The sequence below is a fragment of the Pseudoclavibacter chungangensis genome (genome assembly GCF_013410545.1).
GTDB lineage: Bacteria > Actinomycetota > Actinomycetes > Actinomycetales > Microbacteriaceae > Pseudoclavibacter > Pseudoclavibacter chungangensis.
In genome coordinates, this window is sequence record NZ_JACCFV010000001.1 from 2466564 (window position 1) to 2581906 (window position 115343).

Here is a 115343-nt window from a genome sequence, read left to right on the forward strand (position 1 = left end):
CACGACGAGTTCGACGCGTCCGAGGTCGCCGTCGCGCGCGTGATCGACGACATCGACGGCGGCGTCGAGGCCCGCCACGAGCACGGCGTCCGCGAGCTGCCCGAGTGCCGTCGCGACGGCGCCCTCGCCGCCCGGCGCGACGCGCACGTGCTCCGTCACCGTCCCGCGCACGCCCGGCAGATCCGCATCGAGCAGCGCGCCTGCCGCATCGGGGATGCGGGTCGCGAGCGCGAGCGCCGTCGCGCGCGCGTCGAGCGCGTCGCGCTCGCGTTCGAGGTCGTGCAAGCGGTCCCGGAGCGTCTCGAGCGCCGCCTCGCCCGCCGCGACCTCCTGCCGCGCACGCTCGTGGGCCTCGTCGAGGCCCGTGGAGTCGGTCTCGCCCTGCGACGTGTCGGCCTCGATGCGGGCGAGCGCCTCGTCGGCGTCGGCAGCGCGGGCGCTCGCGGCGTCGCGCGCGTTCGTCTGGCGCAACACGTCGCCGCGCACCGCCGCGAGTCGCGAGGCGGCCGTATCGGCGGCCCCCTTGAGCTCCTGCTCGCGCACCGCGTAGCGCGACGCACGATCCGACGCCTGCCGGATGCGGTCGTCGACCTCGTCCAGCGCCGCGCGTGCGTCGCGCGTCGAGCCGCCCGCGGCGGTCCACTCGGCGGCGGCCGCGCTCGCCCGCTCGTCGAGGAGGCTCGCCTCGTGTCGGACGTCCTCGACCTCGCGAGCGGTGACGCTCGGCGTGAAGTCCGGCGCGTCGAGGCGCTGCCGGAGGAGCGCGCGCCGCTGGCTCGCGAGCAGTTCGAGGTTGCGAAGACGCTCCGCCACGCTCTCGAGGTCGAACACGACGCGTCTCGCGCCGTCGACCGCGTCGCCCCGCTGCGCCGCGACGATGCGTTCCGCGGTCGCGACGGCGCGCGCGAGCCGCTCCTGCAGCACCTCCCGCTCGGCCCTGCGCTCCTGCTCGGACGCGGTCGCCTCGCGGAGCGTCGCGCGCAGCCGCGCCACGTCGTCGGCCATGATCCGCGCCCGCGCGTCCCGCGCGATCGCCGCGATACCGTGCGCACGCCGAGCGGCCTCCGCCTGCCGCCCGAGCGGTTTCAACTGACGCCGCACCTCGCCCGTGAGGTCGCGCAGGCGCGTGAGGTTCTGCTCCATGCCCTCGAGCTTGCGGACGGTGCGCTCCTTGCGACGCCGGTGCTTGAGGATGCCTGCCGCCTCCTCGATGAAGCCGCGCCGCTCCTCCGGTGTCGCGTGCAGCACGCTGTCGAGCCGGCCCTGTCCCACGATCACGTGCATCTCGCGCCCGAGGCCCGTGTCGCTCAGCAGTTCCTGCACGTCCAGGAGGCGCACCCCCTCGCCGTTGATCGCGTACTCGCTGCCACCGTTGCGGAAGAGCGTGCGCCGGATCGTGACCTCGCTGTACTCGATCGGGAGCACGCCGTCGTGGTTGTCGATCGTGAGCGTCACCTCCGCCCGCCCGAGCGGCCCACGCGTCGCGGTTCCCGCGAAGATGACGTCCTCCATCTTGCCGCCGCGCAGGCTCTTCGCGCCCTGCTCGCCCATGACCCACGCGAGCGCGTCGACGACGTTCGACTTACCCGAGCCGTTGGGCCCGACGACGCACGTCACCCCGGGCTCGAAAACGAGGGTCGTCGGCTGCGCGAACGACTTGAAGCCCTTGAGGGTGAGGCTCTTCAGATGCATGGTGTCGAGGGGTGCGCCCTGGTCGGGGCGGAGCGCGTCGCCGTCGCCCCGTACGCTACCCGACGCGCCGCGACGGGAATGGCGACGCTCAGGCGGAGTCCGTACCCTGAGCGCGTGAACGACGTCGCTCCCGGTATCCCGCTCACCATCGTCGAGGTACCGCCACCCACCTTCCGCTCGCGCGCGGCCGCCGCCGAATCCATCGACGGGGGGCCACGCCTCATCGAGCTCCTCGCGGAGGCCGAGAACGCGCTGCGCCGCGGGGAGTACGGTGCCGCCGCGCTGCAGACGGACGCCGCGGAGGTCTCGGCCCTGTGGGCACTCGCGACGCACTGGCGGCGTCGATCGGTGATCGCCCTGAGCGGTGACGCCGTCGTCGGTCTCGCCACGGTGCGGGTGCCGCTGCGCGAGTCCCTCGACTCCGCGCGCATCCGCATCGGGGTCGCGTCGAACGCACGCGAGCACGGCATCGGCGGCGCCCTCATCGACGTGGCCGAACGCATCGCCCGGGAAGAGGGCCGCACGCGCCTCCGCCTGCGCGCCCCGCACGTCGCCGGTGTCCCGTTCGATCCGTCGGCCGGGTGGATCGAGTCGCCGGACGGGGTCGGCCGGGTGCCCGCCGCCGCCGCGTCGAGCCGTTTCCTCACGCATCACGGCTGGTCGCTCGCAGGGGTCGAACGCGTGAGCGCCCTCGACCTGCAATCGGGCGCGGCGAGCCAGACGGAGGCGCTCGACGCGCAGATCGCGGCGGCGCTCGCCGCGATCGAACCCGAGTACGCACTCCACGTGTGGAGCGGCCCGACGCCGCCCGAGTGGCTCGGTGGCGTCGCGAACCTGTCGGCCGATCTGCCCGGCGACGCCCCGACCGGCCACGCCGCCGCGGGCGAGTCCTCGTGGGACGTGAACCGCGTCGCGTCGAACGACGTGCGCATCGCCGCCGCGAACCGCACGGCGCTCGTGGTGGGCGTCGAGCACGTCCCGACGGGCACGCTCGTGGCGTTCTCGGAGCTGCACCTGTGGCGGGACCACCCGAACCGGCCCGCCCTGCAGGGCCTCACGATCGTGCACCCCGAGCACCGTGGACGTCGCCTCGGCCTCCTCACCAAGGCGCGCCTCGTGCGTGAGCTGCGCGAGCGGGCACCCGAGTGCCCCGGCATCGTCACGTGGAGCCCCGAGTCGGATGCACGCCTCGTCTCGCTCGGCGAACGACTCGGGTTCCGGCCGATCGGCGTGGAGGGCGTGTGGACGAAGACGCTCGAACCACTCCCGGAGGAGCCGGAGACCGACGAGGCCGCTGTCACCGACGCAGCGACGGCCGCGGACGTGGCAGCCGTCACCGACGAACCCGCAGCTGCCGGGACGCCCACCGCAACCGACTGATCACGCCGGAGGTCCGCACGCGCACGCGCGGCGGCCGGTCACGCACATGAACGCCCTCCCGACGCTCCTCGTCGCGCTCGCGATGGGGGCGGCGGCCGTCGTCCTGCTCAGACTCGTCGGCGTCCGGAGCGGCCTCGACCCGCTCTGGGCGCTCGTGCGAGCGGCGGCGCAGCTCGCGTTGCTCGTCGTCGTGCTGCGCTGGGTGCTCACGAGCCCCGGGTGGGTCGCCGCGTGGCTCGCCGTCATGGCGATCGTGGCGACCCTCACCTCGGCCCGGCGCATCGGGTGGGACGCGCGCGCGGTCGTGACGGCGGCGGCCGCCATCACGGGCTCGGCCACCGTCGCGCTCCTCACCGTGTTCGGGACGGGCGCGCTCGCGCTCGATCCGCAGTACCTCCTCGCGCTCGGCGGGATCACCCTGGGCGGCGTCATGACGGTCACGACGCTCACGGGACGGCACACGCTCGAGCTCCTCGCGGAGCATCGGGCGGAGATCGAGGGCCTGCTCGCGCTCGGCGCCACGATGCGGCAGGCGACGAGCCGATTCCGCGCACGAGCGATCCGCACCGCGCTCATCCCCTCCTTCGATCAGACCCGGTCGACGGGCCTCGTCACGCTGCCGGGAGCGTTTGTGGGTGCCGTCTTCGCAGGGGCCGACCCGCTCGAGGCGGGCTCTTCCAGGTCGCGGTGCTCGCCTCGATCGCGTTCGGCGGCACGATCGCGGCGATCACGACCGCGGAGTGCCTCGGCTCCCCACGCACCCTCCGCGAGCGCACTGCCTGATGCCGTGGATCGACCGGCTGCCGCCCGGTCCGGACGCTCCGCCCACGGGCCGCCTGCCGGCTCGCGAAGAGCGGACGGGTACCATGTGGCGACGTATCGGGACGGTTCGGTACGGCACGACGAGCGACGGGAGCCGCAGCATGCACGACGGTCGCAACGCGGCAACTGCGCGCCGCTTCGTCGCGCTCGCTACCGCGGCGTGCCTCATGCTCGTGGGCCTCAGCGCCTGCCTCTTCGCACCGATCACCGACGGCATGAGCCGGCCCACGTTCCTGCGCACGGTTCCCGCGACCGACGAGGAGATCGGCGACTGGCCGACGGAGGACGAGGAGTCGGACGATTCCGCCCCCGTGCCGACCCGTGACGACGAGTCGAGGCCGCCTGGTTCGACGCACGCCCCGATCCCGCCGAGCGGCACGAGCGAGTCGTGAGCGGGTCGCGCGTCGTCGCACTCCTCCGCGGTGTCAACGTGGGCGGCGTCGCGATGCCGATGGCGGAGGTCCGCGAGGCCGTCGGCGAGCGGGGCGGTCGAGGTGTGCGCACGTTCCTGGCCTCGGGCAACATCGTCCTCGACGCACCCGAGCCGGCGGCCGACACCGCACAGCTCGTGTCGGGCGCGCTCCACGATCGGTTCGGGTACACCGCATGGGTGTGGTTCGGCTCGCTCGAGCGTGTGCACGCGATCATCGACGGCTTCCCGTTCGAGACGGACGAGGCGGCGCACCACCCGTACGTGACGTTCGCGGACGACGGGCACCTGCTCGACGAGTTGGCCGCGGCGGCGAGCCCGGACGGCCCCGCCGGCGATCGCGCGGTCCGCGCGGACGGCGTGCTGTACTGGGAGGCCCCGCGCGGTGGGACCCTCGCGTCGGCGCTCTCGAAGCTGTCGGCACGGTCCAGGTACGCGACGACGACGACCCGCAATCTGCGCACGCTCCGGAAGCTCGCCTGACGCCGCGGGCGTCAGCCGTTCCGCGCCACCCGCTTGGTCGGGGCTGCGCGATGGAGCGGGGTCGTCAGGGGTGCGTGATGGAGCGTGACTCGCGCTGCTCGATGCTCGCGGTCTCGATCTGGAACGTCGAGTGGAGTACCTGCACCTCGAAGTGTCCCGCCACGCACTCCCTGATCTTCGCGAGCAGCTCGGCGGCATGGCCGTCCGTGAAGCACTCGTCCTCGACGACGACGTGCGCCGTGAGGACGGGCAGGCCCGTGCCGACCGTCGACGCGTGCAGGTCGTGCACGTCCTTGACGTGGTCGAGGCTCACGATGTGGCGCCGGACCTCGTCGAGGTCGAGCCCGCGGGGGGTGAACTCCATGAGCACACCCGAGGTGTCGCGCAGCAGCAGGACCGCGCGCGGCACGATGAGCGCGGCGATGAAGAGGCCGGCGATCGCGTCGGCGCGCTGGAATCCCGTCGTCATGATGACGATCGCGGCGACGATCACGCCGAGTGAGCCGAGCGCGTCGTTGAGCACCTCGAGGAACGCGGCACGCATGTTGAAATTCGCGCCACGGCTCGACGCGAGGACGGCGATGGACGCGATGTTCGCGACGAGGCCGATGATGCCGAACACGAGCAGTTCGCCGGAGGGCACCTCGGGCGGTTCGAGCAGTCGGCGCACGCCCTCGACGGCCGCGTAGACACCGACCGCGATGAGCAGCGCCGCCTGGCCGAGCGCCGCGAGCACCTCGATGCGCCGGAATCCCCACGTGCGCTTCGAGTTCGCGGGGCGCAGCATGAGCGTCGCGGCGACGAGCGCGACGAGGAGCCCCGCCGAGTCGGTCGCCATGTGGGCCGTGTCGGTGAGCAGCGCGAGACTGCCCGTGAGGATCGAGCCGATGGCCTGCGCGACGAGCACCGCGAACGTGATGCCGAACGCGATGAGCAGCCGCACGCGATGGTCGCCAGCTCCACCGCCGTGGTGGGCGTGGTCGTGCCCCGCGCCCATCAGCGCTCACCCCTCGTGCCGTCCTGCATAATTCGATGATATCGCCGAACGGCGATGCCGACAATGCTATCGGTCCGCTGAGGGAGCCGGCGCGGGCTCAGCCGGCCCCGAACTCAGTCGGCCCGGCCGATCGTCTCCGCACCGTGAACCGGACAGAGCGCGACCTCGGCACCCGTGAGGGAGAGCAGCTTCTCGGCCGCGGCGAACACCTCGACGAGCACCTCGGGGTGGGCGAGCGAGTAGACCGATGCGCGGCCCTCGGGCCGGACATTCACGATGCCCGCGTCCTTGAGGCACGCGAGGTGCTTCGACACCGTGCTCTGCGAGAGCCCGAGGTGCGCGACGAGATCGACGACCCGGTGCTCACCGAGCTGCAGGTGCTGCAGGATGACGAGCCTCGACGGGTCCCCGAAGCTGTGGAAGAGCGCGGCCGCGGGCTCGAGCGCGCTCGCCGGCGACACGGAGACCGCCCGGGCATCATCCATCGTCATCGCCATACGACGATGATAGACGTTCTCACCTGAGTGCGCAGCGCCCTCGTCGGTAGGTGACGCCCGGCGTCGCCCGGGTGGCCCGCACGCGCCTGTGCCGACGGCGCTCACACCCGTAGCGACGGCGCTCACACCCGTGGCGATAGATTGACGGGATGACCGGTGCGGATTCCCGCTATCACCACGGCGACCTCTCGATGACGCTCGTCGAGAGCGCGGTGCGCATGCTGGCGACCGACGGGGACGCGGACCTGTCGATCCGGGCCGTCGCGCGGGCGGCCGGCGTGTCGAGCGCCGCGCCCTATCGGCACTTCCCCGACCGCTCCGCGCTCCTCGCCGCCGTGGCCGCGGCGGGGTTCGGCGAACTCATGACGGTGCTGCGCGCCACCTGCCCCGAGCCCTCCGGTCGCACCGACATCGGCGACCTCGCCGTCGCCTACGTGCGTTTCGCGACCGAGCGACCGGGGCTGTTCCGGGTCATGTTCGCCGAGGGCGGGCAGCGCGGCAGCGCGACGCGACGCGAGGCGACGGCGGTCGTCCACGAGTACCTCGATGCGGGCGTGCGCCGGTGGCTCGGCATCGAGGATCCGGGCACGGTCACGACGGGGCTCTGGGCCCTCGTGCACGGGATGGCGTGCCTCTACACGTACGAGAACCTCGAGCCGGCCGATGCGGAGGACATGGCCCAGCGGGTGCGCGACACGGTCGACGCGGTGCTGACCGTCGACGGCCGCTGACGACGCGGCCCGTTCGTCCGGCGCCCCCGCGACGGACGGGACCCGCGCGTCGACACACGGGCCCCGTCCGCGGAGGTCGCCCCCGGGTTCAGTCGGCGAGCGCCTCCCGGAGGAAGTCCACCACGAGCGCCCGCGCCACGTTCGCGGCGTTCGTGTCGCGCAGGCTGTCGAGCAGCAGGAAGTCGTGCACCGTCCCGCCGATCCGGACGGCGGTCACGTCGACGCCGGCCTCACGGAGTCGTGCCGCGTAGTGCTCGCCCTCGTCACGCAGCACATCCGCCTCGGCCGTGATGACGAGGGTCTTCGGCAGCCGCGCGAGCTCCTCGGGCGACGCCTGCAGCGGTGCCGCGAAGGGCTCGCTGCGACGCGAGTGGTCGGGGGTGTACGCGTCCCAGAACCACTTCATGCCGTCACGGGTGAGATAGTGCCCCTCCGCGAGCCGCTCGTAGGAGGGCGTCCCGAAGTCGGCGTCCGTGACGGGGTACAGCAGGCACTCCGCTCGCAGCGGGGCCCCGCCGCGCTCGGCGTTCATGAGCGCGAAGACGGTCGACATGCAGCCACCGACCGACTCACCGGCGACCGCGACCCGGCTCGTGTCCATGTCGTACGCCGCGCCGTGCTCCTGGATCCACCGGCCGACGGCGAAGTTCTGCTCGAGCTGCGTCGGATACCGAGCCTCCGGCGCCCGGTCGTAGACGGGGAAGACGCCGATCGAGTTCGCACCGACGGCGAGTTCGCGGAAGAGGCGGTCGTGGGTGTGTTCGTCGCCGAACACCCAGCCTGCTCCGTGGAGGAACAGGAGCACGGGGAGTGGGCCGCTCGTGCCCGCCGGACGGATGACGCGGGTGCGGACGACGCCCCACTCCCCCGCGTCGACCTCCACCCACCATTCATCGACCTCGGGGCGCGCGACGTCCTCGCCGCTCTGGAGGTCGACGAGGATCCGGCGACCCTCCTCCGGCGGCACCTCGGAGATGCGCGGGTGCGGATCGGTGTCGGCGCTCAGCTGCGCCGCCTCGGGTTCGAGGACGATCGTGATCGGGTCGGTCTGATCGGTCATGCGCGTTCCCTTCACTCATCGTTCGGTTCGCTCGTGGTTCGTTTCGCCGTCCCGCCAAGCTCCTCGACGAGGCGCGCGGCGAGGCGTTCGGAGCTCTGCGGGTTCTGCCCGGTGTACAGGCGGCGATCGACGACGATGTGCGGGCGGAGCGGGAACCCGGCGGAGTAGTCGGCAGCCCCGGCGCGCAGGCGGTCCTCGAGCGGCCACTTCGCAGCGCGTGCGAACGGGTTGAGCCGCTCCTCGGCATTGGAAAGCCCCGTCATCCGCTACCCGGCGAACGGCCACGTGCCGTCGGGGTTCTCGGCGGCGAGCGCCGCGGCCGGCGCGTGGCACAAGAGCGCGAGGGGACGGCCCGAGTGCAGCCGTTCGGTGAGGAGTGCGCCGGAGACGGGGTCGACCGCGAGGTCCTCCATCGGGCCGTGACCGCCCGAGGAGAACACGAGATCGGCGTCGTCCGGGTTCTGCGCGGCGAGGTCCGCCGGGTGGTCGAGCACGGGTCGCAGGCGCTCGATCTCCCGTTCGATGCGCTTGGTCTTCCAGGGCGGCCCACCGGCCAGGCCGAGGCTCAGCGCGTCGATCACGGGAACGCGACCGCCGGGTGTTGCGACCGTCACGTCCCATCCCGCGCCACGGAACGTCTCGTACGGTACGGCGAACTCCTCGGCCCACACGCCGGTCGGGTGTGCGGTGCCGTCGGCGAGGGTCCAGACCCTCGCAGCCGAGAGCACCATCAGGACGGTGGTCATCGTGTCGTCCGCTCGCTCGTGTGTGCCGCGAGGTGCCGAATGCCCTCGCGGACCGTGGTCGTCGGGAAGTCGGGGAACGCGGCGTCGAACGCGTCGGAGCGGAAGATGTTGTCGACGGCATAGCGCGGGAGGAGCTCACCGATCTCGCGGGCCGGTCGACTGAAGAGGCGCGCGAGGCGGAACTGCCATGCGGGGACGACTCGGGCGTCCACCTCCCTGCCCCAGGCGTCGACACACTCGTCGACGATCTCGCGGTAGGTGGGGCGGGAGGCGTCGACGGGCAGGTGCCACGTCCGTCCGAACGCATCGGGGGTGTTGCCCACGAGGGCCATCGCCCGGCTCGCGTCCGGTGTCCAGATGAGCGTGCGGCGCGTGCGGTCGGAGATCGGGATGCGGGCGTCCTCGCCGCGTGCGATGCGGTCGAAGACGAGTGCGTTCGTGAAGCTCTGCGTGCGTCCCGGGCCGTAGAACTCGGGGGCTCGGCAGATGACCCCCTCGACCCGGCCGTCGGCGATCGCGTCGAGCAGCATCGTGGCGATGCGTGCGCGCGTGACCGCCTTCGACCCGACGGGCTCGAACGGGGTCGACTCGGTCTGCGGGGCCGATGTCTTCGGGTACATGTAGGTGTTGTCGAAGAACACGAGTTTCGTACCGCTCGCGGCGCACGCGTCGATGACGTTGCGCATGACGACAGGGAACTGCGCCGCCCACAGTCGCGCATCGGGCGGGAGGCCGAGCGTCAGGTACGCGATGTCGCTGCCCTCGACGGCACGTCGCGCGGCGGCCGGGTCGAGCGGATCGGCGCTCACGAGTTCGTCGGTGGGGTCGACCGCTCTCGGGTGCCTGCTCACGAGCCGGAGTTCGGCGTCGTGGCTGTCGTGCAACGCGTGCGCGAGCTCCGTCCCGATCTGTCCGTTCGCACCGAGAATCGTCTGCACCGCACCACTCCTTCTGATGTAAGCAGTGCTTACACTACCTCGGGTCGTGCTCGACGGTCGACGTTCACGGGGAACTCCCCGGTCCGGGCACCTCCTCGGCCCGCGCCCGCACCTCGATTCCCTCGGCTCGGAACCGTGCGCGTGTGCGCGGCCCGGCGCCGATGAGTTCGACGCTCGCGACCCGGCGCGCGGTCGGCAGGTCGGTCGCCGAATCCGTCACGAAGTGCGCGAGGTGGATGGGTTCGGATTCGCAAATGGCCTCGGCCTTCCGCTCGCCGATGCGATGATCACCGATCTCCACACCGTGTGGGCCGGGTACGAGGAGCGAGGCCGAGAGGCGCGACCGCGGCACCCCGGCGCGCTCGAGCAGGGCCGCGGCGAGCGTCCGTTCGCTCGCCGTCGCGATGACGACGCGACGCCCGGCCGCGTGCTCCGCACGGATGCGCGCCACGATCTCCGCTCGGATCCACGCCGGATCGCCACCGATGCGTGCACCGACGCGGCGCGCGATCCGCTCGTACTCGTCGAACGTGACCCCGCGCAGCGCCGAACGGGTGATCGCTCGGGACGCCGCGGCACGGGCGTCCGGCGGCAGCAGCGGCATGACGGCCGCCGGGGGCAGGGCACGGATCAGGCGGAGTGGCGAGCGACGGAGCCGTTCGACGACGAGGGCGGTGAACGAGTCGCGGCGGGTGATGACGCCGTCCATGTCGTAGATCACGACAGGCGGCGACAGCTCCGACATCGACGTCCTCCAGACCTCCGGCGCGCGGCGCACACGGATCGCACGGATCGCACGGATCGCACGGATCGCACGGATCGCACGGATCGCACGGATCCGAGCGTACTGTCGGGGCATGACGATCGGCCCCGATGACCTCGACGACACCACGGCACTCACCCTCGACGACGTCCGGGCGAACATCGACGAGATCGATCGGAGGCTCGTGGCGCTCGTCGCCGAGCGGCAGCGCTTCGTTCTCGCCGCCGGCGCGCTGAAGTCGGACGAGCAGGCCGTGCGAGCCCCGGCTCGCGTCGAGCAGGTGATCGCGAAGGTACGCGGGCTCGCCGAGGAGGCGGGCGCCTCCCCGGACGTCGTCGAGCGGACCTACCGTGCCCTCATCGCCGCGTTCATCGATCTCGAGCTCGAGGCCCACCGCGAGGGCTGACCAGCCGTTCGGGCCTGCGCTCCGAAGCGCCGAAATAAAGCCGGGTTGTTGCTACCGGGCCCGGGGCCCGGTAGCAACAACCCGGCTTTATTCGATGGCGCTCAGAGAAGGTTGGGCGCGACGGGGCGCCATTCGAGCCCGAACAGCTCGCGCACCGTGATGCCCGCGAGCCGCGCGGCCAGTTCGAGGTGCGCGTCCTCCTGATCGTCACCCGCGAGCACCTCCTCTGCGGGCACAGGCGTTCCGGTGTCGACCGTGATGTCGCCGTACTCCACCACACGCTCTCGAGGCGATGTTCCGAAGACCTCGAACCCGTAGACGTCCGACGTTCCGCCGAGCGTGACGAGCGCCGTGCCGTCCGGAATCCACGATGACTTCCCGAGCGAGAACAGCTCGGCCGTGGCATCGACCAGCACAGCGTGAGGGCCCGCCTGGGCGACGTACGCCCCCTCGGCGAACGGCGCGGACGTGGAGTGGAAGTCGGTCGCGGCTTCGGTGGGATCACGTACCAATCGCGACGCGTCGGTGTTCGGCAGGACGGCGAGCAGGAAGTTCATCGACATGGGGCGAGGATCTTCGTTCTAACGGGAACGACGACGAGTTCGGCGGCATGCACGTGCGGGTCGGCGAGCGCCAGGGGGCGGGGCCATGCTCGTCCGCCAGCGGGAATCGCCCATCGAACCGTGGCAAGGTTCGTCCACGGCCCGGAGCGCGACACGAACGGCGCCGGTGCCCCACGCGGAAGGGAACGGGACGGACATGGCCGACGACATCGCTGCGATCCGTCTCGCGACTGACGCGGATGCGTCCGTCCTCGCCGTCCTCCTGTACGACTTCAATGTCGAGTTCGCGACGCCGACGCCGGGCGCCGCCGAGTTCGAGGCGCGATTCCGTGCGCTGCTCGCGCGCCCGGGCCTCGTGGCGTTCCTCGCCGAGGGTCCGGACGGCGCCTCGTGCGGTTTCGCGCTGCTCAGTCTGCGCCCGACACCGTACTTCGACGGCCCGCTCGTGCAATTGGAGGAGTTGTACGTCGTGCCGCCGCTCCGTGCTCGAGGGGTCGGCGGCGCATTGCTCGCGGCCGCACTCGCGTTCGCGGAGTCCCAGGGGTCGCGGGAAATGCACATCGGCGTCGACGAGGCCGACACCGACGCTCGCCGCTTCTACGAACGGCACGGTTTCGTGAACATCGAGCCGGGGCGGGACGACCGGATGCTCCTCTACCTCCGCGAACACTGATCCTGGCAGCATCCGTGCGTACGCTCATCCCCGCACCATCTGCACGAACACTGCTCCCGCCATCATGTCGTTCCGGTGAGCACGCTCCTCACGCGCGAACGCCAGCGTCGCCGCACGGCGGTGCTAGGGTGTGCCTGACAAAGCCCGAGCCCAGGCGACGGCGGCATGGATGAGGACGGCGGCGCGGTAGACGATCGTGTGTTTGTCGTAGCGGGTGGCGAGGCCGCGCCATTGCTTGGTATGGCAGAAGCGGCGCTCGATCACGTTGCGGTTTCTATAATCGGTGACGTCGAGTCCGACGGGCCTGCCGCCGTGTGAGCCGCGCCTCCTGCGGTGCCCCTGCTGGTCGCGCGGTTCCGGGATCACGGCCTTGATGCCGCGTCCGCGCAGGTGCGAGCGGATCGCGCGTGACGAGTATGCTCTATCGCCGCGAATTGCGTCCGGCCGGGTGCGGGGCCGGCCATTATCACGCTTCACGCGTAGCTGCTCGAGCAGGGGAAGCAGCATCGGCGAGTCGCCGGCCTGCCCCGGAGTGATCAGCGTCACCAGCGGCAGCCCGTTGCCATCGACGAGCTGATGGATCTTCGTGGACAGGCCTCCTCGTGAGCGGCCGATGCCGTGATCAGGCGGCTCGACGGCCGGAATTGTGTAATTCGATCCAGCCCCCGTGAGACGGGTGGTGTTCGTCGCGTGCTGATGCGCGCGAGCGATTGTCGAATCCACCGATACCGACCAATCGACCAGGCCCTCAGCATCGGCCTGCGCGATCAGCGCGGACACGATCGTGTCCCAGACTCCCTCCGCAGCGAGGCGGTGATGCCAGGTCCACACCGTCTGCCACGGCCCGAATACCTCGGGCAAGTCTCGCCACGCGATCCCGCACCGATGCCGGTAGATGATGCCCTCGACCATCGACCTTGCATCCGAGAATCTCCGCCCTGGACTGCCCGTCGGCTTCGGCAACATCGGCTCGATCAACGACCATTGAGCATCCGAGAGCGACTGAAACCGTGACACGTGTTCAAGGCTCTCAGTCCGCAGACGCACCCTCGGTCAGCCGCGCCCTAGTAGTTCAGCGCCGACAGCGCATCCCTGGCGTCGTTCACGGATACGCCACCAGCCACCGCGAGCAATGCCGCCCGCCAGCCAGCCGCGAGCACCTGACCCACCGGCTCCTTGCGCGGCGCAAGGAGCTGGTGGAGCATTTCCACCAGCAGATCGTCTTCAGCGCCGAGAGGCGGCTGGGCGAGCAGGTGTAGGAATCCTTGCCCGGTTGCGAAATCGAACCCGACCTGCAGCGCGGCACGCACCGCGTGCTGCCTCGCGAACTCGGCAGCGCCCTCCATGCGGTCGATCAGCCTTCGTTCGACGTCGCGCCGAACGAAGGCGTACAGGCCGAGCTTGCTGCCGAAGTGATGGTAGATCGCTCCGGTGGTCACGTCGGCCGCGGCGGCGAGCTCACCGACCGTCACATCGCCAAAGGGGCGTGCGCCGAACTCTTTGACCGCCGCGAGCGCCAGACGCCCCTTCGGCGAAGTTGAGATCGGAATCCACTCGCGCATAACCACATAATGCCATTATGCTCTGAGGAAAAGCCGCTACGACGCGAAAGTGATGGACCCATGAAGCTCGAACTCCTCTTCTTGCCGACCACCGACCTTGACGCCACGCTCGCGACTTATCGCGATCTCGGATTCGAGGAGGTCTGGCGCGAAGGCGACAGCACCGCCGCCATCACTCTTCCCGGAAGCGAAGTGCAGATCATGCTCGACTCGAACGATCCGACCGCAGTCGCAGGGCCGATGCTCGTGGTGGACAACGTGCAGACGTTCCATGACGCCCGACCGGCGGCGCTCGAAGTCCTGCAAGCACCCGCAGAGATCCCCGACGGGTTCATGGCGACCTACCGCGACGCGGGCGGCACCACCATCTACGTACTCGACCAATCGACCGCGGGCTGAATCCTCTACCGCGCCGCCGTCCTCATCCACTCTGCTATCGCTTGGGCCCAGGCTTTGTCAGACACGCCCTAGGCCGTGTTGATCAAGTGGTTTCGGGTTGCGGTGGGCGAGTCTTGAACGGTGACGCGACACGAGGTCTCTGATGAGGTGTGGGCCGTGCTGGAGCCGCTGATGCCGGTCCCGACGGGAAGGTCGCGGCCGTGGGCGGATCACCGCCTTGCGGTCGAGGGGATGGCGTGGAAGTACCGCACCGGGGCGCCGTGGCGGGACGTGCCAGAGCGGTTCGGGAAGTGGAACTCGATCTACAAGCGGTTCAACCGGTGGGCCGAGGACGGCACCTGGGAGAAGTTGCTTGCCGAGGCGCAGAAGCAGGCCGACGCGGCGGGGAAGATTGACTGGGTCGTGTCCATCGACTCGACCATCGCGCGCGTGCATCAGCACGGCGCGACCCTCGCCCGCACCACAGGGGGCTCTGTCGAATCACAAGAATCCGTGGTTCGAGCCGCCTGATCACGGGATCGGACGGTCTCGCGGCGGGCTGACGACCAAGGTACATCTGGTCGCTGACGGGCGGGGCAGGCCGCTGGGCATGGTGGTCACCGGCGGGAACGTGAATGACACCACGATGATGACCGCGGTGCTCGAGGACATCCGCGTCCCTCGCGTCGGGAAGGGGAGGCCGAGGACTCGTCCGGACCGGGTGCTCGCCGACAAGGGCTACCCGTCGAAGGCGAACCGGGCCTGGCTGCGGGAGCGCGGGATCGCCGCGACCATCCCCGAACGCGACGACCAGATCGCCCACCGCCGCAAGAAGCCGGGCCGGCCGATCGACTTCGGCGACCAACAGCAGGAGCGCTACAAAGGTCGAAACGTCGTCGAGCGCTGCTTCAACCGCCTCAAGCAGTGGCGCGGCATCGCGATGCGATCAGACAAGACCGCCCGCAACTACCGTGCCGCGATCTGCCTCGCTGCCACCCTGATCTGGATCAAGACCGACTTGATCAACACAGCCTAGGCGCAACCCGCGACGCGGATCGTCGCTCCCGAAACGTGTGGGGCAGCATCCGACAGGGCGAATGCGACGACGGACGCGATCTCCTCCGGGTGCCCGACGCGGCCGGCGAGTGCCGGGCGGATGCCGGGCAGCGACGCGTTCGGTTCGAGGTGGATCACCCGAAGCCGCGTGCACGTCCGCGTCGGTCGTGCCGGGCGCGACGCCGACGACCCGAACGCGTCGCGCCGGGAGCTCGAGGCGAGCCCCGTCCTGAGCGTGTCGGTACCGGCCGTCGCCGCGGCGTCGTGCACGCACTCGCCGCGCGCCGGTCGTCGCCAGCCGGACGAAACGTTCACGAGCGCGCCCGTCGGGCAGGACGTGCGCGACACGTCTGGCGACGAGCACCGCTGACGTGAGGTCGAGGCCGATCACGTGCCGGATCGCGCTCGCCGGCGTGTCGACGGGCGGCCAGATGTGCGGAGTCGTCCCAGCATTGTCGGCGACCCCGTCGATCGGCGACGACCACGCGCTCGCGGCGGCGAACAATGCATCGATTCCCTCGTCGGTCGTTGGATCGGCGCACCGTCAGCGACTCGGCACCGAGGTCACGAACCAGCGCAGGGGCGTCGACGGCTGCACGATCGTCGCGTGGATCGCCGTCCACGAGAACGTCCGCCTGCGTGCGAGCGCGAGCGCGCAGGCCCTCCCGATCCCACGCGTCCCGTGGGTGATCAGGATCGTCCTCCGCTGTACGCGATCGATCGTGTGGTCGACGCCGTCACGAACGTCCGGGGTAGGCGGCGGGTGCGTCGTCGACGCCGGGCCGACTGCTCACCGGTCGAGCCCTCACCCGTCGGGGACACTCGGCCGGCGTGTCAGTGGGAGGCGCTCGGTCACGTCGCGTCCCAGAGCCGGCGGTAGTAGTCGATCCGTCGGACGTCCGGCTCGACGCCGTAGGCGTCCCAGAAGATGCGTTCGTCGCGCTCGGGATAGTTCCACTCGAGCGACATCGACATGACGGCGAGATCGGCCCACCGGTCGGCGATGCCGAGGCGCGCCAGGTCGACGTGCGCGAGGAACGAGCCGTGATCGTCGAGGAGCGTGTTCGGCGCGCACGGGTCGCCCTGGCACACGACGAGGCGGTCGATGTCGGGGGCCGGCCCGACCGCGTCCGCCGGGATCCCGTCCGCCTCGAGTCGCCGAGCGACGCTCCACTCGAAGGGGCAGCCCTCGACCGGCATGTCGTGCAGGCGGCGGAGGCCCTCGCCGAGGGCTCGCAGTGCGGTGTCGGGGTCGGCCACCCATCGTTCGGCCACGGCGGACGAACCGGGGAGCGCTCTTGTCACGAGGATCTCCTCGTGCTCGTCGGCGATGAGTTCGACGACAACGGGAGCCGGGTGCCGGTCGCGGATCCACCGCAGCCGCTCCGCTTCATCGGCGAGCGATTCACCGGTGGTGCGTGGGTTCCACTTCACATAGAACTGAGCAGCTGCGGGGGCGTCGCCGTCCGTGATCGCGAAGGTGAGGCCTCCGACGCTGTTGCGCCACACCGGCCGGGTGACGGGAGCGACGAGCCCGAGGCGATCCAGCGTGGTGACGACGGCGCACGGCACGGGCGTGTCCGGGGGCGGGGCCTGTGCCGGATCCGACGGTGCAGGGAGATGGTCCATCTGGCCACTCCTTCGGTCGGTTCGCGACGATCCCGCCGGGCGTCGCACTCGCCTCGCCCTTCCGGCATCCTCGCACGATCCTTGCTCGGCCGGCTCCGCGTCCCGGTCTCGTACTGCTGGTCGTGCTGTCCGTGGGTGGTGATCGAGTGTGGGAGTGAATGATCACGAGCCAGACGACACCAGCGTCGCACCGGCACCGGCACCGGACGCAGTCCCGTGGCCCGCGGTCGGCGGTGACGCGTGCCGTTACGCGGGAGGTCGAGCTCGAACCTGTCAGCAGTCCATGGTTTCCCCGTCCCGGGTCCCGATCTCGTTCCAGTGCTCGCTCCTGGGCCTGGTCGGATTGTCCGAGGGTGGTGATGGGGTGTGGGCATGAACGATCACGAGCTCGACGGCACCAACGCCCCGGCACCGGACGCGACCCCGCGTCCGACGGCCGGCGGTGACGCGCGCCGTCGCGGGCTCTCGCGGTCGCACCTATCCGGGTCCACGGCGTCACCGTCCCCGTTCCCGATTCCTACCCCATTCCTGGGCCGGGTCGGATTGTCCGTGGGTGGTGATGGAGTGTTGGGTATGAACGATCACGAGCCCGACGGCACTGTCGCCGCACCGGCCCCGGACGCGACCCCGCGTCTCGCGGCCGGTGGTGTTGCGCGCCGTCGCAGGCTCCCGTGGTCGCACCTCCGCCGGGTGCACGGTGTCACCGTTCCCGTTCTCGATTCCGGCTCTGATCCTGTGCCGGGTCGGATTGTCCGTGGGTGGTGATGGGGTGTGGGTATGAACGATCACGAGCCCGACGGCACCACCGCCGCCCCGGCCCCGGACGCGACCCCGCGTCCGACGGCCGGCGGTGACGCGCGCCCACCGGCCGGTGGTGACTCGCGCTCTCGGCCTCGTGGTCAGGCGACGGTCCCGCCGCACGATCTGTTCATGATGCGGCTGCAATCGCTGGATGGGCTCGGTTCGCACGACGAAGCGTTCGCGCTCGCGCTGGACGCGATCCGTGCCGAGGACAAGCTCATCGCGAAAGCCGAAGCCCGCCGCGCGGAACTGCTCGCATTCATCCACGAAGCAACCCTCGCCAACGCCCGAGAAGAGCACCCCGGAAGCGACGACGCTGTGGTGACGGCGATGCGTGAACGCACCGCCCAACTCGCCCTCGCGACCAGCAGGTCCGAACCGGTCGTGTCTCGTGAACTCGGCGAGAGCCTCATGCTTCGCGACGCGTTCCCCGCCACGGAAGGAATGCTCCGCGATGGGCACCTCTCGCTCGCGCACGTGCGCGTGATCCTCGCCGAAGGACGCAGGCTTCCCGACGACGAAGCCCGCAAGGCGTACGAGCGAGCGGTGGTGCATGGGGCCTCGCGGGAGACGCCCGCCAGGTTGCGGGCTCGCGCTCGGCGCGCCGCGCAGACGCTCATGCGGGAGAGCCTCGACGAGCGCCACAAGATCGCACGGGAACAGCGCGGGGTGCGGGTCGTGCACGAGGACGACGGCATGAGCCGACTCGAAGCACTCGTCCCGACCCTGCTCGGGGCGGCGATGCTCGACCGCCTCACCGAACAGGCCAAAGCCCTCGCCGGGCCGGACGAACCTCGCACGCACGATCAGATCCGCGCGGACCTGCTGTGCGAACTCGTCCTCACCAGCGACCCCGCAGAGGGGTGCGGGTCACCGCACGGCGCAGCTGGCGGGATCAACGCCAGGGTCGCGATCACGGTGCCCGTCCTGTCGCTCCTCGATGGTGGTGATGATCCCGCGTTGTTGGACGGCGTGGTGCCGGTTCCGGTGGAACAGGCGCGGGAACTCGCCTCGCGTGCACCCTCGTTCCTGCGGGTCCTGACCGATCCGATCACGGGCGTCGCTCGCGAGAGCGACACCCGCTTCCCGACCGCGGCGCAGCGCGAGTTCCTCCGGGTCCGTGACGGGCACTGCCGCTTCCCTGGCTGCACCCGCCCCGCACGGCGTTGCGATATCGACCACACCATCGCGGTCACCGACGGTGGCACGTCTTCGCTCGGGAACATGGCCCATCTGTGCCGCCGACACCACACCTTCAAGCACGCCACCCGCTGGCGAGTCGAACAGCACGAACCGGGGCGGTTGGTGTGGTTCTCACCGGGCGGCGACCGGTACAGCGACCGGCCCAGCCCCATCGGGCCACGGTTCCGTCCCCCATGGGCCTACCACGACGATGACCTCGACCACCTACCACGCGGAGGCGACCATCCACCAGGCGGTGGCGACCCACCAGGCGGTGGCGACCACTCGCCTGGCGGCGACGGCTGCCGCCCGGACGGGGACGATCGCCCGGCACAGCCTGCAGGGCTCGTTCGTGCGCTTGACACCTCCGAACACGCGATCGCGCCCACCATTCGACCGGTCACCGAACGTCCACGCACGAGCATGGAAGCCGAGTTCGAGTTCGACCCCGTGCCCGAAGACGACGCACCCACGACCGCACGACACCGAGTCGGGCCTCGCGGACACCGGCCGAGGAGAACCCGCACCGAGGCGCACGCCGGTTCCGACTCCGACGCCGGGAACGAACCGCCACCCTTCTGAACGAAGCGACACGCGAAGCGTCACACGCAGCGTCACACGCAGCGAGCCGGCGTCCTCGAACACCGGACGCAGACGCACGACTACTGCGCACAGCGCGGCGTACACGACGCAGCGCACGACAAGCAACGAGCGTAGACACGAGCACCGGTGTAGCTGCACCCAAACCGAGACGGCGGCACACCCGAACGGAGCCGCAACATCGCCGGCCGCGACACCCTTGCCGAAAAACTACTAAGCGCGCATGCTATAGGGCATGAAGATCGTCGATTCGTGCGACGCAGCCACGACCCACCTCACGCACCTCGCGTGCTCCCATCGAACGAACCCCGAGTATCAAACGGACGCCGAGGGGTGGCCTGCCGGGGACACCGCTGCGCGGGAGGTGTCGGACGCCGGTCCCGCGGCGAGCTGCGCACGGGGACGAATTCGCCCGGCATCCGGCCCGGCTGCTGCATTCACCGCCATGACGTTCGAACCGGACCGGGCATGCGCGAACACGGCTTCCCTCCCCGGCGCGAACCTCGTGTTCGGACACCGGTTCACGCCGACGGACGCCGGGGCAGCGGTTGGTGTCGCCGGGCCGCTCGACCCGAAACGCCAGCCTGACCCGATCCGCCAGCCTGACCCGATCCGTCAGCTCGCCCCGATCTGGCCGCGCGTCCTCGCCGCGAGCAGCGTCGGCGCGACCCGGTCTGGCTCGCGCGGCCCCCTGCGCCACCTGGACCGCGCATGACCCGCGGCTGGCTCGGCGTCGTCTCCGCCGCCCACGTACATCGTGGCGTCAGCCTGGGCATCGCGCAGATCAACCACGGCAAGCGCGCCCCGCTCGCGCGCATGCACGCCGGCGACACCCTCATCTACTACTCCCCGACCGAACAGCGAGGCGATCGCACCCCCTACCAGCACTTCACCGCCCTCGGCATCTTTCCCGACGACGACATCTGGCAGGCCGACGAAGGCACCTTCACGCCCTACCGGCGACGCATCGACTACCTCCCCGCGCGCCCCGTCCCGCTCGCGGAGCTCCGCACCCGACTCCACCTGACGCACACACCCGACTGGGGCCACCAGCTCCGCTTCGGGCTCCTCCCGCTCGACGCCCACGACGTCCAGATCATCACGGAGGCGATGCACGCATGATCGGGACGCTCGACACCTCGTATCCCGACCCACAGGCAAGCACCGGCCTCATGCTGTGGCGCGTCACGAACGCCTGGCAACGCGAGATCCGCGCCGCGCTCGCCCCGTTCGACCTCACCCACGTGCAGTTCGTGCTCCTCGCCGTCCTCGCCTCGCTCGGCACGGCCACGCCGGTCACCCAGCGGGACCTCGCCGAACGCGCCGCGACCGACCCCATGATGACCTCGCAGGTCCTCCGCGCCCTGGCGGCGAAGGGCCTCATCGAACGCCACACACACCCGAGCGACGGCCGCGCACGCCTCGTGACGATCACCGACGCGGGCGTCTCGCTCGTGAACCGCAGCAACGCCGCCGTCGAGCGCGCTGATCGCGACTACTTCGCGGCGCTCGGCGATGCGGTCCCGGCGTTCACGGCCTCCCTCGCCACGCTCAGCGCAGCCGCTGACAGCGCGGGCAGAAGTGCGACGAACGATTCGCGAACGGCACCCGCCGCAGCGGCGTCCCACAGCGCGGACACGGCTGTCCCTCCCGACCGTACGCGTTGAGCGAGTGCGCGAAATACCCCGCCTGCCCGTTCACGTTCACGTACTGCGCGTCGAACGACGTACCGCCCTCGACGAGCGCCTGCGCGAACACGTCCCGCACGTGCCCCAGCAGACCACGCACCGTGCGCGCCGACAGCCCATCGGCCTGCCGCGCGAAGTGCACGCGCGCACGCCACAGCGCCTCGTCCGCATAGATGTTGCCGATGCCCGACACGAGCGACTGATCCAACAGCGCCGCCTTCACGGGCGAGCGCCGCCGCCGCAACGCCGCGACGAACGCCTCGTCGTCGAATCGCGCATCGAGCGGATCACGCGCGATGTGGACCACCTGCCCCGGCACCCGCTCCGCCGGATCATCCGGCGCATCCGGCGCCGGGCGCAACACGTCCACCGCGAGCGACCCGAACACGCGCTGATCCACGAACACGACGTCGTAGCGACCGTTCGGCCCCTCCAGCGTCAACCGCACCCGCAGATGCCGCGGCGCCGCCGCCCCCGGCTCACGGAACAGCAACTGCCCGCTCATGCCCAGATGCCCCACGAGCGCCTCGTCGCGCCCCTCGATCGGCACCCACAGGAACTTCCCGCGACGCCGCGGCGCCTCGAGCCGCGCCCCCTCGAGAAGCCCCGCGAACTGCTCCGACGAGCCCTCGTGCCGCCGCAGCGATCGCTCGTCGAGCACCTCCACCGCACGCACGACCGCACCCGTCACGACCGGTTCGAGCCCGAGCCGCACGACCTCGACCTCGGGGAGTTCGGGCACGCGCTACACGCCCGCGTCGAGCGCGCCGAGGCGCGTCCACGCATCGAGCGCCGCCGCCATCTCGGCGTGCTTCTTCGACGTGCCGCTGCCCGTCGTGCGCGTCAACACGTCACCGCGACGCGTCACCGTCACCGTCGCCTCGTAGACGCGATCGTGATCCGGGCCCGTGCCCGTCACCGCGTACACCGGCGCCGTCGCCCCGAGCGCCGTCGCGCGCTCCTGCAGCGACGTCTTCGGATCCATCGCCGCACCGAAGCGATCCGCCTGATCGCGGAGCGGCTCGATGAGCCGCAGCACCAGATCCGTCGCGACGTCGGGACCCGCCGAAAGATACGTCGCCCCGATGACCGCCTCGAGCGTGTCCGCGAGGATCGAGTCCTTGTCGTGACCACCCGTCAGGTGCTCACCACGCCCCAGATGCAGGTAGGCGCCGAGCCCGATACCCCGCGCGATCTCGGCGAGCGCGACCGTCGACACGAGCGCCGCGCGACGCTTCGCGAGCTGCCCCTCGTCGAGTTTCGGATGCGCGCGATACAGCATGACCGTCGTCGCCTGTCCCAGGATCGAGTCCCCCAGGAACTCGAGCCGCTCGTTGTGGCCGATCCCGCCGTGCTCGAACGCGAACGAACGATGCGTGAGCGCGAGATCCAACAGCTCGGGATCGACGACGACCCCGAGGCGTTCCGCCAGCTGTGCCGACGGTGTCGCCTCGGGGTCCTCGATACGCACGTGCGTGTCGCCGGACGCGTTACGCGTCGGCGACCTTGCGGCCCTTGTACTCGTAGTACAGGGGCGTGCCGGCCTGGTCCTCGACGAGCTTCGCGCGGTGCGGGAGGCTGTAGACGACCTTGCCGTTCTCGACGGTCTTGACGAGCGTCGGCACCGACGCCTTCCACTGCGAGCGACGCGAACGCGTGTTCGAGCGGCTCATCTTGCGCTTGGGGAGAGCCATGGGCTCCTACCTCTCTTCATGTCGGATGTTCAGCGCGCCCGCACCTGGCGGCGCACTCCCCCGCGGCCCTACTCGGTGGGCGAGGCGGGTGCGGAATCTGAAGCGTCGAACTGCGTCAGCGCTGCCCAACGGGGGTCCGTGGGTTCCGCCCGATCGGGCAGAGGCTGCTGGAGCTTCTCACCCGTCGCCGGGTCGAGCCCGAGGCAGTCCGGCCGGCAGACCGGCTGGAACGGCAGTGCGAGGACCACCGCGTCGCGAACAGCAGGCTCGAGGTCGACATGGTCGGCCTCCACCACGTATTCGTACGCTTCGTCCCGAGCATACGCGAAGAGCTCCGCGAAATCGACTTCGAGCTCGTCGGTGATGGGTTCGAGGCAGCGGCTGCACTCCCCCGCGAGTTCGACACGCGCATCACCCGAGGCGAGGATCCCGTCGTGCAGGCTCTCCAGTCGCACGTCGACGTGCGCCGTCGATCCCTCGGGGACGGCGATCAGCCCCTCGCCGATGTGTTCGGCGACGGGCAGGTCGAGTTCGAGTTCTCGCATCGTGCCGGGCTTGCCGACGAGCGAGTGGACGTTGACGAGGAAGGGGGATCGAGCCACACGGGCAGTGTACGCGGGACGACGCCGCGAGCGGCGGGCGTCCGCCGACGGCGATCACTCGATCGTCGTGTCCATGTCGCCCTGCAGGTAGTCCTTCACCGCCACCGGGACGTACGGCGACACGTCACCACCGAGCGACGCGACCTGCCGGACGAGCGAACTCGACACGTGCCCGTTCTTCGGGTCCGGCAGCATGAACACGGTCTCCACCCGGGCGAGGTCGCGGTTCACGATCGCCATCGGCGTCTCGTACGCGACGTCGAGCTGCGAGCGGATGCCCTTCACGATGACCCCCGCACCCACGTCCGTGCAGTAGTCGACGAGCAACCCCATCGACCAGCTCGCGACGCGGATGTCACCGCGGATGCCCGCGTCGGAGATCGACTGCTCGATGAGCTCGACGCGACGCGAGATGGGCAGGAGCGCCGTCTTCCCGGGATTGTGGACGACGAGCACGTGCACCTCGTCGAACACGTTCGCCGCACGTGCGATGACGTCGAGATGTCCGAGCGTGACCGGGTCGAAGGACCCGGGGACGACAGCGATCTTGCTCATGCGCACAGCCTACGAGGCGTGAGCGGGCGCGTGCGACCGGTTCGGCCGTGCGGCCAGGATTCTGTCGAATCCGTCACGCGGCACGCCGCGCGAGCCGTTCGCATCGCACAAGCGACCCACCGACCGGCGCTGGCCGACCGATCAACCGCGACGCATCTTGCCGATGAGCGCGACGAGCGCGCCGCCGATCACCGCGACACCACCGATCGCGATCGCGACGATCGCCCAGAGCGGGAGTGCGCGGCCCTCGTCCGCCGCCCCCGCGGCCGCCGTCGGGGTCGCGGTCGGCGTGGCCGGCTCGGGCTCACCGACCGTGAACCCGATCGTTCCCGAGATGGGGTGCCCGTCGCTCGACACGACGCGCCACTCGAGCGAATAGCTCCCGGGTTCGAGCGCCGGCAGCGCGACCGTCACGACCGCACCGTCGAGGGCCGGGACCGTCGGCAGGTCGAGCACTTCACCCGACCCATCCGTGAGGACGAACGCGATCCCGACCTGCTCGATGTCGGCCGAGAACGTCAGCTGGGCCTCCGTCGGCGCCGCCTCGAGCGTCTCGCCGTCCGCGGGCGTCGAGGAGACGAGCTGATCGTGCGCCTGCGCACCCGGCGCCCACGCGATGCCGAGCAGCACGACGGCGAGGGCGAAGAGCGCTCCGAGGGCACTCACTCGGACAGCGGGCTGGACGGCGTACGTGCGCATGTGCGGGAAGGGCTCCTCGTGTCGGACGGCTTCGGCGCCCGGTCGGCCGAAACCGCACCGCGTGCGCCGCCGGTGGCGCACGGCGCGGACGCGCCCACGACCACCGGTCCGCCCGACAGCGTACCCCTGCGCGCGAACCCGCGAGGCGCGCGGTCAGGACTTGCCGAGGAACTCGCGCTGCGCGTCGTGGAGGCGACGGATCGCGGCGGCGAGCGCGGGCACCGAGCGGAGTGCCGGATCGGCGTCCACGAGCGGGCCCGCGACGGCGCGGGCGTCGTCGATGACGTCCGCGTCCTGCACGACCCGCAGCAGCTTGAGCGACGAGCGACCCCCCGATTGGGCCGTCCCGAGCACATCGCCCTCGTGCCGCAGCTCGAGGTCGCGCTGGGCGAGCTCGAAGCCGTCGAGCGTCGACGCGACCGCGTCGACGCGACCGCGTGCCGGGGTGCCCGGCTCGCTCGACGTCACGAGGAGGCACAGCCCGGCGTGCTCCCCCCGCCCCACCCGGCCCCGCAACTGGTGCAGCTGGGAGACGCCGAACCGCTCGGCGTCGAGCACGAGCATGACGCTCGCGTTCGGGACGTTGACGCCGACCTCGATGACGGTCGTCGCGACGAGCAGATCGGTGCGGCCCGCGGCGAACGCGCGCATGACGGCGTCCTTCTCGTCGCTCGGCAACCGCCCGTGCAGCTCAGCGACCGTCCGCCCGCGGAACAGCGGCGACGCACGCAGGAACGCCGCGACCTGCTCGACCGACGCGGGCCCCGGCCCGAACGGCTTCTCGGTGCGGGTGGCGTCGCCGCCGCTCTCGAACCCCTCGGCCGCGATCCCCCGCTCGTTGTCGGCCGCCTCGGCCTCGTCGGCCGACGCGGCGACACCGTCCTCGAGCTCGCCCGCCACGACTGCGGGACACACGATGAACGCCTGTCGACCGCGCGAGAGCTCCTCCGCGACGCGCTCCCAGGCGCGTTCGAGCCATCGCGGATGCTCCGAGGTCCCGACGACGAACGACTCGATCCCCGCGCGACCGCTCGGCAATTGCGCGATCGTCGAGATGTCGAGGTCCCCGAAGACGGTCATGGCGACCGTCCGGGGAATCGGCGTCGCCGTGAGCACGAGCAGGTGCGGCGGCGTACGGCCCTTCGCGCGCAATTGCTCGCGCTGCTCGACGCCGAAGCGGTGCTGCTCGTCGACGACGACGAGCCCCAGGTCGAAGAAGTCGACCCAATCGCTCAGGAGCGCGTGCGTGCCGATCACGAGGCGCGCATCGCCCGTCACGATCCGCAGGAGCGCACGGCGCCGATCGCTCGTCGACATGCCGCCCGTCACGAGCGTGGGCATGAGCTCCGCCGAGAGCTCGGGCCCGAGCATCTCGACGATGGAGCGGTGGTGCTGTGCGGCGAGCACCTCGGTCGGCGCGAGGAGCGCGGACTGACCGCCCGACTCGGCGACCTGCAGCATCGCGCGGACCGCGACGAGCGTCTTGCCCGAACCCACCTCGCCCTGCACGAGCCGGTGCATGGGCACCTCGCCCGCGATGTCGCGTGCGATGTCGTCCCCGACGAGCACCTGATCGCCCGTCCGCTCGAACGGCAGGCGGGCGTCGAGCCGATCGAGGAGGCCGCCGGGAATCGCCTCGCGCGCCGTCGACGGGGTCGCCCGCATCGCCGCGCGCTGTTGCAGGAGCGCAGCCTGCAGCACGAACGCCTCCGTGAAGCGGAGCGCGTCGCGGGCACGGTGCACATCGGCGAAGGTCTCGGGCGAGTGCAGCAGTCGCAGGGCCTCGGCATAACCCATGAGCCCGCGCTCGCGCCGCACCTCGGCCGGCACCGGATCGTCCGGGCCGTCGACCGCGTCGAGCGCCGTCGCGACGAGCGCCGCGATCTTCCAGCTCGTGAACTTCGCCGAGGCGGGGTAGATCGGCATCGGCCGCTCGGCCCATTCGCGCGCCTGCGCCCGGCGGCGCTCGTCAGAACCCGTCGAGGGCGTCGCGGCCGTCGGATCGTCAGGGTCCGCGAAGCCGCGCTCGATGATCTCGTCGAACGCCTGCGCCGTGGGGTCGTCGAGCTGGTACTCGGGGTGCGCGAGCTGGACGACGCCGCGGTACATCGACGTCTTGCCCGCGAACGTGCCGCGCTTGCCCGGCCGGAGCTCGGTCGCCCGCCACGCCTGGTTGAAGAACGTCAGCGTCACGATGCCGCGGCCGTCGGAGATGACGACCTCGAGGATCGACCCGCGACGGTTGCGCATCTTCCGTTCGCGGACGTCCCGCACGTCCGCGACGAGCGTGACGTGCTCGCCGATCGGCAGCTCGTCGATCGCGGTCAGCTCACCGCGCTTCTGGTAGCGGCGCGGGAAATGGTGCAGCAGGTCCGCGACCGTGCGCATGCCGAAGTCCTTCGCGAGCGGCTTCGAGACGCGCGAGCCCACGAGCGCCTCGAGCCCGTCGTCCATCGAGACGCGTTCGCTCACGAGCGGCGTCCAGCGGCGGCCCGTGGGCGGCGCACCCACCGTCGACGGCTCACGAGCGAGGCCGGGGCGAGCACCGCTCGGACGCGCGCGCGCCGCGACGCCTCCTCCCGGATCGCGCGTTCGACGAGCGACACGTCGTCCCAGAGCGCGGCCGGTTCGTCGTCGATCGGATGGTCGGGGCGCGCGAACCGCGCGCGCTCGACGGCGTCCCGCAGGCGTGCAACGGCATCCGCCACCGGGGCCGGGTCGTGCTCCCCCGTCCGCGGGTCGCCGTCGCGCGGCGAACCGAGCGCGACGAGCCTCGCCGCCTGTTTGCTCGGCACCGCCCCACGCGGGATCCTCGCGCCGTGATCGGCGGCCTCGTCGAGCAGCTCCCGCCACGCGACGACGGCGGGCGAATGGTCGGGGTCGTCGTCGACGGCGCCCGCGAGCACCGCGGAACGGCGTCTCGCGCGCAGCGTCGTCCGCGTGATCGCCGGAATCGCGAGCAGGGCGAGCAGCCCGACGAGGACGAGTGCCACGACGCCGAGCACCCCGAACACGGCGGCGGCCGCGATGCCGCCCGCCTCGTCGCCCTCGCCCGTCGACGCATCCGGGGCCCCCGTGTCGCCGGGCGGTGTCGGCTCGGCGATCGTCTCGGTCGGGACGGGCGGGACGTCCGACTCCGCCGGCGGCGGGGTCGTGCCGCCGGGCTCCGACGGATCCGTCTGCACGGGCGTCGGGGTCTGCTCCGGCGACGCGCCGATGGTCTGATCGGGTGCCGCGATGAGCTCGTCCGAGGCGACCGCGACGAGATTCCCGAGGCCGTCCGACGGCGTCGTCTCCAACGGGACCCAGCCGAGTCTGGGCACGTAGAGCTCCGTCCAGGCGTGCAGGTCGTCGCTCGTCACGTTGTAGAGGGTCTGCCCGGCGCTGTTGAGCGCGTACGGTTCGCCGGGTGTGAAGCCGATCTGGATGCGGGTCGGGATGCCGAGCATGCGCCCCATGAGCGCCATCGAGGACGCGAAGTGCACGCAGTACCCGGCCTTCGCCCGCAGGAACGCCACGACCGCGTCGACGTTGGTCCCGTCGAATCCCGCGACGATCGGTGCGGTCTCCGAGTACGTGAACGCACCGCCGCGGAACCACTGCTGCAGTTCGAGGGCCTGTTCGTACGGCGAGGCGCCGGGCGTGACGACCTGGTCGATCACCGCGCGCACGTCCTGGATCGCCGCGACGTCCGGCAGCGTCGTGTACTCCTCGAAGCCCGAGGGCGGCGACGGGTCGATCTGACCGAGCAGATCGGGCGTGAACGACGGGACGAGACTCGTCACCTCATAGCGCTGCTGCAGGGCCTCATCGGCTGCCTCACGAATGTCACCCGTCGCCGGGTCGCGCACGTACTCCGTCGTGAGCCCGTCGATCTGCTGCGCCCGGCCCGGCTGCGGCAGGTAGGCGCTGACCCCCGCCTCGACGAGCACGTTCGTCGTCTGCCGGGTCATCGGCATCGACGGATCGAGGCCCTGCGGGAGGGGCAGATCGGCGCCCTCGACCGCCGTGCCGCCCGCATCGAACGGGGCGGGTGCCCAATCGTTCGACGCGTCGAAGGTGTCGAGCGTCATGAGCGTGAGGTAGGGCAGCGTGCCCTCCGTTCGCGTCGTCGCGTACTGCAGCACGTCCACCGCCTGGCCGCGGCGGAGATCCTGGCCGAGGTCGATGAGCGGATTGACGCGATTCGTCGAGAGCACCGCGGCGGCGTTCGGGGCGAGGCCCGGGATTCCCGTGGGTGCCGGGAGGACGAGCGACGCGACGATCGCGAGCACCGTCCCCGCGGCGACGACCGAGAGCGATCCGAGCAGTCCGCTCGCGCCACGTCGATCGATGAGGGAGCCGGCGTCGAGCAGCTCCTCGTCGGCGATCCGCTGATGCCACACCGACGACGAGTAGAGGTACGAGCCGAACGCGATCGCGAGCAGCAGGTAGGGCCACAGCGGCACGTTCGGGACGCCGAGCGCGACTGGCACGGCGGGGAACGCGAGCACGGGCAGCACGGCCGACACACGGCCGCGGAGCGCGAACACGAAGAAGTCGCACATGATCGCGACGAGGGCGACGAGCGTGAGCACCGCGGCGGTCGTCGCGGGCGTCTCGCTGAGCGGTGGCGCGTCGCTGCCGAGCTGCGTCACGACCGCGACGGCCGTGCGTCCCCAGACGGCGAAGACGTCGCGCGGATCCTCGGGGCCGAGCACCGTCGTGATCGTCGCGAACGACACGACGACGCTCACGATCGCGGGCAGCAGGATCGATCCGGACAGCGACCGGGCGAGTGCCGCCGACCCCAGGACGAGGGAGGCGACGATCGCGGCCGGCCCGAACCAGCCGGCGGAGTCGAAGGCGGGCGCGAGGAGGAACGCGGCGACGAGCACGAGGACGACGAGGCCGGTCGTGACGAGCCAGGACCCCGTCGCACCCGGCTGGTGGCGTCGATCGCGGCCGGTGGGCCGGGGCGCGGGCGCGGGCTTGGCGCCGACCCTCGTGCGCAGTTCGGTCGTCATGCGCGCACCTCCACGCGAGCGGTCCGCCACGGGTCGGGTGCCGACGCGCGCATCGTGACGACCTGCCAGCCGTTCGCGGCGAACCCCGCACGGACGCTCGCGGACGGGGCACGGTCGGACACGAGCACCGCGATCGCCGGGTTCCCGATGAACCCGAGCGATTGCAGCGAGCGCAGGGCCTCCCCGTCGAGCCCGCGATGGACCGCGACGATCGGTGCGCGCCCGAGTCGCTCGGCACGCGTCACGAGCTCGCCCATCGATTCGGGACGGTGCCCCACCGCGGGGTGGCCGTCGGGCTCGGTCCGCATGAGTCGACGCATGACCGGCCCGAGCGGATCCGCCGATGCGACCCGGTGCCCGGTCTCGCCGTCGGTGTCCTCGTTCGTCTCGAAGAGCTCGACCTCGTACCCCAGACCGTGCAGGTGCGCCATGACGGATGCGGCGACCGAGACGGCCTGCTCGAAGGCCGCGTCCACCTTCGCCCCGGCCGTCGGCGACGCCGCGTCCATGACGTCGAAGATGGTCGCCGGTGCTCGCTCGGCCTCGTCCGCCGGGGACGCCGAGGTGTCGAGCACGACGAGCGACGACACCTCCGCGTGGTGCTCCTCCTGCCGGACGCGAAGGTCGCCCGCGCGGGCGGTCGCGCGCCAGTGCACGCGCCGGAGCGCGTCCCCGCGGCGGTAGTCGCGCGTCAGCACGTCGTCGGCGTCACCCGAGGAGGCGATCCCGGTCTCGACCTCGCCGCCGGCCCTCGTGGCGGGCAGTTCGAGCGCCGAGACGTCGTGCACGCGCGGCCAGACCTCGACCTCCTCGGGCTCGCCCACCTGCATGACGCGTCTCGTGAGGCCGAGTCCGTCCGAGTTGTCGAAGTAGAGCGGCCCGAACTCGTGGACGCCGCGCCGCATCGAGTCGATGCCGTAGGCGATGCGCCGCAGTCGCTTGCGCTCGTTCGGGTGCCAGCGCGACGCGATCGCCGGCAGGACGCCCGCGACGCTGCGCCTCGCCGCACCCGGTGTGAGGTCGACGTACGAGACCGGCTCGAGGGCGATGACCGATCGGTTCCGGATCTCCGACACGACGCGGACGCGATCGCCGACCGCGATGGTGCGCGGGAAGATCGAGCGGTCGACCACGATGCGCGGTCGGAAGGCGAGCCGCAGGAGGAACGTCCCGATCGGCATGAGGACGAGGAAGGCGCCGAGCACGAGGAGCTCGGCGCGGCCGAGCAGATACGCCGCGATGAGCAGAATCGCCCCCACGACGACGAGGCCCCACGCCCGGGACGTCGGGCGGAGGCGCTTCGAGACCGGTGTCGGCGCCATACGCTCGACGCTACGCGGCGGTCGGCGCGGGGACGCGCTGCAGGATCTGCGCGACGACGGCCTCGCCGTCGGAACCGCCGGGACGCGAACCTCGCGAGTTGAGGACGAGACGGTGGGCGAAGACGGGCGGCGCGAGCCGCGCGACGTCGTCCGGGACGACGTAGTCGCGACCCGAGACGGCCGCGTTCGCCTTGGCCGCGCCCACGAGGTGCAGGCTCGCCCGTGGGCTCACACCCACGCGCACATCGGGGTGTTCGCGCGTCGCACGTGCGAGGTCGACGACGTACTGTCCCACCGCGGGCGCCATGTAGACGGTCGCCGCGCTCTCGATCATGCGCCGCACGTCGTCCGCCGAGACGACGGGTCGCAGGCGACGCAGCGGGTCTCCCCCGTCGCGCGAGGCGACCATGCCGTACTCGGCCTCTCGGCTCGGGTAGCCCATCGACATGCGCACCATGAAGCGGTCTCGCTGGGCTTCCGGGAGCGCGTACGTGCCCTCCATCTCGGAGGGGTTCTGCGTCGCGAAGACGGTGAACGGCTCGGGGAGCCGGTGCGTCTCGCCGTCGACGGACACCTGCCCCTCGGCCATGCACTCGAGGAGCGCGGACTGCGTCTTGGGCGACGCGCGGTTGATCTCGTCGCCGATGACGACGTTCGCGAACACGGGTCCGGGCTGGAACTCGAACCGTCGGTCGACCTGGTCGTACACGGCGACGCCCGTCACGTCGGACGGCAGGAGGTCGGGCGTGAACTGGATGCGGTTCACGGTCGCGCTCATCGACGCGGCGAGCGTCTTCGCGAGCACCGTCTTGCCGACGCCGGGAACGTCCTCGACGAGCAGGTGGCCGCCCGCGAGGAGCGTGACGAGCGCGAGGTGGATCTGTTCGTCCTTGCCCTCGACGACCGATCGGACGTTCTCGCGCACGAGCCCGACCAATCGTTCGAACTCGGCCGCGTCGAGACGATCCGATCGCCGGGGGGACGCGACGGACGACGAGGTTTCGGTCATGGTGGTCCATCCTCCCACAGGTCAAAGGCACGGGTCACGGTCCGGTAACGCACGCCCGGGGCCTGCGTACCGTCCCATCTTCGCGCACCCCGCCGACACTCGCGCCATCCCCGGACGCCGAACGCTCCGATCGGCCCCGTTCGCGACGCGCCGATCCGCCCCGCGGGGCCGTTCACCGGGCCCGCCCGGGATCCGCGCGGACCGGTGCGGCGCCCCCGGATCACGCGTCCCCGCGGTTAGGCTTGCGGCGTGACACGCATCATCGCCGGCGATGCGAGGGGCGCGGCGATCGCGGTGCCCCCCTCGGGCACGCGCCCGACGAGCGACCGGGTCCGTGAGGCCCTCTTCTCGGCCCTCGAATCGCGCATCGGGCTCGACGGCGCGGACGTCCTCGACCTGTACGCGGGCTCGGGCGCGCTCGGCCTCGAGGCGGCGAGTCGCGGGGCGGCGAACACGGTCTTCGTCGAGCGGGCCCCGAGGGCCGCGAAGCTCCTGCGCGCGAACGTCGGTGCCGTGCGCGACCGCCTCGGTCCCACGCGTCTTCGTGCCACGAGATTCGACGTCGCGACCCAGAGCGTGCGCGCCTTCCTCGAGCGCGACACGGGCCGCTACGACATCGTGTTCGCGGACCCGCCCTACGACCTCGACGGGGACGAGGTCGACGTCGTTCTCGAGGGCCTCGTCGATCGCCTGCGCCCCGTCGGGACGATCGTGTTCGAGCGCAGCAGCCGCTCCCCCGAGCCGTCCGTCCCCGACGGGCTCGTCCTCGATCGCGCGAAGCGGTACGGCGAGACCGTCCTGTACTTCTACGAGCCCCGCGTCCCCGACGAGCAGCCCACCGCACCGCTCCAGGGGCTCCCCTTCGGCGTCCGCTGATCGCGGGCCCGGCGGGGTGCCGCGTCAGCCGTCGCCCCGCGTGCGCGCTCCCGGCGCCGTGTAGGGGTCCCAGCCGCCGAGCACACGCGGTTCGCCCCCGACCGTCACGCGTGCCCCGTCGGCGTCGGGCACGAATCCCGCGGCGCGTTCGGCCGGTGTCCGCCGATCCTCGACCGTGCCCGTGACCCGCCCGACGGCGTGGAAGGGTGCCGGCAGCTCCGTGCCGGGCGGGAACGACGCGAGCAGCGAGTGGTCCTCGCCACCACCGAGCACGAGGTCGAGCGCCCACGCGTCGAGTTCCCCCGCACCGAGCTCGGGTGCGGCGAGGCGGAGCGCGTCGCGGCTCGCCGCGACGTCGTCGGCGAACGCGGACGGATCGAGATCGACGGTGACGCCCGATGCGCGCGCGAGGCGCGCGGCGTCGAGGGCCAGTCCGTCCGAGACGTCGAGCATCGCGCTCGCGCCCGCCTCGCGCGCCGCGGCGCCCGCGAGCACGGGCGCGACCGGCGCGAGGTGCTGATCGACGACCGCGGCGGCGGCCGGACCGAGCGCGCGCAACCGGTCGGGCACGCTGCCGAGGGGCGGCTCGCCGTCCGGATCCGCGTCGGCACGCAGGAGGAGCGCGAGGCCCGTGGCGCTCCGGCCCGCGGCACCCGCGAGTGCCAGGACGTCGCCCGGTGCCGCGCCGCTGCGCCGCACCGGCGCGCCGTCGTCGAGATCACCGAACGCCGTGACCGAGACGAGGACGCGCTCGCCGCGCGACAGATCGCCGCCGACGACGTGGGCGCCGGGTACGAGCTCGTCGATCGCATCGCGCAGCCCGCGCGCGAAGCCCTCGACCCATGCGAGCGGTGTCGTCCCGGGAACCGCGAGGCCGATGACGAACGAGGTCGGCGTCGCACCCATCGCGGCGACGTCGGACGCGTTCGACACGATCGCCTTCGCCCCGAGCTCCTCCGGGCGCGACCAGAACCTGCGGAAGTCCGGCACCTCGACCATGAGGTCGGTCGTCACGACGAACCGGCCGTCGGGCGCCGGGACGACGGCCGCGTCGTCCCCCGCGCCGAGGACGTCGTCCGGTGGTTCCGGCAACACGGACAGCACCCGACGGAGCGTCTCCAGTTCGCCCGCCTCGCCGACCGTGCGCGCTCCGTCGTCCGCCGTCCGTTCGTGCATCCCCACACGATAGCCTCGTGACGACATGTCAACGCTGCTCCGCCGCCTCGTCGCGGCCCCGGTCCTGCTCGTCGCCGCCGTCGCCCTCAGCGGCTGTCAGGGCGCGTCCGTCCCGACGCACGCCGCGCCGCTCGCCGCGGCGCCCGAGTGCGCCGAGGTGAGCGTGCGCCTCCCCGAGACCGTCGACGGGCTCCGCCTGCGGCTCACGAACGCCCAGGCGACGGGGGCCTGGGGCGATCCCGCGAGCGTCATCCTGCGCTGCGGGGTCGAGTCGCCCGGCCCCTCCACCGAGCGGTGCGTGAGCCTCGACGGCGTCGACTGGATCGAGGACGCCTCGAAGGCACCGACGTACCTCTACACGAGCTACGGTCGCACGCCGGCCGTCGAGGTGCTCATCGACACCTCGGCGGATCCGTCGATCTCCGGCACCGCCGTGCTCATGGACCTCAAGGACGCCGTCACACGGCTGCCGGAGACGAGCGGCTGCGTGGGTGCGGACGACCTGCTCGAGGTGCCCGCCGACGCGACGCCGACGCCCACCGGCACCGACCCGGTCGGCACCGAACCAACCGGGACCGGACCCAGCACGACGCCGTGAGGCGTCCCCCGCGCCGTCAGGCGCGCGTGTCGGTGCCCTCGGCGGCGTGCGCGAGCGCGACCTCGATGAGCTCCGTGATGAGCTCGGGGTAGCTGAGGCCCGAGGCCTGCCAGCACTTCGGGAACATCGAGATGGGCGTGAAGCCCGGCATCGTGTTGACCTCGTTGATGACGAAGCCGTCGTCCGTGAGGAAGCAGTCGACGCGGGCGAGTCCGGCCGCGCCGAGCGCCTCGAACGCGCGCACACCGAGGTCCTGCAGCTCCGCGAGCCGCCGTTCGTCGAGATCGGCCGGGCACACGAGGTCGACACCGTCGGCGCCGAGGTACTTCGCGGCGAAGTCGTAGAACTCGACGCCCGTCATGACGATCTCGCCGCCGACCGACGCGCGCGCCCGTTCGCCGGGGCGCGACTCGAGCACGGCCACCTCGACCTCGCGACCGGTGATCGCGCCCTCGACGAGCACGTGGTCGTCCTCCGCGAACGCGATGCGCATCGCCTCCGCGAACTCCCCCGCGGAGTGGACCTTGCTGACCCCGACGCTCGAGCCCGCGCGGGCGGGCTTGACGAACACGGGCAGGCCGAGCGCCGTGAGCGCGTCGTCGCGCACCGCATCGGGTGCCGCGTCCCAGCGGTGGCGCGTGACCGTGACGCCGTCGCCGACCCGCAGTCCGGCATCGCGCAGCACGATCTTCGTGAAGTGCTTGTCCATCGCGACGCTCGCCGCGAGGACGCCCGAGCCGACGAACGGGAGCCCGACGAGTTCGAGCAGGCCCTGCACCGTGCCGTCCTCACCGAACGGTCCGTGCAGGATGGGGAAGACGAGGTCGACCTCGCCGAGGTCGATCGTCGCGGGTTCGCCCGTCGCGTCGGTCCCGCTCACCCGCACGGTGCGGCTGCGCACCGAGTCGGGCAGGTGCACGCGCGTGCCGTTGTCGGTGATCTCCGGCAGGTTCTCCGGGTCGAGCGCGAGCGCGGCGGGATCGTCGTCCTCGAGCACCCACGCGCCCTCGCGCGTGATGCCGACGGGGACGACGCGGTACCGCTCCCGGTCGATCGCGCCGAGCACGCCGCCCGCCGTCGCGCAGCTGATCGTGTGCTCGCTCGAGCGGCCGCCGAACACCACCATCACGGTCGTCCGACCGTCGCCCGCGCCGATCGCGGCGGGATCGGCGGCGAGTTTCGCGAACGTGGTGCCCTGTGTCATTGGTCATTCCCCCCGGGGAGTGTCGTGGTCGTCCGACGTCGCGAGGTGCGGCGCGAGTCGTGCTGGGTCGAGCGTGCCGAGCAGCACGTCCTGGATCTGCTGCGAGATCGGCATCGACACGCCGCGCTCGGCGGCGAGCGCGAGGACGGGCCCGACGGAGCGCAGTCCCTCGGCCGTCTGCTCCATGCGGTGCACGACCTCCTGGAACGCGTAGCCCTGGCCGAGCAGTCGGCCGGCGGTGAAGTTGCGCGACATGGGCGACTCGCACGTCGCGATGAGGTCGCCGAGCCCCGCGAGACCGATCATCGTCTCGGGCCGCGCGCCCATCGCGACCGCGAAGTCGGTGATCTCCGCGAGTCCGCGCGTCATGACCGAGGCCTTCGTGTTCTCGCCGTAGCCGACGCCGTCGACGATGCCGACCGCGATCGCGATGAGGTTCTTCAGCACGCCACCGAACTCGGTGCCGATGACGTCGAGGTTCACGAACGAACGCAGGTAGGCGTTGCGCGCGACCCGGGCGACGCGGACGGCGGTCGCCTCGAGCGGTGAGGCGATCACGATCGCGGTGGGCTGCTCGCGCGCGATCTCGAGCGCGATGTTCGGACCGGAGGCGACGGCGACGAGGCCCTCCTCGACCCCCGCGACCTCGTGCACGAGCTGCGACATGCGCGATCCCGTCGAGCGTTCGACGCCCTTCATGAGCGAGACGACGACCGTGCCCGGCGCGAGCATCGGGCGGAGCGTCTCGAGGAGTTCCCGCGCGGTCTGTGCGGGCACCGACAGGAAGACGATCGTGGCGCCCGCGACCGCCTCCCCCAGGTCGGACGTCGCACGCAGCGTCGGCGGCAGGTTGACGCCCGCGAGGTAGCGCGTGTTGCGGTGCGCGTCGTTGATCTCGACGGCCGACTCGGGCCGGCGCACCCACATGACGACGTCGTGGCCCGCGTCGGCGAGCACCTTCGCGAACGTCGTGCCCCAGCTCCCGCCACCGAGCACGACGAGCCGCTCCGCGCGCTCGCGCGGCACCGCGCCGACGATGCCGATCTCGGTCGTCGGCGGGTAGTACTCGCTCACGACGCGGCGGGCCCGTCGCCCGTCAGGCGACGTCCGTGTTCGGTCTGCCCGTGCTTCGCGGGATCCCACTGCTCCGCGGGCGCCGTCGCGCCGCGCACGGTCTCGAGGAGCCCCGTGATCTCGCCCATGAGCTCGGCGGTCGCCGCGTTCATGGCCGACGCGCTCGTGCGCCGCTCGAGGTACTGCGAGAGATCCATCGGCTCACCGATGCGCACCGCGATGCGCGCGCGGAACGTCGGACGGAACTTCCCGTAGCGGGGCAGCACCGCCTCGGCACCCCACTGCGCGCACGGGTACACGGGCAGGTTCTCGGCGAGCGCGACGCGGATCGCGCCGTTCTTGCCGCGCATGGGCCACAGATCGGGTTCGCGCGTGAGCGTGCCCTCGGGGTAGACGATGACGCCCGACCCCGTCTCGACGAGGTGGCGGGCCGCGTCGATCGCGCTCTGGTTGCCCTGGCGGGGATCCCGCGTCACGGGGATCTGTCCGGACCACTTCAGGAGCGCACCGATGACGGGCACGCGGAAGAGGGACTCCTTGGCCATGAACCGCGGCGCGCGACCGAGCTTCCACACGGCAATGCCGATGAGGAGCGGGTCGATCTCGCTGTTGTGGTTCGGCGCCAGGATGAACGGCCCCGTCTCGGGCAGCTTCCCCCGGATGTCGAAGCGCCACAGGATGCTCGCGGGCGGCAGGGCGATCGCCGCGAGGAGCCAGAAGATGCTCGGGCGTCGTTTCTCGGCGCTCATCGGCTCAGCCCTCGACCGTGAAATCGGCTCCCAGCTGTTCCAGCTTCTGGATGAAGTTCTCGTAGCCTCGCGAGATGATGCCGACGTTCGAGACCGTGGACGTACCCTCCGCGGCGAGCGCCGCGATGAGGTGGCTGAATCCGCCGCGCAGATCCGGCACCTCGATGTTCGCGCCGTGCAGCTTCGTGGGCCCGGAGATGATCGCCGAGTGGAGGAAGTTCTGCTGGCCGAAGCGGCAGTACTGGCCGCCGAGGCACTCGCGGTGCAGCTCGATGTCGGCGCCCATCTCGACGAGGGCGTCGGTGAACCCGAAGCGCTGCTCGTAGACCGTCTCGTGCACGATCGACGTGCCGTGCGCCTGCGTGAGCGCGACGACGAGCGGCTGCTGCCAGTCGGTCATGAAGCCGGGGTGCACGTCCGTCTCGATGACGACGGGCTTGAGCTCGCCTCCCGGGTGGAAGAAGCGGATGCCGTCGTCCTCGATCTCGAACGCGCCACCGGCCTTGCGGAACACGTTGAGGAACGTGAGCATCTCGCCCTGGCGCGCACCGCCGACGAAGATGTCGCCCTTCGTGACGAGCGCCGCCGACGCCCAGCTCGCGGCCTCGTTGCGGTCGAACAGCGCCCGGTGCGAGTAGCCCGTGAGCCGGTCGACGCCCTCGATGCGGATGACGCGATCGGCGTCGACCGAGATGATCGCGCCCATCTTCTGCAGGATGTTGATGAGATCCATGATCTCGGGCTCGATCGCCGCGTTGCGCAGCTCCGTGCGGCCCTTCGCGCGCACGGCCGTGAGCAGCACCTGCTCGGTCGCGCCGACCGAGGGGTACGGCAGCTCGACCTTCGCGCCCGTCAGGCCGTTCGGGGCGTGCATGCGGATGCCCTCGGAGAGCTTCTGGATGTCGGCGCCGAAGTTGCGCAGCACCTCGAGGTGGAAGTCGATCGGCCGGTCACCGATGCGGCAGCCGCCGAGGTCGGGGATGAACGCCTCTCCGAGCCGGTGCAGGAGCGGGCCGCAGAAGAGGATCGGGATGCGGCTCGAACCCGCGTGCGCGTTGATCTCGGCCATGTGCGCGCGCTCGACGTTCGAGGGGTCGAGGTGCAGATCGCCCGTCTCGGTGTCGCGCTCGATCTTGACGCCGTGGAGCTCGAGCAGGCCCGAGACGACTCGGACGTCCGAGATGTCGGGCACCTGGCGCAGCAGGCTCGGCTCCTCGCCCAGGAGGGCGGCGACCATCGCCTTCGTGACGAGGTTCTTGGCGCCGCGGACCTCGATGCGGCCCTTGAGCGGCCGTCCGCCGCGGAACGTGATGCGGTCTCCGTCGAGGCCGACGGAGGCGCCCGCGCGTGCGGCGTCCTGGGTGAGCGTGCTCAACTGGTTGTCCCCTCGGGTCGGTTGGTCATGTTGCGGGCGACGCGGCGTGCCGGATGGGCAACGTCGTTGGCCGCCATGCTTCGCGGCCCGCCTCGAAGGTCGCGATCGCGTCCTCGTCGCGGAGCGTGAGGGCGATGTCGTCGAGTCCTTCGAGCAGGCGCCAGCGAGTGTAGTCGTCGATCTCGAAGGGAACGGTCACGTCCCCCACGGTCACGGTGCGCTCGAGCAGGTCGACCGTCGAGCTCGCGCCCGCGATCGCCTCGGCGGCGTCCCAGAGCCGTTCGATGTCGTCCTCCGAGACGATGCCGACGAGCAGTCCCTGCTTGCCGGAGTTGCCCTTGAAGATCTCGCCGAAGCGCGGACCGATGACGGCGCGGAAGCCGAAGTCGCGCAGCGCCCACACGGCGTGCTCGCGCGACGAGCCCGTCCCGAAGTCCGGCCCGGCGAGCAGGATGCGCGGGTTCGCGTACACGGGGTCGTTCAGGATGAAGTCGGGGTCCTGCCGCCACGCGGCGAACAGGGCGTCGTCGTAGCCGGTCTTCGTGACGCGCTTGAGGTAGACCGCGGGGATGATCTGGTCCGTGTCGATGTTCGAGCGGCGCATCGGCACCGCCGTCCCCTCGATGATGCTGACCTTCTCCATCAGGCGACCGCCTCTCGCGTCGCGGTACGTGCAACCGGTTCGAGATCCGATGGGCTCGACAGCGTCCCGCGCACGGCGGTCGCGGCCGCGACGAGCGGCGACACGAGGTGCGTGCGCCCGCCCTTGCCCTGCCGCCCCTCGAAGTTGCGGTTCGAGGTCGACGCGCAGCGCTCGCCGGGTGCGAGCTGATCGGGGTTCATGCCGAGACACATCGAGCACCCCGCGAAGCGCCACTCCGCGCCGAAGTCGGTCACGATGCGGTCGATGCCCTCGGCCTCGGCCTCGAGGCGCACGCGCGCGGAGCCCGGCACGACCATGACGCGCACACCGGGGGCCTTCTCGCGCCCCTCGATGATCGACGCGAACGCCCGCAGGTCCTCGATGCGCGAGTTCGTGCACGAGCCCATGAAGACGGCGTCGACGGGGATCTCCTTGAGCGGCGTCCCCGCTTCGATGTCCATGTACTCGAGCGCGCGCTCGGCGGCGGCGCGGTCGTTCACGTCGGCGAACGAGGCCGGATCGGGCACGACGTCGTTGAGCGACACGCCCTGGCCGGGGTTCGTGCCCCACGTGACGAACGGCTCGAGATCGTCGGCGTCGAGGAACACCTCGGCGTCGAACGTCGCGCCCTCGTCGGTGTGCAGCGTCTTCCAGTACGCGACCGCGTCGTCCCAGTCCTGCCCCTCGGGCGCGTGGTCGCGGCCCTTGAGATAGGCGAACGTCTTCTCGTCGGGGGCGACCATGCCCGCGCGGCCGCCCGCCTCGATCGACATGTTGCAGATCGTCATGCGGCCGTCCATCGAGAGCTGCTCGATCGCCGAGCCGCGGTACTCGAGCACGTAGCCGGCGCCGCCGCCCGTGCCGATCTTCGCGATGATCGCGAGGATGATGTCCTTCGCCGTCACGCCGGGGCGCAGCGTGCCCTCGACGTTGATCGCCATCGTCTTGAACGGCTTGAGCGGCAGGGTCTGCGTCGCGAGCACGTGCTCGACCTCGCTCGTGCCGATGCCGAACGCCATGGCGCCGAACGCGCCGTGCGTCGAGGTGTGCGAGTCGCCGCACACGACGGTCGAACCCGGTTGCGTGAGCCCGAGCTGAGGGCCCACGACGTGCACGATCCCCTGCTCGGCGTCACCGAGCGAGTGGAGCCGGATGCCGAACTCGGCCGCGTTGCGGCGCAGCGTCTCGATCTGCGTGCGGCTCGTGTCGTCGGCGATGCGGTTGAGGATGTTGATCGTCGGGGTGTTGTGGTCCTCCGTCGCGATCGTCAGATCGGGACGACGGACCGGCCGGCCCGCCTGGCGGAGGCCGTCGAAGGCCTGCGGGCTCGTCACCTCGTGCATGATGTGCAGATCGATGTAGACGAGGTCGGGTGAGCCACCCTCGCCCTTCTTGACGAGGTGGGCGTCCCACACCTTCTCCGCGAGCGTCCGCGGTTTCGGGGGCTGCTCGCTCGTGGGGTTCGTCTCGGTCACATCCGTGGTCATGGTCGTCGGTTCTCTCCTGGTGGAACTGGTCGGGCACGCGTGTCAGCCGCAGCGGGTTGTGCCCTGGAGGCTAGGACCCGGTGCGGCGGCCAAGGAGAAGGAGACCCGCGAACATCCCTCGATTGTACCACCGGCCCGCATCCACCGAGCGCCCACGGGGAGCATCGGGGCGGGATGCCCCGGGGCCACTAGTTGCGGCGGATCGAGACCTCGTACTCGCCGAGCTGCACGACGTCGCCGGAGCGGGCCTCGACGGGCCGGCCGGGCTCGACGGTGAGTGCGCCGCTCGTGTTGCCGCCGGGGAACAGCGCGGTGCCGTTCGTCGAACCGAGGTCGTCGACCATGAGGGTGTCGTGCTCGACGTAGAAGCGCGCGTGGGTCTTCGACATCGTGCGCGTCGGGTCCGGGACGGCCGCGACCGTCGCGTTCGGGAACTGGGTCGCCTGCGGATTGCGGCCGATGACGACGGGGCCGTAGATGGGGAGTGAGACACCGTCGGCGAGCACGATGCTCCAGGTCGGCAGCGGCTCCGGACGCCCGGCGGGCGCGTCCGGACGGATGCGCGGTTGCAGGCGCGGCTCCTCGTTCCCGGCGACCGGCGCGAGCCTCGACGGGTCGAGACGGGGAATCGGCGGCAGGCTCGTGCGCAGGTCCACGTCGTCCTCCGACGTCGAACGGCCCCAGGCGGGTGCGGGGTCGGCCGCACCGGTGGGCACGCCGAACGGCTCGCCCTGCGGCTCGCGCAGTGCGTGCGCGTTCGCGCCGCCCGCCCCGGAAGGCGGCGGTGCGATGTATCCGGATCGGCCCACGGCGATCATTCTACGTGCCATCCCGGTCGGTGGGCCGCGCATCGCCCGAACGCTCCGGCGCGATGCCCTCGATGCGTGCGATCGCCTCCGGGCTCGGGCGGTCGGAGCCGTGGGAGCGGAGGATCCGATTGCGCAGGAGGGCACGGTCGGCGTTCATGCGCTCGCCCCGACGCGTCCGATCCCGTCGGTCGGGCCGCCGCGCGAGGAAGCGCGCGAGCAGTCGCCGCCCGCGGCTCGACTCGGCCGTCGCCTCGTCGGCCGCCCGCTCCGCCTCGGCCCACACGCGTGCGACCTCCTCGGGCGTCGGCTCGCTCGCGTCGAAGACCGCGCGGTCCGCGTCCACCGCGAGCGTCGCGAGGGCGGGGTGCATCGCTCCCGCCGTGCGTCGTCGCGTCTCGTGCTCCGGGACGGCGTAGCCGAGCTCGGCGAAGCGATCGACCGCCTCGTCGAACGCACCGGCGGCGCGCTCGTCGGGCGACCCCCGGTCCCGCCTCGCGCGCACGCGAAGGCCACGCAGGACCGCGGCGACGAGGAGGGACCCACCGATCGCGACGAGCGGCACGAGGAGGACCGTGATGAGCGCCGTGAGCCAGGCGGGCAGCGTGAACGGCTCGTCGCGCCGATCGTCCTCGCCCGGGTCGTCCGCCGCCGTGATGAGGTCGTCGGGCCGCGCCTCCGTCTGCGGGGGCTGGCGCACCTGGGCCTTCGGCTTCGTCTCCGGACGCTCCTGCGTGTTGACGGGAACGTCGGTCTGCTCGGGTGTCGGCGAGAACGCGACCCACCCGAATCCCTCGAACGGAACCTCGACCCACGCGGTCACGTCACCGCCCCGGACCTCGACCGCTCCCCCGTCGGCGGGCACGCTCGGGGGTTTGAACCCGACGACGACGCGCACCGGGAACCCGAGCTCGTGGGCCATGAGCGCCATCGCGCTCACGTACTGTTCCTCGTCGCCCACGAGGTAGCGCAACTCGAACATGCCCTGCATGCGGTCGAGGCCGTGCCCCGCCCGGGACGGTGCCTCCCCGGCCGTGCCGTGGCTCAGATAGCCCTGCGAGCGCAACGCCAGCTCGATCGCCTTGAGCCGCAGGTAGTCGCTCGACTCGCCCTGGATATAGGTCTGCATGCGCTCGGTCACGGCGGCCGGGGCCGCCGCGACGTCGGGCATGCGCAATCGTGCGACCGGGACGTTGTCGAGCTGCCCTTCCATCGGCTGGTCCTGGACCTCGACGTGCATCCCGTAGGCGTCGCCGTCCTCGAGGCCACCGATGACGAGGCCCGTCCCGGTCGCACCGTTGAATCGCAGTTCGTCGCGACGTCCGAGCACGGGACCGGCCGTCAGATCGATCGACGTCGGCGAGCCGACCGACGGCAGCCACAGGTCCTTGTAGGCGTCGATGCGGAACTCGACGTCGCGATCGGACGAGGCGACGAGGAAGTCGCTCGTCGAGACCTCGCGGCCGACGAGCGTGTAGGCCCCCGCATCGGGCCGATCGTCCGAGGGCGACGCGATCTCCCACTGGCGCCCGCTGTACTGGTCGAGTGTCGCGAGCTTGATCGAGTCGCCCTGCTGCAGCCCGGACGCCTCGAACAGCACGACGTCACGGAGGTCCTTCGTGTAGGTGCGGAACCCGGCGAGCGGGCTCTGGTACGGGTACGGATCGAACGGCGGCGTGACCTCCTCGCGCAGGACGAACCGGTCACGGTCGAGCGCGAGGCTCGCGGCGTCGCCGATCCCGCCTGCGACCACGCCCGCCGCGAGCGCGATGACCGCGGTACCCGCGAGGCGTCTCGTCCACACGGTCCGCGCGGCCACGCCCGTCGCGGCATTCCGGCCGCGCGTCGACCACGAGAGCCACACGAGGGCGACGAGCGCGAACAGCGTGCCCCGCGTGATCGCGAGGAACGGCCGGTCGGTCCCCATCGCCATCGTGAGGGCGAGCAGTGCCACGGGCCCGAGCAGCACGGCGGCGGCCCGCAGCACCGACCGCGGCCGCCGCGGGAGGACGTGCAGCACGATCGCCGACGACGTGAGCGTCGCGGCGGCCGTCGCGACGTACGGCAACACGGCCATGTGGTCCGGGCCCGTGATGGGCGTCGCGAGCGTGAGCGAATCGCGCCACGACGCGACGGCGCCGACCGCGAGCGCCCCGAGCGATTCGAGGGTCGGGACGACCACCGCGATCCCGTCGCCCGGCAGGACGAACGGTGTGCCGAGCAGGAAGTACGCGAGCACACCGATGAGGACGGTGTTGAGCGCATTGAGCCGCAGGAGGTAGCCGACGAGCGCGGACCCGACACCCACGACGACGCCGCCGAGGGTCGCGAGCACGAACCCGGTCCCGCCGTACGGCGGCTGGAACCCCGCCATCGCGAGCGCCGTGAGCACGACGACGACCGCGAGGTCGCGCCACTGGGCGGCGCTCGTCGCGCGCCGTCCGCGGCGGACACCACCCGACGCGTCCGAGACGTCGAGCTGCGCCCTGATGACGCGCGGCTCGGCGGCCATCAGCCGACCCCGTGCTCGTGCAGGAGGCGCGGCAGGTCGGCGAGCGCACCGATCGTGGACACGACGAGGCTCCCCGATCGCGTCCGCGTCGGGCGATCGCCGGGAGCGCAGCGGAACCCGGCGACCCGCACCTCGGGCCCGTACAGCGTCTGCACACGACGCAGTTCGCTCGCCTCGAGGCCGGCGCCACCGATGACGACGACGACGGTCGGTGCCCCCAGGCGTCTCGTCGCCTCACGGACGAAGTCGCGCAGTGACGCGTGCGTCCGATCGACCGGCTCGAAGCGGCTCGTCGCGTCGAGCATGGCGGTGACGGTCCGCGTCGACACGACACCGGCCTCGGTGACCGCCGCGACGTCGAGGTCCTCGCGCAGCACCTGCGCGACGATCGACCCGAAGACCTCGCACACGAGCTCGAACTCCGTGCCCGTGCCCGAGCGCTCACGGTCGACGGAGCATACGACGGTGAGCTGCGAGCGCCGGGTCTCCTCGAACTGCCGGACCATGAGCGTTCCCGTCCGTGCGGAGGTGCGCCAGTGGATGTAGCGCCGGTCGTCGCCCGGCTCGTAGGGGCGCAGCGTGTGGAAGGCGAGGTCGTGATCCGTGACGGTCGTGCTCGTCACCCCCTCGAGGTCGCGCAGGACACCCGCCGCCGAGGGGTGCAGTCGGACGGTCCGTGGGTGGACGAACAGTTCGATGACATCGGTCCACCGCACGACGCGCGTGAGCAGCCCGAGCTGGTCGCCGCGCACCGAGTGCACCGGTCCGGCGGGAATGACGGCGCGTCGGACCGTCGGCACCGCGAAGAGTTCCTCGTGCTGCCCGCCGGGCGGGAGGGCCGGCACGGCGAGCTCGGCGTGGCCGCGGCCGACGTCGAACTCCATGCGCGTCGACGCCGTTCGGCGCGTCCCCGTGTTGCGCACGACGAGCCGCCCGAGCGCGCGCTGTCCGACGGTCACCCTGCTCGGTTGCAGCTCGATGTCGACCTCGAACGTCGCCCGCCCGAAAACGAACGGGATCGCGAGCACGAGGGCGGCGAGCGCGGCGATCCCGGCGGCGACGAGCTCGGTCCATCGGAACACGAGTCCGATCGTGAGGAGCACGATGCCCGCGAGGAGCACGATCCAGCCGAGCGGTGAGACGATACTCGCCCCCGGCGCGAACCGGCGACGGACGGCGGCGGAGACCGAACGCCACGCCTCGACGGTCCGCCGGCCGATCGCGAACGCGCGGTCCCGCCGCATCGCGTCGACGGTCGACTCGTCGAACTCCGGTGCCTCCTCGGGCACCGCGTCGCGTCCGGTCGCCGCGGTCATCGGACGGTGTCCGCCTCGGTGGTCCGGCGCGAGGGGGGCTGCACCTGCGCGAGCGCCCGCTCCACGACATCGCGTCCCGTCGTCCCCGCGAACTCGGCGTCGGGGTCGACGATGATGCGGTGGGCGAGCGCGGGCACGGCGAGATCGCGCACGTCGTCCGGAATCGCGAACGTACGCCCCTGCGAGATGGCCCACGCCTTCACGGCGCGCGCGAGCGCGAGCGCGCCGCGCACCGAGACGCCGAGCACGACGTCACCGTCGCCCCGCGTCGCGGTCGCGAGGAACGCGATGTACTCCATGATCGACGGGTCGACGTGCACGCGCGCGGCGAGATCCTGCATGAGGACGACGTTTTCGGCCCGCAGGATCGGTTCGACGTTCTCGGCACGCTGCCGGTTCGCCGCGTCGAGCAGGAGGCGCACCGTCGAATCGTGGTCGGGGTACCCGAGACTCGACTTCATGAGGAAGCGGTCGAGCTGCGCCTCGGGCAGCTTGTACGTCCCGGCCTGCTCGACGGGATTCTGGGTCGCGATGACCATGAACGGCGCGGGCACCTCGTGTCGGACCCCGTCGACCGTCACGCGCCCCTCCTCCATGACCTCGAGGAGCGCCGACTGCGTCTTCGGCGAGGCCCGGTTGATCTCGTCCGCGAGCACGATCGAGGCGAACACGGGCCCCGGGTGGAACTCGAACTCGCCCTTCTGCTGATCGTAGATCGTGACCCCCGTCACGTCGGACGGCAGCAGGTCGGGCGTGAACTGGATGCGCGAGGTCCGTCCGTCGATCGTGCGCGCGAGCGATTTCGCGAGCACCGTCTTCCCGGTCCCCGGGAAGTCCTCGAGGAGCATGTGCCCCTGCGCGAACAGCGTCGTGAGGACGAGCCGGATGACCTCCTGCTTACCGACGATCGCGGTGTCGATGTTGTCGACGAGCCGCTCGAAGGCGTCGCCGAACCACGTCGCCTGTTCTTGGGTCACGGGCACGATGGAGCTGCTTTCTCGATGGGCATGATGCTGGTCAGAACGGGTTCTTCTCGGCGCGGACCACTTCCTTGCCCCCCTCGGTGACGACGACGACGACCTGGGTCTCCCCCACGGCGCGACAGTCGAGTTCGGTACCGGCGTTGAGTTGTGCGCCGGTGCGGCTGCTCGTCCCCGTGGCGGTCACGGACCCACCCGTGAAGCACTGCAACTGGTAGGTGCGATCGACGAGGAAGCTCTCGCCCCGCACGGCGACGTAGAACGTCCACGGTACGACGGACTTGTCGATCGCGGCGCCCGCCGAGATGACGAGGGTGGGTGCACGGTACGTGAGCGTGCCCGTCGCGGGGTTGGAGGTCGACTCGCCCCACACGTTGATGGCCGTCACGGTCATGAGGAACTCCGTCGCGACGGGTCCCGACTTCAGGCCGTCGAACGTGTACGACAACGTCCCCGGTCCCACGTTCGCGACGTCCCGCGCGGACGCGGGACTCTCGATGTTGATCCGATAGCCGGAGATGAGCCCGCCGTCCATCGCCGGTGGACGCCACGTGACGGTGAGCGATCCCTCCTGCGTGCCGCCCGCCGTGAAGCCGTTCGAGACGGTCACCGATTGCGGCGCCTGCGGTTTGTCAAGCGGCATCGCGCTCGCGCTCACCGCCGAGAACGGCCCCTCACCGATCGCGTTGATCGCGCGCACCTGCGCGATGTACGACGCTCCGAGTCGGATCCCGTCGGCGCTCGTGATGGTGCGCGAGGTCGAGTTGCCCGCGTCGATGACGATCGGCGCGCTCGTCGAGCCGACGGGCGTGAGGACGAGCTCGTACCGGCTGATCGGCTCGCCGTTCGATTGCGCGAGTCCCCAGCTCGCGAGGAGCGTCGAGGGTCCGGCCGCGGTGAGCGAGACGCTCCCGGGCGCGCTCGGCACGTCACGGATGCGCAGGGTCGCCGTTCCGTACGACTGCCTGTTCGGGTCGCCGGTCGCGTCGCCGATGGCGTAGCGCACGGTGATCTCGCCGACGAAGGTCGGGGACGGCACGACGCGCACCTGTCCGCCCTGGATCGACACCGTGGCCCCCGTCGCGCCGGCATTCGCGTCGACCGCCTCGACGAGGCGCAGCGGCTGGCCCGGGAACGGGTTGTAGTCGTTCGCGAGCACGTCGATGGAGACCCCCTGGCCCTTGAGCCCGACGGCCTGGTCGTCGACCGCGCGGGGCGGCGGTTGGTTGGAGGAGACGACCGTCACGTTGATGGTGCCCTGCTGGACGAAGTCGCGGAACGTGTACGTGACGTGCAGCGGGACGATCGTGCCGACCGTCGCGCCGAGCGACGCGGAGACCTTCAGCGTGCTGCCGTTCCCGCCCGAAAGCGACGCCGTGACGCCGTTCGCGGCACCGCTGAGCCCCGAGAACGACACCTGCGGCACGACGGCCTTGTTCGGGTGACCGGTCGCCGTCGAGAGATCGAACGTCCGCTCACCACCCTGCTCGACCGTGACCTGCGGCGTCACGAACGTGGGCGGCACGTCGTAGAGGTCCGGATCGCCGACCGTGATCTCGAGCCGGATCGTCGCGATGCCGGCGTTGACGTCGGTCGGCCCCGTCGAATCCGTCACCTTGAACGTGATCGAGGCGGTGCCCCGGAATCCGGGTTTCGGCGTGAACTGCACGCGCGAGTCCCCCGCCGCGACCGCGGAGCCGTTGCCCTGTTCGGCCCACGCCGTCTCCGGCTCGATGAGCGTGACGCGGTTCCCGCTCGGTGCCTGCACGATGTCGCCCAGGTCCCACGACTTCGCGGTGTCGACGGGCGTCACCTGCGCGGGAAGGTCCGGTTTCAGGTACGGGGACTGCCGCTTCGAGCTGTCCGTCAGGAACGCGGGCACCATGATGAATCCCGATGCGCTCATCCCCGTGTCGACGCTCGTCAGGGCGTAGGCGATCACCTGACGGGTGTCCCGCGGGGTGACGGTGATGGTCCCGTCGCTCGAGAGCTCGCCGAGCGAGGCGTTCGTGCCGACGAGCGAGACGACGAGCTCGTCCGCCCGCCCCGTCGGGTTCGTGGCCCCGGCGCGCACGTCGATCTCCGCCGACGAGGCGCCGTCGAACGCGGACCTCGGGACGACGTGGTCGGCGGCGGTCGGCGGATTGAACGGTGCGTCCGGATCGAGCGTCACCTGGATGTACGCGGTCGCCGTGCCCCCGTGACCGTTCGTGATCGAGTAGGGCACGGTGAGGGCCTCACCCTCGGGCGGGAGGGTGAGCACGATCGAGCGGCCGTCGATCTGCGGATTCAGGTCGATCGGCACCTCCGGGAAGTCCGGGACGATCTCGATCGTGTAGCCGCCCGGGTCGGAGTCGTTCGCGAGCACGGGCACCGAGATGCGCGATCCCGGTTTCGCGGTCACGAGATCGTTGACCGCGACGGGCGGCAGCGTCTCGGTCGACCGCGGCACGACGCCGATGCGGATGACGCCCTCGGCCGGCTGGCCGTACCCGTCGACGACCTCGTAGCGGATGACGTCGGTGCCCTTCGCGCCGGGGAACGCCTCGTACACGAACGAGTTCTCGTTCTCACTGCGGATCGCCCCGAGGGTGGGACTCGACTTGACACCGTTGAACGTCACCGAGTCGCCGTCCGGGTCGACGCCCGTGAGCGGCACCTTCACGAGGATGGACGCCCCCTCGAAGACGCGGGCGACCTGCTCGATCGGTTCGGGCGGCCGGTTCGAGGCCTCGTCCGGCCCCTGCACGGTGAACGTGACGCGTGCGCCCCCCTGCTCACCGAACTCGTCGCTCACGAGGTAGCCGACCGAGTACGTGCCCGGTTCGTTCGGCGCCTGGAACCGCACCTGGTCGCCCGAGACGAACGCGTAGCCGTTCCCGATCTGCAGGTCGGTGAGTTCGGGTTCGAGTCGGATCGGTGCGCCGTCCGGATGGGAATCGTTCGCGAGGACGTCGACCGATGTGTAGTCGCCGGCACGCACTCGTCGGCTGTCGTCGACGCCGACCGGCGGTTTGTGCACGGACGCGGGTTCGACCGGGACGAGCACGATCGTGCCGTCGTCCGACAGTTCGCCGTCGGTGATCGTGTAGGGGATCTCGATCGGTGCCGTGAGCGCGGCCGACGCCGTGACGCGGACGGTCGTGTTGTCGATGAGCTCGACCGCGACGTTCGCGATGCGGGCCTCGTCGGTCATCCCGACCTGCTGCACCGAGAGCACGGCGTCGCTCGTCGAGACGTCGTTGTCGAGCACGGCCGTGTCGGCGGGCTGGTTCGGGCGCACGTACGCGACGTCCCGCACGGCCGTGACCGACGGCTCGACGAGTTCGGGATCGAGCACGTCGAAGCGGATGAGACCCTTCGACTCGAGCGTCCCGTCGCTCACGGTGTACTGCACGTACGCGATCCCGGGGGACTGCGACTTGATGCTGACCGTCCCGAGGTCGCTGTTGAAGGTGACCCCGGAGGCCCCGTTCTCGGGCTCGGCGGACCGGATCGTGAGCTGCTTGCCCGACGGCGAGAGATCGTTGAGGAGGGGCGACACCGTGACGGTCGAGCCGGCGAGGCCGCGCGCGAAGTCCGGGGTGCCGACGGGCGCGAGCGAGCCGGGCGCCTCGACGGTCACGTTGAGTTCGCCGACCGCCGTGGCCGAGCCGTCCGAGACGGTGTACTGGATCGTCGCGGGGCCGAGTTCCGCGTCGAGCGACGAGATCGTGATGCGACCGTCGGGCGACGTGCTCGCTTCGAGCGACGGCGTGCCGACGGCGTTCTGGACGTACACCGGGTCCCCGTCAGGATCGAGCCAGTCGCCGAGGACGTTCACGACCACCTGTTGGCCGGCCTCGACCGAGACGTTCGACGTGTGATTCGACTCGGGCGGCCGGTTCTCCGTCGACGCCGGGAGCACGTGGATCGTCACGGTCGTCTGGGCCACGCCGCCGCGCCCGTCGTCGCCGACGTACGTGAGCGTCAGCTCGCTCGCGGCCGACTCGGCGGCGGTGAACTGCAGGGCGCGCCCCTCGTCGACGATGCTGAGCGCACCGACCTCGGGGGGCACGGTCCCCTGGATATCGGCGATCGTGATGATGTCGCCGTCGGGGTCCGAATCGTTGTCGAGCACGGGGAGATAGGCGGTCTCACCGGCCCGCACACCGAACTCGTCGGGATTCAGTTCGGGTGGATGGTTCTCGTCGCTCCGCTCCGCGATCGTGTCCTCGAACGACTGCTCCGTCGAGTCGTTCTCCCCCTCCGCGCCGTCCTCGTCCTCGGGTGGGACGGTGTCCTTCCAGTTCTCGACGAGCCGCATGTTCTCCTGCGGCAGCCACACGTTGCCGGTCTGCAGGTCGTTGAGGGCGACGACCTCACGGTTCACGCGGAACTCGAGCGGACCGCCGAGGTCCCCGGGGATCTGCTCGACCTCGGCCTCGTCGCCCTGACACGCGCGCACGAGTGTCGCGGACGCCGCCCACGCGCCGTACGCGCAGCCACCCGCGTTCGCGGGGCGCGCCGATCCCGACGCGTCCGCCGCGCCCGCGACCTCCGGGCCGAGGTGCATCGGCACCCCGCCACCCATCGGCGCGGCCTGCAGTCCCGTCGCCGTCGCCACGACGGCTCGGTCGGATTCGGCGCCCGGGAGCTGGACGTGCAGCAGGTCGTCGTCGAACTGCACGCTCGAGCCGTCGTCGAAGAGCACCCGGTCCGTCTCGCGGTCCATGACGATCGCGCGGTCACCGACCGTCGTGAGTTGGAAGTCGGCCACGACACCGTCGATCGGGCGCTGTTCGGGTGCGGCGCCCGGGTGCTCGAGCCGGGTGATCTCGGCCCCGGCCGCGCCGATCCCGACGACGACGCCCGACGTGGTGACCGCGATCTGCCCGTCCGGGGCGAGCTGGAAGTCCGGCTCGGCGGACGACGCATCGAAGTTCAGCGTCGTCGTCGCGTCGAGCGCCCACACGCGGCCCGATCCGGGGTCGAGGATCGCGAGGACGCCGCCGCCGTACGCGGTGACGGAACCCGTCGGCGTCGAGATCGACTCACGGAGATCCGTGTACGCGGGATCGACGCGGCCGAGCGTCCCCGTGAGGCCGTCCTGAAGGAACACGTCCTCGCCGTCCTGCATGAGCGTCACGTTCGACGACGAGAGACTCACCGAGCCGTCGAGCTCCGCGATCTGCGCGTTCAGACGCCCCGCGAGCGCCTCGCGCGAATTCGTGACCCAGACGTCCTTCGGTTCCATCTGCACGTCCGTGGACGGGAACCCCTCGTGCAACAGGGCGATCGCGACGGGAACGGCGATGAGCACGCACAGCACGAGCGTCGTGAGTCGTTGAGACCTCGACCCCGCGCGTGGCGCTTTGCGTCGCATGTGGAACCCTTTCGCCGCCGACCCGTGCCGGCCCCGCGAGTATCGCAGCCCGCGGCCGATCGCCCGCGCTGTCGCACGCGGACGCCCCGACGTCAAATGTACTCACTTTCGTGGGCACGTGGGTTCCGCGACGGATTCCCGTCCGGATCTGCACCGGACGCGTCCGGGATCAGCCGGCGTCGGTCTGTTCGAGCAGCACGAGGTCCTCCGCCGTCACGAGCCGCGTCGCGACCGCGTACTCGACGAGCCGCGAGCGACGGTTCGTCGCGAGTCGGCCCCTGCCGCCGCGCAGCCCCGTCACGCCGAGCTTGTCGAGCTTCTCGCACACGTTGTCGAGCTTGCGGTTGAACGTCGTGAGCGACCAACCGAGTCGCTTCGCGGTCGCGGTCGAGGACGGGATCTCGCCCCGACCGGGAACCGCGTTGCGCAGGACGTCCTCCGCGAGCGCGACGATGAGCTGCCGCTGGCTCGTCGTGAGGTGCACGTCGTCGCGCGTCGTGTTGCCGTCGGGCGACGTGCTCACCTGCGACATGTTGAAGTAGTCGGTCTGCGTGTGGATCGCGAAGTCGTACGTCGTCGAACCTGCCGAGAACATGACCTGCAGATCCTGGAACACGACGGGCAGCTTCGCGCCCGGCGCGAGCCACGACTGCACCTGCCCCGAGGGGTCGGTGATTGTCGCCGAGAGCAGCGAGCCGACGTTCGAGATCCACCACATGCCGAACTCGAACTGCAGGACGAGGAACTTCCGGTGCAGGTACGGGTTCTCGTCGATCACGAGGTCCGCCTCACGCCCGACGGAGAACTGTTCGCCGGGATCGACCTCGTACCATTCACCGCAGAACTCGATCTGCAGCGGCACGTCCACGGGCTTCGGCTGCGGCTCCGGCCGCTGGGTGTCGACGTCGATGTCGTCGCCGGGCAGCTCGTCCTCATGCTCCGGCTCGGCCGGGGTCGGCGGGTGCGACTCCTCGGCGACGACTGCGTCGATGCGGCGGGGGGTGTCGGACACGGTGTCCCCTCTTCTCTTCTTCGTGGTGGTTCGGGTCGTCGGCACGGGCCGGACCGTGCGCGCCGCGCGGGGCGCGCCGGGCCGTGTCAGCCGGAAAAGCAGTTCACGAGCGGTTCGGGACTTCCCTTCCCGTCGCGTCGGATCTCGATGGAGATGCACACCGTCGTCCCCGGAGTGTACGGGCCCACGACCGCCGATGTTTCGGACGTCGAGGTGGCCTTCCCGGACCCGTCGGTCGGCCACCAGAAGTACACGTCGCCTGCGCGCGGGTCCGGGTTCTGCCACGTGAAGGTGATCTCCCCCGTTTCCGACAGCGTCGACGTCGGCGCCGTCGGCGTCGGGGGGCCACCGCCGCCGATGAACTCGGACGTGCTCGTGGGCCCCTGGGCGCTCTCGCGTGGGAGGAGGCCGCTGCCGACGATCGCCGTGACCGTGAGGAGCGTGACCACGATGCCGACGACGATGAGGACGACGAGGTTCCGGCGTGCCGGCCGGGTCTCCGTGCTCGCCCCGGGCGAGTCCGTGACGGCTCCGGGCGGGGTGCCGGGCGGCGCGGCCGGGGGCGCCACGCGCGCCGGGGTCGCGGCGGGCACCGACGGGCCGGCGGGCGCCGCGACGGCGGAGGGCGGTGTGAACGCGCGCTCCCCCGTGCTGTCGGGCGCGACGGGCGACGGGGAGCGGACGGTCGCGATGGGGCTCGTCTGCTGTGCCGCGACACGGATGACGTTCCTCGTCGACGTCAGTTCGTCGGTTCCCGCCCGGCCGCCCTCGTGGAGGACCGTCACGGTCGGCTGCGCCTGGATGACGGACATCTGCCGGACGCTCGTCTCGTCATCGTCGCCCCCCGTCGTCGGACGCGTGGGCGCGTCGACGTGCAGACTCGGCACGTCGATCGCGGTCGGCTGGTACCCGAGTTCGAGCTCGATGCGCTGCAGGGCCCGCGCGAACTCGATCGCCGTCGCATACCGTGCCGACGGCCGGAGCGCCATCGCCCGGTGCAGCACCTCGACGAGCGCGGGCGGAACGTCCGGTCGCTGGATCGGGGTGATCTCGCCGCGCTCGATGCGCCCGATCAGGTCGATCGTGCCGTTCTTCCGCCCCCGCACCTCGAACGGCGTGTGCCCCGCGACGAGCGTGTAGAGCGTCGCGCCGAGCGAGAAGACCTCGCTGCGGACCGACGGCTGCGGGTCGTCGTCGAACATCTCGGGTGGCGACCACGGGACGGACATGCCCATGCCGGACGAGGTGGGTGCCGTCGACTCCGCGCCCTCGGCGGCGTCGGCGAGTTCGTCGTCGACCGCCGACGAGATGCCGAAGTCGGTGAGGGCGGGCCACCCGAAGTCGTTCGTGAGGATGTTCGCGGGCTTGATGTCGCGGTGCAACACGCCGACCGAGTGCGCCGTCGCGACCGCGCTCGAGATGCGCACGCCCGTCCGGAGCACCTCCTCGACGGGGATCCACTCCGTCTTGTACCGCTCGGACAGGCTCCGGCCGGGCGCGTACTCCATGACGAAGTACGGCCGACCGTCGCTCGCGACATCGGCATGGAAGATCGTCACGATGTACGGGTGCGAACTCATCTGCGCCATGACGTTCGCCTCACCGATGAACGCCTGACGCGAGGTCTCGTTGAGGTCGTCGCCGCCGAGGAGCACCTTGACCGCGACACGCCGCCGCGGAAGGTGCTGCTCGTACAGGTACACGTCCGAGAAGCCACCCGAGCCGAGCAGCCGCTCGTACGTGAAGCCCGGCAGCTCGGGCGGCGGCGCGGGAGTTCGTCGTGCGACGGCCACGGCTACCGCCTCACCGTGAAGGCGATACCGCTTCCGAGGTCGACGACGGTCCCGGGCATGACGGCCGTCGGTTCACCCGCCCGCAGGCGCTGCGGCGGACGGCCGGGCATGACGATGTCGGTGCCGTTGCGGGAGTGGAGGTCGCTCACGACGACGACCCCACCCGTGACCTCGATGCGGACGTGGTTGCGGGAGATGTCCGACGACCCGACGATGCGCACGTACTGCGGCATGGGGTCGCCGGGCCGCGACGGGCCCAGGTTCGGGGCGCGCCCGACGACCGCGGCCCCCTGGGCGTCGACCTGGCCGCCGGTCTGGAACTCGAGCACGAAACGCTCGCGGGTGGGTTCGACCGCCCCGGTGTCCGACGGTGCCGCGACCGTCTGCACGGGTGCCGCGACGGTCTCGGTCGGTTCCGTCGGCTGGAGGCGGACGGCCTCGCCCGTCGCGCCCCGCTGCGGCGTGGCCGGCGGGGGCGCGATCGGTGCCGCCCCGCCCCGGGCCATCTGCGTCGCTGCGGCGAACTCGCCCGGCCAGGGATCGACGAGCGGTGAGTGCGCGGGAGCGCCCGCGGCCGCGGGCGGCTGCGCGTGCTCCGCGCGCAGGCGCTGCACGAAGCCGCCCATGAGCGTGTCGGCGTCGTCCGACCCGGGCGAGCGGGGATCCCGCGAGGACGCCTGCCACTCCCGACGCCGCAGTTCGTGGACGTGCCCACCGACGACGGTGTCGTCGGAGAGGTGCGCGCCGTGCTCCCGCCGCGACGCGCGCACGGCCGCGAGCGAGACCGGCATCACGAACGTCGCGCCGTCCACGTCGTCGTCGGCAACGGGTTCCGTCCCGTTCGCCCCCGACGGCTCGCGCCCCGATCGATCAAGGACGATCGTGTCGTCGACGCGCGCGTCCTCGTACAGCAGGCTGTAGAGCACGTCGTCCTCGCTCGCCCTGCGCGCGACGTCGCTCGGACCGTCGTCGTGTCGGATCGCGTCGACGAGCGAGAGCAGCTGCTGTTCGTCGGCGCTGCCGGGCTCGGCGAGGACGAACTTGCTCGCCTCGTCGCCCCATGCGTCGTCGCCGATGATGACGTGTTCGTCGGTCGCGGGAGCGCCACCGCTCGACCCGACCGTCGACGTCTCCCCGTCCGCGTCGGACGGGGACGCCGGGGCGCCCTCGGCGTCCTCGGCGTCGGTGGGGTCGGTGCTGTTGTGGACGGGCTCGGCGTCCTCGGTGTCGGTGGCGTCGGTTGCGTCGTCCGACTCCGGCATCGTCTCGGGCCACGGCGGGACCTCGGCACCGTGGACGGCACCGCGTGCGTCGTCGGCATCGGCCGCGTGCGCATCGACCGGGTCGACCGCCGCCACCGCGTTCTCGTCCGCGGTGGCGTTCCCGGATGCGTCCGTGTTCTCGCTCCCGGATGCCTCCGTGGTCTCCGCCGCGTTCTCGTCCGTGGTCGCGTTCCCGGATGCGTCCGCGTTCCCGCTCCCGGATGCCTCCGTGGTCTCCACGGCGTCGCCGGGTTCGGCCCCGGGACGGTTCTCGCCCGCCGGTGCCGGGTGAGGTCCGGACGCGATGTCGTGTGCGTCCGCGTCACCCACGGCGACGCGCGCAGCGCTCTCCCGCTCGGCCGTCTCGACGTCGCTCGCCCGAGCGGCCGTCTCGGCACCGACCGCGCCGGCGTCCTCCGACTCGCCCCGGTTCGGCAGCGGGACCGTCACCTGGGGACGCCGGGCGTTCTCGCGGCCACGCAGCTCCCGGCGACTCGCGGGCGGCGCCTCGGGCCGCGCGGGCCGCTCGCTCGCGAGCTTCGATCGCACCTCGGCGCCCGCTTCGAGCAGTTCGTCGACGGCGAGCCGACGGCGCGCCATCGCGTCACGCATGGCCGGCCCGGGCAGATCGGTCGCACCGGTCGGCGGGGGGCCCGCGGGAGCCGCCGGGGCCTCCGGCGAGACCGGCAGCGCCTCGTCGACGCCGGGCAGTACACCGAGTCCGACGACCTGACCCGCGACGACGCCACCGTGCACGACGGCGAGGGCCGCGGGGCCGATCGAACTCGTCTCTATCCAGCCGAGCGCCCGGCCGGCCGACACGTCGTGCGCCTCACCGTCACGGCCGCGAACGGTGATGCGAAGCGGCCCGCGGGCGACGATCCGAACCGTGCGTCCCGTGCGGACGGCCATCGTGAAGGCCGGGAGGCGGCGTAGCGGCATCGTCCCCACGATCGCCTCGAGCACGCGCGCGGCATCGCCCGGCCCCGGCGAGAGCGGGGCGAGCGCGGCGGCGAGCAGCGCCTCACGATCGGCGGCGGCCGCGTCGACGAACACGATCACGCTGCCGTGCTGCCAGCGCGTCCAGGTGCCGTCCGCGAGCGTGACCGCCTTGGGGATCATGCCTCGGCCCTCTCCTCCGTGCCGTCCGGCGCGTCGACGGGGCTGAGGGACGACTCGACGACGGCGACCGTCACGTTGTCGCGACCGCCGCGCTCGACGGCAGTCTGCACGAGCATGTCCGCGAGCGACACCTCGGGCTCCGGGTCGGTGCCGTAGGCGATGATGAGCTCGGCGATCTGCGCGTCGTCGAGCTCCTTCGTGAGCCCGTCGGAGCAGATGAGGAAGACCTGGTGACCGCGGGCGGGCATGAGCCAGATGTCGACCTCGACACGCTCCTCCGAACCCACCGAACGCGTGATGACGTTCCGATCGGGGTGGATGAGGGCGTCCGCGGGCGTGATGAGCCCCATCGACACCATCTCCTGCACCGCCGAGTGGTCGACCGTGATCTGGATGAGGGAGCGGCCGTTCCAGCCGTACACGCGGGAGTCGCCCACGTTGAAGATCATCCAGTGCAGCTGCTCGGACCCCATGTCGGTGGCCTCGACGAGCGCGACACCCGCGAGGGTCGTCCCGGCGACGGCGCCGGGGCCGTCGGCCTCGGTCACGAGCCCCTGCACGCCGGCGTTCGCACGATCGATGACGCGCAGCACGTCCTCCGGCGTCGTGGGTTCGATCGTGGCGGCCGAGCCGAACTCCTCGCCGAACTCGCGCGCGACGGTCTGGCTCGCCCGGTCGCCGTAGGCGTGACCGCCCATGCCGTCGGCGACGAGGAAGACGGGCGGGGTCGCGAAGTAGGAGTCCTCGTTGACCTGCCGCACCGAGCCGACATCGCTCGACGCCGAGACGTGCAGCTGCACGAGCTCGTCCGCCCTGGTCAACGACGTGGAGAACTCAGCGCTCACGTACGACACCTCATGGAACTCTGCCCGGCTTCGGACCGACCGGACATCACGGTATGGCCCGACCGCCCGGAACCACCGTGCCATTCTGACACCCTTCGGCGTCTTCCCCATACCGTGCGCGCGCGTTCCGAGCGCGTCGTCGCACCAGGGAGCTCGCGTCGGCGGCGGCGCCGCGCCGGTTCGGTACCGGGAACGCGAACGAGCCCCCTCGATGAGGGGGCTCGTCCGTGGTTGCCGTGTGTTTCGATCCGTGACCCCAGCGGGATTTGAACCCGCGCTACCGCCGTGAGAGGGCGGCGTCCTAGGCCGCTAAACGATGGGGCCGAACTGGCAACTCGAAGATGTAACCACATTCGTCGGGAGCTTGTCCAATCGGGTGGCGTTCCCGGCGTGTCACCGAGGCGCCGCGAGGAGTGATCGGCGTGCCGTCCGGCACGCGCCCTTGCTAGCGTGACGCCGACACGGTCGCGTCGGATCGCGCCCGACGAGAAGGGACGACGTGAAACTCACCAAGCTCGAACACTCCTGCCTGCTGCTCGAGAAGGGCTCGTCGCGGCTCCTCGTGGATCCCGGCAATCTCACGACCCCGATCACGGAGGCGACGGGTGCGGTCGGGATCGTCGTGACCCACGAGCACCCGGACCACTGGACGCGCGAGCAGCTCGCTCGCGTCGCCGCCTCGAACCCCGGGCTGCGCGTCTTCACCACGGCGGGCGCGGCGAAGGCGATCTCGGCCGAACCGATCGAGGGGGTCGCGGGGGTCGTCGTGGCGGAGCCGGGCTCGACGCACGACGCGGCCCCCTTCACGCTCCGCTTCTACGGCGGCGTGCACGCCGAGATCCACTCGTCCATCCCTCGCATCGACAACATCGGGGTCGTCGTCGACGACGGGGTCCTGGCGTACGGCGGCGACTCGTTCGACGCACCCGCGGACGAGGACGGCGAGCCGATCCGCGTCGACGTGCTCGCGGTCGCCGAGTACGGGCCGTGGATGCGCATCGCCGACTCGATGGACCTCATCGAGCGGGTGCGCCCGAAGCGCGTCGTCGGTGTCCACGAGATGCTCCTCGCCCGAGCCGGCAAGGAGCTCGCGGCATCGCGCCTGCGCGATGCCGTCGAGTCGGTGGGCGGCCACTACCTCGACCTCCAGCCCTACGAGTCCGTCGACCTCGACTAGCTCCCCGCCCCGCCTTCCCCAGCAGCGTTCCGGCCGAAAATCGGGGTTCCGGGGCACCCGGAACCCCGAAAACCACCCGGAACGCGCCGTCGCGTTCCGTCGAGGTGGACGGGGCAGGATGGGCGCGTGGAACTTCTGACCGCGGCCGTCGTCGCACTCATCGTCATCTGCCTCGCCGCGGTCGCCGACCCCGAAGCTCAGGGTGGCGGCCCCGCTCCTCCTCGTCGGCGTGGGAATCGCCGTCGGCTTCCTGCCGTTCCTGCCCGACGTCGAGGTCGACCCCGAGTGGATCCTCGCGGGCCTCCTGCCGCCACTCCTCTATTCCGCGTCGGTCTCGATGCCGTCGATGAACTTCCGCCGCGAGTTCGGGGCGATCGGTGCCCTGTCGGTCGTCCTCGTCGTCGTGAGCGCCGTCCTGCTCGGGCTGCTGTTCTGGTGGCTCATCCCGGGGCTCGACCTGTGGTGGGGCATCGCGCTCGGCGCGATCGTCTCCCCCACCGACGCCGTCGCGACCGCGATCGTGAAGTCGACGGGCGTCTCGTCACGCATCGTGTCGATCCTCGACGGCGAGGGCCTGCTCAACGACGCGTCCGCGCTCGTCGTGCTCCGGACCGCGATCGCGGCGACCGCGGCCTCGGTGTCGGCGTGGGGCGTCGTGGGCGACTTCGCGTTCGCCGTCGGGGTCGCGGCGGCGATCGGGTACGTGGTCGGCAAACTCAATCTCGCCGTTCGTTCGCGACTCACCGACCCGACGGTCAATACCGTCCTCTCCTTCACCGTGCCGTTCGTCGCCTCGCTCCCCGCCGAGCACCTGGGCGCGTCGGGACTCGTCGCCGCCGTCGTCGCGGGCCTCGTGACGGGCCACGGCACACCGCGCGCGCTCGCGCCGGCGCATCGCATCTCGGACGCGCAGAACTGGAAGTCGGTCGAGCTCATCCTCGAGGGCGCGATCTTCCTGCTCATGGGGCTCCAGATGCACGCCCTCGTGCTCGACGTGTTCGGGCAGGACGACCTCGGCCTGCTCCACGCGATCGCGATCGCCGTTGCCGCACTCGTCGGGACGCTCGTCGTCCGCACCGGCTTCGTCGCGCCGCTCCTGTGGCAGCTCGATCGCCGCGGTAAGCGGCGTGAGCGATTGCGTCCGCGGCTCGAGCACGTCCAGGAACGCCTCGACGGGAAGGCCGCCGAGCACGAGGGTGACGATCCGCACGCCGCGCGCATCAGGCTCGACGCGGCGGACGGTGGCGACCCGCCGACCTCCCGCGGACGCAGCCGCGAGATCAGTCCGGCGCGGCTCGACCGGTTCCGCACGCGCGTCCGGCGCTCGCTCGCGGACGTCGACTACTACCTCGCGGCACCGCTCACGTGGCGCGACGGCGGGGTCGTCGTGTGGGCGGGCATGCGCGGCGCGATCACGGTCGCGGCGGCCCAGACGCTGCCGCCCGAGACGCCACACCGCTCGTTCCTCGTGCTCGTCGCGTTCCTCGTCGCGGGATTTTCCCTGCTCGTGCAGGGCGGCACGCTGCGGGCGTTCGTCCGCGTGATCCGACCGACGGGCGGCCCCGACCGGGCGTCGCGCGACCAGGAGCGCGCGGCGCTCGTCGACCTCATGCGGGACGCCGTCGAGCGCGCGGATCTCCCGACCGACCGCGACGGCCGCATGGGGGTCGACGCACGGCTCGCCGCGATCGAGGCGAAGCGGAAGGCCCTGCTCGACGCGCGCCGACGGCCTGTTCGACGCGAACGCACTCTCTGCCGCACTCGACACGCTCGATGCGGATCAGCTCAGCATCGAGATGCGTGCGGTCGATCGCGACTGAGGATCGCCGCGGCGGAACACGTCGCCGCGGCGGGACACGTCATCACCGCAGGAAACACGGCGGCCCCGGGAGCGATGCTCCCGGGGCCGTGCCATGACGCCGTCGATCGGGCGGCGGACCGGTCAGGCCGCGCCGCGCCGCTCCTCGGCGAGTCGCCGCAGATCGTCGCCGAGCCCCTGGATGCGCGCGGCGCGCTCCGGGTCCTGCGACGCGCTCGCGACGCGCTTCTGCAGCTCGCTGAGCCGGGTACGGAACATCTCATCCATTGCCATCGTCCTCGCCTGTCCGATGATGTGTTCGAGGTACTCGCCGTCCGAGGAGCGGGCGGCGAGGGCCTCGACGATTCCTTCGTCGATGCGACGTCGCAGCCCGAGGGCCGCGAGATCGTCGCGCTGGTAGTCGCTGCTGTGCGCCGGACGTCCCGAGCGGCGGGAGGCACGTGCGTGCGCCCCCTCCAGCACGGCTGCCTCCGCGGCCTTCTGGCTCGCGATGGTCGCCATCTCGGTCCGTGCGACGTCGAGGAGCAGCTCCCGATCGAACGGCTCGTCATGGCGAATGGCGCGCATGATGAGTTCGTTCGTGATCCGCATGCGGATGGCTGCGGTGACGAGGAGGAGACCCTCCTCGACCAGGGACTCGGGATCGCGAGTCAGCGCGTACGGGATCACCGTCTCGCGGTTGCGCCGCCGTTTCCTGATCATCACTCCCCCGTTCCTCGGTTCCACGATCCGAAGGTACGAAGCGCGGATTTCACCGTTGTAACGCGACGGCGCCGTACGTTTCGGGGGTGTAACAGCTTGCTGGAACGGGTCGCACCGGAAGGATCACGCCACGCCTGCTGCGACGGCATCGGCGGCGCGTGCGGCCCACATGTCGCGGGAACGCGGCGAGCGCGGGACGGGCGACGCGTCCGGCCGTCCGTCCCGCGCTCGTGCCGGCGGGGTCGCCGCGATCAGTCGTGGACGACGGGCTCGGTACGTCCCGAGGCGAGCGAACGTGTGGCTGCCTCGGCGATCGCCTGCGCGGCCAGGCCGTCCCGGAGCGTCGCACCGACGGGCGATCCCGTCTCGAGCGCCTCGACGAACGAGCGCAGCGCGGCGGCGTAGGTCGGCTGGACGCGTTCGAACCAGCCGGCGTGGAGGCCGTCGGCCTCGGCCCGCGTCCCGGCGAAGCGCGTGACGCCGCCGGAGCGCATGCGGGCCGATTCGACGAGGCCTGCGGACCCGGCCGCCTCGATGCGCTCGTCGTAGCCGTAGCCCGTGCATCGCAGGCAGTCGATCTGGACGATCGCGCCGCTCGCGAGCCGGAGGGTCGTGGAGGACGTGTCGACGTCGCCGACCTCGGCGACGCGCGGGTCGGCGAGGGCGGAGCCCATCGCGTGCACCTCGACGACCTCCTCGTCCGCGATCCAGCGTGCGAGGTCGAAGAAGTGCACGGCCTGGTCGCGCATCTGGCCGCCGGACACCCGCAGGTAGTCGATCGGGGGCAGCTCCGGGCCGCGCGAGGTGAGCTGGAGGAGCTGCAGCTCCCCGATGCCGCCGTCGGCGACGATGCGGCGGAGGGCGGCGTGGTCGCGGTCGAAGCGGCGGTTGAAGTCGACCATGGCGGGGATGTCTGCGGCCTCGACCTCGCGCACGACCTCGCGCGCACGATCCAGATCGAGGTCGATGGGCTTCTCGACGAGCGCCGCGATACCGGCGGCCGCCGCCCGGCGCAGGTTGCTCGCGTGCGTGTCGGTCGAGGAGGCGATGAGGACGGCGTCGATCTCGTCACGGTCGAACACCGCGTCGAGGTCGGTCGTGCCGCGGGCACCGTGGGCCGCGGCGACGGCGTCCGCGCGGGCCGGATCCAGATCGGCGACGAGTCGGAGGTCGACGCCGGGGTCGGCGGCGAGGTTGCGGGCATGGACGGCACCGATGAATCCGGCACCGATGAGGGCGAAGCGCTGCACGGGAATGATCCTGTTCGAGTGGCCGGGTGGTCGGCGGGGTCAGGCGACGAGGAGGTCGAGCAGGCCGCGCATCGTGGTCGCGACCTCGAGGAACTCGTGCTCGTTCGCACGATCGGAGAACATCTCGGAGACCCACCAGCCGTCGTAGCCGGTGGTCTTGATGACGTCGACCCACTCCTGGAGCGGGATCGCGCCGCCGCCGATCACGACGTTGCGGTGCACGTCCTGCTGCGGCACGTCGTTCGCGCGGTCGAGGTCGAAGCCGTCGGAGAGGTGGACGGCCTTGATGAGTTCGCGCGGGAGCGCGGCGACCTCGTCGAGCGTGTCGCCGACGGTCCAGAAGTGCCACGTGTCGAGGGCGATGCCGACGTTGGGGCGGCCGGCTCGCTCGACGATCTCGAGCGCCTGCGCGCAGCGGTTGACGTTCGACCAGGCGAGGGGTTCGAGGTAGAGGTCGAGTCCGCGATCGGCCGCGATCGCGGCGGCCTCGCGCACGTTGCCGGCGAGGACGTCGATCGCCTCGTCCTCGCTGCGTCCGACCGTGCCCCGGTACCGGGGGTCGTCGGCCGTGAGGCGGCCCGCGCGGAAGTCCTTCACGACGTTCCAGTCGACGGGCCCCGTGCAGAGCTGCACGATGGGTGCACCGAGGACGACGGCGAGGTCGGCCATGCGCTCGACCTCGGCGAGGAACTCGTCGCGCGCGTCGCCCTCGCGCTCGATGTCGAGCACGGCACCGAGTCCCGTGACCTCGATGCCCTCGAGCTCGGGCAGGAGCGACTCGGCCGTGAAGCCTGCGTCGAGATAGCGGTAGAGCTTGGGGCTCTGCAGCTCGATGCCGCCGTACCCGGCGGCCTTCGCGACGGCGATGTCGTTGCGGACGTTGCCGTGGAACGTGGTCGTGACGTTCATGGAGAGCTTCGGCACGTGGTGTCTTCCGATCGATCGGCGTGCAGGGCTCGATCGGGCATGTGGGTGGCTCCGTCGACTCCCGGCGACCCGCGGCGCGAGTCATGTCCGGACATTAGCACATGCTTTCGACGGCACGCCGACGGTTCGGACGCGTGACGGAGACGACGCCGGGCCGCCGGTCGGCCGACGCGTGCCGTCGACCGGCGGCTGCGGACCGGCGGGTGCGGCGGACCGGCGGCCCGGCGCGATCAGTCGACCGGGACGAGCGTCACACCCTGCGGGCGTTCGGCGCGATGTGCACCGTGCGGACGACGCGCGACCGTCGCGGTCGACGGCGCGGAGGCCGGCGCCGGCGCGGGCGCGAGCGCCGGCGCGGGCGCGAGCGCCGGCGCGGGCGCGGGCGCGGGCACCACGATGCCCTCGCTCGGCCGCGGCGGTGACGACGGCCGCCGATCGGCGCGACCACGCGTGAACACGTCGCTCGCATCGAAGTCCGCGTAGCGCCGACGGGCCTCGATGTGGAAGTCGAGTCGCTGCCGGAGGTCGACACCCACCGCGGCGTACTTCGCCTGGATGCGTGCCCGATAGCTCTTGACGGTGTTGAGGGACAGCCCGAGCTCGAACGCGATCTGTTTGATGAGGACGCCGGCCGCGTAGAGGCGCAGCACGTGCTCCTCGCGTTCGCTGAGGTCGGGTGCGGCGGCACGCGCGGCCGGCATGTGCTCCGCGACGGGGAATTCGCCCGATGCGGCGCGCACGAGCCGCTCGATCGCCCCGAACAACTCGTCCCGTCCGGCCCCGAAGCGCACGAGCGGCGTGTTCGCGCGTCGGGCCGTGTCCGCCACCTCGCGCGTCCCGAAAAGATCGGCGACGAGCAGCGGCACGCCGAACCTGCGCAGCCGCAGGAGCCTGGGATCCAGCGCGTCCGACGGCACATCGACCGGGCACCACACGATGCCGTCGGTGCCGGGATCGGACGTGGACAGGTCGCACGCGTCGAGGGACACGAAGTCCGCGTCGACGGTGATGGGCAGCGCGTGAAGCAGATCGAGCAGCCAGGGGCGCAGGAGCGGGGGCACCCCGACCACCGCGATCCGAGTGGGGGTCGGCATCGGCGAGGTCCTTCGGTCAGGCGCGTCGGGGGTCGAACGCGCACCCCCTCAGTGCACACCGACGGCCGCGGCGACGCACCGCACCGCGGTCCGGATCGTCCGGCCCGGAAAATCCGGAGGCGCGAACACGCGGTTCGGGGCCGCCGAGGTGGGATGCGACGCCGGGGAACGACGTCCCGTCAGATGCAGAGCGCCGGACCGAGTTCGACGGGTGTGCCGTTCACGGTCGCGGCGGCGAGGCCGCAGACGCGGGCCTCCACGTCCGGCTCGATCATGAGCGGCGTGTAGAGCGACTGCACGTCGAACGAGTCCCGCTGTTGATTGCGCGCACTCTGCATGTCGATCGCGGGATAGATCGTCATCGACAGCTGATCGCCGGCCGCATTGCCGTCGTACCGCGTGATCCGCCCCCACGCCGCCATGCAGCGGTTCGAGTACATCATCTGCACGAGGAACGCCCCGTTCTCGCGCTGCTCGCTCGCGGCGACGATGGCGTCCTCGCGGCACACGGTCGTCATCGGATCGACCCCGTCCGCGAACGGCGCGTACTGGGCCTCCTCGGGCGTGGGCTGCACCGCCCAGACGACGCTCGTCGCCGCGGCCGAGACGATCGCGGTGCCGAGCGCGATCCACAGCACCGCCGCGAGCGAGAACCGGCGCCGCCACGGCGATGTCGCCACCGGTTCCGACGGCTCGCCCGGCTCGCCGGGGTCGCCGAGGTCGCCGGAACCGTCGCGCTCGCTCTCGACCATGTGCCTGGGATCGAGCTCGTTCCGGCGTCGGATCCACGGCGCCGGATCCTCCCCGAGCACCTCGAGGATGCGCACGACCGTGTTCTCGGTGGGAAGGCGACGTCCGGCGAACGCATCGGAGAGGACCGACTTCGACACGTGGGTCGTGTTGGAGAGCGCGGCGAGCGTCTGATTGCCGTTCCGGCGCCGCAGACCACGGAGGTCCTCACCGAACTGTTCGATGCTGTCGGTCGCGGGCGAGGAGGATGCGCTGTCCAAGCTCGTCATGGGTCTTCCTGTCTCGGGTGCACGGGGTGCGTTCTGGGGGTGAGGGGACGGGGTCGTGCCGTCGTCGCCGGCACCCGCCCCGTCGAGGTCGTCGCGTGCGCCGCCCGGGCGCGTGTCGTCGAGGGTCATGGATTCGCGCCCTCGTATCTGATGAGGGGGAGGGCACCGATGAGCCAGCCGTCACGCGTCGAGACGGTCTCGAGTGCGAGGAAGCTGCCGTCGAGCGCACCCGTCGCCGAAACGGCGGGGAGGCATTTCGTCGTCGGTCCGGTCGATGCACCGAGTGCGGTCCGGGAGACGCATTCGCGTCCGACGACGAACGATTCCGTCGGGGTGCTGAAGCGGATCCCGGCGGGCACGAGGAGCGTCCGCCCGTCACGTTCCTCGGCGGTGAACGTGCCCAACGGATCGACCGTGAGATCGGGGTCGGCCGTGCGCTGCCACACCCCCGCGAGCGCGCGACCGTAGACCGACCAGAGTCGCCGTTCCGGGAGCACGGAGATCGAGGCGAGGGCACTCGGGTCGCCCTGGTGGACGAAGGCGCGGAGCCCGGCGAGGTAGCGCGTCCCGGCCTCGGTGGACGACGATGCACCGTCGGCGGCGGCGATGACGCCGTCCCGGGGCACCTCGTGCGGCGCGTACCAGCCGTCGGTGAGGAACCGTTCGGCGGCGCTGAGGAGCGGACTCACGTACCACCGTCCGTGTTCCTCGACGGCGATGACGGCGAGGTTCGTCGCCGCGAGATCGATCGTGACGGGCGTGCGCAGCGGACGGTCGTACCGAGCCGCCTCCGCGCACACCTTCTCGGCGCCGTCGGGGCACGCGAACACCGATGCGTGGGCGTAGGCGAACGCGCCGCGGAACGCGTTGATCGTGTCGGTCACCGCGACGGGATCCCCGTTGAAGGTGACCCGACCGCCGCCGATCCCGACACGGACGACACCGTCCGCGACCGTCGTCGGCTCGAGGACGAGTCCTTCGGAGCGGACCGCGACCCCCTCGTGCGGCGGGGGCGTGCGGAGGAAGTCGCTCAGTGAGCGGTACTTCTCGGACCGCAACCGTCCCCCGATGCCGTCGATGAACTCGGACGCGATGTCGACCTCGCTCGGCGCGAGGGCGTCCACGGCCCCCACCGCATCGAACGCGATGAGCCGGTCGAGCAGGGTCGCGACCGCCGACTCGGCGTCGTCCGAGCCGCTCCGATTCGTGAGTGCCCAGCTGCCCCCCACGATCCCGCCGAGAACGAGGGCGCCGATCGTGGCGAGGGCGGCGACGGTCCGACCCCGGGAACGCCGGAGGCCGGGGCGAGAATGCGCGTCGGCCATCGTGATCCACTTTCGGAGTCGGCGGAACATGCCGGGCAGGAAGCCGACGTGGGGCCGTCGATCGCCGCCGCGGCAACGAGAATCGGGGAGAGCACTTCGATCATGGCAGTTCGGCGCACGTGACGGTACCTCCGTTTCGTCCCGGCACGGTTTTCGTGTGCGAGGACGACCGAGCCGATCTCGCTCACGACGGACGGTCCCACCCGGGGTCCACCGCGCGAGCGACGGGCACCCGTCCGGCGAGGAGGTTCACGCGTCGCGATCTGCTCTCGTCGGGTGCCCGATGGCACCCGTTCGGCACCCGTTCGCCGAGCCACAGCGGCGACGTCGACTGTCCTCAGGCACCTCAAGCAGACACGCTCGTGAGACCTCAGGCCAGATAGGGGAGGTAGGACAATGATCCTTGGGAGATCGTGCCGAGCAACAGGCAGGCGATCGCGAGCCCCGCGAGGGCGAGCCCCCGTCCTCGCTCCCCCGTCTTCTGGATCTGCGCGAGCGCGAGCAGCCCGAGAACGGCACCGACCGGCGCGCAGACGATGCCGAAGACGAGGGCGAGGACGGCCATCGTGTTGGTGTGCGTGGCTGCCGACGGCGGCGTCGCGTTCGCCCACGTCGACTCCTCCCCCGCGACCTGTCGCCGGCGCTGCTCGTACTCGGCCCCGTGAAGGAGGTAGGTGCGCAACGGCACCGTCGGGCGGAGCCAGATCGCGAGCGAGACCAGGAAGCCTGCGATCAAGCAGAGTGCCTCGATGTGTCCCCACAACACGACCGACCACTCGAGCGATGCGAATGCGAGCGGAAAGGACAAGAGCGGACTGCCGACGGCGGGAACCAGCAGCCCGAACCAGGCGCTGGGCGGTGCGTTCGACGACACGAGCCAGACAGCAAGGATGGTCATCGCTCCGGGGAGGAGCAAGCCGAGGCTCCCGTCCACGACGACCGTGTTGACGACCGACATCGCGATGCTGAACAGCATGATCGCGAACGCGACCGCCCGTCTCGTCGGTGTCGTCGCCGTGATGATGCCCGCGAACATGACGAAGGCGACGTGCAGGGCGCCGAGGATCGCGGGAACGGTGTCGAGGATGTCGATTGCGTCGGCCCCCGCGGACGCATGCGTGACGATCCAGGGCACCAGTGCGATCATGAGGGTGTCCGCCCACGCGAGCAGGACCGAGCTGAGCACGACGACGGCCCAGATCACGGATCGTGGCGGGAGCGTGCGGCCGACGGCGTCCGGCGCCGCTCCGTATGGTGTTCTGGGCGTGGGCTTCCCGGGGTCCGCGCCGATCGCCGAGCCACCCGCCATGTGCCCGTCCCCGACGGTGGTGCCCTCCGGCTGCAGCCCTGGCGTGAGGCGGGGTCGTTCACCCGTTGCTGGGCTGGCCGCGTGCACCGAGGCGGTGTCCGGCGCCGCTCCATTCGGCGCCTCGGTGGCCCGATCCACGGGGTTCGGTGTCGCGCCGTTCGCCCATGCGACGAGTTCCGGCGTCGCGTTCGGATGACGTGCGATCGCCGCTGCGAACTCCGGGTACCGGCGCGCGATCGCGACGAGGCGCTCCGTCCCCGTCGACCCGTCCTGCAGTCAGGACCATGCCTCGTCGCGATCGGCGTGTTGGTTCATGTGGTCGTGTGCCCCCTGCTCTTGGAGAGCGACCGCTGTCGGCGCCGTCCGTTTCGCCTGGACGGTCGGAGGGGTCACGTCGGTCCGGTGCTGCCCGGATCACGTGCGCGCGGCAACGCTCCGTCCCACCGTTCCACGTTCCCGTTGCCCGGCGCACTCCTCCCGGGGGTGCATTCCCGACTCATCCTCACGATGCACGCGGTAGGCCGGCGGACCGTGCCGGCCGTCACGGGACGTGTCACGATGCCCGGGCGCGCGTCCGAGCGTGGATCAGTGCGGCGAGGCGTTCGAGACCGTGAGGCCGCTCGCGGTCCATGTGAGATCCGCGGTCCACGGGATCGGCTCGTCCGCGGCGGTGATCGACGCCAGCCAGGCGACCTCGACACCGGCGTCGGTCACGGTGAACGACTGGAAGTTCGCTCGACCGGTCGACGAGATCTCTCCGATACTCGTTCCGTCGAGGAGGGTCACGCCGCCGCTCTCATCGACTTCGTAGAAGACGACGTTGTCAGGCCACATCGCGGTTCCGCCCATGTAGCACCCGACGGCAACGGCGACGTCCTCGATGCCGTCACCCGTCACATCGACGAACGCCGCATAGTGGTCCCTCGAGTCCGCGCTGGGCTCGATCCACTTGAGCCACGCGCCCCCGTCCGTCTGCCCGGTGTAGGTCTCGAACGGTGAGTCTCCGACGAGGCCGTCGTGGAAGCTCGACGGAGCGTGTTCGCAGAGCTTCGGCGTCTTCGCGCTCATGAGCGATTCGTAGACGAGCTCCCGCGACGGTTGCTTGGCGTTGCCACCGCCGGATTCCGCGGTGCCGTCGACGTCGCCCTGTTCGACGAGTCCGTCGAAGTAGGAGGTGTCGAGCCCGGGGGCTCCGCTCGACGTCGAAGCGGGGTCGGCGGCGGCCGGCCCACCCGACGTCCCGCCCGAGAGTGCCGACCAGAGCGCGCCGGTCCCGACCGCGGCGACGAGGAACACGACGACCCCGAGCGCGGCGAGCACGAGCACACGTCGACCCCCGCGTGCCGTTCCGTCGCCGGTCTCCGGCGCGGGCGCCGCGGCGGGTCCGGCGATCAGGCCGTCACCGAGCGGCGGCGACGCACCGAGCGCGGTGTCGGTGACGCTCGCGCTCGTTCCTGCGCGTGCGGGCCCGTCCGCGAGTTTCGAGAGCGAGACCGTCGACCCGATCGGTTCGTCGGGTTCCCCGTCCGTGGACGCCGATGACTCGATCGACGGTGCCGCTTCGGTACCGCCTGCGGGCCCGGGCTCGAATGAGGGACCCTTCGACAGGATCACCGTCGAATCGGCCCCGGCATCGGCACCGGCATCGGCGGGCCCCGAGTTCACCGCCGCCGGGCCCGACTCGAACGCGGGCCCCTTCGACAGCAGCGGCGTCGCATCGGCGCCGGTATCGGCGGGCTCGGCCCCACCGAACGCGATGTCCGTCGTCGGCCCCGTGCTCGTCGCGACCACCGGCCCCGGCTCGAATGCAGGCCCCTTCGACAGCAGCACCGTCGAATCGGCATCGGCATCGACATCGGGCTCCGCATCGACTGCCGCGGACTCGAACCCACCGAACACGATGTCCGACCCCGACCCCGAGGTGACGACCGTCTCCGCTCCTGCTCCCGCTCCCGCTGCCGTCTCCGAACCCGACGCCGACCCCTTCGAGAGGAGCACCGTCGAGTCGGCGTCCGAGTCGGAGTCCGAGTCAGCGTCAGCGTCCGAATCGACATCGACATCGACATCGACATCGATGTTCCTGGGTTCGGCATCGATGCCCGCGACGTCCGAGGTCGACGGCACCGATGGTGAGGCCTCGAACGATGGCACCTCCGAACGCAGCAACACCGCGTCGTCCGGGTGCTCGTCCGCGGCAACGTCGGCGTCCTCGTCGCCCACGGACCGGTCACCCGACACCGGTTCCAGGTCGTGAACCGCCTCGTGAACGGTCGCGGGCTCTGCGTCGTGGATCGCCTCACTGCGATCGTTCTCGTCGTCGGTTCCGTCCGACCCGTGCGGGTCGGGTGCCTCACGGGCAACCGCGACATTCGAGGTGCCCTCACCGTGCCCCGGCGTCACGGTCCGCTCGTCGCGGGGCTCGTCACCGACGTCGTCGGTCTGCTCGTTCGGTGCATCGCGATCGTCCACGAACTGCTCCTTGGCGCGTGAGGGGATGCCGAAGCCGGGTGCTCTGGATCCTATTGACCGGAGCGTGCGGCTCGCGCGCCGATGCGGGGGCAGGCCTTCGAATTCCTGGCTGATCAGGCTGTCCGAATGTTCCGGGCTGCTCCGGAAGCGGCTCGGAACACGCGTCCCGCCCGCTCCGTGCACGCCCCCTCCACACGGAATCACGCTGTCGGTCGTCGGTCGAGCTCGGATGTCCGTGGGTGGTGATGAAGTAGGACCATGAACACGCACGACAATGCCGACGACACCGCGTCGCGTTCTCCGCATGCGGAGAGCGACGTGGTGACGTTGCGTGCGCTGTTCGCCTGGTCCCCCGAGGCATGGGGAGACGAGCCCGACGCTGCCGTCGCTGCCGTCGGTGCGGCGCGACGCCCCGCCGAGGTCCGGCCCGGAACGCATCGGCGTGCCCACGAGCTCGCCTCGCCCGAGGCGCTCGCCGCCCGCGGCGAGTACCCCCTCGCACGTGATCGCGTCATCGCGCTGGAGGCCGAAGGCACGGCCGCCGAGGGTGCGCTGTTCGCGCGGCGGCTCCGTCGCCACGCCTTCGCGTCCGACACGGCGATCGGTGAGGTCGTGCACGACCCGGCCGTGCGCCCGTTCGAGATGTCGCGCTGCATCGACCACGCCCTGCGCGAGGTCGCGAGCGAGCTCGCCGCGACGATGCGTCGTTCGCCGCGCACGGTGTCCGCCTTCCTCGAGCGCGCACACCGCTTCGTGACTCGTTTCGCCGCGACGGTCGACGCCCTCGAAGGCGGCACGATCCAGCGAGGGCATGCCGAAGCCATCCTCCGCATCGGCGACCGCATCGAGCCCGCAGCGCATCGAGCCGCGTACGAGGCCGCCGCCATCGCCGGTGCCGCCGAGCGCACCCCGGCCCAACTCGCGACGTTCGCGAGTCGCATCGCCGAGCGGCTCATGCCGGAGCCACTCGAATCACGTCACGAACGCGCCGCGCGCGAACGCGACGTCTGGATCGAAGACCGCGACGACGGCATGGCCTTCCTCGGCGCGTACGGCCCGGCGGTCGAGACGCACGCCGTGTTCGCTCGCATCACGGCCGACGCGAACGCGCTGCGACTCGCCGAACGACTCGATGAGGCCGCCGCCGCCGAGGCCACGCCGCACGGCTCTTCGGAGCACGTCGGCGCTCGGCACGCCGTCGCCGTCCTCGAGACAGCCGGGCGCGGGGACGGTACCGCCGCGGGTGGCCACCTCCCGCCGCGCTCCACACGCGAGCTGCGGTGGGACGCCCTGGCTGCACACGTACTCACGAGCGACATCGAGGGCGTCGATGCACGCGACGGCACACTCGCCGCCGTGCCGGCGAACGTTGACGTCCTCGTCGACGGAGCGGCACTGCTCGCGTCGCCCTTCGTCGGTGCCTCGCGCGCCGACGACGACGCCGGCGCGGCCGTCGGTTCGCGCCGGCCCCGGTGCCGCACGAGATCGCGTTGCTCGCCGGTCGTGTTCCCGTCCCCGTGTCCGCGGCACGCGCGCTCCTCGCGCACGCGACCTCGTTCCATCGCGTCCTCACCGACCCGGTCGACGAGTTGCCCGTCCGCGTCAACCGGCGATTCGCGACCCGCGCGATGCGCGATCTGCTTCGCGTGCGCGATGCGCACTGCCGCTTCCCCGGGTGCACGCGCCCCGCGAGCCGGTGCGAGCTCGACCACACGATCGCCGTGCAGGACGGCGGCCCGACCGCACTCGCGAATCTGGGGCACCTCTGTCTTGGCCACCACATCCTGAAACACCGGTCCCGGTGGCGAGTGCGACAACGCGAGCGCGGCGTCTTCGAGTGGGTCTCACCCACCGGACGCACCGTCGTCACGCGGCCCGAGCCGCTGCGCCTCCACGCCCCCGCACCACCGGGGCGAGTCCCCACCTTCGTACCGACGAGCACCGACGTCGATTCGAGTGGGCGCATCGGTGCGAGCACGTCCGACGACCCGGCCCCGTTCTGACCGGGCGTCCGAGCGGACGAGCTGTCAGCCTGCGACCGGCTCCGCGGCCTTCGCCGCCTCGACGACGTACCCGATGTAGTTCTCGAACTCGTCGGGCGTCGGCCGCTTGTTCGGGCCGAACCTGACGGAGACGACGACGTTGTCGCGGATCACCGTCACCCAGGGGATTCCGGGTTCGCCCCCGGGCCCGGCCTCCACATAGCCACCCAGGGTGCCGACGCCGCCATCCGTCGTGTCGTGCGTGACCGCCGCGTCGGTCCCCGACGTGGCGACACATTCGTCGGCGAGAACACCGACCAATTCGTACGCCTTCCTTGCCTGCTCCACGTCGGCGTACTGCATGACGGCATGGACCCCGTCGACCCTGGCCACAGGCGCGCCAGGGGCTGCGGCAGAGACCTGCCAGGCCTTGTACGCCACGGGCTCGACGGTCGCCGAGATCGTTCCCCGGACGAAATCTGCGCAGGCAGCATCTTGGAGGTTCGAGCAGTCCCCGGCCATGCACCAACCCAAGTCCGTGGTGGGTTCGAGTGATCCTTGCACGTCGGAGTCGATGCTCTCCGCCACCTGCTCCTCGGTGATCACGAACTGGTCGAGATCGCCCGCGTGGAAGAGCCCGTCGCCCGCGGCCGGCGACTCACCGGGGGCACTCGCCTGCGCTCCGGGCGCCGCGTCCGTCGGAGCGCCGACCGCGAACCACCACCCCGTTCCCGCACCGACCCCGAGGACGAGCGCCCCGACGAGCACGACAAGCGTCACGAGCTTCGACACGGTCAGATCCTGCCCTCGGTCCGGCTCAGGACGGGCCCACAGGGGAACCAATCGCGAGGCCGTACCTGGATCGTGTCGTCCGCATCGAGCACGGAAACCGATCCGATTCCGGACTGTTGATCCACGGTGAACTGGATCGTCTGTCCGGACTGGTCGGACACGACCCAGCGTTCGCCCCACTCGTAGTCGCGGAACACACTCACGTGACCGTAGACGGCGGCGACGTCGTCGATGGTCGACGAGGTCGTGAGTCCGTTCCCGAGTCCGATCGTCGAGCCGACGTTCTTGAGAAGGAAGGTCGTGACCCCGTGCACGGCACCGTCGATGATGAACACCTCGAGCGGGACGCGATCCGGCGGATCCGCATAGGGGCTGCTCGTCATCGGACAGGTCGACGTGTGACCGAGCCCATCGCCCTGTGCAAGCGAGTCCGCGAACGTTCCGAGCGGGGCGGTGAATCCCTCACCCTGCCAGTACTTCGCATCCGGGTACGCGTCGAGGAACGCCTGCGCCGTCATGCCGATGGTCACGTCGCCGATGCCCTCGAAGGAGGCGTCCACCCCGAGGCCACTCGACCCACCGGAGCCGGTGCCAGAATCGGTCGACGGCGCCGTGCCCGGCCCACAACCGCAGACCACGATCTTGACGATGATCCCGTTCGCGTCGTAGTACACGCGGTAGCCGTAGTGGCTGCCCGCCGTCACGGGATACGTGTTGAAGGCGCCGAACGTCCCGTTCCCCGTCCGGTACGGCTGCCCGTAGAGGCTCGTGGCGACGTCGACGTTCATCCCGGGCTTCAGCCCCTCGGCCGTCGGCCATTCGGCCTTCGGGTAGATGTCGTAGAGGCGCCCGTCGACGAATCGCATCGTCGCGTAGTCGCACTCCGCGTACACGATCTGCACCGTCGGATCGGTCGTCACGAGGCCGGGCTCGGCCGCGAGCGCCTCGTCGATGCTCATGCCGATCCGGAGCCCGTTCACACCGCCAGGAGCGACGGTGTCCTCGAGCAGGGTCGGATCCGTGGCCCACTGCAATTGCGAAGCGAGCTGCTCGGCGTTCGACGCCGTCACGTAGCGACCGCCCCCGACGCTCGCGATGCAGTTCAGTTCCTCCTGCGCCGCCTCGTCCGCGTCGACCGCGAACCCGATCGCGTGGATCGTGAGCTTCGGGTACTGCTGCTTGACCGCTTCCGCGCGCTCGCAGCTCGGCGGCGGCGCGCACACGTCGACCCCGTCGGATACGAGCACGATGCTCGCCTCCTGATCGCCGATCGCCTTGGCCGCCGTCTCGACCGCGAGGCCGAGCGGCGTGAAGCCGGATTCGCGGATCCCGTCGATCGACGCCGTCATCGCGGGCTTGTCGACCGGACCGAGTGGGAACAACGTCGACACGTCGGTGCAGCCGGCGGACCGTTCCGCGTCGCTGTTGCCCGTCTTCGTCCCGAACACCATGAGGCCGAGCGTCTGCTCGTCCGCGAGCGACTCGACGAACGTCTTCGCGGCGCGGCGCGCCTGATCCATGCGCGTCCCACCACCCGGCGCATCGCGCACCATCGACCCCGACGCGTCGAGGATCAGCATCGTCGCCGGCCCCGTCGTCCGCGTCGAGGCGTTCGACGCGACCGGGTCGGCGGCCGTCACGAGAGACGCCACGAGCGTCACGAGGGCGACGAGCGACCACACGGCGCGCGTCACATGTCCGGACCGTCGGGCTCGTTCGCGAGTCGGCGACATCGTCGGATCCTCTCGTCCGGCGGGGCGAGCCCGGACTCCCGGGGCGGGACCGAGCGGATGTCACGAACGGTAGCGCACCGCCGGAGCCGCTCCGGCTCGCCCGGGCGCCACCCCGGCCACCATTCCCCCGTCGTTCCGCGGGGCCCTCGGAACTCGTGTGGCCCGGCCGGGTGACACGCCCACGGCGCGGCCCCCGTCGACCTGCCCCTCGTCGCCCGGGCCGTCGGAGTGAGAATCCGCCGTGGCCCTCAGACCTTCGACGATCCGATCCGCGGCCACCGACGCCGTTTGCGCGGCTGGCGCGCCTCGGCGTCCTCCTCGGCCGCTTTCGCCTCGGCCTCGTCGGCGAGCTTCTGGACCTCCGCCTCGAGGTCCGCGATGCGGTCCGGACGGTCCTCGTCCTCGCTCGGCTCGGGCGTCGGGCTCGCGAAGCTCACGAACCACGGCCGGAACATCTCCTCCATCGCCGAGGCGCGTGCCTGATCGACGATGCTCGCGAGATAGTTCTCGTCCTGCAGCGACGCGAGCAGCACGTCGCGGATGCCGAGGTCCGTGCGCTGACGCATCTCGAGCCCGTCGGCGTCCGCCCGCCGGTAGTCGCTGCCGTGCGTCGGGTGCCCGTGTCGACGCGCCGCCCGCGCCCGCATCTTGCCGAGCTCCTTGATCGAGGCCGTCTTCTCCCGCACGATCGTGCGGATCTCCTCGCGCGCGAGCTCGAGCAGTTCGTCGCGATCGAACGACTCACCGCGCTGCAGCGTGCGGAGGATCAGCTCGTTCTTGACCCGCATGCGGATCGCCGTGGCGACGATGAGGAGCCCCTCCTCGACGAGACGCTCCGCGTCCTTGAAGCGCTGCTTCGACACGGGTTCACGCCGCTCGCGTCGCCACCACACCACCGCGATTCCTCCTGCTTCCTCGCTCGCCCTGTTCGTCGCTCGCCGTTCACCACTCCGAAAGACACGCCCCGGAAACGGCGACGCCCGCGCATCGCGCGGGCGCTCGTGCAGAACACTGACGGGGACTCGTCCCGCCTTCGCGCGCGCGCCACTCCACCGCTCGAAGGCTATCGCATGCGCCCTCCGCCCGTGCCGTCTGCGCAGCCGTGAGCTCAGTCCTGCGCGTCGTCCTCGGCGAGCAGCTCGAGCGACACCGGCAGCTCGGACTCGAGCTGCGTCGTCTCGACCTGCCGCAGCTTCCGCTCGACCGCGCGCGTGCGCCGCCCCGCCTCCGTCACCGTGTTCTGGGCCGTCGTGAGTTGCTTCTCGAGCTTCTCCCACACGCGCCCGTACTTCTGGAACTCGAGCTTCGCGGCGCTCAGCACCTGCCAGACCTCGGAGCTGCGCTGCTCGATCGCGACCGTCCGGAACCCCATCTGCAGGCTGTTGAGCAGCGACATGAGCGTCGTCGGCCCCGTCACGAGCACCCGGTGTTCCGTCTGCATGCGGCTCGCGAGGCCCGGCCGCCGCACGACCTCGGCGAACAGGCCCTCCGTCGGGAGGTACATGATCGCGAAGTCGGTGCTGCGCGGCGGCGCGATGTACTTGCCCGCGATGGTCTTCGCCTGCTGCACGACGGCACGTTCGAGCGCGCGGCTCGCCTGCTCGACGTCGACGCGCTCCCCGGCCTCCTGCGCCTGCAGGAGGCGCTCGTAGTCCTCCTGCGGGAACTTCGCGTCGATCGGGAGGTACACGGCGTCGCCCGCCTCCTCGCGCCCCGGGAGCTTGACCGCGAACTCGACGCTCTCGCCCGTGCCCGGCCGGATGACGACGTTGCGTTCGTACTGCTCGGGCGTCAGCAGGTCCTCCAGTTGCCGCGAGAGCTGCACCTCGCCCCACGTGCCGCGGCTCTTCACGTTCGTGAGCACGCGCTTGAGCCCACCGACGTCGCTCGCGAGCGATTGCATCTCGCCGAGGCCCTTCTGCACCTGCTCGAGCCGTTCGCTCACGAGCGCGAACGACTCGCCGAGCCGCTTCTCCAGCGTGCCCTGCAGCTTCTCGTCGACCGTCTCGCGCATCTTCTCGAGCCCCGCCTCGTTGCCCGTGCGCAGCCGGTCGAGCTCCTCGCGCAGCGTCACGCGCACCTGCTCGAGCTTGCGCTCGTTCTCGACGCGCAGCACCTCGAACCGTTCCCCCACGGTCGCTTTGAGCTGCTCCTGCGCGAGGAGCGCCCCCTGCGTACTCGCGTGCTGCTGCTCGACGAGCTCGCTCAGCGTCCGCACGATGCCGTCGCGGAGCGCCGCGAGCTGCACCCCGCGCGCCTCGCGCTCGCCACGCAGCTCCTCGGCCTGCACGGCGGCCGTGCGCTCGAGCCGCTGCCCGAGCTCGCCCCGCTGCAGCGCGAACTCCTGCCGCATGTCGCCGTTCGCCTGCCGGATGGCGGCGATCGTCTCGCCGTTCTCAGCCGCTCCCGCGCCTGTTCCGGCCCATGGTCTGCGCAGGACGAGCAGCACGATCGCCCCGATCGTGAGCAGGAGATCGACGACGAGCAGCACGACGATGAGCGTTTCCATTGGGTCCGCGGGTCCGTTCCGTCACGGCGCGGCCGAGGGTGCCGCGCTCGTCGTGAGGCTACGGCGACCCCCGGACATCGACGGGTGACGCGCTCAGTGCTCGTCGAGCGCGAGCATCGGAGCGCGCCTGCGGAACCCGCGCGTCACGACGAGCAGCAGGATGAACCCGAGCGCCGCCCAGCTCAGCCCGATCACGAACGTGAGCCCCGACAGCGAGGTCCACAGCCACAGCGTGAGTCCGAAGCCGATGACGGGGAGCACGAGGTTGTTGAGCACCGCGATGCCGCTGCGTTCCTTCCGGTCGATGAAGTAGTGCTTGAGCACCGCGATGTTCACGAAGCTGAACGCGATGAGCGCACCGAAGCTCACCATCGAGGCGACGACGTCGAGCGGCGCGATGAGCGCGGTGAGCGACACGACCGAGACGATGAGCGTCGCGCGCGCGGGCGACTTGAACCGTTCGTGGAGGTGCCCGAACACGGGCCGGGGCAGCACGCCGTCGCGCCCCATCGAGTAGAGGATGCGCGAGACCGACGCCTGCGACGTGATCGCCGAGCCGAGTGCGCCGGCGCAGTAGGCCGCCGTGAAGAAGGTCGCGAGGAACTGTCCGCCGGCCGACATCATGACCTCGACCGACGCGGAATCCGGGTCGGCGAACGACGTCGACGGGTGCACCGCCTGGGCGAGCCACGAGAGCACGACGAACATGACGCCCGCACCGAACGTCACGATCATGATCGCGCGCGGCACGTTCTTCGTCGGTTCTTTCGCCTCCTCCGCCAGCGTCGACACGGCGTCGAAGCCGAGGAAGGAGAGGCACAGGATCGCCGCGCCCGCGAAGAGCGGCCCGGGCCCCTCGACCGATCCGTCACCGACGAACGGCGCGACGGGGTCGACCGTGCCGCCCGAGATCGACCCGAACACGAGCGCCGCGAACACGACGACGAAGACCGCCTGGACCGCGAGCAGGATCGAGTTCGTGCGGTTGACCGAGACGATGCCGACGATGTTCAGCACGGTCACGACGACGATGCTCGCGAGGACGAACACCCACTGCGGCACCGCGGGCAGCGCCGCGTGCAGGTATATCCCGATCACGAGGTAGTTGATCATCGGCAGGAACAGGTAGTCGAGCATGAGCGACCAGCCCGCGATGAAGCCGACCTCGGGCCCGAGCGTGCGCTGCGTGTAGACGTAGGCCGAGCCCGCCGATGGGTAGGCCGCCGCCATGCGCGCGTACGAGCGCGCCGTGAACAGCATGACGACGAGCGTCACGAGGTAGGCGCCCGCGACGCGGCCGCCCGTCAACTGGGTGACGATGCCGTACGTCGTGAAGACGGTGAGCGGCACCATGTAGACGAGGCCGAACAGGACGAGCGACGGGACGCCGAGCACACGCCGCAGCTGCGGGGCGCTCTCAGTTCCGGTCTCGGGTTTCTCGGTTGACATACGAGCGCGCCTTTCGTCGATCAGTGGGGCGACGAGAACCGGCGTCGGCCGCCGATCCACGTCGATCGGACCTCGTTGTCCGGGAGGTCGTGGGGGTCGTGCTCGCGCGGATCCCGCGCGAGCACGACGAGATCGGCCGAGGCGCCGGGGACGAGCTCGCCCCAGGCCGCCTCGGCGCGGTCCGCGAACGCCTGCACGCTCACGGCGCGCGTGTACGCGTCGAGTGCGTCCTCGGGGGCCACGATCTCGTGGGGTGTCCAGCCACCGGCGGGTTCGCCGTCCGTCGTCGTGCGCGACATCGCGATCGCGAGGCCGTCACGTGGGTCGCCCGACGAGACGGGCCAGTCCGAGCCGAACGACACGGTCGCGCCCGAACCGAGCAGCGTGCGCAGCGGGTACTGCCGGTCGGAGCGTGCCTCGCCGAGGCGGGGCACCGTGAGCACCGTCATGAGCGCGTCGAGCTGCGCCCACAGCGGTTGCGCGCACGCGATGACGCCGAGCTGCGCGAAGCGCGGCAGGTCGGCGGGGTCGATGAGCTGCACGTGCGCGATGACCGGACGCCGGTCGCGCACACCATTCCGCTCGATCGCGGCCTCGATCGCGTCGAGCGCCTGTCGGACGGCCGCGTCGCCGATCGCGTGCACGTGGATCTGGAATCCGGCGGCGTCGGCCGCGACGACCGCGTCGCGCAGCGCCGCTCCCGGCCACACGCGCATGCCGTGATCGTGCAGCCCGGAGCAGTAGGGCTCGAGCAGCGCGCCCGTCTCGTTCTCGACGACGCCGTCGGCGAAGAACTTCACGGTGTTCGCCGTGAGGTGCGGATGCGCGGCCGCCTCGACGCGGGCCCGGTCGCGCACGAAGCCGTCGAGTTGGGCGGCGAAGCGGCGCGGATCGGCGTACTGCGCGAGGTTGATGCGCAGCGGGAGGCGATCGGCCGCGGCCGCCGCGAGGTACGTGTCGACGTCGCCGGGCTCGACCCATGCGTCCTGCACCCACGTGACGCCGCGCGGGAGGTAGTAGTCGCCGACCGCATCGAGTGCCGTGAGGCGCTCCGCCTCGGAGCGCACGGGCGCGACGGCGAGCACGAGGTCGACCGCGCCCCACTCGCGGAGCGTGCCGAGCGGTTCGCCGTCCTCGCGCCGCGGGATCTCCCCGAGCTCCGGCTCGGGCGTCGCGGCGGTGATCCCCGCGGCCCGCAGCGCGGCCGAGTTCACCCACACCGTGTGGTAGTCCCACGCCCGCAGCACGATGGGACGATCCGGCACGGCCTCGTCCAGCCAGCGGGCGTCGAACAGGCCCTCTGGCGCGAGCGAGCCGTCGTAGCTCGCGCCGAGGATCCAGGGCAGCTCGGGGTGCGCGTCGGCGTAGCGACGCACCTCGGCGACGATCGCCTCGACCGACGCGCAGCCGCGCACGGCTGGCCCCGCCTGCTCGAGTCCGCCGAACAGCGGGTGCGCGTGCCCGTCGCCGAACGAGGGCAGGAGGAATCCGCCCGCGAGGTCGACCCGTTCGACGGGCCCCTCGTCGCTGCCGTCGAGCGCCGCGGCACGCTCCCGCGCCTCGGCATCGAAGGCCGCGACGAGCCCGTTCTCGACGAGCAGCGCATCCGCTCGCCGCCCGCGCCCCGGCCAGATCGTGCCGGAGTGGAACAGGGTCGCCGTCACGGGAACCGCCTTCCTCGCCTCGGGGGCGGTCGCCGTGTCGTTCGGGACGCGTCGTCGTTCCCGCACGGTAGGCCGAGCGTAGACCCCGACGGCGAGCACACGAAAGAGCTAGGGCCGTGTCTCCAGGAGCGAGAGGCGACTCCGAGCCCGGACGACGTCCGGCGGCACCCGCTCGCGATCCACGAACGCGTGGCGCGCGACGCTCGAGAGCACCGTGAGCGGGACGTCGCGGTCGACGAGCACGTCGAGGAGCGACACGAAACGCTGCTGCGCCTGGCGGCTGAGCCCCGAGAGCGGCGGCAGCCCGTGCAGCACCCCGCGATCGAACCGCTCGATCCAGCGCAGGTAGTCCTGCGGTGTCGTGCGTGCCTCGAGGAGCGCCCCGGCCGAGAACCACACCTCGCGATCGCGCACGGCACTCGCCGTGAAACGATAGCTCCCGCTCGTCACGTCGACCGCCTCGTCCGGTGTCGGTGGCTCGAGTCCGGCCGCGCGGATCGCGTCGTCGTCGAGCGCGACGATCCAGCGCCCCGAGGCGAAGCCGGCCGAACGCTGCGCGGCGTCGGGCAGCTCGCGGGCACGGTAATCGACGCCGCCGTCGAGCGTCGTGACGATCATCGACTCGCGGATCACGGCGATGCCGGGTTCCATCAGGTGGTGGTAGACGGGCGACGGCAGCAGACCCTCGGGCGCGTAGTTCGATGTGACGAGCGTCGGGATGCGCCGCTCCGCGAGCCCGCGCAGGAGCCGCGTGAGCAGCGCGGCGCCCGCCGGATCGTGTACGTGCAGCTCGTCGAAGAAGAACCATTCGGCGCCGTCGAGGAGCGAGGTGACCGTGCCGTCGATCGCATCCCGCGCGCTCACGCGCGGCCCGAGCCGCTGCCGCAGCTCCTCGAAGAAGTCGTGGAAGTGCACGCGACGCACGCGCTCCGCGGGCACGGGAAGCGCCTCGGTCGCGGTACGCGCGAGCCAGCTCTTGCCGCGCCCCGCGGGGCCGGACACGTACAGGCCGGTCCGTCCGCCGGTATCGCCCGCCGCGAGCGCCGCGATCCGATCGAGCAGCTCGACCTGTCCGGCGTCGAGTACGAATCCCTCGTCCGCCGCCCGGGCAGTGACCGCCCGACGAGATCGGCGGTCGCGCGCGTCCTCGCGTTCAGCGCTCGGGCTCCTCACCGAACGCGAACGCACGGCCCGACACGCCCGTCGGCGTGATGCGCACGTAGTTGTACTTGAGCGTCGGGATCCACGGCCGCAGCGGCAGCTCGTCGGCGGCGGCGATCTCGCGCGAGTTCTCGATGCGGAACGCGTTGCCGCGCACGACGACGCTCCAGGCGGAGCCGTCGTCGTGGTCGTCGGCCTCGAACAGCACGTCCGAGTTGACGGTGAGTTCATAGAGCTTGCTGCCCTCGGCGGTGCGGAACACGATCGTGCGGTCGTCGACGACGAAGTTCACGGGGAAGATGTCGATGACCTCACCGACGTGCGTCACGAGGCGGCCGAGCGTCGTCCCGGCGAGGCGTTCCCAGCTCTCGTCGGCGCCGAGTTTGACCACGGGATCGTCATGATGGCTGCTCATGCTCCGATCCTCCTCCCCCGCGCGCCGCCGCGCCAGCCCCCGCGCCGCGTGCGCGCTCAGCGCGGCGACCACCCGAGCGCGGGCCCGATGCGCGTCGCGAGCTGGTGCAGGATCTGCTTCCAATCGGCGAGCTCGAGCTCGAACGGCAGCTCGAACAGGTAGTCGTCGCCGGCCCGGAACGCGGCGTCGTCCGTGATGCGCTCGACGATCTCGTCGAGCGAGCCGAGCACGTCGACCGCGATGATCGTGTTCTTCCCGTGCACGGTCTCGGTGCGCGGCGTGCGCGCCTCGGCGTAGGCGCGGTACCGCGCGACCTGTTCGGGCGTCGCCCCGTCGGTGGGCACGATGACGCGCGCGACCGCGACGCGCGCGGCCTCGCCCGCCGGGCTCGCGGCGCGGAACGCGTCGATCTGCGCGCGCTGCGCGAGGTCGAAGCGGCGCACCCCGTTCTCGGTCGTCGAGATGTTGCTCACGAGCCAGTTCAGGCCCGCTTCGCCCGCCCACTGTGCCGAGCGGAGCGATCCGCCGCCGTACCAGAGCCTGTCGGCGAGGCCCGCCGCGTGCGGCTCGACACGCTCGGAGTCGAAGTCGCCGCCGAGGCCCGCGTACGCGCCGACCTCGCGCACGCGCTCGCCACGGAGCAGGGCGCGGAATCGCTCGATGCGCCCGTAGCCGTAGTCCTCGTCGCGCCAGCCGTCGTCGAACACGACGTCGTTCTCGGCCTCGGCGTAGCGGGGCGGGTGCACGCTCAGGCCGAGCTGCAGTCGGCCGCCCGTCAGGACGTCGGCCGTCGCCGTCTCCTCCGCGAAGCGGTAGGGGTTCTCGAACTCGAGCGGCACGACGGCCGTGCCGAGTTCGAGCCGCGTCGTCACCTGCGAGAGCGCGCCGAAGAGCACGGCGGGCGACGGCAGCCCGTACTGCATGTGCCGCGTGCGCACCCACCCCGAGTCGAGGCCGAGCTCCTCGGCGTAGCGGAACAGCTCGAGCGCGTCGGCGAACCCGGCACGGGGGTCGTCGCGATCGAACGGGACGAGGTGGATGAAGCCGAGGCGTTGCAGGGGCCGGATCGAGTCGGGCACGGGGGTCCTTTCGGGAGTGGGGCACGTCGATCCTGCCGGATCGGCCGCTCGGGGACGTGTGCGCGTCGTCCTGTGACGCACTGCACCGGTCGAGGGAGTACCGTCCGAAGCAATCGTCCGCGAAGGAGTCGAAGGAGTCGTATGCCCGTCGTCAAGATCAACGCCATCGAGGTGCCCGAGGGTGCCGGTCCCGAGCTCGAGGCGCGGTTCGCCGCGCGCAAGCACGCGGTCGACTCGTCGCCCGGTTTCGAGGGCTTCCAGTTGCTGCGCCCGACCGCGGGCGAGTCGCGCTACTTCGTCGTCACGACGTGGGCGAGCGAGGAGGACTTCGTGAACTGGCGCGACGGTCGCGCGAAGGAGGCGCACGCGGGCCACGGCCAGAAGCCCGTCGCGACGGGCGCCGAGCTCCTCGAGTTCGAGGTCGTCGAGCTCTGACCCCACACGCGCGGGCCGTCCCACACTGACGCGCCCCCACCCCACCGAGTTCCGGGTGGTTTTCGGGGTTCCGGGTCGACCGGAACCCCGAAAACCGCCCGGGATTCACTCGTCGGCGCGCGGCGTCAGGTGAAGGCCGGCACGAAGACCTCGACGCGGCGGTTCTCCTGACGGCCTGCCGGGTTGTCCGAGCCGTCCTCGTTCGCGTTCGGGGCGACGGGGCGCGTGTCGCCGTAGCCGACGGCGTCGAGCGTCGACGTCGTCCCGTTCGCCTGCAGCGCCGCGACGACCGCCGCCGCACGACGCTCCGAGAGGTCGAGGTTGTAGGCCGGGTCACCGATCGAGTCGGTGTGTCCGCCGATCTCGGCCGCGGGCACGGCGTTCTCGGTGAGCGCGCGGGACAGGCTCCGGAGCACCTCGGCCGCGTCGGACCGCACCTCGGCGCGGTCGAAGTCGAACAGCACCTCGCTCTCGAGCGAGATGATGATGCCGCACGACTCGATCGGTGCGACGGCGCCCATCGTGGGGAACGCGCCGACGCTCGGGGCCGGTTCGATCTTCTCGAACCCGTTGTACGGCACGCCGTCGATGAGCCCGGTGCCGTCACCGTAGTTGATGATCTGCAGCGTGCCGTCGCTGTAGTTGCCCGAGCCGTCACCGTGATTGACGATCGACACACCACCCTTCGTGTAGTTGCCGGAGCCGTCGCCGAACAGGACGAGCGACTCGTCGCCCGCCGTCCGGTTGCCCGCGCCGCCACCGAGGACGTTCACGCTCACGCCCGGCCCGTTGTAGGAGCCCGTGCCGTCGCCGTAGGTGACGATCTGCGTGTCGGCGGTCGCGACGGTCCCCGAGCCGTCGCCGTAGTTCACGACCTGCATGTCGGGCGTGCTCACGACGCCCGAGCCGTCGCCGTAGTTGACGACCTGGCCGTCGGGGCCCGTGACGGCACCCGAGCCGTCGCCGTAGAGGATCGTGCTGCCGTTGCTCGACTGCACCGCGCCGCTCTCGTCGCACGAGGCCGGTTCGACCGTGAGTCCCGGGTACTCGCCGATGTCCTGCGCGATGTCGACCGCGAAGCCCGCCTGCGCGGAGGTGAGAAGGCGCAGATCGGGCAGCACGAGGAGCGGGACTGGCGGGAACTCGCCGACGTCGTAGCCCGGCACGACCGGGAACTGCGGCGTCGGTTCGCTCGTCTCCGTCGCGGCTGGCGCGGCATCGGCCGGCGCGGAGTCACCGGGGAAGAGGCTGCATCCCGAGAGCGCCAGCAGGGCGAGGCTCGCGGTGATCGCCGCGCCGGCTCGGCCGGGCGTGACGGGGGTGGGACGGTGACGGGTGCGGACGGACATCGGACTCCTCTGCTCGGTGCCGTGCGGCGTGCGTGCCGGCTCGGAGCGAGCGTAGCGATCCCTGAGAACGCATCGACATGGGGGTATCCGGGTGGTTTCCGGGGTTCCGGGGCACCCGGAATCCCCGATTCCGCCCGGAACGCGGGCGTCGACGGTGCGTGTGGTGGGGACGCGGCGGCAGGATTCGAACCTGCGGATAACGGGCTATGAGACCGTCCCCTTCGACCACTTGGGTACGCCGCGTGATGCCCCGAGGGTGACGCACGACCTTGGGAATCCGTGGGAGCGTGACGGTGTGTGACAGGCACGACCCGGACAGGGCGTGGCCTGACGGGCACGACCCGGACGCAGCGGCCCGGGCGAAGCGGCACGGACCGCCCGTCAGACGGCTCGGCCGGCCTCGGGCACGTGGCCCTCGTAGAGGCCCGTCGACAGGTAGCGTTCGCCGCCGTCGGGGAACACGGTCACGATCGTGCGGCCCTCGTACTCGGGACGCCGCGCGAGCTCGCCCGCCGCGAGGAGCGCGGCGCCGGAGGAGATGCCGACGAGCAGGCCGTGGCTGCGCGCGAGGCCGCGGGCGGCGGCGTACGCGTCGGCGCCCGGCACGGCGAGGATCTCGTCGACGACGTCGAGGTCGAGGACGGGCGGGATGCCGTTGCCGCCGACGATGCCCTGGATGAGGTGCGGGTGGAACTCGCCCCCGCTCAGCACGGGTGCCTCGGCGGGCTCGACCGCGACGACGTGCAGTCCGGGCTTCTGCTCCTTCAGGTAGCTCCCGGCGCCCGTCACCGTGCCGCCCGTGCCCGCGGTCGCGACGAACGCGTCGACGTCGCCGTCGGTGTCCCGCCAGATCTCGGGGCCGGTCGTGTCGTGGTGGGTGGCGGGGTTCGCGGGGTTGCCGCCCTGGCCGGAGAGGAACGCGCTCGGGTCGGCCTCGACGATCGCGTTCGCGCGCTGGTTCGCGCCCGCCATCGCGTCGACGCCCGGGGTGAGCTGGATCTCGGCTCCGAGCGCCTCGAGCAGGCCGCGGCGTTCGAGCGACACGTCGTCGGGCAGGCAGATGATGACGCGGTAGCCGAGCGCGACGCCGATCCAGGCGAGCGCGATGCCCGTGTTGCCGCTCGAGGCCTCGACGATCGTGCCGCCGGGGCGCAGGCGCCCGTCGGCCTCGGCGGCGCGCACGATCGCGAGCGCCGTGCGGTCCTTCACGCTCGACGCGGGGTTGAAGTACTCGAGCTTCGCGAGCACCCGGCCGCGGGCGTCGGGGATCGCGCTCGTGACGTCGAGGAGCGGGGTGTCGCCGACGAGTTCGGCGAGGGTGGCGGCGATGCGGGGCACGGTGGATCCTCTCGGTGGGGCGTCAGTCGGCTCGGCCCGGCAGGGTGTCGAGCGCGTCGGCGAGGCGGTCGACGGTCTCGACGGCGATCGGTTCGGGCGTCGCGATGTTGAGGCGAAGGTATCCCGTGAACGCGTCGCCGCAGTAGCGGCCGTCGGTCGCGGCGAGGTTCGCGTGGCGTCGCAGGAACGGCCCGAGCCGGCGGTCGCCGACGATGTCGCGCAGGTCGAGCCATGCGAGGTAGGTCGCCTGGGGACGGTCGATGCGCGCGGCGGGGATGCGTTCGGTGACGCGCTCGACGAGCACGTCGCGCAGGTGCGCGAGGCGGGCGACGAGGTCGTCGAGCCACGCGCCGCCCTCGCGGTAGGCGGCCGTCGAGGCGGTCATGCCGAGCAGTGACGTCTCGTGTTCGGTCCACAGCCCGACGCCGTGCCACGCGTCGAGGTCGTCCGGGTTCGTGAAGATCGTCTGGGCCGCCTTGAGGCCCGGGATGTTCCATGCCTTCGACGCGCTCGTCGCGGTCACCGTGTGGCGTGCCGTGGTCTCGGAGAGCGAGGCGAAGGGCACGTGCACGGCGCCGTCGTAGCGGATCGGCGCGTGTACCTCGTCGGCCCAGACGCGCGCGTCGTGCCGTTCGACGAGGGCCGCGAGCGCGCGCAGTTCGTCGCGCGTGTGGACGGTGCCGGTCGGGTTCGCGGGGTTCGTGAGGACGACGAGGCCGGCCCCGTCGTCGAGGGCGCGTCCGATGCCGTCGAGATCGAGTTGCCACCTGCCGTCGTCGCCGCGGTGGCCGGGCACCTGGACGACGCGGCGGCCGAGGTCGGCGGGCAGTCGGAGGAACGGCATGTAGTTCGGGGTCGGCACGACGACCGCCGAGCCGGGACGGGTGAGGTGCGCGATCGCGAAGCGCAGGCTCGCGAGGACGTCGGGGACGATCCCGACGCTCGCCTCGTCGACGTGCCAGTCGTATCGATCGGCGAACCAGTCGCGCGCGGCGCGCGCGAGCTCCTGCCGGTGGTGCCGGGCGGGGTAGCCGAAATCGCCGCGCTCGGCGTGCTCGCGCACGACGCGAGTGACGGCGGGCGCCGTGCCGAAGTCGGCCTCGGCGATGAACGAGCCGATGGCGCCCGGGTACGTGGTCCACTTCGACAGCCCGGTGGCCCGCAGGCGTGCGATCTCCCGTTCCACGACCGCGGGGTCGGGTCGTCGGGCACGATCGGGCATGCGCCCACTCTGCCCGATGCGCTCGGGGCGTGGGGTTTCATGAGCTTCCATGACGGTGCCCGGTCGCGGCGCTCGTGCGCACGTTCCGTCCGCCGGGCGAGCGCGCGATCAGGCCCGGGGCCTCGTCGGCGCGTCCAGCAGCGGCGTGAGCACGCGATCCCAGAGCGCCTCGCGATCGCGGCGGAAGAAGCCCATGTGCCCGATCGCGCGTTCGCCGATCGCGGCGGGGTCGATGCGGTGCCGTTGCTGGGGTGCGTTCGCGTAGAAGCGCGCGAGGTGTGCCGTCGCGGTCTCGGGGATCGTCTCGTCGTCGGTGAACGTCACGATGTCGAGCGGCGTCGTGACCGCCGCGTAGGTGGCGGCGTGCTCGGGCAGGACGCCGACGAGGTAGTCGGGGTGCCGGCCCCAGCGGATCCACTGGCGGATGACGCCGGGCGGCAGGTCGTCGAAGAGCCGGTAGCGACGTCCCGGGAAGTAGCCGTGCAGGCGCGTGAGGGTGAGCGCGATCGCGTACCAGAACAGCAGCGCCCGGACGCGGTGGATGCCGGTCGTCGGGTGCCACGAGCCCGTGCCGCTGCCGATGAGGATCGCCCGGTCGAGGGTCTCGTGCGGCGCGAACGCGATGAGCTGCCCGCCGAGGCTGTGCCCGATCCACGTGATCGGCGTCTCGGGCGATTCGGCGCGCAGGTGTGCGAGCACGCGCCCCGCGTCGGAGGCCCAGTCGAGCTGATCGGCGCGGACGTCCCGGATCGGGCCGTCCGCCGAGGCGCCGTAGCCCTGGTAGTCGAACGTGACGCACGTGCGGCCCGTGGACGCGATCCACTGCGCGAGCGGTGCGTAGTAGCTCGCGCGGGTCGCGATCGCCGCGGCGACGAGGACGATGCCGCGCGACGCTCCGGCCGGATCGAAGCGGGTCGCGACGATGCGCTCGCCGTTCGCCGCCTCGATCGTGAACCGTCGCGCGTCGACGTCGTCCGTGCGCGTCACAGGTCCTTGAGGTCCTTCCGCAGCACCTTGCCGACGTTCGACTTGGGCAGCTCGTCGCGGAACACGATCTCGCGCGGCCGCTTGTAGCCCGTGAGCTGCGTCTTGAGGTGGGCGCGCACCTCGTCCTCCGTGAGGGACGCGTCACGGCGCACGACGAAGAGCTTCGGCACCTCGCCCGAGTGCTCGTTCGGGATGCCGATGCAGCCGGCCTCGAGCACGCCGGGGTGGAGCATCGCGGCGTCCTCGATCTCGCTCGGGTACACGTTGAATCCCGAGACGACGATCATCTCCTTCTTGCGGTCGACGATCGTGAGGTAGCCGTCCTCGTCGATCGTCGCGATGTCGCCCGTGCGCAGCCAGCCGCCGTCGGCGAAGATCTCGGCCGTCGCGTCGGGCCGGTTCCAGTACTCGCGCATGACCTGCGGGCCGCGCACGACGAGCTCGCCGGCCTCGCCCGTGGGCAGCCGGTTGCCGTCCTCGTCGCGGATCTCGACCTCGGTCGAGGGCAGCGGGATGCCGATCGTGCCGAGGCGGGGCGGGAGGTGCGGCGGGTTGACCGACACGACGGGGCTCGTCTCGGTGAGTCCGTAGCCCTCGAGGATCGGGATGCCGGTGACCTCCTTCCAGCGGTCGGCGACGGCGGTGCGCACGGCCATGCCGCCCGCGAGCGCGATCTCGAGGCGCGAGAAGTCGAGCCCGCGGAATCCCTCGTTCTCGAGCAGGCCGCCCGCGAGGGTCGAGACGAGGATGATGCCGTTCGGGCGGGTCTTGCGCAGCGTGGCGACGAAGTCGTCGAGGTCGCGCGGGTTCGTGATGAGCACGGTCTCGGCGCCGAACATGAACAGCCCGAAGCAGTTCACGGTGAGCGAGAACACGTGGTACATCGGGAGGGCAGCGATCACGACGGGGTTCGGCTCGTGGAACGCGGTGCCGATGAGGCCGACGATCTGTTCCTGGTTCGCGAGCAGGTTGCGGTGCGTGAGCACGGCCGCCTTCGGGCCGCCGGTCGTGCCGCCCGTGTACTGCAGGAACGCGATGTCGTCGGCGTGCGGGGTCGGCAGCTGCGGGTGGCCGGTGGGCTCGGCGACCATGTGGCGGTACGGGATCGCGTTCGGCAGCGAGAACGGCGGCTCCATGCGCTTGATGCGCCGGGCGACGAAGTTCACGAGTGTGCGCCGCGGGCCGGGCAGCAGATCGCCGGGGCGGGTGAGGATGACGTGCTCGATGGAGGAGCCGGGCAGCACGCGCTCGAGCTTGTCGGCGAACATGCCGAGCACGACGAACGCCCTGGGCTTCGCGTCCTCGACGACGCGGCGGATCTCCGCCTCCGTGTAGAGCGGGTTGATGTTGACGACCGCGAGGCCGGCCTTGAGCGCCCCGAAGATCGCGACGGGGTACTGCAGGAGGTTCGGCATCTGCAGGGCGATGCGGTCGCCCGGTTCGAGTCCGAGCGCGACGAGGTTCTTCGCGAAGCGGTCGCTCAGGCGCTCGATGTCGGTGAAGCTCAGCGTGCCGCCGAGGTTGGAGAACGCGGGGCGGTCGCCGTGGAGGCGGGCGGCCCGGCGGACCATGTCGCCGATCGATTCGTCGGTCGGGTCGCCGAGATCTGCGGCAATCCCCTCGGCGTAGAAACGCAGCCAGGGTCGGTCGTGTGTGCTGGGTGGTGTTTCGCTCATGCGTCCTCGAATGTGCGCCCGGCGTCGTTTGCCACGGGTCCTGGAGCAGTGTGCCCGGGCGGGCGGGCGATCGTGTGGATGTTGTTCGGACCGACCAGGAACGCTGCGCCCGTCGTCCGAGGATTTTGTCGACCTGGTGTCACGCGTACTGTTCGGCGAGGCGACGTGCCGCATCGACGTAGCCGCCACGGAACAGGTGCACGTGCATGATGACGATGCCGAGTTCGTGGAGCGCGACGCGCTCGCGCCACCCGTCGGCGAACGGGGACGCCTCGTCGTAGGCGGCGTAGATGTCGTCGAGGTGCGGGTAGCCGAACACGCTGAGCGTGCCGAGGTCGGTCTCGGCGTGGCCGCCGTGGGCCATCGGATCGATGAGTGCCGCCCCGGTGGGGCCGCCGTCCGCGAGCACGTTGCCGGTCCAGAGGTCGCCGTGGCAGCGGGCGACCGCGTGCCGCGCGTCGGCGACGAGCCGGGGTTGCGGGGCGTCGAGTTCGCCGCGTTCGAGTCGAGCCGCGAGTCGTTCGTAGAGCTGCGCATCGGCGGTGTCGATCACGGCGTCGTCGACGAGTCGGCGGGAGAACGCGAGGATGCGCTCGTTCGCGTAGAACGTGCCCCAATCGGCCGCGGCCGTGGCGCGGTCGGTGACGAGCGGCGTGCGCGAGCGCCCCACCCACGCGGGCCCCGACCATCCCTCGGGCGGGCTCCCCCACCACGGCGCCCCGGCCGCGTGGGTGTGGGCGAGTGCGGCGCCGAACGCGCGTGCCGCGGCGACGGGGAACGGTCCCTCGTCGATGCGCTCGATCTCGAGGTGGTGCGCGTCGACCGTGACGACCGCGGCGACGCGGGCACCCCCGGCGGGCTGCGCGGCGGCGAGCCAGCGGAGCCCGGCCGCCTCACCACGCGGGTTGTCGCTCGGGGAGGTCGCGGTCTTCGTGACGGTGGCCGTCATCGCGCCCCGTCGGCGTCGGTGCGCCGGAGGCCGGCACCGTCCCGCTCGCTGTCCGGATCGCCCCCGAACAGCTCGTCGCGGTAGTTGGTGACGCGGACGGTGCGCAGGGTCGCCATGTCCTCGTCGGAGATCTCGAAGTCGACGTCGGCGTTCTCGCGCATGTGGTCCGGGTCGGTGCTCTTCGGGAGGGCGACGGTGCCGAGCTGCAGGGTGTAGCGGATGCACAGCCTCGGCACGCTCACGCCGTACCGTTCGGCCATGTCGACGAGGTCGGGGTCGCGCAGGATCGCGCCGTGCCCGATGGGTGAGTAGGACTCGACGAGGATGTTGCGCCGCTCGCACTCGGCGATGAGCTCGGTGGGCGTGTTGCCGACGTGCACGAGGATCTGGTTGACCTGCGGGGTGACCGTCGCGCCCTCCTGCACGTTGTCGAGGTCGCGCTGCTCGAAGTTCGAGACGCCGATCGAGCGGAGCAGGCCGTCCGCGTACGCCTCCTCGAGCGCGCGCCACGCGGCGCGGTTGCCGTCGGCGTATTCGCCGCCGCGGAAGTCGTCCCAGGGTTGCGGGCTGTGGATGAGCATGAGGTCGATGCGGTCGAGCCCGAGCGCGTCGAGCGAGCCGCGGATCGCGGCGACCGCGCTGTCGTGGTCCTTGATGCTCGCGTCGAGCTTGGTGGTGACGAACAGTTCGTCGCGCGGCACGCCGCTCGCGCGGATGCCCTCGCCGACGCCGCGCTCGTTGCCGTAGGCCTGTGCCGTGTCGATGGAGCGGTAGCCGATCGCGATGGCGTCCTGGACGGCCTGCGAGGCGGCGGCGTCGTCGATCATCCACGTGCCGAAGCCGAGCCTGGGGATGGTGACGCCGTTCGAGAGGGTCGCGGTCTCGTCGAGGATCATGCGCGTGTCCGTTCTGTGTCGGTGTGTCGCGTCGTGGTGTCGTGGTGTCGTGATCGGGCCGCGGTCGTGGCGGCCGTGGGTCGGTCGCGGGGCTCAGGGCACCGTGTGGCCGGCGGCGCGCACGAGGCCGTACCACTCGGCTCGGGTGAGCGGCAGGTCCGTTCCCGCAGCCGCCTCGACGACGCGTTCGGGCGTCGTGGTGCCGAGCACGACCTGGATGCCTGCGGGGTGGCGGGTGATCCAGGCGGTCGCGATCCCGGTCGGCGTGACGTCGTACTTCGCCGCGAGGCGGTCGAGTTCGGCGTTGAGTTCGGGATAGTCGGGCGAGCCGAGGAAGACGCCGTCGAACAGGCCCTTCTGGAACGGCGACCACGCCTGCAGCGTGATGCCGTTCGCGCGGGCGTGGTCGACGATGCCGCCGCCGTCGCGCGTGATCGCGTCGTCGCTGCTCGCGATGTTCGCCGCGAGGCCCTGTTCGATGATGTTCGCGTGGGTGATCGAGAGTTGGATCTGGTTCGCGACGATGGGCTGCTCCACGGCCGTGCGCAGCAGGTCGATCTGGCGGGGTGTGTGGTTCGAGACGCCGAAGGCGCGCACCTTGCCGCTCGATTCGAGGTGGTCGAAGGCGCGGGCGACCTCCTCGGGCTCGACGAGCGCATCGGGCCGGTGCAGGAGGAGCACGTCGAGGTAGTCGGTGTCGAGGGCGACGAGCGATTCCTCGGTGGAGGCGACGATGTGCTCGAACGAGTGGTCGTAGTGCCACGGCTCGGGCACGATGCCGGTCTTCGTCTGGAGGACGATCTCGGCTCGCTCGGCGGGCGAGAGGCCGAGTGCCGAGGAGAAGCGCCGCTCGCAGAAGTGTCGCCCGCCGCCGGGCACGTCGAAGCCGTAGAGGTCGGCGTGGTCGAACAGGTCGATGCCCGCATCGCGCGCCGTCTCGTAGAGGGTGCGGATGTGCTCGTCCGTTGCGGTCGCGATGCGCATCATGCCCGCGGCGATGTTCGAGGTGCGGAGCCCGGCCGGGCCGAGTGGGACGGTGCGCATGTTCCTCCTGCGTGACGCGTGGCGGCGCGGCGGCGGGCTCGTCCCGTCGCCGCCCGCACGACGTTAGGGCGTCCGGGCGTGCGCGAGGTGTGAGGCGGCTCGGTTGAGCGCATCGGGGCGGTGGGCCCGCCACGGAGTCGCGGGGCCGCGGGGCCACGGGGCCACGGGCGCGTCCCGCCGATAGCCTGGACGGGCATCGTGCACAGCGGCGTGGCTGATGTCGCGTTTCGCCGATGGCCCGCCCTCGGCACCGGTTCGACGGAGGACCCCACGATGACGACCCCCAACGACGGCAGAATCCGTCCCGCTGACGGCACCGGTTGGCACGTCGCCCGCCGGTACGCCGAACGCCCCGCGACACCGTGGGCGAACGGCCTCGGCGCGACGACCGAACTCCTCGGCGCCGACGAATCCACGGCCCTCTCCCCCGCGGGCTGTCCCGCGTGGCGCGTGAGCGTCGCGACGCTCGACCGGCCGGCGGCGTTCTCGGCGCTCCCGGGCATGCGTCGCGTCTTCGTTCCGATCGGCGGACGGGTCGTGCTCACGGTCGACGACATCCCCCACGAGATCGCCGACGGTGAGCCGTTCGCGTTCGACGGCGGCGCGGATGTGACGCTCACCGCACTCGAGCGGCCGTGCCGTGCCGTCAACCTGATGGCGGCGGGTGCGGGAGTTTCGTTGACGGTCGGGCCGCCACCCCCTGCTGACGTTGCGGAGGTGCTCGCCCTGGTTGCGCTTACCGACGGGGATGGCGTCTCACAGTTCGATCTGCTGTTGCCCGGTGGGGAATGCACCACGAGCGTGCTGCCGCAGCGAGCGGCAAGGATCGCCGTGTCGAGCTGACACCGCTTCGTTGATGCGGGCTACGGCAACGACGAGTAGCGATCATCGCATTCGGCACACTTCGGGAGGACTTCGTGATCACGCGTCGGAACGAAGAAGATTCCGCAGAGCGAGCGGATGCCTTTGCCCTCAACACTCGCATGCGCGATATTGCGTCGATGGGAGTAGTGGGTGAGCGCATTCGGAACCGAGACGTCCAGTTCGTCGGCCTCGACAAACGAACGGAGCGCGTGAATTCGAGCCCGGATCCAATCGATGCCGGACGCCGGTGCCAAGATTCCGCCACCGACATCCCAGCCCGTCTCCCGAGGATCGATCGAGATGATGATCCGTCTCGTGGCCGTCCAACCGAGGCTCGATCCGAGGTGTGCGGAAGCGAGATGCACCTCGAGGAGAAGCTCTTCTCTCCGACCCGCGTCTTCCGAGGTGGTCTCGACCGTGATCGTTGCGTCGCCGATCGCGGCTTCGTCCGCTTTCGGATGCGGAATCGTGAACATGCGTTCGCCACCGTCGATGATCGCTTCGAGCTCGCGACATACCGCCGTTTGGAGAGCGAGTTCCCACTCGGCCATGAGCGCGGCGGCGCGTTCACGTCGAAGCTGGCGTTGATCGGTCTCCGTCGGCAGCCAGTCCGACGTCGCTCCGGATGCATCCGCGCGCTTGATGCGCTGGTAGAAGTCGTCGTGATCTCGGTGCCCACCCTTTGCGACTCCGGCAGCGACGAGCCACGGCTGTCCCGTGGCCTCGTCGATCCAGACGGCTCCGCGCCATCGGCTCTGCTTGACCTCCAGCAGTTGCACCGTGTGACTGCTGCGGATCGCCCCTTCGTGGAGATCATTCGCGGGATCCGGACCAAAGCTGTCCGCTGTCTTCCGAACGATCGGATGATCGAATTCACACAGGGGCGACCACGCGTCCCAGCCGGCGCCGGCGGTCGGCACGCCGAGGTCTTCGCTGATCGTTCTGAGCGTGGGGCGCCCGCGGCGTGGGGAAGTCACGATGCCATTGTGCGCGAATGGCAGCGGATTCTCGACACGCGCGCGACGCGCGCCCACGAGAAGAATCAGAGCAGGTCGGCGAGTTCGTCGAGTGCGTCGTTCTCGATGCGCTGACGATGCGCGAACTTCTCGGCGAGTTCACGTCGTTCCTGCTGTCGCTGCGTCTCGAATTTGGCGATTTCGACACCGGGGATTCGGCGATCACGACCGACGCGGTCGTGGCCGATCACGCCTCTGTCGAGCAGCTTGTAGATGTGGGTTCGGCTCATGCCGAGTCGCTCCGCTGCCTCGCTCGGGGTATAGATGTCCGTCAGCGCGAATGCGGAGATCTGCGCGCCGGCGCGCACGGACACGGTGAGCGCGTGCACGAGATCGAGCATCTCGGGTGAGATCTCTGCCGCGGCATCCTCGAGCTGATCGAACTGCTCGATGGGGACGCGGGAGGTATCGATGGACGACATGGTGGCGGCTCCTCCGACGATGGCACACCGCAAGGCAGATGCAGCAGATGACTCAAATGTCACAGATGACACTACGGGTGCCGTGTCCTCAAGTCAACTCGGCCCCTGGCCACGCGCCGACCACCTCGGTGACACGGTGCCGAGACGAGGCACTTCGTTCGCGCTCGCTCCCGCCCCCACGGTTCGGCTGTGCGTGCCCTTCGTCCGTCGCCCATGCATACGACGCACTATCCCGTTCTCGAGCTCCGGCGCCCGATCGGAGGGCTGGACGTGCTGTCCCGCCCGAACGTCGATTGTCGGCCTGCAACGCGGCGTGGCCGGGAGCGGAGGCGATCAGCGGCCCCAGGAACGGCGGGCACCCGGAACCGGACCGAGACGTGCGCTCACCCGACATCGGCAATGTCGGTACCGTGGCCCACAATGGAGCCATGCCCGCCGTTGCTCGAACCCTGCGACTCACGCAGCTCAAGGAGGCCGACGCGGCCTGGCGCCTTCTGGACGCCGATTCCGCGCCCGTCGTCGCCGGGCTGCTCGGACACCATCTCGGTGGCGACGAGCGTCGCGTCGACGCGGAGGAGTTCTACGAACGGCTCGACGCCGATCTCGAGCGACTGCGCGATCAGGGGCTGACGCTGCCGCTCAGCGCCAAAGGCTATTGCGCGCAGTGGCGCGCGGCAGGCTTCCTTACCAGGCGAGCCTCCGTCGAGTCCCGCGGGGAGACGCTCGAGCTTTCCCCCGACGCGATCGTGGCGATCCGTTTCATCGAGGGTCGCGCCGCGCCACGATCGAGTGCGACGGAGTCGCGACTCGCGAGTCTCGCGGCACAGGTGCGCCGGCTCGCCATCGACACTGATCCCGATACGGCCACCCGCATCGCCCTGCTGGAAGAGGAGATCGAGCGCATCGAGCGTCGCATCCGGGCACTGCAAGCCGGTGACGAGGCTCCCCTCGACGAGAGCCGAGTGCTCGAACGCGTGCGGGACCTGCTCGCGCAAGCGGCCGATGTGCCCGACGATTTCGCGCGGGTGCGCGCCGACTTCGAGGCCCTCAACACCGCGCTCCGGCAGAAGATCGTCGAGTCCGACGCCGCGCAGGCGACCGTCGTCGACGAGGTGTTCCGGGGTGTCGACCACATCGCCGAGTCGGAGGCGGGGCGGAGTTTCGGGGCGCTGTCGCAGCTCGTGCTCGATCCAGCGCTCGGTGCCGCGTTCGAGGCCGATGTCCGTCGAGTGCTCGACCGCGGCTTCGCTCGGCGACTGAGCCCTGCCGAGCGTCGACTGCTCCGCTCGTTCCTGACGACGCTGAAGGCTCGCAGCGCCGAGATCCACGACGTCATCACCGTCTTCGCCCGTGCCCTTCGTCGCTACGTTCAGTCCCACGACTACCAGCAGGATCGCGTGCTGCGCTCGCTGCTTCGGGATGCGCAGCACGCGGGTGTCCAGGCGTCGCCGCACATCCGTCCATGGCATCCGATCGGACTGTCCCTCGATCTGTCGGCCGTGGAGCTCTCGACGGTGGGCGCGCTCGAACTCGATGATCCGGCCGAGTTCGCGGCGACCGACGAGGTGACTGCGGCCGTGGTCACCGTCGCAGACCTCGACGAGCTGCGCGCCCTCGCGCGCGAGACCGAGATCGACTTCGACGAGCTCACCCGCAATGTGAACGACGTCCTCTCGCAGCTCCCGAGCTGCACGGTCGCCGAGGTGCTGGCGCATCATCCGGCCACGCAGGGGGTCGCGAGCGTCATCGGCCTGCTCACACTCGCCGCCGCCCAGGGCACCGTCGACGACGAGCTCGAATCGGTGGCGTGGACGAGTACCGCGGGCGTCCCGCGGGCAGCCGTGATCCCCGCCCATCGCTTCACCGGGGAGGTGACATGACGACCGTGCAGGACGGCGATGCGGGTGACGCACGCGAGCCGCTGTGGCCCGGCGATGCGGGCACGCTCCCCGACCCCACTCGCAGGGTGCTGTTGCGGCTCGTGCGCGGCCCGTACCTCTCGGGGGCCCGCGAGCCGCAACTCTGGGCGGCGCTGCTCACTGACGAGTCGCCGATCCGCGAGCGCCTCGCCGAGCTCTTCCTCGATCTCGTGGTCGATCCGACGAACGAGTTCGCGTTCGTGCGCAACGCTCCGTCCGAGCAGGCACCCAACGCCGTGCGCTCTGAGCGGCTGACCTTTCTCGACACGGCGATGCTGCTCGTGCTGCGGCACACCCTGTTGAGCGAGGAGGGGCGCGGTCGCGTGATCGTCGGGCAGGCCGACGTGTTCGAGCAGCTCGCCGTGTACCGCACGCCCGATCGGGACGAGAAGGACTTCGCAGCGCGTCTGAACTCGTCGTGGCACAAGATGCACAACAAACTCCGCGTCCTGCACAGGGCCGGTGAGGATCGGGCCGAGATATCGCCCGTGCTGCGGCTCATCGTCGATGCCGATCAGGTGCGCGCGATCACCGCCGAGTTCGAGCGCATCGCCCGCGAGGGGTCATCGGCAGGAACGTACGATGTGGAGCCGGCCGAGTCGGTGGAACCGGCCGAGGAGGACGAGGCGTGACGGTGCTGGAGCTGTTCGAGGACACGAGCGGCGGGCCCGCGCACGCCGGGCAGTGGCGCCTCGCGCGCATTGAGCTCGTCAACTGGGGAACCTTCTCGGGGCACACGACGATCGAGGTCGCGCGCGAGGGGCACCTGTTCACGGGAACGTCCGGTTCGGGGAAGTCCTCGATCCTCGACGCGATCGCCGCCGTTCTCACGCCGGATCGCTGGCTGCGCCTCAACGCCGCCGCACAGGAGGGAATGGCACGGCAGGGCGACCGCACGCTCATGTCGTATGTGCGCGGGGCGTGGAGCAAGACCGCCGACGCGAACGCCGACAGGGCCGTCACCGCCTTCCTGCGTGGCAGGGCGAGCTGGAGCGGGGTCCTGTTGCGCTACGAGAACCTCAGCGACGATCCGCTCTCACTCGTGCGCGTCTTCCATGCCCCCGGCACGCGCACCGATGCGGCGGCCCTCAAGGATGCGCGCGTGCTCGTGCGCGGCGAGTTCGGGCTCATGCAGCTCAAGGGCCACGTCGCGAGCGGCATCGATGCGCGGCGGATGACGGCGGCGCTGCCGGATGCGCTCGTCACCACGGGTGGCAAGCACGGCCGGTTCCACGAGCGGGTCGTGCGGCTGTTCGGGTTCCGCGGCGACACGAGCCTCCAGTTGCTGCACCGGACGCAGTCCGCGAAGAACCTCGGCACCCTCGACGCTCTGTTCCGCGGCTTCATGCTGGATCACCCCGGCACCTTCGCGCGGGCCGAGAACGCGGTCGAGCAGTTCACCGAGCTGGATCTCGCGCACTCCCACGTCGTCGATCTCCGGCGCCAGGCCGATGCGCTTCGCGAGGTCGACGCCGCGATCACGGCGTTCGATGCGGCGAGCGCCGAGGCGGCCGTGGCGGCCGCCCGGCACGATGCGGTCGACGCCTACACGGCCGCCCTGACCCTGCGGATCGCCCGGGGTGAGCTCGCCCCGGCTCGTGCGGCATTCGCGCGCGCCGAGGCGGCCCTGCGTGATGCGGACCGCGAGCACGAGCTCGCGAACTCCGCGCGCGACAGCGCACGTGCCCGGCTGCACCAGGAGGGCGGCGCGCGCGTCGACTTGCTCGCTGCGCAGATCGCGACCGCGCGGGCGGAACAGCGCGGCGTCGCGAACGAACGAGCTCGCCTGGCCGTCGAGTTGGTGCGGCTCGGGGCGCCCGTCCCGACGGATGCGGCAGAGTTCGCGGATCTGCTCGCGACCGCGCGGGCCGAGGCCGCGCGTGAGCTCACGCCCGTGCCGCACGCGCTCTATGACGCGCGCAGCACGGCCCGCACGGAGCGTGAGGAGACCACCCGGCTCATCGCAGCGGTTCGCGAGAGCCGGACGAACCTCCCTCCGCGCCTGCTCGCGGTGCGTGCGATGCTCGCCCGGCGTCTCGGGCTGCCCGAGACCGCGCTCCCGTTCGCGGCCGAGTTGCTGTCGGTCGTGCCCGAGCACGCCGCGTGGCGTGGCGCGATCGAACGGGTGCTCGCACCGCTCGCGACGACCCTGCTGGTGCGCGACGAGCAGTTGGCGACGGTGCGCCGGGAGGCCGACAGCCAGTATCTGGGGGTGCGTTTCGTGATCGAGGCGGTGCCGCACACGGCCGAGGCCGCCCGACGGCCGCGCGATGCGCGTTCGCTCGTGCATCGCGTCGTTCCGACGGAGGGCCCCTTCGCCGGGTTTCTGCGGATGCGCCTCGCGGCCGAGTACGACTACGCGTGCGTCGACGACCCGGACGAGCTCGCGAGCGTCGACCGTGGCGTGACGGTCACCGGCCTCGTGAAGCGCTCCACGCGACGCTACGAGAAGGACGACCGTTCGGAGGTCGGCGATGTGACGCGCTGGATGCTCGGCGGTGACCTCGACGACCGCATGACGGCGCTCCTGGAGCGGCTCGGCGAGCAGAAGGCCGCGCTCGCCGCCGCGACCGATGCGGTCGAGCGTGCCGAGGCGGAGCGCGCGGACGCCGCCGAACGACGCGGCATCTGTGCCCGGGTGGCCGGGTTCTCGTGGGATCACGTCGACACGAGCGCAGCCGCGGCCGCGGTCGACGCGCGCGAGGCCGAGCTCGCGCGTCTCACGGCGGCCTCCTCGACGCTCCGCGACGCGCAGGACGCGCTCGAACGCGCGACGGACCGCGCGACCACCAGCGACGAGGCGCGCGGCGCGGCACACGGTGAGCGCACGCTCGCCGCGGACCGGGTGCAGCGGATCGAGCAGCGGATCGCCGAGCTGAGCGCGGTTGCCGTCGAGCCCATCGACGATGCGACGAGCACGGAGTTGGAGCGGCGGTTCCGGGCGGAGCAGCGGTCGCTGACCTCGGCCAACGTCGATGCGGTCGCCCGCAGGGTGCAGGCCGAGCTCTCGCGTGAGCGGGATGCAGCGGGCAGGCGCGTGCAGCGGGCGGCCGAGGCGTTCGCGGGCGGTGCGGCCTCCTTCGCGGCGGCATGGCCCGCGGCCTGCGCGGATCTCACCCTCGAGATCGGCGATCGCTACGGCTATCGCGAACGGCTCGAGGGCATCGTGGCGCGGGGACTGCCCGAGAAGGAGGGCGAGTTCCTCGCACTCCTCCGCGATCGCTCTCGCGATCTCATCGCCCACCTGCTGGGCGATCTCCGCGACGCGCCCGCGCTCGTCCGGGAGCGGATCCTGCCGGTCAACGCGTCCCTCGGTCGCTCACCGTTCGAGGCGGACGACCTGTTCCTCGAGATCGAGGTGAAGACGATGCGGACGAGCGAGGTCGAGCAGTTCCTCGCGGATCTGCGCCGCATCGTGGAAGGGAACTGGGCCGACGAGTCGTTGCCCGCGGCCGAAGAGCGCTTCGGCGTCCTCCAGCGCGTGATCAGCCGGCTCGGATCGAAGGACCGGACGGACCAGGACTGGCGGCGTCGCGTGCTTGACACGCGGCTGCACGTCACCTTCCTCGCCCGGGAGCGCTCGGCGACGGGACGCGTCGGGCGCGTCTACGACTCCTCGGAGGGGCTCTCCGGCGGGCAGCGCCAGAAGCTCGTCGTGTTCTGCCTGGCCGCGGCCCTGCGCTATCAGCTCACCGAGGAGGAGGACGAGGTGCCCCGTTTCGGCACCGTTGTGCTCGATGAGGCATTCGCGAACGCGGACAGTGCGTTCACCCGGAACGCGATGGATGTCTTCAAGACGTTCGGGTTCCACATGGTGTTGGCCACCCCGCTGAAACTCCTGCAAACGCTGGAACCGTACGTCGGCGCGATCACCTCGGTGTCGAATCCGAACAGAAGCGCCTCACGGATCGCCACCGTCGGCTTCGGCGCGCTTCCCGATGCGACGTCGGCACCCGGTGGGGCCGCGACATGAGCGCCCCCGTGAGCGTGGATCGTCTTCGCGAGCGTGCGCGGCGATTGCTGCTGCGGGATGGGAACTCGTGGGCGGCGACGGGGGACGAGGCGGCGCTGCTCGAGCTTCCGCTGCATCCGCCGAGTGAGCGAGCGGCGCTGGCTGACCCGACTGCGGCGCGCGCGTGGACCGATTCGTGGCTCCGTGCCGCGAGTGAGCTGCCGATCGAGGTGTCGTGGATTTCGCGCAACTGGGCGCGGCTCGGCGCGCAAGAGCTCCCCGAGCGGGTGGTCGTGCGCGGGCCTGGGCGCATCGCCGCGGTGGCCGGTACCGCCCAAGCTCACGATTGGCTCGCATTGCGGGACCGCTTGCTCGCGCTGCGCGAGCTCATCGGGCCCGGCGACGATGTCGTGCTCGCGCTGCGATCGCACGCCCGGACGATCGCTGCGCTGTCCTCCACCGATGTGGAGCGGCTGCACGGCGTGTTGCGCTGGTTGCGGGACAATCCGGCATCGGGTCGCGCAGTGCGGGAGCTGCCGATTCGCGGCGTGCACACGAAGTGGATCGAGGCGCGCCGCGGCCTCGTCGAGGCTCTGCACCGGCTGATGTCGAACGAGCCGGGACTCGGCCTGCGCGAGCCGACGCCGCTCGTGCGAATGCGCGTCCTCGATGAGCGCCTCGCGCCGGGGGGCCTGACGGACCTCTCGGTGCCGGTCGACGATCTCGCGGCGCTCCCGCTGCGCCCCGAGCGCGTGTTCGTCTTCGAGAACCTGGCGTCCGTGTTGGCGATGCCGCCCGTCCCCGGGGCGGTCGTGCTCGATGGCGGTGGTCACCGGGTGCACCTCATCGCGCGGCTGCCGTGGGCCCAGGAGGTCACCTACTGGGGCGACCTCGATTCGCACGGATTCGCGATCCTGCACCGGCTGCGTGCACTCGGCGTGCGGTCGACGTCGGCGCTGATGGACACCGAGACGCTGCTGGCGCACCGCGACCTATGGGTGGCCGAGGACTCCCCGAGCATCGCCGCGTTGCCGCTGCTCACGGGTGAGGAGGAGGCGACCCTTCGTCGGCTGGGCTCCGAGGGGAACGTCCGGCTCGAGCAGGAGCGCATCCCGTGGCCGTACGCGCTCGCCCGCCTCGGGATCGCGTGAGTGGTGGCCCGTCCTCGTCGTGGGCCGGCTCGCTGCTGATGGTCATGGCGTCCGTCGGATTCGGGAGAGTAACTCTCCGCATTGCCGATTCATGAGCCCGAGCGTTCCGCCGATGGTCGATGTCACCGAGCACCGCCGCTGCCGGCGCTACCCGCGATCCTCACGCCGCGATCAGATCCTGCTCCGTCACGAACGAGTGTTCGCCGGTCTCGTCCTTCCAGTAGACGAGTGTGGGTGAAGTCGCTGCATCGGCGGGTGCGTCGAGTGCCGTTCGAGTGGCTCGCGCGGCGTCGATGAGCGAGTGGAACTCGCTCATGACCTCACGCTCACTCTCCATCGTCGAGGTGTAGGCGCTCTTGCGGTTCTCGAGTTCCTTGCCGAGTGCCGCACCACCACCGCCCGGGAGGTTTCGGGCGACCCAGTTCATGTCCTTGAGCTTCTCCTCGAGCTCGAGGATGCGGGTCTTGAGTATGCGCGAGCGGTCCTGCAGTTGTTGCCAGAACACGATGCCGTCATCGATGACCGCCTTCAGCCGTTCGAGCGAGGAGGCGACCGACTTCGGGTTCTCCTGCATGTCCACGCACACTCGGAGGTACGAGATGCGCAGTTCCACGAACGATGCGAGCATCGCACTGTGCGCGTCGTAGTTCGCGTGCTGCACTTCGAGGGGGTCGTCAACGCTCATCGTCGTGCCGCGTGCGTCGACGAGCTGGCGGAATCGCGAGGCGAGCGCGCGCACGTCACGCTCGGCGAGCGCAAGCCGCATCAGCATGTCGTGTGAGAAGGACCCCTCGATGCCGTATTGCGCGTAGACCTCGTCGACGATTCTCGACGCTGCGAGGAGCTCGCCCGCGTGGGTGGCTTCGATTCGCGCGATCGCCTTGTCCAGGGTGCCCTTGATCGTGTCGAGTTTGCGATCCACCCGCTTGAACTGCTGCATCATCACCGCGGTGTTGAGCGCCTGGATGGCGAGGATCGGCGCGACGACGGGAAGCGAACTCGCGACGGCGATGAACGGCGCCTGAGCGATGATCCCACCGGTGCCCATCACGGCACTACCGTAACCATTGCCGATTGCCATGAGCGTGGCCGGATTCGCGGTCGCCATGAACAGGGTGGACGAGAATGCGGCGCTCAGTGCTGTGGCACCCGTTGCCGCACCGGTCACGGCCAACGCAGCGGCACCGTGGGGTGATACCGCTTTCGCGTCCGCCACGTACGTGCCGGTCGAAAGATAGCTTTCCCGAAGACCGGAGACGATCAGGTCACGCAGATTTCCCTGGAACTCGAACACGGCGAGCTCTGCACCGTCTTCACCCAGGCGCCGGACGGCGACCTCGTGGGGCTGCTGCTCGTCCGCGATGTCCATGTTTCTCCTCCGTGTCGACGGGCGATCGGGGCGTCCACGCCACGCTGATTCAGCAGGCGACGAGCCACATCAATCGGGCTCCGGGCGGCTCGAACCCGCGGCCCAAGCTTATCGCCGACCGAGCCGTCCAATCCGCTGCAGCACGGGAATCCTGCCCCGGTTGAGTGCCGATCACGTCGCCACGACGAGCGGCATCCATATGGCGTGAGAACTGTTTTCGGCTGGCGGGCCGCGACGATGTGTCGCGGATCAGGTCGACCCGCCACACCGAGGCGGCACGCGCGGTCCCACTGAGGCGGCCGGGACGACGCTCAGCTGATGCCGAGCAGTTCGCTCGGCGTTCCCGTCCACGTGACGACGAGTTCGTCGCGGGCGCGGCTCGCCGCGACGTAGAGGAGCGAGCGTTCACGCAGCCTCGCCTCCTCGAGGTCTTCCGGCGTGACATCGCGAAGGGCCCACGACGGCGGGAACTCGCTTGCCGAGAGGTTCGGGAGGACGACGCGCGAGAACTCGAGGCCCTTCGACTGGTGCATCGTGAGGATGACCGGCTGCCCGGTGCGGTCCGTGCCGGGCTGGGCGATGTGCGTGCCGATACCGCGATCCTCCAGTGCACGGCGGAGCTTCTGCCCGACCACGCGGGAGCGCACGAGCAGCGCGATCGTCTCGGGAACGACTGCGCCACCGTCGCGCTCTGGATCGAGCCAACCGCGCAGCGCGCTCGCGATCGAGTCGTATTCCCCGGCAGTCGTCGCCGAAGCGAGCGTCCTCGGTACGGGCCCACGACGTGCGGAGCGATAGCCCACCTCATCGAGCTCCTGTTGCTCGGCCGTGTCGTCGTCGAGGTACGTGCCGCCGTCAAGCACGCCGAGCGCGAAGCGGAGGTTCTGCTGCGTCGTCCGGTAGTTGAGGCGTAGTCGGCGGGCGCGCCCCTGCACCCTGATGCCGAACTGTTTGAGCGAGACGCGCTGGCCGTAGATGCGCTGATGCGCGTCCTCGGCGATGAACAGGTCGTTCGCTCCGTCGGGTGCGAGCGCCCGCAGGAGCTGCCACTGCAGCGCGTGGAAGTCCTGTGCCTCGTCGACGAGCACGTGGTCGGCGAGGCGCCGACCACCCTGCCCGTCGAGGGTGATCGCGGCGAGCGCCGCGATCTCGGCGTAGCTGAGCCGCCCATCGTGGCGAGCGGTCTGGCGGTAGCGGTCGATGACCTCCCACACCGCGGCGCGCTTGCGACGATCGAGCGCGACGCCGCGCCCCGGTCTGCGCGTCGCGAAGTAGTCCTCGCGCGACGAGATGTGATTGGGCAGCACGACCTGCAGGTACTCCGATTCGAAGAACGATTCGTTCCGCAGCGAGGCCGGGAGCGCGTCACCGACATCGGCGATCGCCGTGTCCCAGCCGCTGCCGTTGCCCTTCACAGCGTTCCGCGCGGTCAACGTCGAACCGAACAGCGTCTCGCCCGCACGATCGAACGCGGCGCGATGCTGCACTCGCGCCGCGGCCGCGAGCTGATCGATGCCGCGCACGAGAATGCCGGGTTCACCGGGCGCGGCAGCGAGTGGCAACGACGGATCGAGGCGTTCGAGGTTGCGTTGCAGATCAGCCGCGAGGGCCTTCGTGAAGGTCGTGAGGATGATCCTCGCCTCCGGGTCGGCCTTTGCGAGGCGGCGCGCGCGATGGAGCAGCACGACCGTCTTGCCCGTGCCCGCACCGCCGGTGAGGCGGAACGCGCCGCTGTAGTCGGCATCGACATAGCGGCGCTGCTCGGGATGGAGGAACACCCGCCACGCCCCGAAGTCGCCGCCCTCGAGCACGCGCCGCAGCTCGTCGTTGTCCTCGATGAGCGTGAACTGGCTCTTCGCGCCCGCTTGCTCGAAGGACTTGACGAGCGTAACGTCGTCGTCGCCCGTGGGGCGTGCACCCGAGCTGCGTACGCCGATCGAGTCGAGGATCTCGCCGATGCCAATGCCGTCGGCGAGGCCGAGCACGGCACTGATCTGCCATTCGTTGCCGAAGCGCTCGGTGAGGTCGAGCAGCTGTGCCTCGGTGGGAATCGCCATGAGGGCGGTGGCCGTGTGCTCGTCGAATCCGAGTCGATCGGTGAGGTCGTTTCGCGTGTAGCCCTTCACCGCCAGGAAGGGGCCCGCCGGGGCTGTGTCTGCGTACGCCTTCGGCTCGTCGGACGGCGTAGGCTCGGACGTCGGCTGCGTCGAAACGGGCGGCTCGCCGGTGGTCGACGGCAGGACCGTCTCAGGCTCAACCGTCCCGGTGGGCGAGGTCGGCAACGGCTCGTCCGACGCCGCCCCCGCGTCCGACGCGGGCGCCTCGCCTTCGCCGAGACCGGCCCCGGCCGCCGAGCCGGGCTGCGTCTCTTGCCCTGGCTCGGTCGTTTCGGGCGCCGTCCAGTTGGAGGAGGGCGGTGCTGCGGCGGCGGGCATCGTCCGCTCGATGATCTCCGGCAGCCCGTTGACCGGATTCACGCGGAGCACGCGCGTGCGGGCGCGCTCGATCGCCTCGTCGTGCGGGTACGTGCCGTCGTACACGTAGATGCGCTCGCCGTTCGGATTGTCGATGCGGAACAGCACCGCGCGCCAGAACTGATCGACTCGCCCCGTGCGGGCACGCGGGTCGTTGGCCTTCCGCATGGGCTCGATGTTCAGCCCCGACGTCGTGTCGTCAGCCGTGAGCTTCTGCAGGAATGCCATCGACTTCTGCAGTACCTTGCCGTCGGTCTTCTGGCCCTTGAGCTTGGTCATGATGATCTGTGGCATCGCTCAGTCCTTCTGCTCCAGTGCGGTCATGATCGGCTCGGTGTCCGTCGGCACGATCCTCCACCCGGCCTCGGACAAGAGCGCGCGATCGTCGTCTGTGAAGTGCAGGTCGACGACGATGCGCGCGTCGGGCCAGGCGATCGGAAGGGGAATGCCGTCCTGCTCGATGCCGAGTTCCGGGACCGTCCCGCCCCGGGCGGCGATCGGTTCGAGGATCGCGCGCTCCTCGTCGGTCGCGAATTCGAGGGCCTCGATCCACTCGGGCGTCATCGCGATGATGTCGACGGGGCCGAGTGTCGATGCCGTGAGCTGCGGTCCGGTCGCCGCGATCCCGGGACGCAGCTCCACGACACGGTCCACCGCGCCGAGCATTACGCGTTCGACGGTCGTGATGGCCACCCGGTGCGCGTCGGCGAAGCCGAGCAGGTTCGACAGCCGCAGCCAGAGCGCCCAGGCCGCGGGCGCGTCGGGCGCTTCGACGGCGGCGTCCCGGTCGTCCAGCACGAGGGCGCTTCGTGTGGACCGGGTCGCCACGTCCGCTGTCGTAACCATGACGAGCGGTCCGCGCCGGAGTCTCATCGTGGGCGAATTCGCCGGCCCGTCCTCGTCGAGGCCATCGAGGATGCCGCTCGCCCGAAGCGCAAGGGCATCGAGCTCGGCAGCAGGAGTCGTTCGCCTGCTCGTCGGCCGCAGCAGCAGCGGCAGCAGATTCGCGAGCTTGCGCCACCGCTCCTCGATCGCTCCGCCAGTCTGCATCCACCGGAACAGCAGCGTGATCGGGTTCTCGGAGACGGCATCGAGGTCGTCCCTGGTGAGCCCCTGAGCTGCTGCGAGGTCTTCGATGGCGCCGCGCGCGAACCAGCTCGACACGTCGACCGGCTCACCGCCGCGTTCATCGGCGCGACGGACGTCGTCCCACGTGATCGCGAACACGTGGGTGCTGTCGAGGCGCAGCGTGTTCCGTTTCGTCGCGTCGTCGGCGAGCCGGTTGTGGGCGTGGGTCGCGTGGTAGCGACGTCCGTCGGTGAAGATCGCGATGGGTGCGACGCCGCCGCCGACCGCTTCGAGCAGGAAGTCGGGTTGCACGCCACCGAGTCGCTGCTGTGGGGTGAGCTGCCAGGCGCGTCCGCCCGCGGGGAAGGTGACTCGCAGCGTGTTGCCCCACGTGCCGGGGAGCTCCTTGACCGTGGCGCCGGCGGTCGCCGCGCGTTCGATGAACACCTTGCGGAACCACTGCTCGAGGTTCGACTCCGGGTCCTCGACGCCGGGGTCGATCTCGGTGGTCTTCCACTCCTCGGGTTCGCCGGTCTCGGCGTCGGTGAGGAGCCCCGAGAGCACGCGCTGGGCGCTCTCGCGGGAGACGAGCTCGGCCCGGTTGCCCGGTGCGTACGGGAGGAGGCAGCGGTGGCACGCGAGCCTGCCCTCGTCGGCGCACGGGCAATCGCGCACGACGGCGAAGGCCCGATCGAGCACCTCGCGGATGCGCTCGCGGGCGGCGAGGTCGGCGAGGTAGCCCGTGCCGCCCGGCACGATGTCGTGGATCAGCAGCGAGGTCGCGGTCTGGCCGTCCGTTCCGGTGAGCGGCTCCTCGATCACCTCGATGCGCAGGTGATCGGGGTCGCCACCGATGACTTCGCGCAGGCCGAGCTGGATGGCGGCCGCGAGGCTCGGGAGCGCGAGGCGGTCGCCGATCGTCACGGCCTGCGGCAGTCGCATCACGACGCCCTGCGACACGAGGGTGCGCGTGAGCGCGAGCGAGACGACGTGCTCCTCACGGACCTTGCGGTTCGGGCACCAGGCGCGGTGTTCGTGTTCGGTGTTCTCGTCGCCGCGCAGGTCGAGCTTGCCGCATGCGTCGCAGACCCGGAACAGGGGCGTGTTCGCGTGGCCGGCACCGGCGATCGTGCGTTCGCCGCCGCCGTACGCCGCCTGTCGGCCGAGGTTGATCCAGCGGATCGTGAGGTCGCGGTAGTACTTGATGCCGAAGTGTCCGTCCTCGACGAACCACTGCGAGAGCAGGCGCGACGGGTCGAGGTCGGCCGCGAGCTGCACGGTGAAGCGCTCCCGTCGACGTTCTTCGTTGCGGTCGCCGATGCTCGACTCGTCGCGGCGCACCTCGGCCGAGACGCGTTCGAGTTCGAGGCTGGGCACGATCTGGTTGGTGTCGGCGATCGCGGGGCTGCCGCAGCGCGGGCAGGCGGCGCCCGTCTCGGCCTCGGGCGCGTCGAGGTCGCGGGCGTAGCCGCACGACGGGCAGTAGGCCCAGGAGCGGACGGCGCTTCCGGCGCGGCCGAGTTCGACGGCGTCGATCTCGATCTCGACGCCCTGGGCGTAGAACACGTTGCCGGGTGCGAGTTCGGTGATGGCGATCGAGGCGCCGCGTTCGTAGCTCGCCTCGCGGGTTTCGTACTCCTGCGTGTCGGGGTCGATCCAGCTCAGACCGACGTCGAGCCGCACGCGGTCGTCGAGCAGCGTGTAGTTGGGGAGGATGCCCGCGCGTTCGAGTGCGCCGACCCAGTGGTCGGTGCGCAGCGTGTCCTGTTGCTTCGCGACGATCGCGTAGCTCGCTTTTGCGCTGCGGAACGCGCGGTGGTCGTCGGTCGTCGCGGCGGGGTGTTCGGCCTTCGTCTGGAGCTCGTCGAGGGTGCCCGCGATGGCCGTCTTGCGCTGGCCGAGTTCGTCCACCTCGCGTTGCCAGCGCCCGGCGGCGGTGAGCAGCGTGCCGGCGAGGCCGCTCGTTCGCGGCTCCGCGCCCGGGTTCGCCCAGGCGCGCAGGGTGTCGACGGCCCATTCGCGCAGCCCGTCGAAGGTGTCGAGGAAGGCGGTGAGGCGTGCGTGGGCGTTCGTCTCGGCGTCGGTGATGATCTGGTCGAGGAACGAGCCCGGGGCGTCGTTCGCGAGGACGTCGGCGGCGCGCGCGATGTCGGCGAGTTCACCGCGGGAGGCGAGTCGGTCGATGAGGAATGCGGTGTACTGGCGGCGGAGGATCTCTTCGGCGCTCAGGTAGGTGGCGGGTGGGCGCACCTCGCCGCCGATGACCGAGAGCGGGTCGCCGAGCTTGGGGAGTTGCTCGCCTCGGCCGACGACGAACGCCATGACGAGTGCGTTGCCGGTGAGGCGTCCCGCGCGGCCGACGCGTTGCAGGTAGGAGGCGACGCTGTTCGGGAGTCCCGCGAGGAAGACGGTCGAGAGGTCGCCGATGTCGATGCCCATCTCGAGGGTGGGCGTCGCGACGAGCACGTTGGGGGCGTCTGGGTCGGCGGCGGACTGCTTGAAGCCGTCCTCGACCTCGCGGCGCACGGCGTCGTCGAGCAGGCTCGTGTGTTCGTGGGCGACGACGCGGCGCATCTCGCCCTCGTCGTAGAGACGCCGGTAGTAGTTGTCGACGTCGGTCCCGGGTACGAGCGTGCCGGTGCACCGGATCGCGGTGCACGGGGCGCCGTCGAGCTGCGCGCGCACCCTGCGTGTTCCCCGCACCTCGCCCTGGCAGGTCTCGCAGTGCAGCAGCACGGTGTGGTCGTCGACGTGCGGTGCGGCTTCGAGGAGGATGCGCGCGGGTTCGAGCTGGTACGCGGTCCCGCCCGTGTCGCCGGTCGCGACGGTGCTGACGATGTCGGCCTCGGCGAGGGCGTCGAAGAGCAGTTTGGTGAGCGTCGGGCCCTCCATCGGGGAGACGCCGAGTGTGCGGGAGGCCCAGCGGGCGTACCAGCCCTGTGCTGCCCCGGCCGGGTCGAGACCGGAGTCGTGACCGCCCGCGACGCGCGTTGATCCGAAGCGCGGGTAGGCGGGAGCTTCGCGGTCCGGCGGGAAGGCGGGCATGCCTTCGCCTCGCGGCCTGCCGCCCCAGACGGGCCAGCGGGCGCCGTTCTGTTGCAGGTACTTGCGGAACCACGGGTGGGCGATCGCGCCGCGTTCGCGCATGCGTTCGAGCACGCCGCGCACCCAGTGCACGAGGGCACCGTCGGCGGCGGTGGCTTCGACGCCGGTGAGGATCGGCGTCGCCGTTTCGTACTCGCGGATCGCGGTGCGGGCGAGTGCGTGGAGGTGGCTCGTGGGGCCGGCATCGACCTCGCAGACGAGGCTGCCGGTGCGCACGAGCGTGCGCCCGACGCTCGCCTGCAGGCCGAATTCCATCGCGGCGTCGAACGCGAGGCGCCTGCGCACGCGGCGTTTCACGGCGGGGTCGGTGGCGCCGGGGCCGTGCCAGAACGGTTTGAACTGTTCGCGCTCGACGAGGTCCGGGGAGAGGATGCGGTAGCGGCGTTCGGGGGTGTCGGCTCGCACGAGCATCGTTTCGACGAGGTCCGCGAGGGTCGTGGTTTCGTCGCCGACGGCCTCGCGCATCGCGTTGCGCAGGTTGAACACGTGGGATCGGCTCTGCACGAATGCGGCGCGGTGGGCGGCGTCCTGCACGCTGTCGGTGAAGACGAGGGCCTTCTTCTCGCCCGCGTCGAGGGCGGCGTCGCCGAAGATCGTCGTGACGGTGACCGAGAGGAGCGTCGCGATGGCTGAGCCGAGGAATCGGATGCCGTCGATCTGCCCGCAGCTCGGGCACGTGTCGCGGTTGCTGCGTTCGTCGTTGGGGTCGGGGCCGAGCGTGAGGACGGGGAGGATGTCGGTGCTCGCTTGGAGCTCGTCGGCGTCGGGTGCCTCGGGCAGCAGGCAGCGTTGCACGGCGTCGAACCAGGCGAGTCCCTCGACGGGCGGGTCGCCGGGGCTCGCGGTGAGCGCCTGGTCGGCCTCGTTGGGGGCGTAGAGCAGGGCCCGGAAGCGGCCTTCGCGGCGCAGGTGGCTGCCGCGGATGTCGCTGTCGTCGGTGTTGAGGTGTGTGCCGGTGGGGGCGAGCAGCACGCCCCAGCCGGTGCGCCCGCAGTGGCGGCAGTAGATGGCGGGGAACGCGACGCGGCCGGCGTCCGAGAAGGGGTCGTCGTTGTCGTCGATGTCGGTCGCGCCGTCGTCCGACCAGCGGTACGCGGTGCTCGGCCCAGCGACGCGATCGAGGCGCGTGAGGGCGCGCACCCACTGGTGCACCTCGACGGTCGCGGCGGCGCGGCCCGCGATGGCGCGCACGTGGCTGAGGGCGGCGACGACGAGCGTGAGCACGAGGTGGCGGTCGGCGTCGCGTTCCCGCTCGCCGCGGCCGGGCGTGAGTTCGAGGACGACGTGGCGGGCGAGGGCGGCAGTGGCGCGGGGGTCGCTCGCCCCACCGATGAGCACGCGGATCCAGGGGTGTGCGCGGGTGAGGTCGAGGAGCTGTTCGGGCGTGAACTCGGCGAGGGCTGGAATACCGCCGTCGTGGTCGCGGTAGATGGTGCCGAGCACGGTCATCGTGAGTTGTCGCGCGTCGGCGGCGCCGAGGTATCGCGCTGCGTCGGGGCCGCGGGCGATGTCGATGAGCTCTTCGGCGCACGCATTGGCGTCGGTGCGTGGCGTGAGCCCGAGCGCGGCGACGCGTTCGGCGGCACCGTCCGCCCATTCGTCGAGCTCGAGCCGGGTTTCGGTGACGACCGAGTCGCGGTCGAAGCCGCCGCCGAAGACGGTGTTCGCGAACTCGACCATCGCGGCGGGGTCGTCGCCGCCGCCGAGGGTCGCGGAGGTCGCGACGGGGGTCATGAGCCCGAGCGTCGCTGCCCGGGCGTGGTCGTCGATGCGTGGGTCTTCGTCGGGCCAGTGGCGTTTGAGGGCGAGGCCGAGGCGGCGCAGCAGCATCGCGACGTCGGTGCCCTGCGCACCGTCGTAGCTGTGGAACTCGTCGAGCACGAGGTAGCGCAGGCTCGTGGCGCTCTGCCGCCAGAGCGCCTGGTCGGCGGGGCGCAGCAGCAATTGGTCGAGCATCTTGTAGTTGGTGAGCAGGATGTCGGGTGCCTGGCTGCGCATCGTCTCGCGGTCGGTGATGAGGCCCGCATCGGTGACCTGGCCGCGTTTGGGACCGCCCTGCCCCGTGTAGATCGCCGCTCGGATTCCCGCGAGTTCGGGGGTGCCGCGGATGAGTCGCGTGACGCGGTCGGCCTGGTCGTTGGCGAGCGCGTTCATCGGGTAGAGGATGAGCGCCTTGATGCCCGTTTCCCCCGCGGCCTTCGCGCGGACGACGTGGTCGAGGATCGGGAAGAGGAACGACTCTGTCTTGCCCGAGCCGGTGCCGGTGGTGACGAGCGTCGGCAGGGGCCGTGGCTTGTCGGGGCCGAGCTCGGCGCTCGACAGCCGTTCGAACGCGGCGGCCTGGTGGCCGTGCGGCGTGAAGTCGCGCAGCCACGCGAAGCCGCTCCCGGTGCCGTTCGCGGCGGGCCGGAACGGCAGCCGAAGGCGCAGGTACGGGCCCTTGAAGATGCCCTGTTCGGGGTGCTTGAGGAACTCATCGAGTGCCCGCCGCTCGGCTCGGTCGGCGAGCGCGAAGGTGGTGGTGAGGTACTCGATGAGTCCGTCGCGGATCTCGTCGGCCTGGATGGTCGGCAGCAGTTCGCTCACGAGCGCTCCTTCAGGATGCGCTCGAAGTGGGCGTACGCCTCGCGCATATCGGCCTCGCGGTCGCGAGTGCGCCCGCCCTGCCCGGGCCCGACCAGGCGCCCCTCGTCGTCGTAGAAGTCACGCTTTCGGTCGTAGCCGCGCAGCACCGGGAACTGGGTGCGATAGATCGCGCAGAGTTCGTCGATGGTGACGCCGAGCTCCAGCGCCACGAGCACATCGATCTCGAGTTGTGCCTGCCGACGCAACAACGCCCGCCGCAACGGAACGTGCCTGTGCCAGTGCGTCATATCGGTCGGCATGAGTGGCTCACGAGACTGAATCTCAGAATTAGCCCACGAGTCACCCTGCACAAACCCTAGACCACTCTCCCAAAGTGGTGCATATGCTTCTGACATGCACTGCAAGCGTGCCGTCCGAAGCAGGAGTTCCGACGTCAGGCAATGCTCCGGCACAACAGGCAGCCGCGAAGCGACCCCCGCCCGAATGGTAGATTTCGGCGCCACCCGCACAGCGAAATCGAGAAGCAGACTGGAAAAGAACCCGGCAATCATGACGAGCGTCGCGGATTCTGCTCGCGGCGCACCGAGCGAGTACAACCCGTCAACATGTGCTGCGCCGGGCGGAATGAGCGCAGCGATGAGTGTGCGCTCACCGGTGTTGGCGGCCATGTTCCGCCAGGCGAGCCGGTAGTGCGCACGAGCTGGGTCGTGGTCCTCGCCCCAGTGGGTATAGTTCGCGTCGTAGACCTTCCGGTCGCCGACCGGTTTGTAGGAGGTGATCGGAATGGCATCGGCATCGAGTCGTTCGAGGTCTACCGAACTCCAGTCGGTATTGTGCAGCATCGAAGGATTCGGGGACTTGTAGAACGGATTGCCGACGAAGATGTGCGACCCCTGAAGAATGACGTCATCCCATGTGTCCGGCCGGCCCCATTCGACATCGAACCGGCCACGGGTGCGGTCGTTTTTCTCATGCCATCCGGCGGAGAACGCCAGACCGAGACTCGAAAGCCGCTGTCGTCTCCCCAACTTCGCAAGCACATCGGAGGCGGCCCGGTTGACGGTATAGACCATGCGGGTCGCCCGCACCGGCACGTCGTCGGATTCCAACACCGCGTGCCACGATGCGAGCACGTCGTCCGTCACTCGAACGATCCGTTCGGCGTGTGGCCGAGTGTCCCAGTTGCCCGAATCGTCCTTGATACCGGGCGCCGGGCCCGAGCCGTCGTGACGAATCGACCGCTCGACCGTGTCGGGATGGTAGAGGCTCACCGCGCTCAAGAAGGACACGTCCTTGGCGGCAGCACCGTACACGTTGACGCCGTACCGCTTCTGGTCCTGAATCTCGAACAGCTTCAGCTCGTTGATGAACTGCCAGTGACGACGCAGATGCTCATAGCTCGCCCGGCGGAGGGCTCCGGCCTTCTCGTCCGTGAAGTGCGACTCGAGATGAATGAGCGCAGAGATCCCACGGCCGGACGCGGCCCA

The 115343-nt window shown here is 71.1% G+C and carries 91 protein-coding genes, 2 tRNA genes and 1 pseudogene (2 of these 94 cut by a window edge); 23 read left to right on the plus strand and 71 right to left on the minus strand.

Annotated features, from left to right (window positions below; all coding sequences use genetic code 11):
* Nucleotides 1–1692, minus strand: the 5' end (the start) of a protein-coding gene (locus tag HNR16_RS11020) for an AAA family ATPase (RefSeq protein WP_158039777.1). The gene continues 2211 nt to the left of window position 1, outside the view; the window shows 1692 of its 3903 coding nt (coding positions 1–1692); its start codon is at nucleotides 1690–1692; its stop codon lies off the left edge, out of view.
* Nucleotides 1693–1806: 114 nt separating this feature from the next.
* Here HNR16_RS11020 and HNR16_RS11025 point away from each other — a divergent pair, with 114 nt between their 5' ends.
* From HNR16_RS11025 to HNR16_RS11040, 3 genes are all read left to right on the plus strand, one after another.
* Nucleotides 1807–3072 (plus strand): GNAT family N-acetyltransferase, encoded by a 1266-nt coding sequence (locus tag HNR16_RS11025; protein ID WP_158039778.1) that lies wholly within the window; start codon nucleotides 1807–1809, stop codon nucleotides 3070–3072.
* Between the two features lie 46 nt (nucleotides 3073–3118).
* Complete coding sequence (locus HNR16_RS11030) at nucleotides 3119–4219, plus strand: ABC transporter permease (protein ID WP_225737780.1); 1101 nt, start codon at nucleotides 3119–3121, stop codon at nucleotides 4217–4219.
* A gap of 63 nt (nucleotides 4220–4282) precedes the next feature.
* On the plus strand, nucleotides 4283–4807 hold the full coding sequence (locus HNR16_RS11040) for a DUF1697 domain-containing protein (RefSeq protein ID WP_218868436.1): 525 nt from the start codon (nucleotides 4283–4285) through the stop codon (nucleotides 4805–4807).
* 64 nt (nucleotides 4808–4871) lie between these two features.
* On the opposite strand, the gene HNR16_RS11045 is transcribed toward HNR16_RS11040, so the two are convergent.
* Both HNR16_RS11045 and HNR16_RS11050 read right to left on the minus strand, forming a co-directional pair.
* Entirely contained in the window at nucleotides 4872–5804 is a 933-nt protein-coding gene (locus HNR16_RS11045; RefSeq protein WP_158039780.1) for a cation diffusion facilitator family transporter, read from the minus strand.
* Between the two features lie 113 nt (nucleotides 5805–5917).
* Nucleotides 5918–6295 (minus strand): ArsR/SmtB family transcription factor, encoded by a 378-nt coding sequence (locus HNR16_RS11050; protein ID WP_158039879.1) that lies wholly within the window; start codon nucleotides 6293–6295, stop codon nucleotides 5918–5920.
* 155 nt (nucleotides 6296–6450) lie between these two features.
* On the opposite strand from HNR16_RS11050, the gene HNR16_RS11055 reads away from it, so the two are divergent.
* Nucleotides 6451–7032, plus strand: a complete 582-nt coding sequence (locus HNR16_RS11055) for a TetR/AcrR family transcriptional regulator (RefSeq protein ID WP_158039781.1) — start codon at nucleotides 6451–6453, stop codon at nucleotides 7030–7032.
* An 88-nt stretch (nucleotides 7033–7120) separates the two neighbouring features.
* Here HNR16_RS11055 and HNR16_RS11060 read toward each other — a convergent pair whose 3' ends face one another.
* The 5 genes from HNR16_RS11060 to HNR16_RS11075 all read right to left on the minus strand — a co-directional run bounded on the left by HNR16_RS11060 (nucleotide 7121) and on the right by HNR16_RS11075 (nucleotide 10521).
* Nucleotides 7121–8092, minus strand: coding sequence for an alpha/beta hydrolase (locus HNR16_RS11060; RefSeq protein WP_158039782.1), 972 nt, complete (start codon nucleotides 8090–8092; stop codon nucleotides 7121–7123).
* A gap of 11 nt (nucleotides 8093–8103) precedes the next feature.
* On the minus strand, nucleotides 8104–8355 hold the full coding sequence (locus HNR16_RS18840; RefSeq protein WP_338109159.1) for a type 1 glutamine amidotransferase family protein: 252 nt from the start codon (nucleotides 8353–8355) through the stop codon (nucleotides 8104–8106).
* 3 nt (nucleotides 8356–8358) lie between these two features.
* Nucleotides 8359–8838: a DJ-1/PfpI family protein gene (locus tag HNR16_RS11065; RefSeq protein ID WP_338109160.1), complete on the minus strand. Its 480-nt coding sequence runs from the start codon at nucleotides 8836–8838 to the stop codon at nucleotides 8359–8361.
* A complete protein-coding gene (locus tag HNR16_RS11070) occupies nucleotides 8835–9776 on the minus strand; it encodes an NAD-dependent epimerase/dehydratase family protein (protein ID WP_158039783.1) in 942 nt (313 codons plus the stop codon). Before HNR16_RS11070 ends, HNR16_RS11065 begins: the two co-directional genes overlap by 4 nt.
* A 64-nt stretch (nucleotides 9777–9840) precedes the next feature.
* Complete coding sequence (locus HNR16_RS11075) at nucleotides 9841–10521, minus strand: haloacid dehalogenase-like hydrolase (protein WP_218868437.1); 681 nt, start codon at nucleotides 10519–10521, stop codon at nucleotides 9841–9843.
* 112 nt (nucleotides 10522–10633) lie between these two features.
* On the opposite strand from HNR16_RS11075, the gene HNR16_RS11080 reads away from it, so the two are divergent.
* On the plus strand, nucleotides 10634–10945 hold the full coding sequence (locus tag HNR16_RS11080) for a chorismate mutase (RefSeq protein ID WP_158039784.1): 312 nt from the start codon (nucleotides 10634–10636) through the stop codon (nucleotides 10943–10945).
* A 101-nt stretch (nucleotides 10946–11046) separates the two neighbouring features.
* On the opposite strand, the gene HNR16_RS11085 is transcribed toward HNR16_RS11080, so the two are convergent.
* Nucleotides 11047–11508 (minus strand): hypothetical protein, encoded by a 462-nt coding sequence (locus tag HNR16_RS11085; protein WP_158039785.1) that lies wholly within the window; start codon nucleotides 11506–11508, stop codon nucleotides 11047–11049.
* Nucleotides 11509–11704: 196 nt separating this feature from the next.
* On the opposite strand from HNR16_RS11085, the gene HNR16_RS11090 reads away from it, so the two are divergent.
* Entirely contained in the window at nucleotides 11705–12181 is a 477-nt protein-coding gene (locus tag HNR16_RS11090; protein WP_158039786.1) for a GNAT family N-acetyltransferase, read from the plus strand.
* A 123-nt stretch (nucleotides 12182–12304) separates the two neighbouring features.
* Here HNR16_RS11090 and HNR16_RS11095 read toward each other — a convergent pair whose 3' ends face one another.
* Both HNR16_RS11095 and HNR16_RS11100 read right to left on the minus strand, forming a co-directional pair.
* The gene (locus HNR16_RS11095) at nucleotides 12305–13198 is read right to left on the minus strand and encodes an IS5 family transposase (RefSeq protein WP_158039787.1); all 894 of its coding nucleotides are present in this window, start codon (nucleotides 13196–13198) and stop codon (nucleotides 12305–12307) included.
* Nucleotides 13199–13245: 47 nt separating this feature from the next.
* A complete protein-coding gene (locus HNR16_RS11100) occupies nucleotides 13246–13743 on the minus strand; it encodes a TetR/AcrR family transcriptional regulator (RefSeq protein ID WP_158039881.1) in 498 nt (165 codons plus the stop codon).
* 60 nt (nucleotides 13744–13803) lie between these two features.
* Here HNR16_RS11100 and HNR16_RS11105 point away from each other — a divergent pair, with 60 nt between their 5' ends.
* Nucleotides 13804–14142: a VOC family protein gene (locus tag HNR16_RS11105; protein WP_068478672.1), complete on the plus strand. Its 339-nt coding sequence runs from the start codon at nucleotides 13804–13806 to the stop codon at nucleotides 14140–14142.
* Nucleotides 14143–14262: 120 nt separating this feature from the next.
* Nucleotides 14263–15157 (plus strand): IS5 family transposase gene (locus HNR16_RS11110; protein ID WP_225737781.1). Its coding sequence is split into 2 segments (ribosomal slippage): nucleotides 14263–14607 and nucleotides 14609–15157, totalling 894 coding nucleotides; the frame shifts between segments, so codons are not numbered across the junction.
* On the opposite strand, the gene HNR16_RS19040 is transcribed toward HNR16_RS11110, so the two are convergent.
* Both HNR16_RS19040 and HNR16_RS11120 read right to left on the minus strand, forming a co-directional pair.
* A complete protein-coding gene (locus tag HNR16_RS19040) occupies nucleotides 15068–15682 on the minus strand; it encodes an SDR family oxidoreductase (protein ID WP_179558215.1) in 615 nt (204 codons plus the stop codon). The two genes, HNR16_RS11110 and HNR16_RS19040, sit on opposite strands and share 90 nt — an antisense overlap.
* A gap of 347 nt (nucleotides 15683–16029) precedes the next feature.
* Nucleotides 16030–16806: an aminoglycoside 3'-phosphotransferase gene (locus tag HNR16_RS11120; protein ID WP_158039789.1), complete on the minus strand. Its 777-nt coding sequence runs from the start codon at nucleotides 16804–16806 to the stop codon at nucleotides 16030–16032.
* Between the two features lie 777 nt (nucleotides 16807–17583).
* Here HNR16_RS11120 and HNR16_RS11125 point away from each other — a divergent pair.
* From HNR16_RS11125 to HNR16_RS11140, 4 genes are all read left to right on the plus strand, one after another.
* Nucleotides 17584–19371, plus strand: coding sequence for an HNH endonuclease signature motif containing protein (locus tag HNR16_RS11125; RefSeq protein WP_158039790.1), 1788 nt, complete (start codon nucleotides 17584–17586; stop codon nucleotides 19369–19371).
* Nucleotides 19372–19834: 463 nt separating this feature from the next.
* On the plus strand, nucleotides 19835–20104 hold the full coding sequence (locus HNR16_RS11130) for a hypothetical protein (protein ID WP_158039791.1): 270 nt from the start codon (nucleotides 19835–19837) through the stop codon (nucleotides 20102–20104).
* Entirely contained in the window at nucleotides 20101–20511 is a 411-nt protein-coding gene (locus HNR16_RS11135; RefSeq protein ID WP_158039792.1) for an EVE domain-containing protein, read from the plus strand. The genes HNR16_RS11130 and HNR16_RS11135 overlap by 4 nt, the downstream gene beginning before the upstream one ends.
* Nucleotides 20508–21056, plus strand: coding sequence for a MarR family winged helix-turn-helix transcriptional regulator (locus HNR16_RS11140; protein WP_158039793.1), 549 nt, complete (start codon nucleotides 20508–20510; stop codon nucleotides 21054–21056). The genes HNR16_RS11135 and HNR16_RS11140 overlap by 4 nt, the downstream gene beginning before the upstream one ends.
* Here the strand turns inward: HNR16_RS11140 and mutM are convergent.
* The 10 genes from mutM to HNR16_RS11190 form a co-directional block, all read right to left on the minus strand.
* On the minus strand, nucleotides 20941–21819 hold the full coding sequence (mutM, locus tag HNR16_RS11145; protein ID WP_158039794.1) for a bifunctional DNA-formamidopyrimidine glycosylase/DNA-(apurinic or apyrimidinic site) lyase: 879 nt from the start codon (nucleotides 21817–21819) through the stop codon (nucleotides 20941–20943). The two genes, HNR16_RS11140 and mutM, sit on opposite strands and share 116 nt — an antisense overlap.
* A 3-nt stretch (nucleotides 21820–21822) precedes the next feature.
* Nucleotides 21823–22548 carry a ribonuclease III gene (rnc, locus tag HNR16_RS11150; RefSeq protein ID WP_225737782.1) on the minus strand — a complete coding sequence of 242 codons (726 nt, stop codon included), beginning with the start codon at nucleotides 22546–22548 and terminating at the stop codon, nucleotides 21823–21825.
* Nucleotides 22549–22567: 19 nt separating this feature from the next.
* A complete protein-coding gene (gene rpmF, locus HNR16_RS11155; protein WP_158039795.1) occupies nucleotides 22568–22771 on the minus strand; it encodes a 50S ribosomal protein L32 in 204 nt (67 codons plus the stop codon).
* Between the two features lie 68 nt (nucleotides 22772–22839).
* Nucleotides 22840–23373, minus strand: a complete 534-nt coding sequence (locus HNR16_RS11160) for a YceD family protein (protein ID WP_225737783.1) — start codon at nucleotides 23371–23373, stop codon at nucleotides 22840–22842.
* A gap of 54 nt (nucleotides 23374–23427) precedes the next feature.
* Entirely contained in the window at nucleotides 23428–23928 is a 501-nt protein-coding gene (coaD, locus tag HNR16_RS11165; RefSeq protein ID WP_158039796.1) for a pantetheine-phosphate adenylyltransferase, read from the minus strand.
* Between the two features lie 141 nt (nucleotides 23929–24069).
* Nucleotides 24070–24627, minus strand: a complete 558-nt coding sequence (locus HNR16_RS11170) for a copper resistance CopC family protein (RefSeq protein WP_158039797.1) — start codon at nucleotides 24625–24627, stop codon at nucleotides 24070–24072.
* 153 nt (nucleotides 24628–24780) lie between these two features.
* Nucleotides 24781–27081 carry an ATP-dependent DNA helicase RecG gene (locus HNR16_RS11175; protein WP_158039885.1) on the minus strand — a complete coding sequence of 767 codons (2301 nt, stop codon included), beginning with the start codon at nucleotides 27079–27081 and terminating at the stop codon, nucleotides 24781–24783.
* 14 nt (nucleotides 27082–27095) lie between these two features.
* The gene (locus tag HNR16_RS11180; RefSeq protein WP_158039798.1) at nucleotides 27096–29633 is read right to left on the minus strand and encodes a transglutaminase TgpA family protein; all 2538 of its coding nucleotides are present in this window, start codon (nucleotides 29631–29633) and stop codon (nucleotides 27096–27098) included.
* The gene (locus tag HNR16_RS11185; protein ID WP_158039799.1) at nucleotides 29630–30955 is read right to left on the minus strand and encodes a DUF58 domain-containing protein; all 1326 of its coding nucleotides are present in this window, start codon (nucleotides 30953–30955) and stop codon (nucleotides 29630–29632) included. The genes HNR16_RS11180 and HNR16_RS11185 overlap by 4 nt, the downstream gene beginning before the upstream one ends.
* 10 nt (nucleotides 30956–30965) lie before the next feature.
* Entirely contained in the window at nucleotides 30966–31964 is a 999-nt protein-coding gene (locus tag HNR16_RS11190) for an AAA family ATPase (protein WP_158039800.1), read from the minus strand.
* Between the two features lie 249 nt (nucleotides 31965–32213).
* Here HNR16_RS11190 and rsmD point away from each other — a divergent pair, with 249 nt between their 5' ends.
* Complete coding sequence (gene rsmD / locus HNR16_RS11195; protein WP_158039801.1) at nucleotides 32214–32840, plus strand: 16S rRNA (guanine(966)-N(2))-methyltransferase RsmD; 627 nt, start codon at nucleotides 32214–32216, stop codon at nucleotides 32838–32840.
* Nucleotides 32841–32864: 24 nt separating this feature from the next.
* On the opposite strand, the gene thiL is transcribed toward rsmD, so the two are convergent.
* Complete coding sequence (gene thiL, locus HNR16_RS11200) at nucleotides 32865–34016, minus strand: thiamine-phosphate kinase (protein ID WP_158039802.1); 1152 nt, start codon at nucleotides 34014–34016, stop codon at nucleotides 32865–32867.
* Between the two features lie 25 nt (nucleotides 34017–34041).
* Between thiL and HNR16_RS11205 the strand changes: the two genes are divergently transcribed.
* Nucleotides 34042–34614, plus strand: a complete 573-nt coding sequence (locus tag HNR16_RS11205; RefSeq protein WP_158039803.1) for a DUF3515 family protein — start codon at nucleotides 34042–34044, stop codon at nucleotides 34612–34614.
* 16 nt (nucleotides 34615–34630) lie between these two features.
* Here the strand turns inward: HNR16_RS11205 and HNR16_RS11210 are convergent, their stop codons facing one another.
* The 16 genes from HNR16_RS11210 to HNR16_RS11285 form a co-directional block, all read right to left on the minus strand.
* Complete coding sequence (locus HNR16_RS11210; RefSeq protein ID WP_225737794.1) at nucleotides 34631–35740, minus strand: D-alanine--D-alanine ligase family protein; 1110 nt, start codon at nucleotides 35738–35740, stop codon at nucleotides 34631–34633.
* An 81-nt stretch (nucleotides 35741–35821) separates the two neighbouring features.
* Nucleotides 35822–36892: an NAD(P)H-dependent glycerol-3-phosphate dehydrogenase gene (locus tag HNR16_RS11215; RefSeq protein ID WP_158039805.1), complete on the minus strand. Its 1071-nt coding sequence runs from the start codon at nucleotides 36890–36892 to the stop codon at nucleotides 35822–35824.
* Nucleotides 36889–37641, minus strand: a complete 753-nt coding sequence (locus HNR16_RS11220; protein WP_158039806.1) for a lysophospholipid acyltransferase family protein — start codon at nucleotides 37639–37641, stop codon at nucleotides 36889–36891. Before HNR16_RS11220 ends, HNR16_RS11215 begins: the two co-directional genes overlap by 4 nt.
* Before the next feature lie 4 nt (nucleotides 37642–37645).
* On the minus strand, nucleotides 37646–39016 hold the full coding sequence (gene murA / locus HNR16_RS11225) for a UDP-N-acetylglucosamine 1-carboxyvinyltransferase (RefSeq protein WP_158039807.1): 1371 nt from the start codon (nucleotides 39014–39016) through the stop codon (nucleotides 37646–37648).
* Between the two features lie 25 nt (nucleotides 39017–39041).
* Complete coding sequence (gene leuD / locus HNR16_RS11230; protein WP_158039808.1) at nucleotides 39042–39659, minus strand: 3-isopropylmalate dehydratase small subunit; 618 nt, start codon at nucleotides 39657–39659, stop codon at nucleotides 39042–39044.
* Nucleotides 39659–41146: a 3-isopropylmalate dehydratase large subunit gene (gene leuC, locus HNR16_RS11235; RefSeq protein ID WP_158039809.1), complete on the minus strand. Its 1488-nt coding sequence runs from the start codon at nucleotides 41144–41146 to the stop codon at nucleotides 39659–39661. Before leuC ends, leuD begins: the two co-directional genes overlap by 1 nt.
* A gap of 188 nt (nucleotides 41147–41334) precedes the next feature.
* A complete protein-coding gene (locus tag HNR16_RS11240) occupies nucleotides 41335–41955 on the minus strand; it encodes an FHA domain-containing protein (protein WP_179558216.1) in 621 nt (206 codons plus the stop codon).
* Between the two features lie 10 nt (nucleotides 41956–41965).
* The gene (locus HNR16_RS11245) at nucleotides 41966–44464 is read right to left on the minus strand and encodes a transglutaminase-like domain-containing protein (protein WP_158039811.1); all 2499 of its coding nucleotides are present in this window, start codon (nucleotides 44462–44464) and stop codon (nucleotides 41966–41968) included.
* Nucleotides 44464–45780 (minus strand): DUF58 domain-containing protein, encoded by a 1317-nt coding sequence (locus HNR16_RS11250; RefSeq protein ID WP_158039812.1) that lies wholly within the window; start codon nucleotides 45778–45780, stop codon nucleotides 44464–44466. Before HNR16_RS11250 ends, HNR16_RS11245 begins: the two co-directional genes overlap by 1 nt.
* On the minus strand, nucleotides 45777–46757 hold the full coding sequence (locus tag HNR16_RS11255) for an AAA family ATPase (RefSeq protein ID WP_158039886.1): 981 nt from the start codon (nucleotides 46755–46757) through the stop codon (nucleotides 45777–45779). Before HNR16_RS11255 ends, HNR16_RS11250 begins: the two co-directional genes overlap by 4 nt.
* 40 nt (nucleotides 46758–46797) lie before the next feature.
* Nucleotides 46798–52125 carry an Ig-like domain-containing protein gene (locus tag HNR16_RS11260; RefSeq protein ID WP_158039813.1) on the minus strand — a complete coding sequence of 1776 codons (5328 nt, stop codon included), beginning with the start codon at nucleotides 52123–52125 and terminating at the stop codon, nucleotides 46798–46800.
* 169 nt (nucleotides 52126–52294) lie between these two features.
* Nucleotides 52295–52993, minus strand: coding sequence for an FHA domain-containing protein (locus tag HNR16_RS11265; protein ID WP_179558367.1), 699 nt, complete (start codon nucleotides 52991–52993; stop codon nucleotides 52295–52297).
* 230 nt (nucleotides 52994–53223) lie between these two features.
* Nucleotides 53224–54930, minus strand: a complete 1707-nt coding sequence (locus HNR16_RS11270) for a serine/threonine-protein kinase (protein ID WP_158039814.1) — start codon at nucleotides 54928–54930, stop codon at nucleotides 53224–53226.
* Between the two features lie 2 nt (nucleotides 54931–54932).
* A complete protein-coding gene (locus HNR16_RS18305) occupies nucleotides 54933–57314 on the minus strand; it encodes an FHA domain-containing protein (protein ID WP_225737784.1) in 2382 nt (793 codons plus the stop codon).
* Nucleotides 57311–58159, minus strand: a complete 849-nt coding sequence (locus HNR16_RS11280) for a PP2C family protein-serine/threonine phosphatase (protein ID WP_225737785.1) — start codon at nucleotides 58157–58159, stop codon at nucleotides 57311–57313. Before HNR16_RS11280 ends, HNR16_RS18305 begins: the two co-directional genes overlap by 4 nt.
* 251 nt (nucleotides 58160–58410) lie before the next feature.
* Nucleotides 58411–58483, minus strand: a tRNA-Glu gene (locus tag HNR16_RS11285).
* A gap of 175 nt (nucleotides 58484–58658) precedes the next feature.
* Here HNR16_RS11285 and HNR16_RS11290 point away from each other — a divergent pair.
* Both HNR16_RS11290 and HNR16_RS18845 read left to right on the plus strand, forming a co-directional pair.
* Complete coding sequence (locus tag HNR16_RS11290) at nucleotides 58659–59336, plus strand: MBL fold metallo-hydrolase (RefSeq protein WP_158039816.1); 678 nt, start codon at nucleotides 58659–58661, stop codon at nucleotides 59334–59336.
* Between the two features lie 229 nt (nucleotides 59337–59565).
* Nucleotides 59566–60393 (plus strand): annotated as a pseudogene (locus HNR16_RS18845) (cation:proton antiporter domain-containing protein); the annotation flags it as partial.
* Between the two features lie 1715 nt (nucleotides 60394–62108).
* Here HNR16_RS18845 and HNR16_RS11305 read toward each other — a convergent pair.
* The 7 genes from HNR16_RS11305 to HNR16_RS11335 all read right to left on the minus strand — a co-directional run bounded on the left by HNR16_RS11305 (nucleotide 62109) and on the right by HNR16_RS11335 (nucleotide 71250).
* Nucleotides 62109–63107 (minus strand): Gfo/Idh/MocA family protein, encoded by a 999-nt coding sequence (locus HNR16_RS11305; RefSeq protein ID WP_158039818.1) that lies wholly within the window; start codon nucleotides 63105–63107, stop codon nucleotides 62109–62111.
* 39 nt (nucleotides 63108–63146) lie between these two features.
* Complete coding sequence (locus tag HNR16_RS11310) at nucleotides 63147–64031, minus strand: sugar phosphate isomerase/epimerase family protein (protein ID WP_338109161.1); 885 nt, start codon at nucleotides 64029–64031, stop codon at nucleotides 63147–63149.
* 233 nt (nucleotides 64032–64264) lie between these two features.
* A complete protein-coding gene (locus HNR16_RS11315) occupies nucleotides 64265–65128 on the minus strand; it encodes a helix-turn-helix transcriptional regulator (protein WP_158039820.1) in 864 nt (287 codons plus the stop codon).
* A 179-nt stretch (nucleotides 65129–65307) separates the two neighbouring features.
* Complete coding sequence (locus tag HNR16_RS11320) at nucleotides 65308–66147, minus strand: DUF2690 domain-containing protein (RefSeq protein WP_179558217.1); 840 nt, start codon at nucleotides 66145–66147, stop codon at nucleotides 65308–65310.
* Between the two features lie 125 nt (nucleotides 66148–66272).
* Entirely contained in the window at nucleotides 66273–67472 is a 1200-nt protein-coding gene (locus HNR16_RS11325; RefSeq protein ID WP_158039822.1) for a hypothetical protein, read from the minus strand.
* A 370-nt stretch (nucleotides 67473–67842) separates the two neighbouring features.
* The gene (locus HNR16_RS18850) at nucleotides 67843–69057 is read right to left on the minus strand and encodes a DUF4190 domain-containing protein (protein WP_476748407.1); all 1215 of its coding nucleotides are present in this window, start codon (nucleotides 69055–69057) and stop codon (nucleotides 67843–67845) included.
* A 309-nt stretch (nucleotides 69058–69366) separates the two neighbouring features.
* Complete coding sequence (locus tag HNR16_RS11335) at nucleotides 69367–71250, minus strand: hypothetical protein (RefSeq protein ID WP_158039823.1); 1884 nt, start codon at nucleotides 71248–71250, stop codon at nucleotides 69367–69369.
* A 258-nt stretch (nucleotides 71251–71508) separates the two neighbouring features.
* Here HNR16_RS11335 and HNR16_RS11340 point away from each other — a divergent pair, with 258 nt between their 5' ends.
* Nucleotides 71509–73038 (plus strand): DUF222 domain-containing protein, encoded by a 1530-nt coding sequence (locus tag HNR16_RS11340; protein WP_158039824.1) that lies wholly within the window; start codon nucleotides 71509–71511, stop codon nucleotides 73036–73038.
* Between the two features lie 239 nt (nucleotides 73039–73277).
* Here the strand turns inward: HNR16_RS11340 and HNR16_RS11345 are convergent, their stop codons facing one another.
* From HNR16_RS11345 to HNR16_RS11385, 9 genes are all read right to left on the minus strand, one after another.
* Nucleotides 73278–74024 (minus strand): hypothetical protein, encoded by a 747-nt coding sequence (locus HNR16_RS11345; RefSeq protein ID WP_158039825.1) that lies wholly within the window; start codon nucleotides 74022–74024, stop codon nucleotides 73278–73280.
* A gap of 2 nt (nucleotides 74025–74026) precedes the next feature.
* Nucleotides 74027–75757, minus strand: coding sequence for a vWA domain-containing protein (locus HNR16_RS11350; protein WP_158039826.1), 1731 nt, complete (start codon nucleotides 75755–75757; stop codon nucleotides 74027–74029).
* A 248-nt stretch (nucleotides 75758–76005) separates the two neighbouring features.
* Nucleotides 76006–76653, minus strand: coding sequence for a hypothetical protein (locus tag HNR16_RS11355; RefSeq protein WP_158039827.1), 648 nt, complete (start codon nucleotides 76651–76653; stop codon nucleotides 76006–76008).
* 212 nt (nucleotides 76654–76865) lie between these two features.
* The gene (locus HNR16_RS11360) at nucleotides 76866–78266 is read right to left on the minus strand and encodes a DNA recombination protein RmuC (RefSeq protein WP_158039828.1); all 1401 of its coding nucleotides are present in this window, start codon (nucleotides 78264–78266) and stop codon (nucleotides 76866–76868) included.
* 93 nt (nucleotides 78267–78359) lie between these two features.
* A complete protein-coding gene (locus HNR16_RS11365; RefSeq protein ID WP_158039829.1) occupies nucleotides 78360–79715 on the minus strand; it encodes an APC family permease in 1356 nt (451 codons plus the stop codon).
* A gap of 20 nt (nucleotides 79716–79735) precedes the next feature.
* Nucleotides 79736–81379: an amidohydrolase family protein gene (locus HNR16_RS11370; RefSeq protein ID WP_179558219.1), complete on the minus strand. Its 1644-nt coding sequence runs from the start codon at nucleotides 81377–81379 to the stop codon at nucleotides 79736–79738.
* Between the two features lie 108 nt (nucleotides 81380–81487).
* On the minus strand, nucleotides 81488–82552 hold the full coding sequence (gene zapE, locus HNR16_RS11375; protein ID WP_179558220.1) for an AFG1/ZapE family ATPase: 1065 nt from the start codon (nucleotides 82550–82552) through the stop codon (nucleotides 81488–81490).
* Complete coding sequence (locus tag HNR16_RS11380; protein WP_158039831.1) at nucleotides 82533–82955, minus strand: pyridoxamine 5'-phosphate oxidase family protein; 423 nt, start codon at nucleotides 82953–82955, stop codon at nucleotides 82533–82535. The genes zapE and HNR16_RS11380 overlap by 20 nt, the downstream gene beginning before the upstream one ends.
* A gap of 56 nt (nucleotides 82956–83011) precedes the next feature.
* Nucleotides 83012–84034: an LLM class flavin-dependent oxidoreductase gene (locus HNR16_RS11385; protein WP_158039832.1), complete on the minus strand. Its 1023-nt coding sequence runs from the start codon at nucleotides 84032–84034 to the stop codon at nucleotides 83012–83014.
* A 141-nt stretch (nucleotides 84035–84175) separates the two neighbouring features.
* On the opposite strand from HNR16_RS11385, the gene HNR16_RS11390 reads away from it, so the two are divergent.
* Nucleotides 84176–84469, plus strand: a complete 294-nt coding sequence (locus HNR16_RS11390; RefSeq protein ID WP_158039833.1) for an antibiotic biosynthesis monooxygenase family protein — start codon at nucleotides 84176–84178, stop codon at nucleotides 84467–84469.
* Between the two features lie 125 nt (nucleotides 84470–84594).
* Here the strand turns inward: HNR16_RS11390 and HNR16_RS18315 are convergent, their stop codons facing one another.
* The 9 genes from HNR16_RS18315 to HNR16_RS11435 all read right to left on the minus strand — a co-directional run bounded on the left by HNR16_RS18315 (nucleotide 84595) and on the right by HNR16_RS11435 (nucleotide 93930).
* Nucleotides 84595–85818, minus strand: a complete 1224-nt coding sequence (locus HNR16_RS18315) for an OmpA family protein (RefSeq protein WP_158039834.1) — start codon at nucleotides 85816–85818, stop codon at nucleotides 84595–84597.
* Nucleotides 85819–85987: 169 nt separating this feature from the next.
* Nucleotides 85988–86061 (minus strand) — tRNA-Met (locus HNR16_RS11400).
* 138 nt (nucleotides 86062–86199) lie between these two features.
* Nucleotides 86200–87156 carry a cysteine synthase A gene (gene cysK / locus HNR16_RS11405; RefSeq protein ID WP_158039835.1) on the minus strand — a complete coding sequence of 319 codons (957 nt, stop codon included), beginning with the start codon at nucleotides 87154–87156 and terminating at the stop codon, nucleotides 86200–86202.
* A gap of 22 nt (nucleotides 87157–87178) precedes the next feature.
* The gene (locus tag HNR16_RS11410) at nucleotides 87179–88378 is read right to left on the minus strand and encodes a MalY/PatB family protein (protein ID WP_158039836.1); all 1200 of its coding nucleotides are present in this window, start codon (nucleotides 88376–88378) and stop codon (nucleotides 87179–87181) included.
* A gap of 108 nt (nucleotides 88379–88486) precedes the next feature.
* Complete coding sequence (locus HNR16_RS11415; RefSeq protein ID WP_158039837.1) at nucleotides 88487–89365, minus strand: alpha/beta hydrolase family protein; 879 nt, start codon at nucleotides 89363–89365, stop codon at nucleotides 88487–88489.
* Nucleotides 89362–91041, minus strand: a complete 1680-nt coding sequence (locus HNR16_RS11420; protein ID WP_158039838.1) for an AMP-binding protein — start codon at nucleotides 91039–91041, stop codon at nucleotides 89362–89364. Before HNR16_RS11420 ends, HNR16_RS11415 begins: the two co-directional genes overlap by 4 nt.
* 139 nt (nucleotides 91042–91180) lie before the next feature.
* Nucleotides 91181–91990 (minus strand): fructosamine kinase family protein, encoded by an 810-nt coding sequence (locus tag HNR16_RS11425; RefSeq protein WP_158039839.1) that lies wholly within the window; start codon nucleotides 91988–91990, stop codon nucleotides 91181–91183.
* A complete protein-coding gene (locus HNR16_RS11430; protein WP_158039840.1) occupies nucleotides 91987–92886 on the minus strand; it encodes an aldo/keto reductase in 900 nt (299 codons plus the stop codon). Before HNR16_RS11430 ends, HNR16_RS11425 begins: the two co-directional genes overlap by 4 nt.
* A gap of 93 nt (nucleotides 92887–92979) precedes the next feature.
* The gene (locus tag HNR16_RS11435) at nucleotides 92980–93930 is read right to left on the minus strand and encodes an aldo/keto reductase (protein ID WP_158039841.1); all 951 of its coding nucleotides are present in this window, start codon (nucleotides 93928–93930) and stop codon (nucleotides 92980–92982) included.
* Between the two features lie 273 nt (nucleotides 93931–94203).
* Between HNR16_RS11435 and HNR16_RS11440 the strand changes: the two genes are divergently transcribed.
* Nucleotides 94204–94773: a HutD family protein gene (locus tag HNR16_RS11440; RefSeq protein ID WP_158039842.1), complete on the plus strand. Its 570-nt coding sequence runs from the start codon at nucleotides 94204–94206 to the stop codon at nucleotides 94771–94773.
* 20 nt (nucleotides 94774–94793) lie between these two features.
* Here HNR16_RS11440 and HNR16_RS18855 read toward each other — a convergent pair whose 3' ends face one another.
* Together HNR16_RS18855 and HNR16_RS11450 are read right to left on the minus strand one after the other, a co-directional pair.
* Nucleotides 94794–95828, minus strand: a complete 1035-nt coding sequence (locus tag HNR16_RS18855; RefSeq protein ID WP_158039843.1) for a DUF3039 domain-containing protein — start codon at nucleotides 95826–95828, stop codon at nucleotides 94794–94796.
* Nucleotides 95829–95836: 8 nt separating this feature from the next.
* Nucleotides 95837–96232 carry a helix-turn-helix domain-containing protein gene (locus HNR16_RS11450; RefSeq protein ID WP_158039844.1) on the minus strand — a complete coding sequence of 132 codons (396 nt, stop codon included), beginning with the start codon at nucleotides 96230–96232 and terminating at the stop codon, nucleotides 95837–95839.
* A gap of 428 nt (nucleotides 96233–96660) precedes the next feature.
* Here HNR16_RS11450 and HNR16_RS11455 point away from each other — a divergent pair, with 428 nt between their 5' ends.
* Genes HNR16_RS11455 through HNR16_RS11470 form a run of 4 tightly spaced genes read left to right on the plus strand, consistent with a single transcriptional unit; the run spans nucleotide 96661 to nucleotide 103254 of the window.
* On the plus strand, nucleotides 96661–98112 hold the full coding sequence (locus HNR16_RS11455; RefSeq protein ID WP_158039845.1) for a DUF3375 domain-containing protein: 1452 nt from the start codon (nucleotides 96661–96663) through the stop codon (nucleotides 98110–98112).
* A complete protein-coding gene (locus HNR16_RS11460; RefSeq protein ID WP_158039846.1) occupies nucleotides 98109–98783 on the plus strand; it encodes a DUF4194 domain-containing protein in 675 nt (224 codons plus the stop codon). The genes HNR16_RS11455 and HNR16_RS11460 overlap by 4 nt, the downstream gene beginning before the upstream one ends.
* Entirely contained in the window at nucleotides 98780–102124 is a 3345-nt protein-coding gene (locus tag HNR16_RS11465) for an ATP-binding protein (RefSeq protein ID WP_158039847.1), read from the plus strand. Before HNR16_RS11460 ends, HNR16_RS11465 begins: the two co-directional genes overlap by 4 nt.
* The gene (locus HNR16_RS11470) at nucleotides 102121–103254 is read left to right on the plus strand and encodes a Wadjet anti-phage system protein JetD domain-containing protein (RefSeq protein WP_158039848.1); all 1134 of its coding nucleotides are present in this window, start codon (nucleotides 102121–102123) and stop codon (nucleotides 103252–103254) included. Before HNR16_RS11465 ends, HNR16_RS11470 begins: the two co-directional genes overlap by 4 nt.
* A 160-nt stretch (nucleotides 103255–103414) precedes the next feature.
* On the opposite strand, the gene HNR16_RS11475 is transcribed toward HNR16_RS11470, so the two are convergent.
* From HNR16_RS11475 to HNR16_RS11490, 4 genes are all read right to left on the minus strand, one after another.
* Complete coding sequence (locus HNR16_RS11475) at nucleotides 103415–104623, minus strand: hypothetical protein (protein ID WP_158039849.1); 1209 nt, start codon at nucleotides 104621–104623, stop codon at nucleotides 103415–103417.
* A 311-nt stretch (nucleotides 104624–104934) separates the two neighbouring features.
* On the minus strand, nucleotides 104935–107391 hold the full coding sequence (locus tag HNR16_RS11480) for a UvrD-helicase domain-containing protein (protein WP_158039850.1): 2457 nt from the start codon (nucleotides 107389–107391) through the stop codon (nucleotides 104935–104937).
* 3 nt (nucleotides 107392–107394) lie between these two features.
* A complete protein-coding gene (locus tag HNR16_RS11485; RefSeq protein ID WP_158039851.1) occupies nucleotides 107395–113856 on the minus strand; it encodes a DEAD/DEAH box helicase in 6462 nt (2153 codons plus the stop codon).
* Nucleotides 113853–115343, minus strand: partial view of a DNA methyltransferase gene (locus tag HNR16_RS11490; RefSeq protein ID WP_158039852.1) — the 3' end only. 3165 nt of this gene lie beyond the right edge of the window; 1491 of the gene's 4656 nt are visible here — the last part of the coding sequence; its start codon lies beyond the right edge, outside the window; the stop codon is at nucleotides 113853–113855. Before HNR16_RS11490 ends, HNR16_RS11485 begins: the two co-directional genes overlap by 4 nt.

What these genes read in the sequence shown, in the direction of transcription:
- HNR16_RS11380 (WP_158039831.1), bottom strand. Translation starts at nt 82,955, where the DNA reads ATGAGCAGCCATCATGACGATCCCGTGGTCAAACTCGGCGCCGACGAG.
- HNR16_RS11450 (WP_158039844.1), bottom strand. Translation starts at nt 96,232, where the DNA reads ATGTCGTCCATCGATACCTCCCGCGTCCCCATCGAGCAGTTCGATCAG.
- HNR16_RS11100 (WP_158039881.1), bottom strand. Translation starts at nt 13,743, where the DNA reads ATGCGCGAGTGGATTCCGATCTCAACTTCGCCGAAGGGGCGTCTGGCG.
- HNR16_RS11360 (WP_158039828.1), bottom strand. Translation starts at nt 78,266, where the DNA reads ATGGAAACGCTCATCGTCGTGCTGCTCGTCGTCGATCTCCTGCTCACG.
- HNR16_RS18305 (WP_225737784.1), bottom strand. Translation starts at nt 57,314, where the DNA reads ATGATCCCCAAGGCGGTCACGCTCGCGGACGGCACCTGGACGCGCTGG.
- HNR16_RS11175 (WP_158039885.1), bottom strand. Translation starts at nt 27,081, where the DNA reads ATGGACGACGGGCTCGAGGCGCTCGTGGGCTCGCGCGTCTCGAAGCCG.
- HNR16_RS11170 (WP_158039797.1), bottom strand. Translation starts at nt 24,627, where the DNA reads ATGCGCACGTACGCCGTCCAGCCCGCTGTCCGAGTGAGTGCCCTCGGA.
- HNR16_RS11080 (WP_158039784.1), top strand. Translation starts at nt 10,634, where the DNA reads ATGACGATCGGCCCCGATGACCTCGACGACACCACGGCACTCACCCTC.
- HNR16_RS11435 (WP_158039841.1), bottom strand. Translation starts at nt 93,930, where the DNA reads ATGCGCACCGTCCCACTCGGCCCGGCCGGGCTCCGCACCTCGAACATC.
- HNR16_RS11065 (WP_338109160.1), bottom strand. Translation starts at nt 8,838, where the DNA reads ATGACCACCGTCCTGATGGTGCTCTCGGCTGCGAGGGTCTGGACCCTC.
- HNR16_RS11460 (WP_158039846.1), top strand. Translation starts at nt 98,109, where the DNA reads ATGACGACCGTGCAGGACGGCGATGCGGGTGACGCACGCGAGCCGCTG.
- leuD (WP_158039808.1), bottom strand. Translation starts at nt 39,659, where the DNA reads ATGGAGAAGGTCAGCATCATCGAGGGGACGGCGGTGCCGATGCGCCGC.
- HNR16_RS11050 (WP_158039879.1), bottom strand. Translation starts at nt 6,295, where the DNA reads ATGACGATGGATGATGCCCGGGCGGTCTCCGTGTCGCCGGCGAGCGCG.
- HNR16_RS11350 (WP_158039826.1), bottom strand. Translation starts at nt 75,757, where the DNA reads ATGTCGCCGACTCGCGAACGAGCCCGACGGTCCGGACATGTGACGCGC.
- HNR16_RS11325 (WP_158039822.1), bottom strand. Translation starts at nt 67,472, where the DNA reads ATGGCCGACGCGCATTCTCGCCCCGGCCTCCGGCGTTCCCGGGGTCGG.
- HNR16_RS11470 (WP_158039848.1), top strand. Translation starts at nt 102,121, where the DNA reads ATGAGCGCCCCCGTGAGCGTGGATCGTCTTCGCGAGCGTGCGCGGCGA.
- HNR16_RS11085 (WP_158039785.1), bottom strand. Translation starts at nt 11,508, where the DNA reads ATGTCGATGAACTTCCTGCTCGCCGTCCTGCCGAACACCGACGCGTCG.
- HNR16_RS11390 (WP_158039833.1), top strand. Translation starts at nt 84,176, where the DNA reads ATGCCCGTCGTCAAGATCAACGCCATCGAGGTGCCCGAGGGTGCCGGT.
- HNR16_RS11365 (WP_158039829.1), bottom strand. Translation starts at nt 79,715, where the DNA reads ATGTCAACCGAGAAACCCGAGACCGGAACTGAGAGCGCCCCGCAGCTG.
- HNR16_RS11180 (WP_158039798.1), bottom strand. Translation starts at nt 29,633, where the DNA reads ATGACGACCGAACTGCGCACGAGGGTCGGCGCCAAGCCCGCGCCCGCG.
- HNR16_RS11090 (WP_158039786.1), top strand. Translation starts at nt 11,705, where the DNA reads ATGGCCGACGACATCGCTGCGATCCGTCTCGCGACTGACGCGGATGCG.
- HNR16_RS11250 (WP_158039812.1), bottom strand. Translation starts at nt 45,780, where the DNA reads ATGACCGCGGCGACCGGACGCGACGCGGTGCCCGAGGAGGCACCGGAG.
- HNR16_RS11420 (WP_158039838.1), bottom strand. Translation starts at nt 91,041, where the DNA reads ATGAGCGAAACACCACCCAGCACACACGACCGACCCTGGCTGCGTTTC.
- HNR16_RS11060 (WP_158039782.1), bottom strand. Translation starts at nt 8,092, where the DNA reads ATGACCGATCAGACCGACCCGATCACGATCGTCCTCGAACCCGAGGCG.
- HNR16_RS11480 (WP_158039850.1), bottom strand. Translation starts at nt 107,391, where the DNA reads ATGCCACAGATCATCATGACCAAGCTCAAGGGCCAGAAGACCGACGGC.
- HNR16_RS11340 (WP_158039824.1), top strand. Translation starts at nt 71,509, where the DNA reads ATGAACACGCACGACAATGCCGACGACACCGCGTCGCGTTCTCCGCAT.
- HNR16_RS11185 (WP_158039799.1), bottom strand. Translation starts at nt 30,955, where the DNA reads ATGGCGCCGACACCGGTCTCGAAGCGCCTCCGCCCGACGTCCCGGGCG.
- HNR16_RS11075 (WP_218868437.1), bottom strand. Translation starts at nt 10,521, where the DNA reads ATGTCGGAGCTGTCGCCGCCTGTCGTGATCTACGACATGGACGGCGTC.
- HNR16_RS11315 (WP_158039820.1), bottom strand. Translation starts at nt 65,128, where the DNA reads ATGCCGACCCCCACTCGGATCGCGGTGGTCGGGGTGCCCCCGCTCCTG.
- HNR16_RS11455 (WP_158039845.1), top strand. Translation starts at nt 96,661, where the DNA reads ATGCCCGCCGTTGCTCGAACCCTGCGACTCACGCAGCTCAAGGAGGCC.
- HNR16_RS11425 (WP_158039839.1), bottom strand. Translation starts at nt 91,990, where the DNA reads ATGACGGCCACCGTCACGAAGACCGCGACCTCCCCGAGCGACAACCCG.
- HNR16_RS11120 (WP_158039789.1), bottom strand. Translation starts at nt 16,806, where the DNA reads ATGGACCATCTCCCTGCACCGTCGGATCCGGCACAGGCCCCGCCCCCG.
- HNR16_RS11430 (WP_158039840.1), bottom strand. Translation starts at nt 92,886, where the DNA reads ATGATCCTCGACGAGACCGCGACCCTCTCGAACGGCGTCACCATCCCC.
- HNR16_RS11205 (WP_158039803.1), top strand. Translation starts at nt 34,042, where the DNA reads ATGTCAACGCTGCTCCGCCGCCTCGTCGCGGCCCCGGTCCTGCTCGTC.
- HNR16_RS11245 (WP_158039811.1), bottom strand. Translation starts at nt 44,464, where the DNA reads ATGGCCGCCGAGCCGCGCGTCATCAGGGCGCAGCTCGACGTCTCGGAC.
- HNR16_RS11190 (WP_158039800.1), bottom strand. Translation starts at nt 31,964, where the DNA reads ATGACCGAAACCTCGTCGTCCGTCGCGTCCCCCCGGCGATCGGATCGT.
- HNR16_RS11140 (WP_158039793.1), top strand. Translation starts at nt 20,508, where the DNA reads ATGATCGGGACGCTCGACACCTCGTATCCCGACCCACAGGCAAGCACC.
- HNR16_RS11440 (WP_158039842.1), top strand. Translation starts at nt 94,204, where the DNA reads ATGACGACCCCCAACGACGGCAGAATCCGTCCCGCTGACGGCACCGGT.
- rpmF (WP_158039795.1), bottom strand. Translation starts at nt 22,771, where the DNA reads ATGGCTCTCCCCAAGCGCAAGATGAGCCGCTCGAACACGCGTTCGCGT.
- thiL (WP_158039802.1), bottom strand. Translation starts at nt 34,016, where the DNA reads ATGCACGAACGGACGGCGGACGACGGAGCGCGCACGGTCGGCGAGGCG.
- HNR16_RS11410 (WP_158039836.1), bottom strand. Translation starts at nt 88,378, where the DNA reads ATGCCCGATCGTGCCCGACGACCCGACCCCGCGGTCGTGGAACGGGAG.
- HNR16_RS18840 (WP_338109159.1), bottom strand. Translation starts at nt 8,355, where the DNA reads ATGACGGGGCTTTCCAATGCCGAGGAGCGGCTCAACCCGTTCGCACGC.
- HNR16_RS18315 (WP_158039834.1), bottom strand. Translation starts at nt 85,818, where the DNA reads ATGTCCGTCCGCACCCGTCACCGTCCCACCCCCGTCACGCCCGGCCGA.
- HNR16_RS11045 (WP_158039780.1), bottom strand. Translation starts at nt 5,804, where the DNA reads ATGGGCGCGGGGCACGACCACGCCCACCACGGCGGTGGAGCTGGCGAC.
- HNR16_RS11055 (WP_158039781.1), top strand. Translation starts at nt 6,451, where the DNA reads ATGACCGGTGCGGATTCCCGCTATCACCACGGCGACCTCTCGATGACG.
- HNR16_RS11260 (WP_158039813.1), bottom strand. Translation starts at nt 52,125, where the DNA reads ATGCGACGCAAAGCGCCACGCGCGGGGTCGAGGTCTCAACGACTCACG.
- HNR16_RS11220 (WP_158039806.1), bottom strand. Translation starts at nt 37,641, where the DNA reads ATGAGCGCCGAGAAACGACGCCCGAGCATCTTCTGGCTCCTCGCGGCG.
- leuC (WP_158039809.1), bottom strand. Translation starts at nt 41,146, where the DNA reads ATGACCACGGATGTGACCGAGACGAACCCCACGAGCGAGCAGCCCCCG.
- HNR16_RS11105 (WP_068478672.1), top strand. Translation starts at nt 13,804, where the DNA reads ATGAAGCTCGAACTCCTCTTCTTGCCGACCACCGACCTTGACGCCACG.
- HNR16_RS11030 (WP_225737780.1), top strand. Translation starts at nt 3,119, where the DNA reads ATGAACGCCCTCCCGACGCTCCTCGTCGCGCTCGCGATGGGGGCGGCG.
- HNR16_RS11475 (WP_158039849.1), bottom strand. Translation starts at nt 104,623, where the DNA reads ATGGACATCGCGGACGAGCAGCAGCCCCACGAGGTCGCCGTCCGGCGC.
- HNR16_RS11130 (WP_158039791.1), top strand. Translation starts at nt 19,835, where the DNA reads ATGACGTTCGAACCGGACCGGGCATGCGCGAACACGGCTTCCCTCCCC.
- HNR16_RS11210 (WP_225737794.1), bottom strand. Translation starts at nt 35,740, where the DNA reads ATGGTGGTGTTCGGCGGCCGCTCGAGCGAGCACACGATCAGCTGCGCG.
- HNR16_RS11135 (WP_158039792.1), top strand. Translation starts at nt 20,101, where the DNA reads ATGACCCGCGGCTGGCTCGGCGTCGTCTCCGCCGCCCACGTACATCGT.
- HNR16_RS11320 (WP_179558217.1), bottom strand. Translation starts at nt 66,147, where the DNA reads ATGACGAGCTTGGACAGCGCATCCTCCTCGCCCGCGACCGACAGCATC.
- HNR16_RS11125 (WP_158039790.1), top strand. Translation starts at nt 17,584, where the DNA reads ATGAACGATCACGAGCCCGACGGCACCACCGCCGCCCCGGCCCCGGAC.
- coaD (WP_158039796.1), bottom strand. Translation starts at nt 23,928, where the DNA reads ATGAGCAAGATCGCTGTCGTCCCCGGGTCCTTCGACCCGGTCACGCTC.